The sequence below is a fragment of the Vibrio breoganii genome, from assembly GCF_024346795.1.
Lineage (GTDB): Bacteria > Pseudomonadota > Gammaproteobacteria > Enterobacterales > Vibrionaceae > Vibrio > Vibrio breoganii.
The window spans coordinates 2,763,020-2,855,070 of record NZ_AP024864.1 but is presented as its reverse complement, the minus strand read 5'-3'; the positions used below and the strand labels follow the sequence as shown (position 1 = coordinate 2,855,070).

General features: G+C 46.0%; 88 protein-coding genes, 4 tRNA genes, 3 rRNA genes and 1 pseudogene (1 of these 96 cut by a window edge). 63 read left to right on the top strand and 33 right to left on the bottom strand.

Features of this window, described 5'->3' with window-relative positions; all coding sequences use genetic code 11:
* Window positions 1-339 precede the first annotated feature (339 nt).
* The 23 genes from OCU35_RS13310 (at window position 340) to glmU (ending at window position 20,503) form a co-directional block, all read left to right on the top strand.
* Window positions 340-1,098 carry an amino acid ABC transporter substrate-binding protein gene (locus OCU35_RS13310; RefSeq protein ID WP_017029806.1) on the top strand — a complete coding sequence of 253 codons (759 nt, stop codon included), beginning with the start codon at window positions 340-342 and terminating at the stop codon, window positions 1,096-1,098.
* Between the two features lie 96 nt (window positions 1,099-1,194).
* Window positions 1,195-1,866, top strand: coding sequence for an amino acid ABC transporter permease (locus OCU35_RS13305; protein WP_017029805.1), 672 nt, complete (start codon window positions 1,195-1,197; stop codon window positions 1,864-1,866).
* Complete coding sequence (locus OCU35_RS13300; RefSeq protein WP_017029804.1) at window positions 1,863-2,597, top strand: amino acid ABC transporter ATP-binding protein; 735 nt, start codon at window positions 1,863-1,865, stop codon at window positions 2,595-2,597. The genes OCU35_RS13305 and OCU35_RS13300 overlap by 4 nt, the downstream gene beginning before the upstream one ends.
* A 271-nt stretch (window positions 2,598-2,868) precedes the next feature.
* Window positions 2,869-3,006 carry a 50S ribosomal protein L34 gene (gene rpmH, locus OCU35_RS13295; RefSeq protein WP_004400210.1) on the top strand — a complete coding sequence of 46 codons (138 nt, stop codon included), beginning with the start codon at window positions 2,869-2,871 and terminating at the stop codon, window positions 3,004-3,006.
* Between the two features lie 45 nt (window positions 3,007-3,051).
* Window positions 3,052-3,375, top strand: coding sequence for a ribonuclease P protein component (rnpA, locus tag OCU35_RS13290; RefSeq protein WP_026012828.1), 324 nt, complete (start codon window positions 3,052-3,054; stop codon window positions 3,373-3,375).
* The gene (yidD, locus tag OCU35_RS13285; protein ID WP_082961323.1) at window positions 3,342-3,599 is read left to right on the top strand and encodes a membrane protein insertion efficiency factor YidD; all 258 of its coding nucleotides are present in this window, start codon (window positions 3,342-3,344) and stop codon (window positions 3,597-3,599) included. Before rnpA ends, yidD begins: the two co-directional genes overlap by 34 nt.
* A gap of 2 nt (window positions 3,600-3,601) precedes the next feature.
* Window positions 3,602-5,224, top strand: coding sequence for a membrane protein insertase YidC (gene yidC / locus OCU35_RS13280; RefSeq protein ID WP_017033072.1), 1,623 nt, complete (start codon window positions 3,602-3,604; stop codon window positions 5,222-5,224).
* Between the two features lie 125 nt (window positions 5,225-5,349).
* Complete coding sequence (gene mnmE, locus OCU35_RS13275) at window positions 5,350-6,711, top strand: tRNA uridine-5-carboxymethylaminomethyl(34) synthesis GTPase MnmE (protein ID WP_017029801.1); 1,362 nt, start codon at window positions 5,350-5,352, stop codon at window positions 6,709-6,711.
* Window positions 6,712-6,719: 8 nt separating this feature from the next.
* Entirely contained in the window at window positions 6,720-7,154 is a 435-nt protein-coding gene (gene mioC, locus OCU35_RS13270) for an FMN-binding protein MioC (RefSeq protein WP_026012829.1), read from the top strand.
* A 475-nt stretch (window positions 7,155-7,629) separates the two neighbouring features.
* The gene (gene mnmG, locus OCU35_RS13265) at window positions 7,630-9,528 is read left to right on the top strand and encodes a tRNA uridine-5-carboxymethylaminomethyl(34) synthesis enzyme MnmG (RefSeq protein WP_102329125.1); all 1,899 of its coding nucleotides are present in this window, start codon (window positions 7,630-7,632) and stop codon (window positions 9,526-9,528) included.
* Window positions 9,529-10,158 (top strand): 16S rRNA (guanine(527)-N(7))-methyltransferase RsmG, encoded by a 630-nt coding sequence (gene rsmG / locus OCU35_RS13260; RefSeq protein ID WP_102367658.1) that lies wholly within the window; start codon window positions 9,529-9,531, stop codon window positions 10,156-10,158.
* A 14-nt stretch (window positions 10,159-10,172) separates the two neighbouring features.
* A complete protein-coding gene (locus tag OCU35_RS13255; RefSeq protein ID WP_017033069.1) occupies window positions 10,173-10,946 on the top strand; it encodes a ParA family protein in 774 nt (257 codons plus the stop codon).
* Window positions 10,947-10,971: 25 nt separating this feature from the next.
* Window positions 10,972-11,868 carry a ParB/RepB/Spo0J family partition protein gene (locus tag OCU35_RS13250; RefSeq protein WP_017029796.1) on the top strand — a complete coding sequence of 299 codons (897 nt, stop codon included), beginning with the start codon at window positions 10,972-10,974 and terminating at the stop codon, window positions 11,866-11,868.
* Window positions 11,869-12,017: 149 nt separating this feature from the next.
* On the top strand, window positions 12,018-12,407 hold the full coding sequence (locus OCU35_RS13245; RefSeq protein ID WP_017029795.1) for a F0F1 ATP synthase subunit I: 390 nt from the start codon (window positions 12,018-12,020) through the stop codon (window positions 12,405-12,407).
* Between the two features lie 8 nt (window positions 12,408-12,415).
* Window positions 12,416-13,222, top strand: a complete 807-nt coding sequence (gene atpB / locus OCU35_RS13240; RefSeq protein ID WP_065209330.1) for a F0F1 ATP synthase subunit A — start codon at window positions 12,416-12,418, stop codon at window positions 13,220-13,222.
* Window positions 13,223-13,265: 43 nt separating this feature from the next.
* A complete protein-coding gene (atpE, locus tag OCU35_RS13235) occupies window positions 13,266-13,523 on the top strand; it encodes a F0F1 ATP synthase subunit C (RefSeq protein ID WP_017029793.1) in 258 nt (85 codons plus the stop codon).
* 59 nt (window positions 13,524-13,582) lie between these two features.
* Window positions 13,583-14,053, top strand: coding sequence for a F0F1 ATP synthase subunit B (gene atpF, locus OCU35_RS13230; protein ID WP_065209331.1), 471 nt, complete (start codon window positions 13,583-13,585; stop codon window positions 14,051-14,053).
* Window positions 14,054-14,067: 14 nt separating this feature from the next.
* A complete protein-coding gene (gene atpH, locus OCU35_RS13225; RefSeq protein WP_017033066.1) occupies window positions 14,068-14,601 on the top strand; it encodes a F0F1 ATP synthase subunit delta in 534 nt (177 codons plus the stop codon).
* 13 nt (window positions 14,602-14,614) lie between these two features.
* A complete protein-coding gene (atpA, locus tag OCU35_RS13220; RefSeq protein ID WP_065209332.1) occupies window positions 14,615-16,156 on the top strand; it encodes a F0F1 ATP synthase subunit alpha in 1,542 nt (513 codons plus the stop codon).
* 44 nt (window positions 16,157-16,200) lie between these two features.
* Window positions 16,201-17,067, top strand: coding sequence for a F0F1 ATP synthase subunit gamma (gene atpG, locus OCU35_RS13215; RefSeq protein ID WP_017029789.1), 867 nt, complete (start codon window positions 16,201-16,203; stop codon window positions 17,065-17,067).
* A gap of 34 nt (window positions 17,068-17,101) precedes the next feature.
* Window positions 17,102-18,505 (top strand): F0F1 ATP synthase subunit beta, encoded by a 1,404-nt coding sequence (atpD, locus tag OCU35_RS13210; RefSeq protein ID WP_017029788.1) that lies wholly within the window; start codon window positions 17,102-17,104, stop codon window positions 18,503-18,505.
* 18 nt (window positions 18,506-18,523) lie between these two features.
* A complete protein-coding gene (locus OCU35_RS13205; RefSeq protein ID WP_017029787.1) occupies window positions 18,524-18,946 on the top strand; it encodes a F0F1 ATP synthase subunit epsilon in 423 nt (140 codons plus the stop codon).
* Between the two features lie 192 nt (window positions 18,947-19,138).
* Window positions 19,139-20,503: a bifunctional UDP-N-acetylglucosamine diphosphorylase/glucosamine-1-phosphate N-acetyltransferase GlmU gene (gene glmU, locus OCU35_RS13200; RefSeq protein WP_017033064.1), complete on the top strand. Its 1,365-nt coding sequence runs from the start codon at window positions 19,139-19,141 to the stop codon at window positions 20,501-20,503.
* Between the two features lie 78 nt (window positions 20,504-20,581).
* Here glmU and OCU35_RS13195 read toward each other — a convergent pair whose 3' ends face one another.
* Entirely contained in the window at window positions 20,582-21,286 is a 705-nt protein-coding gene (locus tag OCU35_RS13195) for an amino acid ABC transporter permease (protein WP_050990579.1), read from the bottom strand.
* Window positions 21,287-21,416: 130 nt separating this feature from the next.
* Between OCU35_RS13195 and OCU35_RS13190 the strand changes: the two genes are divergently transcribed.
* Window positions 21,417-22,193: a transporter substrate-binding domain-containing protein gene (locus OCU35_RS13190; protein ID WP_017029784.1), complete on the top strand. Its 777-nt coding sequence runs from the start codon at window positions 21,417-21,419 to the stop codon at window positions 22,191-22,193.
* A 53-nt stretch (window positions 22,194-22,246) separates the two neighbouring features.
* Here OCU35_RS13190 and punC read toward each other — a convergent pair whose 3' ends face one another.
* Window positions 22,247-23,425: a purine nucleoside transporter PunC gene (gene punC, locus OCU35_RS13185; RefSeq protein ID WP_017029783.1), complete on the bottom strand. Its 1,179-nt coding sequence runs from the start codon at window positions 23,423-23,425 to the stop codon at window positions 22,247-22,249.
* 106 nt (window positions 23,426-23,531) lie between these two features.
* On the opposite strand from punC, the gene punR reads away from it, so the two are divergent.
* A complete protein-coding gene (gene punR, locus OCU35_RS13180; RefSeq protein ID WP_261825478.1) occupies window positions 23,532-24,437 on the top strand; it encodes a DNA-binding transcriptional activator PunR in 906 nt (301 codons plus the stop codon).
* Window positions 24,438-24,493: 56 nt separating this feature from the next.
* On the opposite strand, the gene ilvA is transcribed toward punR, so the two are convergent.
* From ilvA to ilvG, 5 genes are read right to left on the bottom strand one after another with little or no spacing between them, the layout of a single operon-like run.
* Window positions 24,494-26,026, bottom strand: a complete 1,533-nt coding sequence (gene ilvA, locus OCU35_RS13175) for a threonine ammonia-lyase, biosynthetic (RefSeq protein WP_102366966.1) — start codon at window positions 26,024-26,026, stop codon at window positions 24,494-24,496.
* 4 nt (window positions 26,027-26,030) lie between these two features.
* Entirely contained in the window at window positions 26,031-27,872 is a 1,842-nt protein-coding gene (gene ilvD / locus OCU35_RS13170; RefSeq protein ID WP_017033059.1) for a dihydroxy-acid dehydratase, read from the bottom strand.
* A 9-nt stretch (window positions 27,873-27,881) separates the two neighbouring features.
* Complete coding sequence (ilvE, locus tag OCU35_RS13165) at window positions 27,882-28,826, bottom strand: branched-chain-amino-acid transaminase (protein ID WP_017029779.1); 945 nt, start codon at window positions 28,824-28,826, stop codon at window positions 27,882-27,884.
* Between the two features lie 11 nt (window positions 28,827-28,837).
* Window positions 28,838-29,122 (bottom strand): acetolactate synthase 2 small subunit, encoded by a 285-nt coding sequence (gene ilvM / locus OCU35_RS13160; RefSeq protein ID WP_017029778.1) that lies wholly within the window; start codon window positions 29,120-29,122, stop codon window positions 28,838-28,840.
* Window positions 29,123-29,133: 11 nt separating this feature from the next.
* The gene (gene ilvG / locus OCU35_RS13155; RefSeq protein WP_261825477.1) at window positions 29,134-30,780 is read right to left on the bottom strand and encodes an acetolactate synthase 2 catalytic subunit; all 1,647 of its coding nucleotides are present in this window, start codon (window positions 30,778-30,780) and stop codon (window positions 29,134-29,136) included.
* Between the two features lie 397 nt (window positions 30,781-31,177).
* On the opposite strand from ilvG, the gene OCU35_RS13150 reads away from it, so the two are divergent.
* Complete coding sequence (locus OCU35_RS13150; RefSeq protein WP_261825476.1) at window positions 31,178-32,704, top strand: YifB family Mg chelatase-like AAA ATPase; 1,527 nt, start codon at window positions 31,178-31,180, stop codon at window positions 32,702-32,704.
* 69 nt (window positions 32,705-32,773) lie between these two features.
* Window positions 32,774-32,983, top strand: a pseudogene (locus OCU35_RS13145) (acyltransferase); the annotation flags it as partial.
* A 31-nt stretch (window positions 32,984-33,014) separates the two neighbouring features.
* On the opposite strand, the gene OCU35_RS13140 reads toward OCU35_RS13145, so the two are convergent.
* The 4 genes from OCU35_RS13140 to OCU35_RS13125 form a co-directional block, all read right to left on the bottom strand.
* Window positions 33,015-33,617 (bottom strand): thiol:disulfide interchange protein DsbA/DsbL, encoded by a 603-nt coding sequence (locus OCU35_RS13140; RefSeq protein WP_102334868.1) that lies wholly within the window; start codon window positions 33,615-33,617, stop codon window positions 33,015-33,017.
* A 34-nt stretch (window positions 33,618-33,651) separates the two neighbouring features.
* Complete coding sequence (locus tag OCU35_RS13135) at window positions 33,652-34,638, bottom strand: serine/threonine protein kinase (protein ID WP_017029773.1); 987 nt, start codon at window positions 34,636-34,638, stop codon at window positions 33,652-33,654.
* A gap of 72 nt (window positions 34,639-34,710) precedes the next feature.
* Window positions 34,711-36,129, bottom strand: coding sequence for a cytochrome c oxidase accessory protein CcoG (gene ccoG, locus OCU35_RS13130; protein ID WP_261825475.1), 1,419 nt, complete (start codon window positions 36,127-36,129; stop codon window positions 34,711-34,713).
* A gap of 179 nt (window positions 36,130-36,308) precedes the next feature.
* On the bottom strand, window positions 36,309-36,575 hold the full coding sequence (locus tag OCU35_RS13125; RefSeq protein ID WP_017243439.1) for a YihD family protein: 267 nt from the start codon (window positions 36,573-36,575) through the stop codon (window positions 36,309-36,311).
* Between the two features lie 496 nt (window positions 36,576-37,071).
* Here OCU35_RS13125 and OCU35_RS13120 point away from each other — a divergent pair, with 496 nt between their 5' ends.
* Window positions 37,072-37,878 carry a sporulation protein gene (locus OCU35_RS13120; RefSeq protein WP_102329133.1) on the top strand — a complete coding sequence of 269 codons (807 nt, stop codon included), beginning with the start codon at window positions 37,072-37,074 and terminating at the stop codon, window positions 37,876-37,878.
* On the opposite strand, the gene OCU35_RS13115 is transcribed toward OCU35_RS13120, so the two are convergent.
* Genes OCU35_RS13115 through def form a run of 5 tightly spaced genes read right to left on the bottom strand, consistent with a single transcriptional unit; the run spans window position 37,875 to window position 43,555 of the window.
* Window positions 37,875-39,320 carry a TrkH family potassium uptake protein gene (locus OCU35_RS13115; protein WP_017029769.1) on the bottom strand — a complete coding sequence of 482 codons (1,446 nt, stop codon included), beginning with the start codon at window positions 39,318-39,320 and terminating at the stop codon, window positions 37,875-37,877. The genes OCU35_RS13120 and OCU35_RS13115 overlap by 4 nt on opposite strands.
* Window positions 39,321-39,332: 12 nt before the next feature.
* Window positions 39,333-40,709 (bottom strand): Trk system potassium transporter TrkA, encoded by a 1,377-nt coding sequence (gene trkA / locus OCU35_RS13110; RefSeq protein WP_017029768.1) that lies wholly within the window; start codon window positions 40,707-40,709, stop codon window positions 39,333-39,335.
* Window positions 40,710-40,736: 27 nt separating this feature from the next.
* A complete protein-coding gene (gene rsmB, locus OCU35_RS13105) occupies window positions 40,737-42,026 on the bottom strand; it encodes a 16S rRNA (cytosine(967)-C(5))-methyltransferase RsmB (RefSeq protein ID WP_017029767.1) in 1,290 nt (429 codons plus the stop codon).
* A 55-nt stretch (window positions 42,027-42,081) separates the two neighbouring features.
* Window positions 42,082-43,029 carry a methionyl-tRNA formyltransferase gene (gene fmt, locus OCU35_RS13100; RefSeq protein ID WP_017243442.1) on the bottom strand — a complete coding sequence of 316 codons (948 nt, stop codon included), beginning with the start codon at window positions 43,027-43,029 and terminating at the stop codon, window positions 42,082-42,084.
* Window positions 43,030-43,045: 16 nt separating this feature from the next.
* Window positions 43,046-43,555 carry a peptide deformylase gene (gene def, locus OCU35_RS13095; RefSeq protein WP_261825474.1) on the bottom strand — a complete coding sequence of 170 codons (510 nt, stop codon included), beginning with the start codon at window positions 43,553-43,555 and terminating at the stop codon, window positions 43,046-43,048.
* A gap of 109 nt (window positions 43,556-43,664) precedes the next feature.
* On the opposite strand from def, the gene dprA reads away from it, so the two are divergent.
* The 3 genes from dprA to OCU35_RS13080 are packed head-to-tail and all read left to right on the top strand — an operon-like array spanning window position 43,665 to window position 45,833.
* Window positions 43,665-44,795: a DNA-processing protein DprA gene (gene dprA, locus OCU35_RS13090; RefSeq protein ID WP_017029764.1), complete on the top strand. Its 1,131-nt coding sequence runs from the start codon at window positions 43,665-43,667 to the stop codon at window positions 44,793-44,795.
* A 2-nt stretch (window positions 44,796-44,797) separates the two neighbouring features.
* Complete coding sequence (locus tag OCU35_RS13085; RefSeq protein WP_017029763.1) at window positions 44,798-45,271, top strand: DUF494 family protein; 474 nt, start codon at window positions 44,798-44,800, stop codon at window positions 45,269-45,271.
* 7 nt (window positions 45,272-45,278) lie between these two features.
* Entirely contained in the window at window positions 45,279-45,833 is a 555-nt protein-coding gene (locus OCU35_RS13080; RefSeq protein ID WP_102359811.1) for a DNA topoisomerase family protein, read from the top strand.
* Window positions 45,834-45,907: 74 nt separating this feature from the next.
* Here OCU35_RS13080 and OCU35_RS13075 read toward each other — a convergent pair whose 3' ends face one another.
* Window positions 45,908-47,023 (bottom strand): 5-(carboxyamino)imidazole ribonucleotide synthase, encoded by a 1,116-nt coding sequence (locus OCU35_RS13075; RefSeq protein WP_102359812.1) that lies wholly within the window; start codon window positions 47,021-47,023, stop codon window positions 45,908-45,910.
* Window positions 47,024-47,027: 4 nt separating this feature from the next.
* Window positions 47,028-47,513: a 5-(carboxyamino)imidazole ribonucleotide mutase gene (purE, locus tag OCU35_RS13070; RefSeq protein WP_017029760.1), complete on the bottom strand. Its 486-nt coding sequence runs from the start codon at window positions 47,511-47,513 to the stop codon at window positions 47,028-47,030.
* Window positions 47,514-47,697: 184 nt separating this feature from the next.
* Here purE and OCU35_RS13065 point away from each other — a divergent pair, with 184 nt between their 5' ends.
* The 4 genes from OCU35_RS13065 (at window position 47,698) to OCU35_RS13050 (ending at window position 50,365) form a co-directional block, all read left to right on the top strand.
* Entirely contained in the window at window positions 47,698-48,255 is a 558-nt protein-coding gene (locus OCU35_RS13065; protein WP_065599575.1) for an L-threonylcarbamoyladenylate synthase, read from the top strand.
* 3 nt (window positions 48,256-48,258) lie between these two features.
* Window positions 48,259-49,164: an oxygen-dependent coproporphyrinogen oxidase gene (gene hemF / locus OCU35_RS13060; RefSeq protein ID WP_017029758.1), complete on the top strand. Its 906-nt coding sequence runs from the start codon at window positions 48,259-48,261 to the stop codon at window positions 49,162-49,164.
* Between the two features lie 103 nt (window positions 49,165-49,267).
* On the top strand, window positions 49,268-50,101 hold the full coding sequence (gene aroE / locus OCU35_RS13055) for a shikimate dehydrogenase (RefSeq protein WP_017029757.1): 834 nt from the start codon (window positions 49,268-49,270) through the stop codon (window positions 50,099-50,101).
* Window positions 50,102-50,365: a DUF1488 family protein gene (locus OCU35_RS13050; protein WP_026026251.1), complete on the top strand. Its 264-nt coding sequence runs from the start codon at window positions 50,102-50,104 to the stop codon at window positions 50,363-50,365. It abuts the gene before it with no gap.
* On the opposite strand, the gene OCU35_RS13045 is transcribed toward OCU35_RS13050, so the two are convergent.
* On the bottom strand, window positions 50,358-50,906 hold the full coding sequence (locus tag OCU35_RS13045) for a gamma carbonic anhydrase family protein (RefSeq protein WP_102376533.1): 549 nt from the start codon (window positions 50,904-50,906) through the stop codon (window positions 50,358-50,360). The two genes, OCU35_RS13050 and OCU35_RS13045, sit on opposite strands and share 8 nt — an antisense overlap.
* A gap of 545 nt (window positions 50,907-51,451) precedes the next feature.
* Here OCU35_RS13045 and OCU35_RS13040 point away from each other — a divergent pair.
* The 7 genes from OCU35_RS13040 (at window position 51,452) to OCU35_RS13010 (ending at window position 57,011) form a co-directional block, all read left to right on the top strand.
* Window positions 51,452-53,006, top strand: a 16S ribosomal RNA gene (locus tag OCU35_RS13040).
* A gap of 69 nt (window positions 53,007-53,075) precedes the next feature.
* Window positions 53,076-53,152, top strand: a tRNA-Ile gene (locus OCU35_RS13035).
* A gap of 40 nt (window positions 53,153-53,192) precedes the next feature.
* Window positions 53,193-53,268: transfer RNA gene (locus OCU35_RS13030), tRNA-Ala, on the top strand.
* 355 nt (window positions 53,269-53,623) lie between these two features.
* A 23S ribosomal RNA gene (locus OCU35_RS13025) occupies window positions 53,624-56,513 on the top strand.
* A 91-nt stretch (window positions 56,514-56,604) separates the two neighbouring features.
* Window positions 56,605-56,720, top strand: a 5S ribosomal RNA gene (gene rrf, locus OCU35_RS13020).
* The 16S, 23S and 5S rRNA genes sit together here with 4 tRNA genes alongside, the layout of an rRNA operon.
* Window positions 56,721-56,779: 59 nt before the next feature.
* Window positions 56,780-56,856 (top strand) — tRNA-Asp (locus OCU35_RS13015).
* A gap of 78 nt (window positions 56,857-56,934) precedes the next feature.
* Window positions 56,935-57,011 (top strand) — tRNA-Trp (locus OCU35_RS13010).
* Between the two features lie 635 nt (window positions 57,012-57,646).
* Here the strand turns inward: OCU35_RS13010 and OCU35_RS13005 are convergent.
* The 7 genes from OCU35_RS13005 to hemC all read right to left on the bottom strand — a co-directional run bounded on the left by OCU35_RS13005 (window position 57,647) and on the right by hemC (window position 64,715).
* The gene (locus OCU35_RS13005; protein ID WP_390625313.1) at window positions 57,647-58,651 is read right to left on the bottom strand and encodes an IS110 family RNA-guided transposase; all 1,005 of its coding nucleotides are present in this window, start codon (window positions 58,649-58,651) and stop codon (window positions 57,647-57,649) included.
* Window positions 58,652-58,700: 49 nt separating this feature from the next.
* Window positions 58,701-60,221 (bottom strand): ISNCY family transposase, encoded by a 1,521-nt coding sequence (locus OCU35_RS13000; RefSeq protein ID WP_261825472.1) that lies wholly within the window; start codon window positions 60,219-60,221, stop codon window positions 58,701-58,703.
* 44 nt (window positions 60,222-60,265) lie between these two features.
* Window positions 60,266-60,445 carry a hypothetical protein gene (locus tag OCU35_RS12995; protein ID WP_261825471.1) on the bottom strand — a complete coding sequence of 60 codons (180 nt, stop codon included), beginning with the start codon at window positions 60,443-60,445 and terminating at the stop codon, window positions 60,266-60,268.
* Between the two features lie 239 nt (window positions 60,446-60,684).
* Window positions 60,685-61,863, bottom strand: coding sequence for a heme biosynthesis HemY N-terminal domain-containing protein (locus OCU35_RS12990; protein WP_017029282.1), 1,179 nt, complete (start codon window positions 61,861-61,863; stop codon window positions 60,685-60,687).
* Window positions 61,860-63,029 (bottom strand): uroporphyrinogen-III C-methyltransferase, encoded by a 1,170-nt coding sequence (locus OCU35_RS12985; protein ID WP_261825470.1) that lies wholly within the window; start codon window positions 63,027-63,029, stop codon window positions 61,860-61,862. The genes OCU35_RS12990 and OCU35_RS12985 overlap by 4 nt, the downstream gene beginning before the upstream one ends.
* Before the next feature lies 1 nt (window position 63,030).
* Complete coding sequence (locus OCU35_RS12980) at window positions 63,031-63,774, bottom strand: uroporphyrinogen-III synthase (protein ID WP_017029284.1); 744 nt, start codon at window positions 63,772-63,774, stop codon at window positions 63,031-63,033.
* Window positions 63,775-63,779: 5 nt separating this feature from the next.
* Window positions 63,780-64,715, bottom strand: coding sequence for a hydroxymethylbilane synthase (hemC, locus tag OCU35_RS12975; RefSeq protein WP_017029285.1), 936 nt, complete (start codon window positions 64,713-64,715; stop codon window positions 63,780-63,782).
* 332 nt (window positions 64,716-65,047) lie between these two features.
* On the opposite strand from hemC, the gene OCU35_RS12970 reads away from it, so the two are divergent.
* Complete coding sequence (locus tag OCU35_RS12970) at window positions 65,048-67,570, top strand: class I adenylate cyclase (RefSeq protein WP_017029286.1); 2,523 nt, start codon at window positions 65,048-65,050, stop codon at window positions 67,568-67,570.
* Between the two features lie 18 nt (window positions 67,571-67,588).
* Here OCU35_RS12970 and cyaY read toward each other — a convergent pair whose 3' ends face one another.
* Window positions 67,589-67,903, bottom strand: a complete 315-nt coding sequence (gene cyaY / locus OCU35_RS12965) for an iron donor protein CyaY (RefSeq protein ID WP_017029287.1) — start codon at window positions 67,901-67,903, stop codon at window positions 67,589-67,591.
* 73 nt (window positions 67,904-67,976) lie between these two features.
* Here cyaY and lptM point away from each other — a divergent pair, with 73 nt between their 5' ends.
* From lptM to OCU35_RS12935, 6 genes are read left to right on the top strand one after another with little or no spacing between them, the layout of a single operon-like run.
* Entirely contained in the window at window positions 67,977-68,102 is a 126-nt protein-coding gene (lptM, locus tag OCU35_RS12960; protein ID WP_017033040.1) for an LPS translocon maturation chaperone LptM, read from the top strand.
* A gap of 22 nt (window positions 68,103-68,124) precedes the next feature.
* Window positions 68,125-69,378, top strand: coding sequence for a diaminopimelate decarboxylase (gene lysA / locus OCU35_RS12955; RefSeq protein ID WP_017242663.1), 1,254 nt, complete (start codon window positions 68,125-68,127; stop codon window positions 69,376-69,378).
* Between the two features lie 9 nt (window positions 69,379-69,387).
* Entirely contained in the window at window positions 69,388-70,218 is an 831-nt protein-coding gene (gene dapF / locus OCU35_RS12950; RefSeq protein ID WP_261825925.1) for a diaminopimelate epimerase, read from the top strand.
* A 24-nt stretch (window positions 70,219-70,242) separates the two neighbouring features.
* Window positions 70,243-70,944, top strand: coding sequence for a DUF484 family protein (locus tag OCU35_RS12945; RefSeq protein WP_017029290.1), 702 nt, complete (start codon window positions 70,243-70,245; stop codon window positions 70,942-70,944).
* Window positions 70,925-71,845 (top strand): tyrosine recombinase XerC, encoded by a 921-nt coding sequence (xerC, locus tag OCU35_RS12940; protein WP_261825469.1) that lies wholly within the window; start codon window positions 70,925-70,927, stop codon window positions 71,843-71,845. The genes OCU35_RS12945 and xerC overlap by 20 nt, the downstream gene beginning before the upstream one ends.
* The gene (locus OCU35_RS12935) at window positions 71,845-72,561 is read left to right on the top strand and encodes an HAD-IA family hydrolase (RefSeq protein ID WP_261825468.1); all 717 of its coding nucleotides are present in this window, start codon (window positions 71,845-71,847) and stop codon (window positions 72,559-72,561) included. The genes xerC and OCU35_RS12935 overlap by 1 nt, the downstream gene beginning before the upstream one ends.
* Here the strand turns inward: OCU35_RS12935 and OCU35_RS12930 are convergent.
* The 4 genes from OCU35_RS12930 to OCU35_RS12915 all read right to left on the bottom strand — a co-directional run bounded on the left by OCU35_RS12930 (window position 72,554) and on the right by OCU35_RS12915 (window position 76,072).
* The gene (locus OCU35_RS12930; RefSeq protein ID WP_261825467.1) at window positions 72,554-73,135 is read right to left on the bottom strand and encodes a tRNA-uridine aminocarboxypropyltransferase; all 582 of its coding nucleotides are present in this window, start codon (window positions 73,133-73,135) and stop codon (window positions 72,554-72,556) included. The genes OCU35_RS12935 and OCU35_RS12930 overlap by 8 nt on opposite strands.
* Window positions 73,132-74,142: a COG3650 family protein gene (locus tag OCU35_RS12925; protein ID WP_102477525.1), complete on the bottom strand. Its 1,011-nt coding sequence runs from the start codon at window positions 74,140-74,142 to the stop codon at window positions 73,132-73,134. The genes OCU35_RS12930 and OCU35_RS12925 overlap by 4 nt, the downstream gene beginning before the upstream one ends.
* 34 nt (window positions 74,143-74,176) lie before the next feature.
* Entirely contained in the window at window positions 74,177-75,004 is an 828-nt protein-coding gene (locus OCU35_RS12920) for a Cof-type HAD-IIB family hydrolase (protein WP_102321890.1), read from the bottom strand.
* Between the two features lie 90 nt (window positions 75,005-75,094).
* Window positions 75,095-76,072 carry an alpha/beta fold hydrolase gene (locus OCU35_RS12915; protein WP_017029296.1) on the bottom strand — a complete coding sequence of 326 codons (978 nt, stop codon included), beginning with the start codon at window positions 76,070-76,072 and terminating at the stop codon, window positions 75,095-75,097.
* A 69-nt stretch (window positions 76,073-76,141) separates the two neighbouring features.
* Between OCU35_RS12915 and rhtB the strand changes: the two genes are divergently transcribed.
* The 6 genes from rhtB to OCU35_RS12885 all read left to right on the top strand — a co-directional run bounded on the left by rhtB (window position 76,142) and on the right by OCU35_RS12885 (window position 81,263).
* Entirely contained in the window at window positions 76,142-76,759 is a 618-nt protein-coding gene (gene rhtB / locus OCU35_RS12910) for a homoserine/homoserine lactone efflux protein (RefSeq protein WP_017029297.1), read from the top strand.
* Window positions 76,760-76,931: 172 nt separating this feature from the next.
* A complete protein-coding gene (locus tag OCU35_RS12905) occupies window positions 76,932-77,267 on the top strand; it encodes a metalloregulator ArsR/SmtB family transcription factor (RefSeq protein ID WP_017242670.1) in 336 nt (111 codons plus the stop codon).
* Window positions 77,268-77,315: 48 nt separating this feature from the next.
* Entirely contained in the window at window positions 77,316-78,323 is a 1,008-nt protein-coding gene (locus tag OCU35_RS12900; RefSeq protein ID WP_261825466.1) for an ArsJ-associated glyceraldehyde-3-phosphate dehydrogenase, read from the top strand.
* A 53-nt stretch (window positions 78,324-78,376) separates the two neighbouring features.
* Window positions 78,377-78,874: a phosphatase domain-containing putative toxin gene (locus OCU35_RS12895; protein ID WP_261825465.1), complete on the top strand. Its 498-nt coding sequence runs from the start codon at window positions 78,377-78,379 to the stop codon at window positions 78,872-78,874.
* Window positions 78,875-78,948: 74 nt separating this feature from the next.
* Window positions 78,949-80,154 (top strand): organoarsenical effux MFS transporter ArsJ, encoded by a 1,206-nt coding sequence (arsJ, locus tag OCU35_RS12890; RefSeq protein WP_102380629.1) that lies wholly within the window; start codon window positions 78,949-78,951, stop codon window positions 80,152-80,154.
* 95 nt (window positions 80,155-80,249) lie between these two features.
* On the top strand, window positions 80,250-81,263 hold the full coding sequence (locus OCU35_RS12885; RefSeq protein ID WP_017029302.1) for an acyltransferase: 1,014 nt from the start codon (window positions 80,250-80,252) through the stop codon (window positions 81,261-81,263).
* A 50-nt stretch (window positions 81,264-81,313) separates the two neighbouring features.
* Here the strand turns inward: OCU35_RS12885 and OCU35_RS12880 are convergent, their stop codons facing one another.
* Window positions 81,314-81,643 (bottom strand): DUF2500 domain-containing protein, encoded by a 330-nt coding sequence (locus tag OCU35_RS12880; protein ID WP_017033032.1) that lies wholly within the window; start codon window positions 81,641-81,643, stop codon window positions 81,314-81,316.
* Window positions 81,644-81,961: 318 nt separating this feature from the next.
* On the opposite strand from OCU35_RS12880, the gene OCU35_RS12875 reads away from it, so the two are divergent.
* From OCU35_RS12875 to OCU35_RS12840, 8 genes are all read left to right on the top strand, one after another.
* Window positions 81,962-82,327, top strand: coding sequence for a hypothetical protein (locus OCU35_RS12875; RefSeq protein ID WP_050988793.1), 366 nt, complete (start codon window positions 81,962-81,964; stop codon window positions 82,325-82,327).
* 82 nt (window positions 82,328-82,409) lie between these two features.
* Complete coding sequence (locus OCU35_RS12870; protein WP_017242673.1) at window positions 82,410-82,643, top strand: YecH family metal-binding protein; 234 nt, start codon at window positions 82,410-82,412, stop codon at window positions 82,641-82,643.
* 594 nt (window positions 82,644-83,237) lie between these two features.
* A complete protein-coding gene (locus tag OCU35_RS12865; protein WP_017029306.1) occupies window positions 83,238-84,965 on the top strand; it encodes a dipeptide ABC transporter ATP-binding protein in 1,728 nt (575 codons plus the stop codon).
* 81 nt (window positions 84,966-85,046) lie between these two features.
* Window positions 85,047-86,600, top strand: a complete 1,554-nt coding sequence (locus OCU35_RS12860) for an ABC transporter substrate-binding protein (protein ID WP_102367308.1) — start codon at window positions 85,047-85,049, stop codon at window positions 86,598-86,600.
* Between the two features lie 177 nt (window positions 86,601-86,777).
* Window positions 86,778-87,755, top strand: a complete 978-nt coding sequence (locus OCU35_RS12855; protein WP_102499022.1) for an ABC transporter permease — start codon at window positions 86,778-86,780, stop codon at window positions 87,753-87,755.
* 2 nt (window positions 87,756-87,757) lie between these two features.
* Window positions 87,758-88,696 (top strand): ABC transporter permease, encoded by a 939-nt coding sequence (locus tag OCU35_RS12850; protein ID WP_017029309.1) that lies wholly within the window; start codon window positions 87,758-87,760, stop codon window positions 88,694-88,696.
* Between the two features lie 126 nt (window positions 88,697-88,822).
* Window positions 88,823-90,328 carry an aryl-sulfate sulfotransferase gene (locus OCU35_RS12845; protein ID WP_261825464.1) on the top strand — a complete coding sequence of 502 codons (1,506 nt, stop codon included), beginning with the start codon at window positions 88,823-88,825 and terminating at the stop codon, window positions 90,326-90,328.
* 152 nt (window positions 90,329-90,480) lie between these two features.
* A complete protein-coding gene (locus OCU35_RS12840; protein WP_017029310.1) occupies window positions 90,481-90,894 on the top strand; it encodes a hypothetical protein in 414 nt (137 codons plus the stop codon).
* Window positions 90,895-90,943: 49 nt separating this feature from the next.
* On the opposite strand, the gene gorA is transcribed toward OCU35_RS12840, so the two are convergent.
* Window positions 90,944-92,051 carry the 3' portion of a glutathione-disulfide reductase gene (gorA, locus tag OCU35_RS12835; RefSeq protein ID WP_102490373.1) on the bottom strand. Its footprint extends 248 nt past the window's final position, so only the last 1,108 of its 1,356 coding nucleotides appear in the window; the start codon falls outside the window, past its right edge; its stop codon occupies window positions 90,944-90,946.

Here is a 92,051-nt window from a genome sequence, read left to right as displayed (position 1 = left end):
ATCGACCCCACAATACGGATTGAAAAGAAATAGAAGGACAGTAATTTTACCCCCAGATTATCAAGATCGCTAGCAAATGATCGAAGATCCAGTGCATAAGATCGAAGTTATTCACAATTAATCTGAAAATATTGCAAAGATCTACATGATTACCCACAGAGCTATACCAAAAGCGCACGATCCTCAACCTAAGATCTAAGTTATCCCCACACTTTTTCACATTTTTATACCCGTAAAAAAGCCCTAATAACCATTCTGTTATTATTAATAACTTTTCGTTATTAGCCTAAGCTGAGCTTAGCTGTAATATTTCGCAGCATAAACACAAGGAGTAGTAGTATGAAAAACTGGTTAAAAGGCTTGGTATGCGCAACCGCACTAATTGCGAGTTTAGGACAAGCAGCTTATGCTGCAACAGAAGTAAAAGTGGGCATGTCAGGACGCTACTTCCCGTTTACTTTTGTTGAGAAAGACAAACTTCAAGGCTTTGAGGTTGATATTTGGGACGAAATCGCTCGTCGCAATGACTACGATGTGAAATACGTTACCTCAAACTTCTCAGGCCTATTTGGCATGCTAGAAACGGGTCGCATTGACACGATTTCAAACCAAATTACCGCAACTGAAGCGCGTAAAGCGAAATACCTATTTTCAGATGCGTATGTAGTAGACGGCGCGCAAATTACCGTGCGTAAAGGCAACGATGAAATCCAAGGCGTTGAAGACCTAGAAGGTAAAACCGTTGCTGTTAACCTAGGTTCGAACTTTGAGCAGTTGCTGCGTAACTACGACAAAGACAACAAGATCAACATCAAAACCTATGACACGGGTATTGAACATGATGTAGCGCTAGGTCGTGCTGATGCATTTGTAATGGATCGCCTATCGGCTCTAGAGCTGATCAAAAAAACGGGTTTACCACTACAATTAGCGGGTGAACCATTTGAAACCATTGAAAATGCTATGCCATTCGTGAACAACGAAAATGGTCAGAAGCTACAGAAAGAAGTGAACGGTGCTCTAGACGCGATGCGTGAAGACGGCACTCTAGCTGAGATTTCAAATAAATGGTTTGGCGCTGATATCACTCAAAAATAGTGTAACCATAGATTTAGCTCAGCCTAATAAGGCTTGGAGCCCACTATTTCTGCGGAGATAGTGGGCTTTGCTTTTTAAACGAAGAGATGTAACAAGATGGGATTTGATTTTAACTACATGCTGGAACTGCTACCGATACTGTTTAAGTATCTAGGCACGACTATGGAGATGGCAATATGGGGCGGTATCTTTGCCCTGATTTTAGCCCTCATCCTAGCCAATATTCGAGTGTTTAAGGTCCCAGTGCTGGATCAGCTCAGCCAGCTGTACATCAGCTTCTTTCGTGGTACACCACTGTTAGTACAGCTGTTCCTACTTTATTACGGACTGCCACAGGTATTCCCGATAATGGTGGGCATAGATGCCTTTAGTGCTGCGGTCATTGGCCTTACATTGCACTTTGCAGCTTACATGGCAGAGAGTATTCGAGCAGCCATCATTGGTATTGATCGCAGCCAAATGGAGGCAAGCCTCTCTATTGGCATGACCACACGTCAGGCAATGCAAAGAGTCATTCTTCCACAGGCTACACGCGTCGCCCTGCCCTCTTTGATGAACTATTTCATTGATATGATCAAATCTACGTCTCTAGCATTTACCTTAGGCGTGGCTGAAATCATGGCCAAAGCGCAAATGGAGGCATCATCTAGCTTCCGGTTCTTTGAAGCTTTCCTGGCAGTGGCATTGATCTATTGGGGTGTGGTTATCATCCTAACGCGCGTACAAATCTGGGCAGAGAATCGGTTGAATAAGGCATACCAAAGATGATTAAACTTAAAAACATTCATAAGCGCTTTGGTGATAGTGAGATCCTCAAGGGTATCGACATCGATATCAATAAAGGGGAAATCATCGTGATTATTGGCTCTAGTGGCACGGGTAAATCTACCCTACTGCGCTGCGTTAACTTCCTTGAGCAAGCAGAGCAAGGCGAGATCAGTATCGATGATACCTATGTTAACTGTGAAAAATACAGTAAAGCCGAAGAACTGGCTTTAAGACGTAAAACAGGCTTTGTCTTCCAAAACTACGCACTGTTTGCGCATATGACGGCTCGCCAGAACATTGCAGAGGGCCTAATTACGGTTCATGGCTGGAAAAAAGACAAGGCATTGGAGCGCGCGCAGCAGATATTGGATGACATCGGCTTACAAGATAAAGGCGATAGCTACCCAGCGGCTCTATCCGGTGGTCAGCAGCAGCGAGTAGGTATCGGCCGAGCAATGGCGCTGCAGCCAGAACTGCTATTGTTTGATGAGCCAACCTCAGCTCTTGATCCTGAATGGGTCGGTGAGGTATTGAATTTAATGAAAAAATTGGCAAATCAGCATCAAACCATGCTGGTGGTCACCCACGAAATGCAATTTGCTCGTGAAGTCGCTGACCGAGTGATCTTCATGGCTGAAGGCAACATTGTAGAGCAGGGAAAACCTGAGGATATCTTTGGTAATCCACAGGATCCTCGCTTGAAAAAGTTCCTAAATCAAGTTGGGATCTAATAAGATCCTTGTGATTTAGATTTTTACACGTATAATCCGTCGACCGGAATTTCAGGCACGAGAATCTTAATCTGACTTCAATAGAAGCTGAGATATTATAGATAACTTGTTTTTGAGCTAAACCAATCATTGACTATTTTAAAGACAGTGATTACAATTCCGCCTCTTTGTTGAGAGACGTCGGTATCCCTCTTATATAATAAGAGAGAATTACAGCCCACGTCGGGTTTAACAAGAACCTAAAAACTACTGATCAGTAAAGGTAATAACCATGTCTAAACGCACTTTTCAACCTTCAGTTCTAAAGCGTAAACGTACTCACGGCTTCCGTGCTCGTATGGCTACTAAGAACGGTCGTAAAGTAATTAATGCACGTCGTGCTAAAGGCCGTGCGCGCCTTTCAAAATAATTCGCGATTATTTTGACTAAGTACGCGTTCAATCGGGAGTTACGTCTGTTAACTCCCGAGCATTATCAAAATGTCTTCGAAAAGGCTCATAGAGCCGGCTCCCCTCATTTCACAATCATCGCTCGTAAAAACTCTCTTACTCATCCAAGACTTGGATTAGCAGTACCTAAAAAGCAAATTAAAACTGCCCCTGGCCGTAATAGGTTCAAGAGAATCGCACGAGAAAGCTTCCGTCTTAATCAGCACAAACTTGCTAACAAAGATTTCGTTGTTATTGCAAAGAAAAGTGCCCAAGATTTAAGCAATGATGATATGTTTAAACTCTTCGATAAACTATGGCAAAGACTTTCTCGCCCTTCGCGTGGATAGCGATAGGTATAGTTTACCTATATAGAGTTGGTATTAGTCCGTTCATCGGACCACGTTGTCGTTTCACCCCAACCTGCTCCGAGTACGCAATCTTGGCATTAAAAAGCCACGGATTTGTAAAAGGGTGTTGGTTATCGGGCAAACGTCTATTAAAATGCCACCCTTTGAATGATGGCGGATACGACCCTGTACCACCTAAAAACACAACAAACAGAGATAAATAACGATGGGTTCTCAACGTAATATCCTGTTTATCGCATTGGCTATGGTTTCATTTTTGCTATTTCAACAATGGCAAGAATACAAAAACCCAACAGCTCCTGCGACTAACCAGGCACAATCTAGTAGCAGCTCTTTGCCAGCGCCTTCAATGGCTGACGACATGGATCCTGCTCCAGAAGCAAACCATACGGCAAGTATTGTTTCCGTAACAACAGACGTTCTCACTCTATCTATCGATGCTGTCGGTGGTGATGTGGTGTCTGCTTCATTAAATGAATACGCTGAAGAATTTGAATCTAAAGAGCGTTTCGTTCTTCTAGATAAAAAAGGCAACGAGCAATACATTGCTCAAAGTGGCCTGATCGGCCCGCAGGGTATCGATCTAAGCAGCACTTCTCGTCCTAGCTACAAAGTAAGCGCAGACAGCTTCACTTTAGCTGAAGGTCAAGATGAGCTGCGTGTACCAATGACTTACACAGCGAATGGCATTGAATACACCAAAACCTTCATCCTTAAGCGCGGCAGCTACGCAGTTGACGTGGTTTACGATGTAGCGAACAACTCTGGTGCAAATGCAACCGTTGGTATGTACGCTCACCTTCGTCAAAACCTGCAAGATGCTGGTGGTAGCCTAACAATGCCTACTTACCGTGGCGGTGCATACTCTACTGAGTCTACACGCTACAAAAAGTACAGCTTTAGCGACATGGAAGACCGTAACCTTCAACAAAACCTGCCTAACGGCGAGGGTTGGGTTGCAATGCTTGAGCACTACTTCGCTTCAGCTTGGATTCCACGTGATGCACAAGGCGCAAGCCTTTACACTCGCGTAGTGGGTAACCTAGGTGACATCGGTGTTCGTCTTCCTAACAAGACAATCGCAAACGGTGAAACGGGTGAAATGAAGGCAACTCTATGGGTTGGTCCTAAACTTCAAAATGAAATGGCAGCGGTTGCACCTAACCTAGAGCTAGTAGTTGACTACGGCTGGTTATGGTTCATTGCTAAACCACTTCACTGGTTGCTGTCTATGATCCAAAGTGTAGTTATCAACTGGGGTCTAGCGATTATCGTACTTACCTTCATCGTTCGTGGTGCTATGTACCCACTAACGAGAGCTCAGTACACCTCTATGGCTAAAATGCGTATGCTGCAACCAAAATTGACAGCAATGCGTGAGCGTATCGGCGATGACCGTCAACGCATGAGCCAAGAGATGATGGAACTGTACAAGAAAGAGAAAGTTAACCCACTGGGTGGCTGTCTACCTCTTATCCTACAGATGCCTATCTTCATCTCTCTATACTGGGCATTGATGGAATCTGTTGAACTGCGTCACTCACCGTTCTTCGGTTGGATCACTGACCTTTCGGCACAAGACCCGTACTACATCCTTCCTCTATTGATGGGTGCAAGTATGTTCCTAATCCAGAAGATGAGTCCTACGACTGTAACGGATCCAATGCAGCAGAAGATCATGACCTTTATGCCGGTTATGTTTACCTTCTTCTTCCTATGGTTCCCATCAGGTCTAGTTCTTTACTGGTTGGTATCGAACATCGTTACGCTGATTCAGCAAACGTTGATCTATAAAGGTCTAGAGAAAAAAGGCTTACACTCTAAATAGAGCTTAAGTTAGCCAATGTTTATAAGAGAAGGCGACCTTAGGGTCGCCTTTTTATTTTCTGTGAATTGAGCAACTTACTGTAGTTTAAGTATACAATTTACCTAATTATTCCAATTGAGACGAACATGACTAACGATACTATTGTGGCTCAAGCCACAGCGCCAGGACGTGGCGGAGTAGGCATAATTCGAGTTTCAGGCCCACAGGCCAACCAAGTCGCACAATTAGTCGTAGGGCGAGAGCTTCAGCCTAGGCGCGCAGAATACCTACCCTTTGTGGATGATGCTGGCGTGCAACTAGACCAAGGCATCGCACTGTACTTCCCAAACCCACACTCCTTCACTGGCGAAGATGTATTAGAGCTTCAGGGACACGGTGGCCCAGTGGTAATGGATATGCTGATTAAGCGCATCCTGTCGATCTCAGGCATCCGTCCTGCGCGTCCAGGCGAGTTCTCTGAGCGTGCATTTCTCAATGACAAGATGGATCTGACGCAGGCAGAAGCCATTGCTGATCTGATAGATGCCAGCTCAGAAGAAGCGGCCAAATCAGCGCTACAATCACTTCAGGGTGAGTTCTCAAAGCGCATCACCACTTTAGTTGAGTCGTTGATTCATCTACGCATCTATGTGGAAGCGGCCATTGATTTTCCTGAAGAGGAAATCGACTTTCTAGCCGATGGTAAAGTAAGCACTGACTTACAAACTATCATCAACAACTTAGAAGCCGTACGCGCAGAAGCCAATCAAGGTGCAATCATGCGCGAAGGCATGAAAGTGGTGATTGCGGGTCGCCCAAATGCAGGCAAATCTAGCTTGCTCAATGCCCTTTCCGGCAAAGAGTCAGCCATTGTTACTGACATCGCAGGCACCACGCGTGACGTGCTCAGAGAGCACATTCATATTGACGGAATGCCACTGCATATCATCGACACCGCAGGCCTTCGTGAGGCCTCTGACGAAGTCGAAAAGATAGGTATTGAGCGTGCTTGGGAAGAGATACAACAAGCCGACCGTGTATTGTTTATGGTGGATGGCACCACCACTGATGCCACTAACCCTCAAGAAATCTGGCCTGAGTTTGTAGATAAGCTACCGAACAATATGGGAATGACCGTCATTCGCAACAAGGTTGACCAAACCCAAGAGACACTGGGTATTTGTCATGTGAACGACCCTACCCTTATTCGTTTAAGCGCAAAGACGGGCCAAGGTATCGATGCCCTACGCAACCATTTAAAAGAGTGCATGGGATTCTCAGGAAACACCGAAGGTGGCTTTATGGCGCGCCGTAGGCACCTTGATGCTCTAGATAAGGCAGCAGAGCATCTGTCTATTGGTCAGCAGCAATTAGAGGGCTTTATGGCGGGTGAAATCCTAGCGGAAGAGCTCAGGATCACTCAACAATATCTCAATGAGATCACCGGAGAGTTCAGTTCTGACGATCTTCTCGGTCGCATCTTCTCATCATTCTGTATAGGAAAATAAACATGTCCATGATTCATTTGATCACAGGTAGCACCTTAGGTGGAGCAGAATACGTTGCCGATCATCTTAATGATTTGCTGCAAGAGATGGGTAAAGATACCGAGATTCACAATCAGCCAAATCTCGATGAAATACCCGCTAAAGGGACTTGGTTAATCATTACATCAACCCATGGTGCGGGTGATTATCCAGAAAATATTCAGCCGTTTATTGAGCAACTTCAGCAAACGCCACCCAACACTCAGGATCTCAACTATGCGATTATCGCGATTGGTGATTCAAGCTATGACACCTTCTGTGGTGCAGGATTACATTGCCAGGAACTACTTGAGGATATTGGTGCTACTCCATTATCGGAGTGCTTAACCATCGATGTTTTGCGCCATCCAGTGCCAGAAGAGGCCGCTGAAGAGTGGTTCGAAGACCACAAACACCTGTTTTAAGCCTGATTTACTCGTTTGAAAATAACTAGGCCGGTGCGCATTTTTGCTCATCGGCTTTTTTTTACGGTTCGTTTGCTCACAAAGTGACCGTTAATTAACCCCCTATTCTGTGGATAACTGCATAGGTATCCAGTGATCAACCTATAGTTATCCCAATAACAACTTATAGTGATCCACCCCCCTGTGCATAAGTACCTATTTTGATCCCAGCTAATACAGAACTAGATCCACCAGAGATCACAGCAAGTGATCCTGCCAAAGGTGTTGATCTTGTTGATCAAATACCAGTTATCCACAATAGATCCGTTGCTTAATAATAGATCTAATAAAAGATCTATATAAAGATCTTATATATATTAAGCAGAGCGTAAATTGTGTAAAACATTAAAAGCAATTTTCTAATGATCAGAAAGAAGGTAGAATACGCCTCCTTTTTGTTCACTCATTTCACGATAGCGATATCCGAGGCCAACTCATGCTTTATCACGAAAAATTTGATGTCATCATCGTTGGTGGTGGTCATGCTGGTACTGAAGCTGCATTGTCTGCAGCAAGAACGGGCCAAAAGACACTTTTGTTGACCCATAATATTGATACTTTGGGGCAGATGTCTTGCAACCCAGCTATTGGCGGTATTGGTAAGGGCCATCTCGTGAAAGAGGTTGATGCTATGGGTGGATTAATGGCCAGAGCCATTGATCACGCAGGCATTCAATTTAGAACACTGAACGCTTCAAAGGGCCCTGCTGTGCGCGCTACACGTGCTCAAGCCGATCGCGCCCTGTACAAAGCGTTTGTACGATCAGAATTAGAAAACACCCCTAACCTAACGCTGTTTCAACAATCAGTGGATGACTTGATCGTTGAAAACGATCAAGTTAAGGGTGTTATCACTCAAATGGGCCTCAAATTCGAAGCCAAAGCTGTTGTGCTAACGGTTGGTACCTTTTTAGGTGGCAAGATCCATATTGGAATGGAAAGCGCCTCAGGAGGCCGTACAGGCGATCCTTCTTCGATCGCTCTCGCGCAGCGTTTACGTGATCTTCCGTTTAGAGTTGATCGACTAAAAACAGGTACTCCACCGAGGATCGATGCTCGTAGTGTTGATTTTAGCCAACTTGAAGTGCAGCACGGAGACAATCCAACCCCTGTATTTTCGTTCATGGGTAACCGCAGCCAGCAGCCACCTCAGGTACCGTGTTACATCACGCATACCAACGAAGCCACTCATGAAGTGATTCGCAACAACCTAGATCGCAGCCCAATGTACGCAGGCGTGATCGAAGGTATCGGGCCAAGATACTGCCCATCGATTGAAGATAAAGTGATGAGATTTGCTGACAAAAATAGTCACCAGATATTCATCGAGCCAGAAGGTTTAACTACGCACGAACTCTATCCAAACGGCATCTCAACAAGTTTGCCATTTGATGTACAAGTTCAGATCGTTCGTTCAATGAAGGGCTTTGAAAATGCGCATATTGTTCGTCCTGGTTACGCTATCGAATACGATTTCTTTGACCCTAGAGACCTAAAGCACACCTATGAAACCAAGTTTATTCAAGGCTTGTTCTTAGCGGGTCAAATTAACGGTACTACAGGTTACGAAGAAGCGGCAGCACAAGGCTTGATGGCGGGTCTTAATGCGAGTCTGTACTCTCAAGAAAAAGAAGGTTGGTCGCCTCGACGCGATCAGGCATACATGGGCGTGCTTATCGATGATTTGTCTACCATGGGCACTAAAGAACCGTACCGTATGTTTACGTCGAGAGCGGAATACCGTTTGTTGCTTCGTGAAGACAATGCCGATATTCGCCTAACCGAAAAAGCACATGAACTTGGATTGGTTTCTGAAGAGCGTTGGGCTCGATTCAACCAGAAAATGGAAAACATGCAGATTGAACGTCAACGTCTTGCCAGCACGTGGATCAACCCTAAGTCTGAGGGCGTAGATAATCTGAATGCTGTATTAAAAACGCCGTTGACACGAGAAGCGAGTGGCGAGGATCTTTTGCGTAGACCTGAGCTGACTTATCAACAGCTTACTGAGTTAGAAGGCTTTGGTCCTGCCCTTGAAGATCAACAAGCTTCTGAGCAAGTTGAGATCCAAGTAAAATACGAGGGCTACATTCAGCGCCAGCAAGACGAGATCGCCAAATCGATGCGTCATGAGAACACTCAGTTACCAACAGATATCGATTTCTCTTTGGTTTCTGGCTTGTCCAATGAGGTGGTAGCAAAACTGACGGATACCAGACCAGAAACGATTGGCATCGCCTCTCGAATCTCAGGAATCACACCAGCAGCTATCTCTATTTTGTTGGTTTATTTAAAGAAACAGGGCCTGCTTAAGAAAGGTGAGGAAGTCGCATAAATGAGCTTACATCAACAACTTCAGCAACTGATCGCTAAAACCGATCTGACCGTTTCTGATAAGCAACTGGATCAATTGGTTGGTTACGTCGAGCTCCTCAATAAGTGGAACAAGGCCTACAACCTAACCTCGGTTCGTAATCCTAGCGACATGCTAGTTAAGCACATTATGGACAGCATAGTGGTCTCACCGCACCTTGATGGGAAGCGGTTTATTGATGTAGGTACGGGACCTGGATTGCCGGGTATTCCATTGTCAATTATGAACCCTGACTGTGAATTTTTCTTGCTTGATAGCTTAGGCAAGCGTATACGTTTTATTAAACAAGTTGTACATGAGCTCAAGATTGAGAACGTGACTCCGGTTTTAAGCCGTGTAGAGGAATTCCAACCTGAGGTTAAATTTGATGCGGTATTGAGCCGAGCATTTGCTTCTATGACCGATATGGTAAATTGGTGTCGTCACTTGCCAAAAGAAGGCTCTGGCGTCTTTTATGCCCTCAAAGGACAAGCTTCACAGGAAGAGATAGAGCAACTTCCTGAATGGTGTAGCGTGATCCAGGTCAAACCTTTGATAGTGCCTGAGCTTGAAGGCGAGCGACATCTTGTAATCTTAACAGACCGAGTTTAGGGAAGAGAGCCAACGTGGGAAGAATTATATCAATTGCCAATCAGAAAGGTGGCGTAGGTAAAACAACGACCTGCGTGAATCTAGCTGCTTCTATGGCCGCGACCAAGCGCAGTGTTTTGGTTATCGATCTCGATCCACAGGGCAACGCAACGATGGCGAGTGGTGTCGACAAATATCAAGTTGAAACAACCGCTTATGATCTATTGGTTGAAGAAACCCCTTTCGCTGAGGTTGTGACTCGTTCAACGACGGGTGGCTATGACCTCATTGCGGCGAACGGTGATGTAACCGCCGCTGAGATTAAATTAATGGAAGTGTTTGCTCGTGAAGTAAGGCTAAAGAATGCCTTATCGGGTGTGCGCGATCAGTATGATTTTATCTTCATCGACTGCCCTCCTTCGCTCAACCTTCTGACGATTAACGCTATGGCCGCTTCAGATTCGGTTTTGGTTCCAATGCAATGTGAGTACTTTGCTTTGGAAGGACTGACGGCGCTAATGGATACCATCAGCAAGCTAGCGGCAGTGGTTAACGAAAATTTGAAGATCGAAGGCCTATTACGCACCATGTTTGATCCACGAAACCGTTTATCAAACGAGGTTTCGGATCAGCTGAAGCAGCATTTTGGCACCAAAGTGTACCGTACTGTCATTCCAAGAAACGTACGCTTAGCTGAGGCACCAAGTCATGGTAAACCAGCAATGTATTATGATAAGCAGTCTGCAGGTGCTAAAGCCTACCTTGCATTAGCGGGTGAGATGCTTCGTCGTGAAGAAGTTGCTGTATAAAAAATATTTCTAAGGAAAAATGTCAATGTCCAAGCGTGGCTTAGGTAAAGGATTAGATGCACTGTTATCTACCAGTGCAATGGCAAGGGAAAAAAACACGCCATCGGCAGCGCAACAATCGGTTTCTCACTCTGATAGCGGTGATATGCAAGATATCGCTGTTGAGCGTTTGCAGCCAGGTGTCTATCAGCCAAGGACAGAGATGGATGAGGAAGCTCTTGCTGAGTTAAGCGCTTCTATTCGCTCTCAAGGTATTATTCAGCCTATTGTTGTCCGCCAAGTAGACACTGACAAATATGAAATTATCGCGGGTGAGCGACGCTGGCGTGCTGCCAAGCTTGCTGGATTGACTCAGGTTCCTTGTGTGGTCAAGCGAGTGCAAGATAAGGCCGCCATCGCTATGGCTCTTATCGAGAACATCCAGCGTGAAAACCTCAATGCGGTTGAAGAAGCCCATGCATTGGAAAGCCTGCGTACAAAATTTGAACTTTCACACCAACAAATTGCCGACGTCATCGGTAAATCTAGAGCCGCAGTAAGCAACCTTTTACGTCTTAATCAGCTAGAAAGTGAAGTAAAGAGTCTGGTTTCAAATGGCCAACTCGATATGGGGCATGCTAGAGCCCTACTAGCGGTTGATGGTGAGCAACAAGTTGAACTGGCACAGCATGCAGTAAAAAAGCAACTTACGGTTCGCCAGACAGAGCAATTAGTAAAAAAAGCGCTTCAGCCACCGGTTAATATTGACGAAAAAAGCATCGATCAGCACGCTATTTTGTTGTCAGAAAAATTGTCACAAAAATTAGGAAACGACGTTTCTTTGATCCGGGGCAAAAATGGCAAGGCTAAATTGACCATTAGTATTGATGCACCTCACAAATTAGAGCAGTTAATCGCCAAGCTAGAGCGCATCGTGGGATAATTGATCCTGTTCAATATCCGTGCAATTAGGTTCACAATTACTTGTCTTTTTCCTGAGTTTTTGCGCATAATGCGTGACGTTGAATACAAAATTCGAAATTTTCGCTTGATTTTGACAAAAGCGGGAATTGTTTTTCGAGGAAAGAATACATGGTAACTGCGCTTACTAAACCTGGGCGAGAGCTTGCAAAGCGATTGCTACTGATTGAGTTTAGCGTGGTTATGTTAGTGGCAACTGGGGTCAGCATTACTGTAAATCCTAGTTGGGGGCTATCGGCACTGATTGGTGGTGGCATATTTGTCATTGCGAATGCAGTGTTTTCTTTATTCGCGTTTCTGTATGCGGGCGCAAGGGCGACAAAACTCGTTACCTTTTCGTTCTATACAGGTGAAGCGCTTAAGATACTCCTGACTATAGTTTTGTTTTCCGTTGCCTACGTGTATATGGAGTTGGAACTTGTTCCTCTCAAGCTAACCTATTTGCTGGTCTTACTAATTAATATGTTTGCGCCAGTGTTTTTTATTAACAAAAGAAAATAGGAAATGTTATGGCTACGCCTGGTGAAGCGTTAACATCTTCCAGCTATATTGACCACCACTTACAAAATCTATCTTTAGCTAAGTTAGGTATTGTAGCTGAGGGCAGTTTCTGGAATGTGCATATCGATAGCCTGTTATTTTCCGTGCTAACTGGTGTGTTATTCCTTTGGGTATTTCGTTCAGTAGCTAAGAAAGCAACAACTGGTGTACCAAGCCGATTACAATGTGCTGTTGAAATGGTAGTGGAATTCGTTGGTGAGAACGTAAAAGACACTTTCCATGGACGCAACCCATTGATTGCACCATTGGCATTAACGATATTCGTGTGGATAATTTTAATGAACTTGATGGACCTTGTGCCTATCGATTTCTTACCTTATCCAGCTCAGTTAATGGGTATCCCTTATCTTAAGGTGGTTCCTACAGCTGACGTGAGTGTCACAATGGCTATGGCACTTGGCGTGTTTGCTCTAATGCTCTACTACAGCGTTAAAGTAAAAGGCGTCGGTGGCTTTGCTAAAGAATTAGCACTGCATCCTTTTAACCATCCAATTATGATTCCGTTCAACTTGCTTTTGGAAGTTGTATCGCTACTAGCGAAACCAATTTCTCTAGGTATGCGTCTGTTCGGTAACATGTTTGCTGGTGAGGTTGTATTCATTCTTTGTGCTGCAATGCTCCCTTGGTACTTACAATGGGTAGGTTCTCTACCTTGGGCTATCTTCCATATTTTGGTTATTTTGATTCAAGCCTTTGTATTTATGATGCTAACGATCGTATATCTATCGATGGCTCATGAAGATAGTGATCACTAATTTTATAAACGTAAACTCTAAAATTAATATTGGAGAATTTTAAATGGAAACTGTTCTAAGTTTTTCTGCTGTTGCTGTAGCGATCATCGTTGGTCTGTGTTCAGTGGGTACTGCTATTGGCTTCGCAATTCTAGGTGGTAAATTCCTAGAAGGTGCAGCACGTCAACCAGAAATGGCGCCAATGCTTCAAGTTAAGATGTTCATCATCGCGGGTCTTCTAGATGCGATCCCAATGATCGGTATCGTAATCGCACTTCTATTCACATTCGCAAACCCATTTGTTGGTCAACTGGCCGGTTAATTGACGTTTCTAAGCAAGCAAATAGTTTGTTGTTGAATAACTAAAAAGGGGTAGCTGTTGTGGAAATGAACGCAACTATGCTAGGTCAAGCGATATCGTTTGCAATGTTTGTATGGTTCTGCATGAAGTATGTATGGCCACCAATCATTGAAGCGATTGAAGAACGTCAGAAAAAAATTGCTGACGGTCTCTCTGCCGCTGAACGTGCAGAGAAAAATTTGAACCTAGCACAAGCCAACGCTTCTGAGCAATTGAAGGAAGCGAAGCGCACAGCAACTGAGATCATTGACGCTGCGAACAAACGTAAAGCTCAAATTATTGACGAAGCTCGTGAAGATGCTCAGGCAGAACGCCAGAAAATCTTGACGCAAGCTGAAGCAGAAGTTGAAGCAGACCGTAGCCGCGCGCGCGATGAACTGCGCAAACAAGTTGCTACTCTGGCTATTGCTGGTGCCGAGAAAATCTTGGAGCGCACAATCGATAAAGATGCGCAAAAAGATATTCTTGAAAACATTACTGCAAAACTTTAACAGAAGGGGCGCTTATGTCTGATTTGGTAACAATCGCACGCCCCTATGCTAAAGCAGCATTCGAATTTGCGGTGGAAAAAGACGCGTTAGACCAATGGGGTCAAATGTTGGCTTTTGCCGCTGAAGTGACAAAGCACCATGAAATTTCAGACTTATTAGATGGCTCATTAACAGCCAATAAACTGACTGAACTTTTCGTAGCGATTTGTGGCGAACAACTTGATGAACATGGCCAAAACCTGATTAAGGTAATGGCAGGTAACGGTCGATTAAAGGCTCTACCTGATGTTCTTGCTGAGTTCTTGGCTCTTCGAAGAGAGCACGACAAGTTTATCGAAGTAGAAGTGATTTCTGCTTCAGAGCTGTCGAAACAACAGCAAGACGACATGATAAGCAAGTTAGAGCAACGCTTTGACCGCAAAGTGAAGCTGAATTGCAGTATAGATGAGACCCTACTTGGTGGGGTTATTATTCGAGCCGGAGACCTAGTCATTGATAACTCAGCGCGAGGTCGTTTGAACCGCCTGAGCGATGCATTGCAGTCTTAATGGGGATTGGAGCATGCAACTTAATTCCACGGAAATTAGCGATCTAATTAAACAACGTATCGAATCTTTCGAAGTTGTTAATGAAGCTCGCAACGAAGGTACTATCGTTTCGGTAAGCGATGGCATCATTCGTATCCACGGCCTTGCAGAAGTTATGCAAGGTGAAATGATTGAATTACCGGGTGGCCGTTACGCGCTAGCACTTAACCTCGAGCGTGACTCGGTTGGTGCGGTAGTAATGGGCCCATTTGCTGACCTACAGGAAGGCATGAAAGTAACAGGTACTGGTCGTATCCTTGAAGTACCAGTAGGCCCAGAACTACTAGGTCGTGTTGTAAACACGCTTGGTGAGCCTATTGATGGTAAAGGTCCGATCGATGCGAAACTAACTTCTCCTGTAGAAGTAATCGCACCGGGCGTTATCGACCGTAAGTCGGTAGACCAACCTGTACAAACTGGTTATAAGTCAGTTGACTCAATGATCCCTATCGGTCGTGGTCAGCGTGAACTTATCATCGGTGACCGTCAGACTGGTAAAACAGCGATGGCAATCGATGCCATCATTAACCAAAAAGATTCTGGTATTTTCTCCATTTATGTAGCAATCGGTCAGAAAGCTTCAACTATCGCGAACGTTGTTCGTAAGCTTGAAGAATCTGGTGCACTAGCAAACACTATTGTTGTTGTTGCTTCTGCGTCTGAGTCTGCTGCACTGCAATACCTAGCGCCTTACGCTGGTTGTGCAATGGGTGAATACTTCCGCGATCGCGGCGAAGACGCTCTAATCATCTACGATGATTTGTCTAAGCAAGCGGTAGCGTACCGTCAAATCTCTCTACTACTGAAACGTCCACCGGGTCGTGAAGCATTCCCTGGTGACGTATTCTACCTTCACTCTCGTCTACTAGAGCGTGCTGCTCGCGTAAACGAAGAGTATGTAGAGCGTTTCACCAAGGGTGAAGTAAAAGGTAAGACTGGTTCTTTGACTGCTCTTCCTATTATCGAAACCCAAGCTGGTGACGTATCAGCATTCGTTCCTACAAACGTAATCTCGATTACTGATGGCCAGATCTTCCTTCAAACTGAACTATTCAACGCAGGCGTACGTCCAGCTGTTGACCCAGGTATCTCGGTATCTCGTGTAGGTGGTTCAGCGCAGACTAAGATCATCAAGAAACTGTCTGGTGGTATTCGTACCGCATTGGCTCAATACCGCGAACTAGCTGCATTTGCTCAGTTCTCTTCAGACCTTGATGAAACGACTAAGAAGCAACTTGATCACGGTGCAAAAGTGACAGAACTGATGAAACAGAAGCAATACGCTCCTATGTCAGTTTTCGACCAAGCACTAGTTATCTTTTCTGCTGAGCGTGGCTTCCTAAACGATGTAGAACTTAACAAAGTTCTAGATTTTGAAGCTGCTCTACTGTCGTATGCTCATGGTCAGTACGCTGATCTAGCGGAAGAGATCAACCAAACGGGTGCTTACAGTGACGAGATTGAAGCTCAGCTTCAGAAGATCGTAACTGACTTTAAAGCAACCCAAACCTGGTAATTGGTTGGTGACTTGAAAAAGTCACCTACTAACGGAGAGTAACGATGGCCGGCGCAAAAGAAATACGTAATAAAATCGGTAGTGTTAAGAGCACACAGAAGATTACGAAAGCTATGCAAATGGTGGCCGCTTCAAAAATGCGTCGCTCGCAAGATGCGATGGGAGCGTCCCGACCATATGCAGAAACAATGCGTAAGGTGATCGGTCATTTGGCTAGCGGTAGCCTAGAGTACAAACATCCGTACCTAGAGGAACGCGAAGCCAAGCGTGTTGGTTACATCATAGTTTCTACCGACCGTGGTTTGTGTGGCGGCTTGAACATTAACTTGTTCAAAAGAGCTGTTATAGATATGCAAACCTGGAAGGAAAGTGGTGCTGACGTTGACGTTGCCGTTATCGGCACGAAAGCAACAGCATTCTTTAACAACAGTGGCGCTCAAGTGTCTGCTCAAGTTTCTGGTCTAGGCGATGAGCCAAGCCTTGAAGACTTGATCGGTTCTGTAGGCGTAATGTTGAAGAAATATGATGAAGGTGAGTTGGATCGCCTTTTCATAGTGTTCAACAAGTTTGTAAACACTATGGTTCAAGAACCAACGATCGATCAATTACTGCCTTTACCTAAATCAGACAGCGAAGAGATGCAACGCGAGCATCAGTGGGACTACATTTACGAGCCAGAGCCAAAACCTCTGCTTGATGCACTTCTGATTCGTTATATCGAATCAAGCGTGTACCAAGGCGTGGTTGAGAACCTAGCTTGTGAACAGGCCGCTCGAATGATGGCGATGCAAGCAGCAACGGATAACGCAACTAACCTGATTGAAGATCTAGAGCTTGTTTATAACAAAGCTCGTCAGGCTGCGATTACCCAAGAGCTATCAGAAATTTGTTCTGGTGCCGCTGCGGTTTAGTTTTAGGACAACGAATTAGTTTAGAGGATTAACAATGGCTACAGGTAAGATCGTAGAGATCATCGGTGCAGTAGTCGACGTAGAGTTCCCACAAGGCGAAGTACCACGTGTATACGACGCACTAAACGTAGTTGACGCTCCAGAACGTCTAGTTCTTGAAGTTCAGCAACAGTTAGGCGGTGGCGTAGTTCGTACTATCGTAATGGGTAGCTCAGACGGTTTACGTCGTGGACTAGATGTTACAAATTCTGGTGCTCCAATTACAGTTCCAGTAGGTACTAAAACTCTTGGTCGTATCATGAACGTTCTTGGTGACGCGATTGATGAATGTGGTGATATCGGTGCTGAAGAGCATTACGAAATTCACCGACCAGCACCTAGCTATGAAGATCAGTCGAACGCGACAGAACTTCTAGAGACAGGTGTAAAAGTAATCGACTTGGTTTGCCCATTCGCTAAGGGTGGTAAAATCGGTCTATTCGGTGGTGCAGGTGTAGGTAAGACCGTTAACATGATGGAACTTATCAACAACATCGCACTTCAGCACTCAGGCCTATCTGTATTTGCGGGTGTAGGTGAGCGTACTCGTGAGGGTAACGACTTCTACTACGAAATGCAGGAAGCAGGTGTTGTAAACATCGAGAACCCTGAAGAATCTAAAGTAGCAATGGTTTACGGTCAGATGAACGAGCCACCGGGTAACCGTCTGCGCGTTGCACTGACAGGTCTAACCATGGCGGAGCGCTTCCGTGATGAAGGCCGTGACGTACTATTCTTCGTAGATAACATCTACCGTTATACCCTTGCGGGTACAGAGGTATCGGCACTTCTAGGTCGTATGCCATCTGCGGTAGGTTACCAGCCAACTCTTGCAGAAGAGATGGGTGTTCTACAGGAGCGTATCACGTCAACGAAGACTGGTTCTATCACATCTGTACAGGCGGTATACGTACCTGCGGATGACTTGACGGATCCGTCTCCAGCAACAACGTTTGCTCACTTGGATGCAACGGTTGTACTTAGCCGTAACATCGCAGCTATGGGTCTATACCCTGCGATTGACCCACTGGATTCAACATCTCGTATGCTTGATCCATTGGTTGTTGGTCAAGAGCACTACGACGTGGCTTCAGGCGTTCAAACTACGCTACAGCGCTATAAAGAGCTAAAAGATATCATCGCAATCCTAGGTATGGATGAGCTTTCTGAAGAAGATAAGCAAGTGGTATCTCGTGCACGTAAGATTGAGAAGTTCCTTACTCAGCCTTACCACGTAGCGGAAGTATTTACTGGTGACCCAGGCGTTTACGTACCTCTTAAAGAGACACTACGTGGATTTAAAGGCCTACTAGCTGGTGATTACGATGACATTCCAGAGCAAGCATTCATGTACTGCGGTAGCATTGATCAAGCTCTAGAGAACGCTAAGAAGCTATAAGTCTGATTAGGAGGCAATATGGCAGCAATAACCTTTCACCTTGACGTGGTAAGCGCAGAGAAAAAACTCTTTTCTGGGCGCGTTGAAACGTTCCAGGTGTCCGGTAGCGAAGGTGAGCTTGGTATTTTCCATGGCCACACCCCGCTGTTGACCGCTATTACTCCTGGTATGGTTCGCATCGTTAAGCAACACGGCCACGAAGAGTTCATTTATGTCTCTGGTGGTATAGTTGAAGTTCAGCCTGGTACAGCTACTGTACTGGCTGATACGGCAATCCGTGGTGAAGATATCGATGCTTCCAAAGCAGAAGAAGCCAAACGCAAAGCTGAGGAGACTATTCATAATCAGCACGGCGATATGGACTTTGCTCAGGCAGCCAGTGAATTGGCTAAAGCGATTGCTCAAGTCCGAGTTGCAGAACTTACGAGAAAGCGTCGCTAATAACATTAGCCATAGCGTAACGACAAAGGTGACCTTAGGGTCACCTTTTTGTTTAGGTGCTTAAATGGGTTAATATATAGCTCAGTGACTTCTGGATGTTGCGCGAAACGCGCGTGTCATCCTGAGGTCACTGAGCTATATAATAATGAGTTAAACCAATAAAAATTAACGATCAGTTTCAAGGAATAAGTGATGAACAATTTCAGTGCCGTCATTCTGGCTGCGGGTAAAGGTACTCGCATGTACTCAAAGAAGCCCAAAGTGCTGCATACACTGGCAGGTAAGCCAATGGCTAAGCATGTTATCGATACCTGTGTGGGTTTAGGCGCAAACAACATTCATTTGGTGTTTGGCCACGGCAGTGACCAGATGAAAGCAACTCTTGCGAACGAACCGGTAAATTGGGTTGAGCAAAAAGAGCAATTGGGTACAGGACACGCTGTTGATCAAGCATCACCACACTTTTCTGATGATGAAAAAGTCATGGTGTTGTACGGCGACGTACCACTTATCACTAGTGAAACTGTAGAAGCACTGCTTGATGGACAACCAGAAGGCGGTGTTGGTCTGTTAACTGTAGTTTTAGATAATCCTATGGGCTACGGTCGTATCGTCCGTGAGAATGGCTCTGTGGTTGCTATCGTTGAACAAAAAGACGCAACTGAAGAGCAGAAAGCCATTTGTGAGATTAACACCGGCGTTCTAGTCGCTGATGGCAAGGACCTGAAGCGTTGGTTGTCGAACCTAAGCAATGACAATGCTCAGGGCGAATACTACCTGACGGACATCATTGCTGCTGCGCACAATGACGGTAAGCAGATTCAAGCGGTTCACCCTGCAAGTGCCATTGAAGTTGAGGGCGTGAATGATCGCCGCCAGCTAGCTCGTCTTGAGCGTGCATTCCAACAGATGCAAGCGGACAAACTGCTAGAGCAAGGCGTTATGCTTCGTGATCCTAGTCGCTTTGACCTACGTGGTACCCTGCAGTGTGGTATGGATGTAGAGATCGATGCCAATGTTATTGTCGAAGGCAGTGTGACTATTGGTGACAATGTTGTGATCGGTGCAGGTTGTGTGCTGAAGGACTGTGAAATCGACGATAACACCCTAATTCGCCCTTACTCTGTCATTGAAGGCGCAACAGTAGGTGAAGAGTGTACCGTTGGTCCATTTACACGTCTGCGCCCAGGCGCTGAGATGCGCAATGACTCGCATGTAGGCAACTTCGTAGAAGTAAAAAATGCGCGCCTTGGTGAAGGCTCAAAGGCGAACCACCTGACGTACTTGGGTGATGCAGAGATTGGTCAGCGCACCAACATTGGCGCAGGTACCATTACCTGTAACTACGATGGCGCAAATAAGTTTAAAACCATTATTGGCGATGACGTGTTTGTTGGCTCTGACAGTCAATTGATTGCGCCAGTGGCAATTGCTAACGGTGCAACCGTGGGCGCAGGCTCAACGGTAACCAAAGATGTTGGCGAGAATGAGCTTATTATCTCTCGTGCTAAAGAGCGTCGCATTGCTAACTGGCAACGTCCAACTAAAAAGAAATAACCCGTTTATTCTTTTTTATCGGATAAAGAAAACCCCGCTTATGGCGGGGTTTATTGTTTCTAGAGCAGCTGGTGGCTTTTAGTGGCTAGGGATAGCGTAGCGTTTTTCTAGCCAGCGAACGCCTTGTGATACCGCCAGAATCAAGATCAAATACTCCAGCACTAGGAAGGTATAGATCTCCAAAGGTAAGTACTCATTAACCACCAGTTCATTGGCGCGCCTAGTAAGATCGCTTAAACCAATAACACTCACCAGTGATGACATCTTGAGTATGTAAACAAACTGGTTGCCTAGCGGCGGCAGAATTTGACGCAGTGCCTGAGGGAAGATAACCAGTCGCATGGTCTTCCAATAGCTAAGACCTAGCGCATGAGCTGCTTCATGTTGACCACGATGAATAGCCTGAATCCCGCCTCTAAATACTTCTGCCATAAAGGCACTTTCCGCTATCGACAACGCAATAACGCCGGCCCAATAGTGATCAAGAGAAATATCCATCAGGGTAGGGAGGCCGTAGTAAACCCACAGCAGTAACACCAATACCGGAATAGAGCGGATTGACTCCACATACACTCGGTTAATGCCTCTCACATAAGGGTTTTTAGAGAGCGCCGGCATGGCGACAAGAAAACCAATCAGCATGGCAAAAAACATACTGATTAAAGAGATGCTGATAGTGGCACTAAAACCGTCGGTCAGAAACCTGAGGTTTGTCATTCCTTGTTCGGTTGAGGGGTTAAGTACATACCAGCCCCACTCATAATCTGAACAACCTGTGAGCATCAAACAGCAGAGCACTACAGTCAGAGTATTAAATTTCAAAATATGCCCATCCTTAAGCACACAATCGCGTATAACCTGTTATGGTAACAATAACATCAAACAAACGTTACTGCTTTTAAAAGGATTTATGATGAAGAAGTTACTTTTGGCGTTGGGCCTTTCTATTTTGTCACTGTCACCAGCAATGGCCGAAACCAGCCGATTACAAGAGATCTTAAACAAGGGAGTGTTGAGGGTAGGTACAACCGGTGATTGGAACCCAATGACCATGAAAAACCCAGCAGACAATAGCTATCGTGGCTTTGATATTGATGTAACCACGGAGTTGGCAAAAGATTTAGGTGTGAAGGTGGAGTATGTAGCCACTGACTGGAAAACTTTGGTTAACGGCATAACAGCCAACAAGTACGATATTACCGGTAGTGCATCACTGAATATGTCTCGCGCTAAAGTAGCAGGCTACAGCCAACCCTATTTCTACTTGGCATTCGTACCAGTGGTTCCGAAAAAAGACCTAGATAAGTATTCTGATTGGGCTGATTTCAACAAGCCTGACATCAAGGTTGCAGCAACACTGGGTACGGTACAAGAGAAGATGGTGAAAGAGTTCTTCCCAGAAGCACAACACATCGTTATTGAAGCGCCAGCTCGTGATTTTCAAGAGTTACTGGCACGAAGAGCCAATGTATCCGTAACCTCAAATGTCGAAGCCGCAACGCTGGTGGAGAAGTTTAAGCAATTGGCTGTAGTTCCGGTTGCAGAACCAAAGAACCCAACGCCGATCTCTATGCTACTGCCACAAAACGATCAGGTATGGATCAACTATGTGAACCATTGGGTTGAGTTGAAAACGACCCAAGGGTTTTTTGACAAAACCGCTAAGAAATGGGGCTTAACCAGCCTGTAGTGGATTCATTTTTGATAAACGAAGGGAGCGATGATTCGCTCCCTTTTTTGATCTTATTGAGCGGTTGCCTCAACTAAATCATTCTTTTGACGTGTCAGCAGGATTCCGCCCGCCAGACCGACAAGACAGACGATCATAGTCCAACCAGTGGCAACGAGCGCTTGCTGAGCAAAGAACGCCACCAGCATGCTTGCCATACTGCTAACACAGATCTGTATGCTGTTTTGCAGTCCAGCCGCTGTTGCTGGGCTGTTTTGCGCACTCGATAGCGCACGGTTAACCACGATTGGGTAAAGCGCACCATTGGCCACTGCCACAAAACAAAATGGCAAAAGAACCGGCCAGATAGAGGTCAAAGTGCTTTGGCTTGCAACGAATACCGCGACAACAGCCACCGTAAACAGCATTAGAAGTACTGGCAATACCTTGCTGTCACCATAGCGCTCTACAGACTTCTTCCCGAAATAACCACCCACCATAAAGGCGATAGTTTGAGGTATAAAGCTCATGCCAATGTCTTTTGCTGAGTAACCCAGCTGAGTCATGATCTCTGGCATACCGGTTAAGTAGGCAAAGAATACCGCAGAGGTCATTGAGAATATGATGACATTGCCGATAAAGGTGCGGTTTTTGGTAAGAGATACCAGATCAGATTTTAGAGAAACGCTCTTAACTGGCTTAGCTTCTTTTGGCTGTCTAGCGGTAACGAACAGCAATACTGCACCAATCATTGCCAACGCAACGAAGATGCTTTCCCAGCCTAAAGTGGTGTTTAAAAGCACACCTAGCTGAGGAGCGAGAGCGGGCGATAAAGCCACTAGAGGCATAATAGACGCGAAGATGCGCTGGCGGTCATCGGCGCTGTAGCGCTGAATCACCATAGCTTGCCAAATAACCGTGGGTGCACACACGCCAATCGCTTGGATAAATCTAAATACCAACAGTTGAGAAACGGTGAAGCTTAAGCTGATACCGATTGAAGCAACGGTAAAGATCGCTAGGCCTAACGCAAGAGTGCTTCGTAGACCAAATCGGTCAGAAAGGATACCCCATGCCAATTGGCCAACCGCTAGACCAACCAAAAAGATGCTTAGAGACAGGGCAATAGGCTCAGGGCCTGTGGCAAAGTCGGCTTGCAGAGTTTGGAATGCAGGCAGGTACATATCGGTAGCGATAAAACCAAGCATAGAGAGTAGGGCTAGGTAACCCATTTGTAGTTTGCTGACGGACATTAGAAACCATTTCAGAGAATTAATTTGTTGTCGGGCATTCTAAATTGGCTTAAACAACAAATTAAGCGCTAAAATATGTGGTTATCTATCAAAAAATTTGAAAGCTATGTTATCTCAGAAGAACTTTGAATTATTGGATGTGGTGGCTCGTCTTGGCAGTTTCTCCGCTGCTGCTGAGTATCTACACAAGGTGCCATCAGCAGTGAGCTATTCGGTGAGGCAAATAGAGCTTGAGCTTGATGTGCTGTTGTTTCGGCGCTTGCCTCGCAGAGTTGAGCTGACGCCAGCAGGGGAAATCTTCTTAGAACAAGTGCGATCTATGCTGCGTCAAATTGAAGAGGCTAAAGCGCAGGCCAAGCGCACTGCGCAAGGCTGGCAACAAACCCTGAAGATCACGCTCGATAACATAGTGAAACTGGATAACCTGCAGCACCTTATCGATGATTTTTATAAGCAATTTGATTTTGCTGAGTTGCAGATCAACATGGAGGTATTTAATGGTTCGTGGGAAGCCATAGCCCAAGAGCGTGCGGATATTGTTCTTGGTGCTACTTCTGCTATTCCAGTGAGTGGCGATTTCGGTATCAAGGATATGGGGAAAATGAATTGGGTGTTCGTGTGCTCTCCGCTGCATCCGTTGACCCTGAAATCTAGCCTTAAGGTTGAAGATGTGGCCGCTTTTCCTAGTGTAAGCCTTGATGATACCTCTAGAGTGCTCCCTAAGCGGCACCAGACGCTGTTTACGAACCAAAGGCGACTTCTTACGCCTAACTGGCATACGGCCATACGATGCATTAAAGAGGGCGTTGGTGTTGGGTTTATGCCTGAGCACATTGCCAAGGCCTTAGTCAGTAACAAGGAGCTGGTTACGCTCAGTATTGATTTTCAGGCTCCGCCGAGTGAGTGCTGTATTGTATGGCGAAAAGACAGCAGTAATAAGCTGATTGAGTGGATGCTCAATTATCTGGGTGATGAGGAGAAACTTCATCAAGACTGGATCAAGAGCGAATAAAAAAGCAGCCCGTAGGCTGCTTTGGTAATAGCGTTGCTGTAGGTCTTGGTTAACCGTTAGCTAAGAAAGAAGCGGTAGGACGGGTTATCCGACTCGTCTTTATAGCCATAGCCTAGCTCTTCTAAGTGACTTGAGAAGCGTTCAATATCATCTTCTGTCAGCTCAAATCCACACAGCACACGGCCGTAATCGGCACCGTGGTTACGGTAGTTGAATAGGCTGATGTTCCAATGAGTACCTAGCGTACTTAAGAACTTAACCAGCGCGCCTGGGTATTCCGGGAACTCAAAGCTGTATAAGCGCTCTTGCAGTGGTTTTTTCGGCTTACCACCGACCATATAACGCACGTGCAGTTTCGCCATCTCATCATCGGACAAATCAACAACCGGGTATCCACCCTCTTGCAGATCGGCGATGATGCTATCAAGTTCAGCCTGTCCTTCAAGTAAGCGAACACCGACAAAGATATTCGCTTGCTCGTCATCGTTATAGCGGTAGTTAAACTCTGTCACCGCGCGACCACCGATCAGGTTGCAGAACTCAAAGAATGCCCCCTGACGCTCTGGGATAGTCACCGCAAGTAAGCCCTCACGTTTTTCACCCAATTCACAGCGCTCAGAAACATAACGCAAGCCATGGAAGTTAGTGTTTGCACCCGACAAAACCGTGGCAAGCTTGTTGTTCTTCAGCTCATTTTGCTCTGCGAATTTCTTCAATCCAGCCAGTGCTAACGCACCTGAAGGCTCGGCAATAGCGCGAGTATCTTCGAAGATATCTTTAACTGCGGCGCAGATTTCATCACTAGACACAGTAATGTGTCCGTCGATATTCTCGTTACACAGACGGAAGGTTTCGCTACCGATCTGCTTAACAGCCACACCATCGGCGAACATGCTTACTTGATCTAGGGTTACGGGTTGTCCAGCGTCTAATGCCGCTTTCAAACACGCAGAGTCTTCCGGCTCAACCGCAATAACCTTGATGTTTGGCATGAGCTGCTTAACCAATACCGATACACCTGCGGCCAAACCGCCGCCACCCACAGGAACAAAGATGTAATCCAAGTGACCGTTTTGCTGGATCATCTCCATGCCAATCGTGCCTTGACCTGCAATCACTAAAGGGTGATCAAAGGGAGGCACAAAGGTATAGCCATGCAGCTCAGAAAGACGTTCAGCCTCAGCCTTAGCCTCATCAAAGTTACTGCCATGCAGTACAACCGTGCCGCCGAAAGCTCGAACGGCGTCGACCTTGATATCGGGCGTTGTTTTTGGCATCACGATAGTGGTGTTGATGCCAAGTTTAGTGCCAGAGTACGCCATACCTTGAGCATGGTTTCCTGCTGATGCTGCGATGACGCCTGCCTGCTTTTGCTCTTCAGTTAGGCTAGCGACCATGTTGTAGGCACCGCGCAATTTGAAGGAGTGAACCGGCTGGCGATCTTCTCGTTTTATCTGAATATCATTGTGTAATCGCTCCGATAAACGAGGCATATCTTGCAACTGAGTTACTGTTGCTACCTCATAAATTGGTGCACGCAGAATTTGGCGCAGATAATCTGCGCCAGACAGTGGGGTAGTAAGACTCATAGTCTTACTCCTCAAACTTAGACTTATCTCTTACCGCGCCTTTGTCTGCACTGGTTGCCATGCTTGCGTAGGCTTTAAGAGCAAACGAAACAGAGCGTTCACGAGACACAGGTTTCCAACCCAGCTTATCTTGAGCTTCACGGCGATCAGCCAGCTCTGCTTCAGAAACAAGTAGCTCGATGGTGCGGTTAGGAATATCGATAGCAACTTGGTCGCCAGAATTTACTAGACCGATAATGCCACCAGCAGCTGCTTCTGGAGAAGCATGACCAATAGACAGACCCGCAGTACCGCCAGAGAAACGACCATCGGTAAGCAGAGCACACTCTTTGCCAAGACCCATAGACTTAAGGTAAGTCGTTGGGTACAGCATTTCTTGCATTCCTGGACCACCTTTAGGGCCTTCGTAGCGAATAATAACTACATCACCAGACTTCACCTTGCCACCCAAGATACCGTCTACGGCGTCTTCTTGGCTTTCAAACACAACAGCTGGGCCGGTGAATGTAAGAATGCTTTCATCTACGCCAGCGGTTTTTACGATACAACCATCCATCGCGATGTTGCCTTTAAGAACAGCTAGGCCACCGTCTTGGCTGTACGCATTTTCTTTGCTACGGATACAGCCAGCTTCTCGGTCGTCATCCAGAGATTCCCAGCGACAATCTTGAGAGAAGGCTTTAGTGGTACGAATACCTGCAGGGCCTGCACGGAAGAAGGATTTCACATCCTCAGATTCCGTTTGCATGATGTCGTACTGAGCAAGCTGCTCATCCATTGAAAGGTCGAGAACAGTGCGCGCTTCGTTGTTTAGCAAGCCTGCACGGTTTAGCTCACCTAAAATGGCCATTACGCCACCAGCACGGTGCACATCTTCCATGTGATAAAGCGGAGTGGATGGTGCGACTTTACATAGGTTTGGTACGCGGCGAGACATCGCATCGATATCTTCCATGGTAAAGTCGACGTCACCTTCTTGAGCTGCAGCGATCAGGTGCAATACGGTGTTGGTTGAGCCGCCCATAGCAATATCTAGAGCTACGGCGTTTTCAAATGCTTTCTTAGATGCAATATTGCGAGGCAGTGCCGACTCATCATCCTGCTCGTAGTAGCGCTTGGTTAGCTCTACAATACGTTTACCAGCATTGATGAACAGGCTTTCACGGTCTGCGTGAGTTGCCAACATAGAGCCGTTACCCGGCTGAGAAAGACCTAGCGCTTCAGTTAGGCAGTTCATTGAGTTTGCGGTGAACATACCAGAACAAGAGCCACATGTTGGACATGCGCTACGTTCAACTTGCTCGCTTTGCTCGTCAGATACCGTTGGATCGGCACTTTGCATCATGGCATCAACAAGGTCTAGCTTGATGAGCTGATCTGAAAGCTTGGTTTTACCCGCCTCCATTGGACCACCAGAGACAAAGATGACAGGGATGTTTAGGCGCATAGAGGCCATTAGCATTCCCGGAGTGATTTTGTCACAGTTTGAGATACACACCATCGCATCGGCACAGTGAGCATTCACCATGTACTCTACTGAGTCTGCGATAAGCTCGCGTGAGGGTAGAGAGTACAGCATGCCGCCGTGACCCATTGCGATACCATCATCAACAGCAATGGTGTTAAATTCTTTAGCGATACCACCGGCTTGCTCGATTTCTCTCGCAACCAGTTGACCCATGTCTTTAAGGTGAACGTGTCCTGGTACGAACTGAGTAAATGAGTTTACGACAGCAATAATCGGCTTACCGAAATCTTCGTCTTTTACTCCAGTTGCGCGCCATAGTGCGCGTGCGCCAGCCATGTTTCGGCCGTGAGTAGTCGTTGCGCTACGATAGATTGGCATAATTCTTCCTTATTTCTCTGCGTCAGCTGGGTAAACGTAGTCTAACCAGCCCCACTTATCTTCAGTTGTGCCATTAAATAGGCCAAAGTATGTTTCTTGTAGATCTTTCGTGATTGGACCGCGCTTACCTTCGCCTACGACAATTTGGTCGACAGAGCGAACTGGAACGATCTCAGCGGCAGTGCCGGTCATGAAGATCTCATCAGCTAGGTACAAGGCCTCGCGAGCAATGTTCGATTCAACAATCTCGTAGCCTTTATCGCGCGCTAGAACCATGATGGAATCACGAGTGATACCCGGTAGGATTGCTGCTGTTGCTGGTGGAGTGATGATAACGCCATCTTTAACCACAAAGATGTTCTCACCAGCACCTTCAGATAGGTAACCATCAACACTTAGCGCGATACCTTCATCGTAACCGTGACGACGAGCTTCACCACCCACGAGTAGCGATGATAGGTAGTTACCGCCAGCTTTAGCCGCAGTAGGGATAGTGTTTGGTGCTGCACGATTCCAGCTAGAGATCATAGCGTCAACGCCATTTTCTAGTGCTTCTTCGCCTAGGTATGAACCCCAAGGGAAGGCTGCGATGATCAGTTCCATCTCTGAATCCACAGGAGGACAAACACCTAGCCCAACATTACCAACAAAACCCAGTGGGCGAATGTAGGCACTTTCTAGTTTGTTTACGCGAATGGTTTCGCGAGTGGCTTCCATGATCTCCTCAATCGTGTAAGGGATTGGGAAGCGATAAATTTTTGCTGAGTTCTTAAGGCGCTTTGCGTGTTCTGGATGACGGAAAACAATTGGGCCTTTAGGCGTGTTGTAACAACGAACACCTTCGAATACTGAAGTACCGTAATGCATTGCATGAGTGAGCACGTGTACGTTGGCTTCTGCCCACGGAACCATTTCACCGTTAAACCAAATAAAATCTGCTGTCTTTGTAGCCATTGCTGCTTTCCTTATGCGCTCACTTTGTGCTGTAAATTGTTGTTAGGGAGTTCGTTGTTGTCGATCTTGATGACATCTACGCTAATCACATCCCACAGTTTTTCAATCTGATTGGTTAAAAATGTGATGGGACGTTCACTGTCGACAATGATCTCCACACTGGCGATCTTGCTCTGATGATTCTGCGTGCCAGCAACCTGACGAACGGTAAAACCACGATGACGGACAACGCGTAATACACGCTCCAACAACACTGGCTTATCATCCGCTTTAATATCTAGTAAGTATCTTTCCATGGTTGCCTCTATTAGGTGTTCTCTAGCATGTCTTCATTGGATGCACCTGGTGGTACCAATGGCCATACGTTTTCTTCTTCATCAATTAAAACGTGCAGTAGATAAGCGGTTTTGCTCTCTAGCATTTCTTTCAATGCAGGCTCTACTTCTTCTTTCTTGGTGATAGTTTTTCCTGGAATATCAAATGCTTTGGCTAGCATGATAAAGTCAGGGTTATCATCAAGGATGGTTTCGCTATGGCGACCATCGAAGAACAAGGATTGCCACTGGCGAACCATGCCCAAGCGTTGGTTATTGATTAAGACCATCTTTACAGGGATCTGGCGGCGTTTCAGAGTGCCAAGCTCTTGCACGTTCATCATGAACGAGCCATCACCAGAGATAAGAATTGATTGATCATCAGGTCTTGCTACCGCAGCGCCCATGGCAGCTGGCAAACCAAAGCCCATAGTGCCTAGGCCTGCTGATGAGATAAAGTTCTGAGGGTCGCGAGGCTGAATATGCTGTGCTGCCCACATTTGATGCTGGCCAACATCGGTAGATACCATTGAGCTATCTGGCATCATGTCCGACAGTTGCTTCATTAATAGTGGAGCAAAGATCAAATCACCTGGGTGGTCATAGCGCCATTTGAAGCCGCTACGTAGGCTCTCACAGTGGTGAACCCAAGGAGTAATGTCATTTTCTAGGTGCAGTTGCGGCAAGATTTCACGCATATCACCACGCAAGATAGCGTTGGCATGACGCAGCTTGTTGAACTCTGCTTTATCGATATCTAGATGGATAATCTTGGCATGCGGTGCAAAGGTGTCTAATTTACCCGTCACTCGGTCATCGAAGCGCGCACCCACAACGATTAATAGGTCGGCCTCTTGCACAATAAGGTTAGCCGCTTTGGTGCCGTGCATACCCAACATACCAAGGTAGTGTGGGTCATGACGCTCAATAGTCCCCAATCCTTTTAGGGTACTTACCGATGGCATCGGGTTATCAGATAGAAACTGGCGAACGGTATCCGTTGCTTTAGCCAATTGAACACCGCCACCCACATACAACACTGGACGACGACTCTCACGCAGTAGCGCTTGTGCTAGGCGATAATCCTCAGGCTGAGGTACAGGCATCATTGGTTGTTGGAATGCAGGAAATTCGCTATCTGGAGCTTGCGCTAGCTGAACGTCTTTTGCGATATCAACGATGACAGGTCCTGGGCGTCCTGCTTTTGCTACTTCAAACGCCTCAGCGAGTGTTGGAGCAAGGTCATTGATATCAGTTACTAGATAGCTATGCTTGGTACAAGAGAGAGACATACCAATCACATCCATTTCTTGGAATGCATCGGTACCGATATGAGAACTCGCCACCTGTCCGGTGATTGCAACAACTGGAACAGAATCAAGGAAGGCATCAGCAAGACCTGTAACAAGATTGGTCGCGCCTGGTCCTGAGGTCGCCATACATACTGCAACATCTTGTGTTGAGCGAGACATACCGATAGCAGCCATTGCTGCACCTTGCTCATGTCGGCAGAGGATATGCTCAACGCCACCATCGTACAATGCGTCGTAGATTGGCATGATAGCTCCGCCAGGATAGCCAAAGATGGTCTTAATACCTTGCTGGCGAAGTGCTTCTACTACTAATTGTGCACCCGTCATTGGCCTTCTCCTTGTAATAAGGCAAATTGCTGCCTAGTTGTGTTCTCAGTCTTACTGCACATCTTGTGCTCCATTTCCAATCGTTGTCTCAATGAGACCTTTAAAACTAAAAAAAAGCCCCCGAACTTTTCAGTGCGAGGGCTTGTAAGTCTTGCTGTGCTAATTTGCGCCTACTCGCCCTCGCGCGGTGTGAATAATCACCACGACAATCAGGTTCACCAGAGAAAGTAGTCGAAGAGTAGGTTGCATAATTCCCAAATAAAGTTGCACAGTGCTTATGCCATTAGTGGTATCACAATTTCTTGCGACCTGACAAGGAAAAACTCATTCTTTTTTCACTTACTCACAACATGTATACGGTCTAAACCCTATTAAGGGTCGTTAATTTTGGTGCTATATGGGACTGGCAATCGTTCATAGTCGAGCAAGCTTGGGTGTGTCTGCACCCCCAGTAACTGTTGAGGTTCACATAGGTCCAGGTATGCCGGGCTTTCATCTTGTTGGGCTTGCAGAGACCAGTGTTAAAGAGTCTAAAGACAGAGTGCGAAGTGCAATTCTGAACTCTAAGTTTTTATTTCCGAGTCGTAAAATTACCGTTAATTTAGCGCCAGCGGATTTGCCTAAAGATGGCGGCCGTTTTGACCTTCCTATTGCTATTGGCATCTTAGTGGCGAGTGAACAAATTCCATTAAACAAGTTGGGGGATACTGAGCTGCTAGGCGAGTTAGCACTGTCTGGAGAGTTGCGCCCAGTCAAAGGGGTTATCTCTGCGGCAATGGCAAGCAATGGTGATGGGCGAACTCTAATCACACCTCATCAAAACGCTAAGCAGGTGCGCTTAGTTGATGAAGAGTGCAATCTATCGGCTAGAAGCTTACTGCAAGTGGCCGCTTACTTGGCCTCTCAGCAACAGTTGGAATTGGAAGCTGAATCAGAAACGCCCCCTAATTCTCAGTCTGATATGGATATGCAGGACATCATAGGGCAGCAACAAGGAAAGCGGGCCTTAGAGATTGCGGCTGCCGGACAGCACAATCTGCTTTTCATTGGCCCTCCGGGTACAGGGAAAACCATGCTCGCCTCGCGCTTACCTGATCTGATACCGCCGATGAGCAAGCAAGAGGCGCTGGAAGTGGCGAGTGTCGCCTCGCTGGTGGGGTCTGATTTAGACAGCAGTACATGGCGAAAGCGTCCCTTTCGAACGCCGCATCATTCTAGCTCTATGGTGGCGTTAGTAGGGGGAGGCTCCTTCCCAAAACCCGGAGAGATCTCTTTAGCCCACAACGGCATTTTGTTCTTAGATGAGCTTGTTGAGTTTGAAAAGCGAGTACTCGATGCCCTTCGTGAGCCCTTAGAGGCGGGACAGGTAGCTATTTCTCGCGCCTCAGGAAAAACCAGCTTTCCTGCACAGTTTCAGCTCATAGGTGCGCTAAACCCCAGCCCATCAGGGTTTTATCAAGGCAGTCAGTGCCAACACACGCCTCAGGCCATACTCAAATACTTAGGTCGTATATCGGGCCCATTTCTAGACCGCTTTGATATGTCTGTGGAGATCCCTTTGTTGCCATTAGGTACTTTGAGTGAGGGTGGGGATAGAGGTGAGTCCACCGCGGACTGTCGCCAAAGGGTGGTCATCGCTAGAAAGGCAATGCTGGTGCGTGCAAATAAGCCGAACGCCTTGTTAACCAATAAAGAGATAGAGCGCCATTGTTCTCTAACAAAAGAAGATGCCGAGTTTCTGGAGTTTGCGATTGCTCGTTTAGGTTTATCTATTCGTGCTTATCATCGGATTATTCGGGTGGCGCGCACCATTGCAGATCTGGAACAGATTGAGAGTATTGAAAAACATCACTTGAGTGAGGCCTTGGGCTATCGTTCTATGGATCGGTTGTTGCGATCTCTACATCAACAAATCGCACTATAAAATTAGTTACTTGTACTTTATTCACTAAAGGTTTTGCTCTTTGGGTAATATTGAAGATAAAAAAATCTGACCTTAGCAGCCATGGGAGAGCAGTTTGATAACATTATCGATGTCACCCTTGCTTGCCCTGATAATGTTGAAAACCCATTTAAGGATATGTTGATGGGAAGAATGCAGCGCATAGTCGTAAAGGTAAACGTCTTACCGGTCGACGATCAGGTGTTAGGGGACTTATGGAACGATAAAGATAAAGAGTTAGATAAGTTATACAGCGAATAAAAAAAGGGGAGCGATGCGCTCCCCTTAACGATTACTTAAGCGTTAATAGGTAATTCACCAAGTCTGTTAGGTCTTTGGTTGATTTAATGCCACCCATCTCAACTAGGTACTTGTTGTTCACTACAATCGCAGGAACGCCACGTAAGCCACTGTCTTTAAAGTTCTTATCAAAGCGACGTACCATAGAATCTACCGCAAAGCCCTTGTAAGCAGAATCAAACTTCTTCGCATCAATGCCTTCGTCTAGGAATATTTGACGAAGCTCATCTTCGTTGCGAGGCGCTGCGTTCAGGTCATGAATACGACTGAACAGAACAGGCACCATTTGGTCTTCTATCTTCAGTGCTACCATAGTCGCATAGGCTTTACTCATAGGTAGACCCATGTTGCCACCCATGAAAGAAACATGAGATTTTTGGAACTTAGCATTTGCAGGCAATGACGCCTTTAGAGACTTCATGATCGGCTCAAACTGATGACAGTGTGGGCAGTAGAAAGAGAAGAACTCATTTACTGTTGGAGTTGATGATGCTGGTAGATCAAGAACCTTGTAGTGTTGGCCTTCGCTAAACTGTGCGGCGTGCGCAGATAGGGTTAAAAACATGGTTGCCACCAAGGCAATCAACTTCTTCATTTGGATACTCCTTCAATCAATAATCAGTTGGGTTTTACCAACTAGGTGTAAGAGACAATGGTGGCTCTTGTAGCACAGCCAATTGCTCTTTAATCGCCAATACCTGACCTTCCCAGTATTTTGCATCATTAAACCATGGGAATGCCACAGGGAAAGCGGGATCTTGCCATCTTTTTGCTAACCAAGACATGTAATGTATTAGACGTAGACCGCGCAAAGGCTCGATCAGTTTCAATTGATTGGTATCAAAATCGCAAAATTCTTGGTAACCCTCTAAAACAATATCCAACTGGATCAGTTTCTCATGTCGGTCACCGTTCAACAGCATCCATAAATCTTGTACAGCAGGTCCATTTCTTGCGTCATCGAGATCCACAAACATAGGGCCATCACGCCAAAGGATATTTCCTGGATGGCAATCGCCATGTAAACGGATAGGCGTATAGTCTGTTTGCCATTGCGCTTCGATAGCAGTGATCAATAACTGCATATCTTGGAAGAATGCAGACTCTATATGTGCTGGGATAAACTGGCTTTTCTTAAGTATATCGCGAGATTGATAGAGGTATTCCTCTAGACCCATTGTTGGTCGATGCTTAAATGTGGGTAACCCTTCGCTGACTTTATGAATCCGCCCTAAGAATCGCCCAACCATCTCGAGTTGATCATAGTTGTCCACTTCAAACTGACGACCGCCAACACTCTCAAATAAAGTGAAAAGATAGCCCTCATGATGATGAAGGGTTTTTCCATCAATGATCACCGGTGGGGCGATAGGTATCTCATGATCAAGCAGTGATAGCGTAAAATCGTGCTCTTCTTGGATCTGTTGCTCGCTCCAGCGTTGCGGGCGGTAAAATTTCACCACATAACGCTTCTTTTCTTCGTCGACAAACTGATACACCCGGTTCTCATAGCTATTGAGGGCTAAAAAACCAGATTCGGCGCGAACTCCGATACTGGCCAATGCATACCACATAAAATCAGGGGTCAGAGAATCAAAATTGAATAAAGAGTTCATAGTAGAGGTGTCAGCGACCAATAAAAAAGAGGGTTATACCGCAGTATAACCCTCTGATTACATTAATTCTTGTTAAAGCTGTTTGATGAAGCGACTTTCAACTTCAATGGAGAAGCCGTGCTGGTCCTCTAGCTCAAATTGAATCGTGGTGACCGAAGAGCTCAGTTGCTCAGGGTCCATACCTAGACTGATTGGCAGGTTAAACACTTCACCAGGAGAAACATTAATGGTTTGACGCCCATACCATTCAACATCAGTCAGCCCTGAAACATCAAGATTATAGCTTTGAGTTTGTTGGGTTTTGTTGATGATCTTTAGGGTATAGGTGTTTTCTATAAAGCCATCGCTGTTGGTTCGATAGAGTTGGGTACGATCCCTGATTACACTCAGTCCAGCGGGCTCTACAGAAGCGACCTGCATAACGAAAAATCCGAGCATCAAAACCATCACCAAACCGTAGCCAATGAGCTTTGGTCTCATGATCTTGGTGTGCGTGCCTTCCAGTTTGTGTTCTGTGGTGTAGCTGATCAGCCCTTTCGGATAGTTCATGCGATCCATGGTGACATCACAAGCATCGATACAAGCACCACAGTTGATGCATTCGTATTGCAGGCCATCTCGAATATCTATGCCCGTTGGGCACACCTGAACACATAAGTTGCAATCGATACAATCACCTAGACCAAGATCGCTCGGGTTGGCCTTGCGAGTACGAGGGCCTCTGCCTTCACCGCGTTTTTTGTCATATCCCACAATGAAGGTATCTTTGTCGAACATCGCCGATTGGAATCGTGCGTAGGGACACATGTGAATGCAGACGATAGAACGCATCCATCCTGCATTGGCATAGGTACATACCGCAAAGAACAAGACCCAAAAGTAGGTCCAGAAAGTGGCATCGAGAGTGAAAAAATCAAGCCACAGTTCATTGGTAGGAACGAAGTAGCCCACGAAGGTGAGGCCTGTGAGCAGCGCAATCGTGAACCAAGCAAGGTGCTTGAGTGTTTTACGAAGCGCTAGAGATGCAGTAAGCGGTTGGGAGTCTTGTTTTTTCCGTTTGTTCGCCGCACCTTCTAGCTTCTCTTCAAACCAGATATACATAAAGGTCCAAACGGTTTGTGGACAGAGATACCCGCACCACACCCTTCCTAAAAAGGTGGTAATGAAAAACAGCCCAAACGCCGCAATCATAAATAACAGGGCAAGTAGGGTGAGGTCTTGCGGATAGAGAGTCGTGCCAAAGAAGTTGAACTGCTGTTGTCCTATATCCAACAGAATAGCTTGGCGCTCCCCGTAAGGAATCCAAGGGACTAATGCGAACAGTAACAATAAGAACCAAGCCCCATAGCGACGCAGTTTTTGAAATACGCCCTTGCTTGCTCTCACATAAATGCGATTACTTGGATTAAATCTATCCCCTTGGCTTTTATGTGCCTTTGGGTTGAATTCCTTTGCCGTGACATCTTTGATGTCGATACGATCCTTGCTCATTTTACTTTTCCAACCTAAACCTTGGGCGCAGTATATCGAACAATATGAAAATTAATTGTTACATGAGTTACAGAATAGATAGGGACTGATGAACTTTCAGGTTAAGAAGCTGGGAGTAGAAGGATTAAATTGAAGGGGTTAGATGGGTCAACAAAACCGTTTGCTGACCCAGAAGGCAGTTAGTCAATAATGCCACGAGCGCGAAGCAGCGCTGTTTTGAAGTCGTCTTCTTTGTCTTTTGCTAGACCTGGGATCTCTTCTTCTTGCTCACTGTTACGCATCTTAAGATGGTAGATAAGCACGTCATCAGTTAGGTCTTCTAGTTTACCTTCGTAGCTTGCTTCGCTTGCAAGCTTCAGTATGAACTCAACTAGGTTAAGGTCTGGATCTTTTGCCCACTCAGGGTGTAGCAATTCAATTAATTCGTTTACGCGATGGCACTTCATGGTCTTCTCCATAGAACTCGAGATGTGCGCATAACTTAACAAAAAGGCCATAAAAAAGATAAGAAAAAAGCGCATCTGAAGATTTCAAATGCGCTTTTTAGTACAGCGAGTAAGACGTTAAAAACAGGTTTCGCGGTATTGAATGAAACTTAGCTTTTTTGGTCCTCATCGGACTTCTGCTTTTTAGACGGTACTGGCGCAAAATAACTTCTACGCTGTGCCACTCGACTGCTAGGTCGAGCAAACCTGACGGTTGTTGGAAACATACTTCACCAAATAGTCAGGCATATCCTTTGCCGTTAATACAGATACTCAACGAGTATCAATGATATATCGTACCAGATAACCTTAGTCGCTGAACAATAAATGTTCTATTTTTTAATGAGATGAATTGCAGTGTTTTGTTGAACTGGGATCAAAAAGAGCACAAATGGTTTTGGTTATAGAGCGTTTTTGAGCCAGTATAAATAGAGTTGTATTGTTTGAGAGGTCAAGCATGTCATTTTTTAAGAAAACATTGGCTAGCTTAGGTATTGGTTCTGCCAAGGTTGATGCTGTACTGCAGCAAGAAACCTTGATTCCGGGTGATCCTGTAAGGGTTGTCATCCATGTTTATGGTGGTGCTACTGAGCAGCATATTGACCACATAGACTTAAAACTGTGTTGTCGCTACATCACCGAACGAGAAGAACGACAGCCACATAGCGAGGGTGCGCTCAAGCGTCGCGTGCCGCAAAATTACGTGTTGGATAAATGGGAGCTTCCATACTCATTTACGATTCATCCGTCAGAGGAGCGTACTTTTGAGATAGAGCTTACTGTTCCGTTTAATACGCCACTGACGATTGGTGACTCTAAGGTGTGGCTGGAAACGGCTCTAGATATCGACCTTGCCATTGATCCTACCGATAAAGATATGCTGACGGTTCGTCCCGATCCTGTCATGGATAAGATCTTCTCTGAACTTGAGGAAATGGGACTGCGCATTCGTCAGGTTGAGTGCGAGGCGGCAAAAGGGTTTGAAATGCCCTTTGTACAAGAGTTTGAGTTTGTGCCAACCACTGGTTTATTCCACGGCACGTGGCGTGAGGTGGAAATTATTGCCTACCGTGACGAACAACATCTGCAATTGTGGTTTGAGATAGACCGACAGAAGAAGGGCTTTGATGGGCTTCTATCAAACTTGCTAGGCTCATCTGAGCTTAATTGCTACCTGTCGCTGTCCAATGAATTGACCAGTGAGCAGGCAGCGCAGCAGGTAGTGGATTACCTAACGGACTTGTTTAAAGCCAAGCAAGGCTAGCGTCTCCAAAACGCCGGCAAGAACAGTACCAGTATCGTCAGGATTTCGAGGCGGCCGAGCAGCATACCAAAGCTTAGAAGCCACTTTGCAGCATCAGGCAACGATGAGAAGTTCCCGGTTGGGCCAATCACTGAGCCCATGCCGGGGCCTACATTCGCCACGGCTGTAATGGCTCCAGATAGGCTGGTTATGGCATCTAGGTCCATTGCACTTAAGCCGGCAGCAACGATAAGTACGGTTGCGAAAAAGGTCAGGCTAAAAGCCACAATAGAGCGAATGATATCATCGTTAACGCGGCGTTTGTTATAGCGCTGCACGAATACGCCCGATGGGTGAATCAGTTTCATCATCTGTATTTTTAGCAGGGTAAGGGCTATCTGGAAACGAAACACCTTGATACCACCTGCTGTTGAGCCAGAGCAGGCACCCATCATCAGTAGAAACGTAAACAATACCGTGGTTAACGTGCCCCAAGCGGTAAAGTCCTCCAAGCCAAATCCTGTGGTTGTCAGCACCGAAACCACATTGAACATAGAAACCCTAAGGGCATCACTGACTTCATAGTGGTCTCGCAGTACCAGCCATGCGGTGATGGCTAAACTGGCTACCATAAATAGCTTAAAGAAACCAATGACTTGAGCATCTTTGGTCAAGGCTGACAGTGATTGCTTTCTATAGGCCGCCACAAACAACAAGAATGGTAACCCACCCAGAAACATAAACAGGGTTGAGAACCATTGTGTCTGATGCGAGAAGTGGTTCATTGAGCCGTCAGAGGTTGAGTAACCACCCGTAGAAATAGTGGTAAAGGCATGATTGATTGCCTCAAAAGGGGTCATCCCCGTTGCCACATAACTCGCGAAACAGGCGAGGGTGAGGGCTAGGTAAACCACAACAATGTTTTTGGCGACGCTTTTGACTCGTGGTGAGCTTTTATCTGACCAGTCTGAGGATTCGGTCTGGAATAAGCGCATACCCCCGACGTTGAGCATCGGCAAGATAGCCACGCCCATAACAATAAAGCCAATACCCCCTAGCCATTGCAGTAGCGAGCGCCACAGTAAGATGCTGTGGGACATATCATCAAGACCACTGAGTACGGTTGAACCTGTGGTGGTAATCCCCGACATAGTTTCAAAGTAGGCATCGGTGAAGCTGATATGGTTGATGAAGACAAACGGTAGGGCGGCAAAGATAGTACTGACCACCCACACCAGTGTCGTGACCAAGAAAACATCTCTGACATTGAGTTTGAACTGTTTAGTACGCCCGAAACTTAAGCAAATAAATGAGACCAAGTGGGTGATAGCAACCGCTTGGGCAAATTCAACAAAGCCACTGCCGGGATTAAATATCGCCAGAATAGTCGGTGGATACATGAACAGGGCTAGCTTTGATAGCACCAGCCCAAGAACAAACAGTATCGGTCGTACGTTTACCATTGGTAGGTTGGCCTACAAGAAGAACGGGCTTGGTTGGAACAAGGTTTCAACGTCCGGCACGTACTTTTTATCGACTAGGAACATCACCACGTGATCGTCTTGCTCAATCATGGTTCTGTCGTGTGCAATTAACACCTCTTCGCCACGCACAATAGCGCCAATGGTGGTGCCCGGTGGCAACTTAAGGTCACCCACAGCTCTACCGACTACCTTGGATGTGTTTTCATCACCATGAGCGATGGCCTCGATAGCTTCTGCAGCGCCTCTTCGCAAAGAAGAGACGTTGACAATATCGGCTCTACGAACGTGGGTAAGTAGCGCTGAAATAGTCGCTTGCTGAGGGGAAATAGCCACGTCAATATCGCCACCCTGCACAAGGTCAACATAGGCGCCACGCTGAATCAAAACCATGACCTTTCTAGCGTTAAGGCTTTTTGCCAGCATGGCAGACATGATGTTGGTTTCATCTTCATTGGTCAAAGCGATGAACACGTCCATCTCTTCAATGTTTTCTTCGTACAGCAGCTCTTTGTCTGCCGCATCACCACACAGCACAATAGTGTTGTCTAGCTCTTCGGAGAGCATTTCTGCACGCTCAAGGCTGCGCTCAATCAGTTTTACTGAGTAATTGCGTTCAAGACGCTTTGCAAGCCCTGCGCCAATGTTACCGCCACCGACGATCATGATTTTGCGGTACTGTTTTTCCAGTCGCTGCAGTTCACTCATTACAGAGCGAATATCATTACTCGCCGCAACAAAGAACACCTCATCATCGGCTTCAATGATGGTAGTGCCTTGAGGTCTAATGGCTCGCCCTTGACGGAAAATAGCCGCTACGCGCGTGTCTATATGTGGCATGTGCTCACGCAAAGCCGAAATGGCATTACCCACGAGTGGGCCGCCATAAAAGGCCTTAACTGCCACCAAGCTGACCTTCTCTTCAGCAAAGCTAACCACCTGCAATGCCCCTGGATACTGAATAAGGCGTTCAATATAGCCAGTGACCAGTTCTTCGGGTGCAATCAGATGATCCACCGGAATCGCGCCAGATTTGAATAGAGAATCTTTCTCTGCCAAATATTCAGGTGAACGAATACGAGCGATTCTGTTGGGTGTATTGAATAAGGTAAAAGCCACTTGGCAAGCAGCCATGTTGGTTTCATCGGCGTTAGTGACCGCCACCAACATGTCCGCATCTTGCGCGCCTGCTTCTCTTAGGGTGTCAGGGTGACTTGCTGCACCATTGACCACTCGCAGATCATACTTATCCTGTAGCTCTCTCAGGCGACGACTATTGGTATCCACGATAGTGATATCGTTGTTTTCGCCAACGAGATTCTCTGCAAGAGTGCCGCCTACCTGACCAGCACCCAAGATTATGATTTTCATCGATTATTTCCCTATATACAGCAGGACTTAGTTTAATTTAGTTCGCTTTTGCAGAACCGCATAATAGAAGCCGTCCATATTGTGCTCTCCAGGCAAAATTTGTCGACCTGGGTTGCTTGGATCGCTGTCGATGAGCTCGGCGTCATCTGTGCGGGCTAAGAATGCCAGTACTTGCTCTTTGTTTTCAATCGGAGCGATAGAACATGTTGCGTAAACTAAGGTTCCGCCTTGCTTCAATTGTTGCCACATAGCGTCCAAAATTTCACTTTGCAGCTGAGACAATGCAGGTAAGTCATCGGCACGTCGTAGCCATTTGATATCTGGATGACGACGGATAACACCTATCGCTGAACATGGTGCATCAAGAAGGATGCGGTCGAACTGCTCGCCTGTCCACCACTCTTGTGGGTAGCGTGCATCAGCACAAAGTACTTTTGCTTCAAGGCCTAAACGGTCGAGGTTTTGATAAACGCGATCAAGACGTTGTTCGTCAGCATCAATGGCCACAACTTGGCTATCCGTTGTGTTCTCTAAGATATGAGCCGTTTTACCACCAGGGGCCGCACAGCAATCAAGAATCAATTCGCCGTCTTTTGGTTGTAGATATTCCAGAGACAGTTGCGCTGCCGCGTCTTGCACTGATACCCAGCCTTGATCGAAACCAGGAAGCTTGCTCACATCGCATGCCTTTAGCAGGCGCAATGCATGGCGAGCTTGAGGATGAGTTTCGGCCTCAATCTCTTCAGCTTCTAGCAGTTTTAGATATTCATCGCGAGTATGGTGTTTGCTGTTCACACGCAGCCACATAGGTGCTTTCGTGTTGTTGGCTTCAACAATAGATTCCCAATCGTTCGGGTATGCCTCACGAAGAAGTTTCAATAACCAGCTTGGGTGTCCGTATTTGCCTGCATCATGCTTAACCGATAACTCGTCCAGTTTCTGTTGATTGCGCTGGTAGTTTCGAAGTACGGCATTTACTAAGCCTTTAAGCTTATGCCCCTTTAGCGACTGGCACGCTTCAACGGTTTCAGCCACTGCCGCATGATCGGCCGTACGCATAAAGCTGAGTTGGTAGATACCCACCAGCATTAAATGGTGGAACACACGCTGCTTACCCTTTAGAGGTTTTTCCATCAGTTCATTAACTATGGTCTCTAATCTCGGTAGGTAGCGAAGACAGCCGTAACAAATCTCTTGCAGAAGCGCGTGGTCACGAGGTTTTAGGTTGGCTTGTGCTGCAGGTAAAGCGCTGGAAAGCGAGTACCCTTTGTCTACAACTTGGAACAGCACTGTGGCTGCGGCGGCGCGTACATTCATAGGTATTTCCTAACAAGAGTAAGGCTTGAGAACCTCAAGCCTTAGTAGTAGTTGTTTAATCTAGCTGGGTTCCTACTGGGAACCAATCTGCTCGAGAGTTGAGTACGTCACCAACGGACATAGCTTTCTTGCCTGGAACCTGAATTTGTTCCAAAACTAAGCTGCCATTTCCGGTCGCTATCTGAATACCCGTTTTGTCTGCTTTGACTATGGTGCCAGCGTCTTTAGAGCATGGCGTAGCATCGACACTTGCCTTCCATACCTTGATGTTTTTGTCGCCAATCGAGAAGTAGCTCATCGGCCAAGGGTTGAATGCGCGGATTTCACGCTCAAGTACAACGGCCTCTTTAGTCCAATCTAGCTGTGCTTCTTCTTTGCTGAGTTTCTTAGCATAGTTTGATAGCGCATCATCTTGCTTAACAGGAACAGCGGTGCCTTCAGCAATAGAAGAAAGGCACTCAACAAGTGCAACAGGGCCCAACTTAGCCAGTTTATGATAAAGCACAGCACTGGTGTCTTCTGGCTCGATAGGCAGGGTAGCAATATGCAGCATATCGCCAGTATCTAACCCAACATCCATCTGCATAATGGTAACGCCAGTCTCTGCATCTCCGGCCCAAATTGAGCGTTGAATTGGAGCTGCACCGCGCCAGCGAGGAAGGATTGAACCGTGAACATTGATACAACCTAGCTTTGGAGTATCCAGAACCTGTTTTGGTAACAGTAGCCCATAAGCCACCACAACCATGATGTCTGCATCAAGGTCTGCCAACTGCTGTTTCGCTTCATCAGACTTGAAGTTTTCTGGCTGATAAACGGGAATGCTGTGTTCGATAGCGAGGTTCTTAACGGGGCTTGCTGTTAGCTTTTTGCCTCGGCCAGCAGGTTTATCAGGTGTTGAATAAACAGCGATAACCTCATGCTCCGAAGATAACAACGCCGACAAATGGTCGGCGGCGAAATCTGGAGTACCTGCAAATACGATCTTTAGTGCTTTGCTCAATGCAAACTCCTAGTTACTAGTTTTTCTCGTTGTAGCGCTTAATTTTTTCTAGCTTGTCTTTGATGCGCTTGCGTTTTAGCGGAGAGAGATAATCAACAAAAAGTTTACCCGCCAAGTGGTCAAGCTCATGCTGCACACAGATTGCAAGCAGGTCATCAGCGTCAAAAGCGAATTCTTCACCCTCTCGGTTCAAAGCCTTCACCGAAATTTCTGCTGCGCGAGAAACAAGCGCGCGTGCACCTGGAACAGATAGGCAACCTTCTTCGATACCGTCTTCGCCACGCTTGTCAGTGATCTCTGGATTGATAAGAATCAAAGGCTCGTCGCGAGTCTCAGAAAGGTCAATAACCACGATCTGTTTATGCACGTCTACTTGCGTAGAAGCTAGGCCAATGCCTTCTTCTGCGTACATAGTCTCAATCATGTCATCGATGTGAGTTTGTAGTTCTGGCGTAAAGTCTACAACCGGCTTAGCGACGGTGCGTAGACGATCATCTGGAAAGGTTAGTACATGTAATAAAGACATAATCACTCAAAAAAGTTGAACTGCGCCGAAAGAATCTCAGCCATTTGTGACAATTTTAGTCATTTTGGTCTTCAAATAACAGCACCAATCCACTTCGATGAGATTCTCTATGAAAGAACAACAGATAACAGCATGGCTTACGCTCTGTATGACGCCTCGTTTAAGTGGAGTTAGGTTGCAGAAAATCCTTGAGTTTCTTTCCCCTCAACAACTGTTATCTCTGTCAAAAAAGGAGCTGTTTTCTCTTAAGTTTACTGAGCCTCAGGTACGGTTTTTAACGGCCACATCCAATCAAAGTGTCGATAAATGCCTAGAGTGGGCAAATAAAGACGGTAACCACTTACTCATAGCAGAAGACAAAGAAACGTATCCGCCTTTGCTAAAAGAAATCCCCAGCTTTCCTCCGGTACTGTTTGTTCAGGGGGAGGTGACAACACTGTGCTCGACCCAAGTGGGTATCGTTGGTAGCCGAAATAGCTCTCAAGATGGCCTATACATTACTCGCCAATTTTCTTCGCAACTGACCAAAGTTGGCGTGACGATCACCAGTGGTTTAGCTCTGGGAGTGGATGGTCATGCGCATCAGGCCTGTTTAGAGCAGAACGGAAAAACAATTGCCGTATTAGGGAGTGGCTTTGATTTTTTATACCCCAAGCAACACAAGTCGTTAGCACAGCGAATCAAAGAGAATGGCGCGCTTGTTTCTGAGTTTCCGCCCTTTTATCCACCGAGAGCGTATAACTTCCCAAGGCGTAATCGAATCATTAGCGGCTTATCTGTTGGCGTGTTGGTGGTTGAGGCGGCGCAAAAAAGTGGATCTTTAATAACGGCGCGTTTTGCCCTAGAGCAAGGGCGCGATGTGTACGCAGTTCCGGGTTCGGTGCTCAACCCCAATGCTGCGGGGTGCAATCAATTGCTTCGAGATGGAGCGGTTTTAGTGAGAGATGCGCAAGATATTGTTCATGAAATTAATGGCTTAGTTAACTGGTCTTCTACAATACAACAAGAGGCCGCTTTATCTTTGCCGCCGTCAGTTGAAAAGGGAGAACAAAGAGAGCAAACGGAGACAGGAAATCAGCCAATACTGGATCTGCTGGGAGAGAGGCCTGTGGCAGTTGATTTTTTAGCAGAAAGGGCCCATTTACCCGTAAATCAGGTTATGATGCAGTTATTGGAGCTGGAGCTTCAAGGTATAGTGGCTTCAGTCGTTGGTGGTTACATTAGATTAAGGGGGAGCTGACTATGATGGATATTCTTATGTATCTGTTTGAGACGTACATTCATAGCGAGAGTGATTTGAACGTCAATCAAGATGAGCTTGAGCAAGAGCTCCTTCGTGCTGGCTTTCGCCAAGATGAAGTGTACAAAGCGCTAAATTGGTTGGAAGACTTAGCGGCCTTGCAAAGTGAAGACTCAAGTCAAAACATTGCGACCAGCTCAGCAACGTCGATTCGCATCTATTCAGACCAAGAACAGCAAAGAATAGACACTCGCTGTCGAGGCTTTATCTTGTTCTTAGAGCAAATAGGCGTATTAAGCGCAGAACTGCGTGAGATGGTGATAGACCGAGTGATGGGACTAGAAACCACCGATTTGCAACTGGATGACCTGAAATGGATCATCTTGATGGTGCTGTTTAACGTACCCGGCAATGAAAATGCTTACACAACGATGGAAGAGCTACTCTACTCGACAGATCACGGCATTTTGCATTAATCCAACTATGAATAAGATCAACAACCAACTGTTCTCTTCTGAAGGGCATGCTCTAGAACAGCACTGCCCAAACTGCGCTAGCCCTTTGCAGATGCGCCATGGTAAACATGGTGCCTTTCTTGGTTGTACTCAATATCCTGCGTGTGACTATATTAAGCCTTTGCATCAAGCGTCAGGGCAGATATTAAAACCGCTTGGTGTGCCTTGTCCTGATTGTGGCGATGAGCTTGTGTTAAGACAAGGTCGCTATGGCATGTTTATTGGCTGCTCGAGTTATCCAGAGTGTCACTATATTGGCAGTATGGATGAGCCCGAAGACCACAGTGTTGAATCGTTTTCTTGCCCAGAGTGCAATAAAGGGCACTTGATAGAGAGAAAGTCGCGTTTTGGAAAGGCATTCTATGCCTGCGACCAATACCCTAAGTGCCAATTCTCTATTAACAATGAACCCAAACAAGGGACATGCCAAGAGTGCGGCTTCAAGTTGCTGGTGGTTAAGAAGAGCGGTGAGAAAAGTAGTCTGCTGTGCGCAAGTCGCAAGTGCCAAGCTAAACAGCAATAGAGTCGGCCACAATAAACTAAGAAACAATAAAAAAGGAGGCGTTAGCCTCCTTAGTTTTTTAAGCTCTGTTCAGATTATTTCCGATGCAGTGCTGGAAAGGCATCGGCGTCAAGCCACTGAGCAATAGATTGCAGCTGTTGCTCTAAGTCTGCTTGGTCATTACCACACACGTTAATGTGTCCCATCTTACGACCAGGACGCTTTTCTTTGCCATACCAATGAATGTGAGCTTGGCTCATGCTGAGCAACTCTTCGGCAAGCGTATCTTCACCTAGAATGTTTATCATTGCAGTAGGGCGAAGTGCCTTAGTGCTTCCTAAGGGAAGACCACATACCGCGCGCATATGGTTTTCAAACTGGCAAGTCTCAGCACCTTGTTGTGTCCAGTGGCCAGAGTTGTGAACGCGTGGTGCGATCTCATTGACCATCAATTGACCTTGAACGTCAAAAAACTCTAGTGCCAACACGCCAACATAATCTAGGCATTCCGCTACAGCAGTAAACATCTGTTTTGCTTGAGCTTGAAGCTCTGGCTCGTCGATGGCCGTAGAAAGGCTCAATACACCATCGGTGTGCACATTCTCAGCGAGCGGGTATACCGCAATCTCACCATGCTTGTTTCTAGCACCGATCAGCGATACTTCACGATCAAACCCAACAAACTCTTCAGCAATAATGGCTTGCGCTTCAGAAGAGGCAATGCACTCCTCCATTTCAGCCCATACCGCATCTGCCGTCGAACGGTCTTTTAAACGCCATTGGCCCTTTCCATCGTATCCACCTAGCGTGCTCTTAAGCACCATAGGCAAACCAACGTAGTCGATAGCGCTTTCAAAGTCTTGGCGGGTGCGAATAAGAGAGTACTTAGCATTGGCTACGTCAGCTTTATCAAGCAGCGCTTTTTCGATGCGGCGATCGCCACCGGTTTTAATGGCTTCTGCACTTGGCAGTAATTTTCCACTGGCCTGGCAAGCATCCAGTACTGGGTGTGGAACATGCTCAAACTCTGCCGTGATGACATCAGCTTGTTCGATAGCGGCTTGTAACCCGCTACCTAACTTAGTTTGAGTGATAGGTTCAACAATAGATTCGCTATTGACATCAAAAGCAATGGTTTTGATATTCAGTGGAGCGGCAGCCAGCGCCATCATGCGAGCTAACTGTCCGGCACCTAAAACTAAAACTTGCACGGTATTAATCCTCCGCTGGGTTCGGATTAGCAAGTACTGTATCGGTTTGTTCCTTGCGGAAAGCTTCTACTTTTGCCATTACTTCAGGAACGTGAGTACCAATGATCTGTGCTGCTAGAATGCCTGAGTTTGCTGCACCCGCTTCACCGATAGCCAGTGTACCTACTGCAATGCCTTTTGGCATTTGAACGATAGATAGCAAAGAGTCCATGCCTTTTAGGGCACGAGATTGAACAGGAACACCGAGAACAGGAAGGCTAGTAAATGCTGCACACATACCAGGAAGGTGAGCTGCACCGCCTGCGCCTGCAATAATGACTTTAATGCCGCGATCTTTTGCGCTATTTGCATAGTCCGCTAGTAGTTGTGGAGTACGGTGAGCTGAAACTACTTTAGTTTCGTAGCTAACACCGAATTGGTCGAGCATCTCAGCGGCTAACTTCATCGTTGGCCAATCTGACTTAGAACCCATGATAATACCGACTTGCATGTTACGACTCCTAATTTAACTAGTTGAGCTTTGAATACCAATTTTGCGCGCATTATACGGTTATTTTTTGAATAGGAAAACGTTTGCGTCGGTTTGTTTTGCCGATTTACAGGAAATGCTTACCAGCTAGGAATAGAATTTGTAAACTAAGTAGAAAGATAGTGTAGAAAAGGACACTCAAGGAATGATGGTAATTGATCAAGCAGTTGATGCTCTGAAGCAAGGAAAGGTAATTGCATACCCCACAGAGGCTGTATTTGGAGTCGGATGCGATCCAGACGATGAGAAAGCGCTAGAAGCACTTATCGAACTAAAGCAAAGAGACCCAAGCAAGGGACTCATCCTGATTGCAGCAAGCTTTGATCAGTTGTTGCCCTACGTTGATGTAAGTGCGTTATCTACAGAGCAATTAGATACGGTATTTAAAAGCTGGCCGGGACCTGTGACTTGGGTGATGCCCATCAGCAAAAAAGTCCATGAATTGGTTCATGGGCAGTTTGATAGTGTTGCAGTAAGAGTCACTGACCATGAGATGGTGCAGCAGCTTTGCTTAGAATTTGGTAAGCCGATTACCTCTACAAGCGCCAACCTATCCGGTTTGCCACCTTGTCTGACTGCTGATGAGGTTGAAAGCCAGTTAGGGTCTGAGGATGTGTTCATCTTGCAAGGCGCTGTGGGCAACCGAAATAAACCCTCAGAGATAAAAGACGCACGATCTCTACAAGTATTAAGACAAGGATAAATGATGGCACAGGTCGACAAGGAAGCGGTAAAGCGCTTTCTACTACAGCTACAAGATACTATTTGTGCTGAACTGGAAGCTGCGGATGGAGAGGCCACCTTTATAGAGGATGCATGGACTCGAGAACAAGGCGGAGGCGGTCGTACGCGCGTTCTAAAAGGCGGAGCGACTATTGAGCAAGGCGGAGTGAACTTCTCGCATGTCTTTGGCGATAAAATGCCAGGCTCAGCCACCGCACATCGACCAGAGCTCGCTGGACGCAAGTTTGAAGCCATGGGTGTTTCTCTGGTTATTCATCCCAACAATCCATTTATTCCCACCTCCCATGCCAATGTGCGCTTCTTTATAGCAGAGAAAGAGGGAAGCGAACCTATCTGGTGGTTTGGTGGCGGGTTCGATTTAACGCCTTTCTATCCCTTTGAAGAAGACTGTCAGCACTGGCATGACACAGCAAAGCAGTTATGCGCCCCCTTCGGTGATGATGTTTATGCTGAGCATAAAAAATGGTGTGATGATTACTTCTTCTTGCCTCATCGCAATGAAACACGTGGTGTAGGAGGCTTGTTCTTTGACGATCTCAATCAGTGGGGCTTTGAAAAAAGCTTTGCTTATATGCGTGCGGTTGGAGAAGGCTTCACTAAAGGCTACTTGCCTATTGTAGAGAAGCGAAAAGAGACGCCATTTACAGACCAGCATCGCCAATTCCAATTGTATCGACGTGGTCGATATGTAGAGTTCAACCTCGTCTATGACAGAGGCACCCTGTTCGGTTTACAGAGTAAGGGAAGAACGGAGTCTATCTTGATGTCTATGCCACCATTAGCACGATGGGAGTATAACTATCAGGTAGAAGAGGGTTCGCATGAAGCTCTGCTGTATAACGAGTACTTATCACCAAGAGAGTGGTAGTGCTTTTTCTTCGCCGTTATCAGTGATAGGTTCATAGTCAGTCGTTTTAATCAGTCGTTTTAATCAGTCGTTTTAATCAGTAGTAATTCAATCAGGTAGGAAGATGAATCAGTCAATTGATCAGTATGTTGTTTTTGGGAATCCTATAAAGCAGAGTAAATCTCCCTTTATTCATACCTTGTTCGCGAGACAGACTAACCAAAGCATCCACTATGCAACTCAATATGCTGAGGTTGGAGAGTTTACCCAGGCCGCTAAGACCTTTTTTACTGAAGGCGGTAAAGGATGCAATGTAACAGCACCCTTTAAGCATGATGCCTACGAACTGGCAGATCGATTAACTGAACGAGCGCAATTAGCCGGTGCGGTAAATACACTGAAGAAGCTAGATGATGGCGAGATTATTGGAGATAACACTGATGGTGAAGGCCTTGTGCAAGACCTGCTTCAATATCAAGTGGTGCTCAAGGATGCTCGTATTCTGATTATTGGTGCTGGTGGTGCAGTAAGAGGTGTGCTTAAGCCACTGCTTGATCAAAAGCCTGCACAGCTCGTCATCGCAAATAGAACCTATAGCAAGGCTCAGTCTTTGGTGGAGCAATTCAAAGAGCACGGTCCTATTGAGGCGTTGCCGATTGAAGAGGTAGAAGGAAGCTTTGATGTTGTCATCAATTCTACGTCTGCAGGCTTAACCAAAGAATTGCCAAAGATTTCCGCCACGATATTTTCGCCTCAAACAGTAAGCTATGACATGGTTTATGGCTCTGGCACTACAGTGTTTAATCAGTGGGCTAGGGATAATGGTGCAGCCAAGGCTTATGACGGGCTGGGAATGCTAGTTGGACAAGCAGCTGAAAGCTTTATGTTGTGGAGAGGTATTCGCCCAGGTGCGAAACAAGTGCTGCGTGAACTTCGTAAAAATCTAGAGGGCTCGTAATTGAATCAATCAATAATCTTTACTGATCAGCAAAGCTGGGACGGGAATAGGAAAGTAGTGGTATTTGTAGGTCAGCAATCTGGGAACCTGATTGAGTGCCTAGTCTCTGCCCATTACTTGGAAAACCTCTCTCAACTGCAAATTGATGATGAGGTGATGGCCTTAAAGGTATTCTCTGAATATCGCTTTGATCTGGAAGACCTAGCGGAAGAGCTGATCGAAGCGGAAGAGTTCAATCAGCTCGGGCAAATAGAAATCAATTAATGTCGTGCACTTCGTTCAGGTAGTCATTTTTGTTCTGTACGTAGTTATCAGCGGATTTAGAAAGAAAGGCGGCTTCTTGTTCTGTTAGGGGTCTCACCTGTTTTACAGGGCGCCCTACATAAAGGTAGCCACTTTCTAATGTCTTATTCGGAGGCACTAAGCTTCCTGCTCCAATAAACACATCGCTCTCTATTATTGCGCCATCAAGGATGGTGGTGCTCATACCGACCAAGACCCTATCTTTAATAGTGCACCCGTGTAGCATCACCAAATGCCCAATAGTCACCTCATCACCAATGATAAGAGGGTACCCCTCAGGGTTACTGGTGTTTTTGTGAGTAACATGCAGTACCGAACCATCCTGAATGTTGGTGCGCTGACCAATGTGTATATGGTTAACGTCTCCTCTAGCAGCCACTTGTGGCCAAATACTAGAATCCGTACCAATCTTAACGTCGCCAACAACAACTGCAGAGTCATCGATATAGACGCCAGACTCAATAGAAGGCTTCATTCCTTTGTAGCTACGTAAAGAACTCATAGTTAAACTCCATCAAAACTGTATAAATATTGTTATCAAACTATCAAAAAAAGGCCCTTCTGGCCAATAGATGAACATACGGTACAAAAAGCCGAAATTCTTTGGAAAAAACGCTTGCCAATGTGATGAGCATCTCTATAATGCGCCCCACTGACACGGCAACAGCGGCAACGCTTCGCAGTGATTTAGTAGGCAATTTAGCCGAACCATTTGAGTTTAACTTCTCTTCGAAAATAAATTCAAAAAAGTGTTTGACACTTTGGTTCAAAACGCTAGAATGGCCGTCCACTTGAGAGGCAAGCCTCGATAGTAAGCTCTTTAACAATTTAAACCTATCAATCTGTGTGGGCACTCGTTGATGATAATCGAAAAGATTTATCAATGAACTGAGTGACCAAAACGAATAACTTCGGTTATTTGGCACAGTCAATTCATTATCGTTCTGTTGGAACGATAATAGCTTTAAAATTACTTCTTACTTTCGAGTAAGGAACAGTTTTGAAGTCAGTATTCATTGAGCCGAAGCGTAAGCTTCAACAAAACTTTAATTGAAGAGTTTGATCATGGCTCAGATTGAACGCTGGCGGCAGGCCTAACACATGCAAGTCGAGCGGAAACGACAACATTGACCCTTCGGGTGATTTGTTGGGCGTCGAGCGGCGGACGGGTGAGTAATGCCTGGGAAATTGCCCTGATGTGGGGGATAACCATTGGAAACGATGGCTAATACCGCATAACGTCTACGGACCAAAGAGGGGGACCTTCGGGCCTCTCGCTTCAGGATATGCCCAGGTGGGATTAGCTAGTTGGTGAGGTAATGGCTCACCAAGGCGACGATCCCTAGCTGGTCTGAGAGGATGATCAGCCACACTGGAACTGAGACACGGTCCAGACTCCTACGGGAGGCAGCAGTGGGGAATATTGCACAATGGGCGCAAGCCTGATGCAGCCATGCCGCGTGTATGAAGAAGGCCTTCGGGTTGTAAAGTACTTTCAGTCGTGAGGAAGGCATTAGAGTTAATAGCTTTAGTGTTTGACGTTAGCGACAGAAGAAGCACCGGCTAACTCCGTGCCAGCAGCCGCGGTAATACGGAGGGTGCGAGCGTTAATCGGAATTACTGGGCGTAAAGCGCATGCAGGTGGTTTGTTAAGTCAGATGTGAAAGCCCGGGGCTCAACCTCGGAACCGCATTTGAAACTGGCAGGCTAGAGTACTGTAGAGGGGGGTAGAATTTCAGGTGTAGCGGTGAAATGCGTAGAGATCTGAAGGAATACCAGTGGCGAAGGCGGCCCCCTGGACAGATACTGACACTCAGATGCGAAAGCGTGGGGAGCAAACAGGATTAGATACCCTGGTAGTCCACGCCGTAAACGATGTCTACTTGGAGGTTGTGGCCTTGAGCCGTGGCTTTCGGAGCTAACGCGTTAAGTAGACCGCCTGGGGAGTACGGTCGCAAGATTAAAACTCAAATGAATTGACGGGGGCCCGCACAAGCGGTGGAGCATGTGGTTTAATTCGATGCAACGCGAAGAACCTTACCTACTCTTGACATCCAGAGAACTTAGCAGAGATGCTTTGGTGCCTTCGGGAACTCTGAGACAGGTGCTGCATGGCTGTCGTCAGCTCGTGTTGTGAAATGTTGGGTTAAGTCCCGCAACGAGCGCAACCCTTATCCTTGTTTGCCAGCACGTAATGGTGGGAACTCCAGGGAGACTGCCGGTGATAAACCGGAGGAAGGTGGGGACGACGTCAAGTCATCATGGCCCTTACGAGTAGGGCTACACACGTGCTACAATGGCGCATACAGAGGGCAGCCAACCAGCGATGGTGAGCGAATCCCAAAAAGTGCGTCGTAGTCCGGATTGGAGTCTGCAACTCGACTCCATGAAGTCGGAATCGCTAGTAATCGTGAATCAGAATGTCACGGTGAATACGTTCCCGGGCCTTGTACACACCGCCCGTCACACCATGGGAGTGGGCTGCAAAAGAAGTGGGTAGTTTAACCTTTCGAGGAGGACGCTCACCACTTTGTGGTTCATGACTGGGGTGAAGTCGTAACAAGGTAGCCCTAGGGGAACCTGGGGCTGGATCACCTCCTTATACGATGATTATTCACGATGAGTGTCCACACAGATTGATATGGTTTAAAAAAGTTAAGAGTTTAATGTTGGGTCTGTAGCTCAGCTGGTTAGAGCGCTCGCCTGATAAGCGGGAGGTCGGTGGTTCAAGTCCACTCAGACCCACCAATTTCTTTCCCAAAAGAGATTGGATGAAACATTAAGTTTTGGGGCTATAGCTCAGCTGGGAGAGCGCCTGCCTTGCACGCAGGAGGTCTGCGGTTCGATCCCGCATAGCTCCACCATTTTTAAGTGTTTTTGTTCTTTTCTCTAGAAAGAATAGAGAATATTTAAAAATGGTTTCATAAGCATTATTGCTTAGAAATTCATGCTCTTTAACAATTTGGAAAGCTGACGATAAATAATGTGATTTCATTATTTATCAAATTTAAAAGTTCTCAAATCCTAAGTCTTTATGATTTAGGTACCAACACACATTCAAGTGTTCTTGGGAATGTATCCTTGCCAGGATGCATTCAAATTTGAGTCCGGCAAAATCGAATGTTATCTCGCTCATAATAAAGAGATAACGCACCTTGGAAACGTCATACTGCAGCGTAGCAACTGCATTGCGTTAAGCAAGACCCTTTGGGGTTGTATGGTTAAGTGACTAAGCGTACACGGTGGATGCCTTGGCAGTCAGAGGCGATGAAAGACGTAATAACTTGCGATAAGCCCAGATTAGGTAGTAATAACCATTTGAGTCTGGGATTTCTGAATGGGGAAACCCACGTGCATAAGCACGTATCATTAACTGAATACATAGGTTAATGAGGCAAACTCGGGGAACTGAAACATCTAAGTACCCGAAGGAAGAGAAATCAACCGAGATTCCGAAAGTAGCGGCGAGCGAAATTGGATTAGCCCTTAAGCTTTTAATGCGTCAGGTGAAGAGTCTGGAAAGTCTCGCAGTATAGGGTGATAGCCCCGTAACCGACAACGCATTTTAAGTGAAAACGAGTAAGGCGGGACACGTGATATCCTGTTTGAACATGGGGGGACCATCCTCCAAGGCTAAATACTACTGACTGACCGATAGTGAACCAGTACCGTGAGGGAAAGGCGAAAAGAACCCCTGTGAGGGGAGTGAAATAGAACCTGAAACCGTGTACGTACAAGCAGTAGGAGCGCCTCGAAGCGTGACTGCGTACCTTTTGTATAATGGGTCAGCGACTTAATTTTAGTAGCAAGGTTAACCGTATAGGGGAGCCGTAGGGAAACCGAGTCTTAACTGGGCGTCGAGTTGCTAGAATTAGACCCGAAACCAGGTGATCTAGCCATGGGCAGGTTGAAGGTTGAGTAACATCAACTGGAGGACCGAACCGACTAATGTTGAAAAATTAGCGGATGACTTGTGGCTAGGGGTGAAAGGCCAATCAAACCTGGAGATAGCTGGTTCTCCCCGAAAGCTATTTAGGTAGCGCCTCGGACGAATACCAATGGGGGTAGAGCACTGTTAAGGCTAGGGGGTCATCCCGACTTACCAACCCTTTGCAAACTCCGAATACCATTGAGTACTATCCGGGAGACACACGGCGGGTGCTAACGTCCGTCGTGGAGAGGGAAACAACCCAGACCGCCAGCTAAGGTCCCAAAGTATAGCTAAGTGGGAAACGATGTGGGAAGGCTCAGACAGCCAGGATGTTGGCTTAGAAGCAGCCATCATTTAAAGAAAGCGTAATAGCTCACTGGTCGAGTCGGCCTGCGCGGAAGATGTAACGGGGCTAAGCTATACACCGAAGCTGCGGCTGCATACTTTTGTATGCGGGGTAGGGGAGCGTTCTGTAAGCGGTTGAAGGTGGTCTGTAAGGGCTGCTGGACGTATCAGAAGTGCGAATGCTGACATGAGTAACGATAAAGGGGGTGAAAAACCCCCTCGCCGGAAGACCAAGGGTTCCTGTCCAACGTTAATCGGGGCAGGGTAAGTCGACCCCTAAGGCGAGGCCGAAAGGCGTAGTCGATGGGAAACGGGTTAATATTCCCGTACTTCTTATAATTGCGATGGGGGGACGGAGAAGGCTAGGTGGGCCTGGCGATGGTTGTCCAGGTTCAAGTATGTAGGCGGAAAGTTTAGGTAAATCCGGACTTTCTTAACGCTGAGATACGATGTCGAGCTGCTACGTGCAGTGAAGTCATTGATGCCATGCTTCCAGGAAAAGCCTCTAAGCTTCAGATTATAAGAAATCGTACCCCAAACCGACACAGGTGGTCGGGTAGAGAATACCAAGGCGCTTGAGAGAACTCGGGTGAAGGAACTAGGCAAAATGGTACCGTAACTTCGGGAGAAGGTACGCTCTTGGCGGTGAAGTCCCTTGCGGATGGAGCTACTAGGAGTCGCAGATACCAGGTGGCTGCAACTGTTTATTAAAAACACAGCACTGTGCAAAATCGTAAGATGACGTATACGGTGTGACGCCTGCCCGGTGCCGGAAGGTTAATTGATGGGGTTAGACTTCGGTCGAAGCTCTTGATCGAAGCCCCGGTAAACGGCGGCCGTAACTATAACGGTCCTAAGGTAGCGAAATTCCTTGTCGGGTAAGTTCCGACCTGCACGAATGGCGTAATGATGGCCACGCTGTCTCCACCCGAGACTCAGTGAAATTGAAATCGCTGTGAAGATGCAGTGTACCCGCGGCTAGACGGAAAGACCCCGTGAACCTTTACTACAGCTTGGCACTGAACATTGACCCTACATGTGTAGGATAGGTGGGAGGCTTTGAAGACGGTACGCCAGTATCGTTGGAGCCGTCCTTGAAATACCACCCTTGTAGTGTTGATGTTCTAACTTAGTCCCCTTATCGGGGATGAGGACAGTGCCTGGTGGGTAGTTTGACTGGGGCGGTCTCCTCCCAAAGAGTAACGGAGGAGCACGAAGGTGGGCTAAACACGGTTGGACATCGTGTGGTTAGTGCAATGGCATAAGCCCGCTTGACTGCGAGAATGACAATTCGAGCAGGTGCGAAAGCAGGTCATAGTGATCCGGTGGTTCTGAATGGAAGGGCCATCGCTCAACGGATAAAAGGTACTCCGGGGATAACAGGCTGATACCGCCCAAGAGTTCATATCGACGGCGGTGTTTGGCACCTCGATGTCGGCTCATCACATCCTGGGGCTGAAGTCGGTCCCAAGGGTATGGCTGTTCGCCATTTAAAGTGGTACGCGAGCTGGGTTTAGAACGTCGTGAGACAGTTCGGTCCCTATCTGCCGTGGGCGTTGGAAGATTGAAGGGGGCTGCTCCTAGTACGAGAGGACCGGAGTGGACGAACCTCTGGTGTTCGGGTTGTCATGCCAATGGCATTGCCCGGTAGCTAAGTTCGGAATCGATAACCGCTGAAAGCATCTAAGCGGGAAGCGAGCCCTGAGATGAGTCTTCCCTGGCACTTTAAGTGTCCTAAAGGGTTGTTCGAGACTAGAACGTTGATAGGCAGGGTGTGTAAGTGCTGCGAGGCATTGAGCTAACCTGTACTAATTGCCCGTGAGGCTTAACCATACAACACCCAAGGGGTTTTGTGGACTCAAAGTAGAACTTTGAATGTGTGATATAAACTTTTAAATATTAGCTTTCCGAATTTTAAAATTTGCTTGGCGACCATAGCATTGTGGACCCACCTGATTCCATGCCGAACTCAGAAGTGAAACATAATAGCGCCGATGGTAGTGTGGGGTTTCCCCATGTGAGAGTAGGACATCGCCAGGCTTTAAATTACATCGCTTTAAAGCAGTTAGTAAGACTTTAAAGAGATAAGAATTAGGTGCGGAGTGGTAGTTCAGTTGGTTAGAATACCGGCCTGTCACGCCGGGGGTCGCGGGTTCGAGTCCCGTCCACTCCGCCACTTATTTTAGAGAACCTCGCTTTGCGAGGTTTTTCTGAATCTGAAGTTTGAGAAAAATTAGACTCAGATCACAGTTTTAGGGGTGTAGCTCCAATTGGCAGAGCAGCGGATTCCAAATCCGCGTGTTGGGAGTTCGAATCTCTCCACCCCTGCCATACAGAAGGCCTTAGCAGCAATGCTAAGGCCTTTTTGTTTTCTGTAATCATAGAAAGATCAGTGGGTTATACCTAGTTAAAATCACAAGTTCTGATCATTTAAAAGCGCTTGCGTGTTGTGAGCTTGGATTATCTTTTGGCACTGACAAAGTGTTAAAGCTTCGTATGTTTGAGCTATGGTAGCGTGTGGTTCTTATTAGGTTATATGCATCTTGGCGTTTCAACCTAGTGGGATAAACACACCGCTTGCAGCGGAAAGTCTGACCTTCACACACAAGTATTGATAGCCGATCTAAATGTGATTTAACAGGGTGTATACCTTATAAGATCACTGCTTTGATGCCCATGCGATTAATAAACGTCGTCCCCGTATATGGACTCCCGATCAATTACAACCTTTTTAAGAATAAAAACAAAGTAGGATACTAGCGTATATTCGGGCTTTTTAAGAGTAGCGAACTCTGCCCCTAGATGTATTCGCACCTTAACTCCACTACGAGTTCTCGGCCTTTTTGGCCTCGGGGACGAGCTGGTTTATTAAGGTCGGTCTTACCTGTTTTTGTTCTTTGTCAGGGTTGTAATTAAATCTCTAAGTCTCTAAGTCTCTAAGTCTCTAACTTTAACTGGCTTTATTTTCAATTTGCCATCATTGGACTTGCTTGATAGGTAGTTCCATTCTTCAGCATTGCCCAAGAGGTGCGAATCGTTTTATTCGCTAAAGCCACGGCTGCTTTCCTTAATCCTGCTCGCTCTATGAGAGCTTTAAGCCAAGCTTCCTTGCCATTCCTAGGCTCTCTGTTTTGAACTACCCTAGACGCCGCTAAAGCTCCCTGAATCAAGTTGGCTCTAAGGCGCTTATTTGCAACGGTCCTACTAATACCGAACATTTTAGTGACACCACCTGTACTAAATTGTTTCGGCGTTAACCCGATGCAAGCTGAAGCGTCGCGACCATTTTTGAAATTGCCACCACCGGAGCCTATCGCTAAAAAGATACCTAGTGCATTGATTGGGCCTACGCCTTCGAGTTTCATTAGATTCTTGCAATAAGGGTGGTGAGTTATGGCTTCAACAAGCTCTTTCTCAACAGCCTGCTTTTCCGCTCGCAACCTTACATAGAGGCGGTAGCCTTGATGAATATGACTTCTCAATATATCGGGTAAACCATTCTCAGCATCTTCCAGTATTTCGGGTATAGCTTCTTGGAAGTTTTTAATTCCTGGTTTAATGGCAATCCCAAATTCTGCCAATAAGCCACGAAGCATGTTACTGGTTGCAACTGCAGAATCATTAAGGTGTTGGCGTATGCGCTCGATGGACTGTAAAGCTTGTGCATCAATGCTTTTTACAGGAATGGGATAAACGCGAGGCTGTGATGAAGCGATCGCAATAGCTAAGGCATCATTTTTATCGGTCTTTTGCTTACTACGGAAGGGAGATACATGTTTTGGAGCAATAATTTTTACTTTATGCCCTAAATGAATACAGTAACGCCCCCAATGATGAGCAGAGCCACATGCCTCCATGACAACTGTAGCCTTAGGTTGCTTATTCAACCATTTAATGAAAGCTTGTCGACTAAAAGTACGCTCCATTGCAATGTTGTCATTACTGAGGGATCTTGACGGGATAAGTACCAACCGATTCTGTCATGCTCTTACATTCTAGTCAGGATTGATACTTGCTGCCTTACACGTCGATATTCAGAGATTGTGATTTCTTAATTCTAAGCTCTCTAGTGTTGAGGTTTTCTTCTTTCCAGATGTTTTTAATCGTGCCGATACTCACTGTGATGTCGTGTTGTTTTAACTCTTTCATCAGTTGCATCAATGTCGCATGAGGGTTTAACAGCGTCAGCTCAATAATTTTGTCTTCCGCATGCTCCGATATACGCTGCTTGTTGCGCTTGAGGGGTTTATTGATCCGTTTCAGACCTATAGGCCCTTCCTCTGCCATAATTTTCTGATAGGTGTACAGGGATTGACGGGAGCAACCAAGGATACGGGCTGCTTTAGAGATACTACCGAGCTGTTCAACGAGCTCTAGTGCTTCTATTTTTCGCTGAACCTCCTTGCCATATTCACTGCATTTACGAGGCTCAACCAGCTCCGTAATATCTAATCGGCGGTGGCCAAAATAAGCGGAGAATGTGCCGTCGAACTGACATCGGATCTCTATTTTTTGATTTTCAATGGAGTAGCGGATTGGCGAGTCGATAACATACCTTTTGTTGTCAAAGCCGAACGTGTGATCGCGTCGTATTGTTCGATACTCTTTCTGCACGCAGATGCTATTCAGATCCAAGTTAGGTGGTAAGCGCTTGAAAGCAGAGCGAGAACTTTTGGGTTGAACTCGAACCTTTTTATCCCAGTAATTAGGGATGAACTCTTCTTGTAGATAACGATTTGCGCTCTCCATGTCGATGATTTTGCGTACTCGTAACTCTGGTACGAGCCTATCTTGGAAGGTATCGAATGATCGTTCGATACGCCCTTTCCCTTGTGGTGAGTTTGCAAAGATAATTTCGATACCGAGCTCGTCACAAGCTCGTTGCATCTGAGAGAAGTTACTTCGCTTGGGACCACCGAAGATACCCGCTCTATCGACGTAGAGTGTCTTAAATACCCCTCGTTTCTCAATATAAGCTCTCATCACCCTCATACAGCCCTCGGTGGTCTCAGAGGGGAAAAACTGAGCATGAATATCACTGGTGGCGTCATCAATCATAGCGATCAAACAAGATTTCTCATCACCAAACCAGCGGTGAGGGCTCCCATCCATTTGAAGCATTAATCCCGGTAATTCCATACGCTCTCGATACTTTCTGACTCGACTTCTGCGTCGCTTTGCACGTTTAACATGATGGATATCGTGAGCCCAAGAGCGTAAGGTCTCACGCTTAATGGCGATACCTTCGTTCTTTCTTAGGACTTCAGAAAGATGCTGCAGATTGAAATCGAAGTACTTGGTTTGTATGAGGTTTTGGACTTCTTTCTTGAGCGATTCTGGGATTTTATTGGCTGGAGAACGCCCTCGATTTCCATGAATGATGAAGCGAATACCTTCTTTCCGATATCGACTAAGGTAACGTTCAACAGTTCTCCGAGACTTGTTGAGCAAAGTAGTAGCACTGTTGATGCTGATTTTTCCATCGACAATTTTACAGATAATATCGACAGTAAATTGGGATTTAGAATCCATATAGAACATCCTTCGCTCCCTCTAAAGCTCCATTGATTACTTTAAAAGGTAAGCTAAATGAGTTCCGTCAGAATCCCTCGGTAGTTAACGTAATGACAAAGTCGCTTGGTAATTAAGGTACGACAGAATCCCTTGGTGATCACACGCTCCATTGCAATGTTGTTGCCAACTAATTTACAAACTTGAAAAGAATCTTTTGCTAAATCAATGGCGATAGTTGTAGGCTTATTCATGTGTGGACTCCTAAAGTTTTGGCTTTGACACCTTAAATTTTAGCTTGCCTCCCGAGGGAGGGAGTCCATACATCGAGTGCTTTTATCGGGGACCTTTTATAGAAACAGATGCCCGATAAAAGCACTCGGGCATGACGGATACCCTAAAGTCCGAGTTGTGATCAAGAGACATGCTGATAGCCGAAAAAAAGCCGCTGATAAACAGCGGCTCCAATCAAACATCAATAAGCGGAATAAACTTACTTACTCAATAACAGCAGTGCCTTTTGTGAGACTTCATTTGCGGCATTGGTGTAGTTCTGTTTGTGTAATGCGTTGGCAAGTTGGCCGTAATCAATGGCATTAGGTCGGATCTTCAACGCTGACTCAAAGTAAGCCTGTGCATCACTCCAGTTGCCTTCGTTCATCAGTATCTGACCAATAACACTTTGTAGGTCGCCATTGTCCTTAAACTTCTTCTCTAGACTCTTAAGGTGGCTCAATACAGGGTACCAGTCGGTGATATGTAAGGTTGGGAATACATTCAGCAGTTCCGCCTTAGGTGACTTCTGGGTCGCTTCTTTTAGCACTGTGATTGCCGTTGAGTCTGCGCCGCGATTAATCAGCTCACTGGCAAAGGTCACGATGATCTTACTTTCAGACTTCATGCTTTTGCCTAAATGGTCCCAGTAGCGAACGATACCATCGACGCCTTGTTGATGAGATAACTCTGAGATACGCCCTGCATGTGCTTGTACTGAAAGCTTGTGGTATTCGTCTTTATCTACCCCTTTCGCTTTCTTTAATATTGGAAGCAAATCCAATAAAGGCTGCCAGCAATCCAGTTGGATATAACAGGTTTTTAGCAGGGTGAGCAGACGAGGGTTATCGGGGTAATCATGTCTTAGGCTGGATAGCACATCAAAGGCACTTGCAAAGTCACCCGCGGCCATCGCTTGCTTGCCCTTGGTTAGACCTATAGCAAGATCAGCGCCTTGTTGCTTTGAAGCTAATTCAAAGTACTTATCGCGCTTGTCGTCTTTGCCTAGCTCGTGAGCGGCTTCAGCAGCGACCAGATAACACAGCAATGGCATATCGTGCGAGTTAGACCAGCGAGTTACCTTTTTCTCTGCGCTCTGCCAATCACCTTCAATTAACTTGATAATGCCTTCATTGGTCAGCCTGCGAGCTTTTTTGAGCTTACGGTTACTAAACCAATTCCAGGTAGCGCTAGATGCTCGTATTGAACGCTTGATCAAGAACTCAGCAAAGAACAACGCAATCAGAGCGCCAATAACGAAGATGACTAACGTGGTGACACTCATCTCAATAGTGTATTCAGCCAAAGAGATCAGCACATAGCCTTGTTGACCTGAGAATTGGGTTCCGACAAAAAGACCAATCCCTAGTGCGATGAAAACAAACAGTATGCGAATCATTTGTTTTCCTCCGTGACAATAGTCGTCACCTCTCTACGCAAGCGTTCACGAATAATATCTGCGATGAGCTGATTGGTTTCTAGCTTAGCAGGGTACTCTAGGTCTACTTTAACCTTTGATAATTTACCCAATGCACTCTCAAACTCGTTAACGGATTGTGCATCTTGATCTAAATAGGTTTGGCTCCACTCAAGTGCAACAAGCAGACTCTTGCGATAGATCTCTTCTTGCTCTGAGTAGGTTGCTTTGATCGCGGTTTCCAACTTAGCTTTAATGTTCTCTCTCAAGTAGAAATGTTGCTGAGGAGATAGAAGTGGCACTGCGCTACCATCGCGAACTCTAAAGGTGATGAAGTGTTCTGCGAAGTTCTCTAGAGATGTAGATAGGTTGGTTTGCCAGTCTTGAATGTCCTTAGATACGTGTTTCTTCGTTTCTTCTGCAGCTTCTGGCAGGATGGCATTAGCTAGTGGCAACTTATCGACTTGCTCTTGAAGAGCGATCAATTGCAGCGCGACGCCATCTTTGTCTAATAGAGGCAAGCTGCGTAATTCAGTAATATCGTTGGCCATTGCTTGGCGTAGTGGCACCAGACTCGGGTCATTAAGTGTCGCGATGCGCTGATCCGCGGCTTCCATTAGCTTGGTTGCAGTAACAAGATCGTGTTCTAAAAATAGCTTCCTTCCCGCGAGTTTAACTAAGTAGTCTGCTTCTGCGAGTAGCCAGTCATTGGGACGACGCCCTTTGACATCAGAGATAGCCAGTTGCAGGCTCTCTATACTTTTTTGTTGCTGACCAATCAATACTTCTGTTCTGTTTACCGCTTCGTTGGCTGTCTGAGCTGCTGATTGCTGTGTCTCTTGAAGTTGCCCATTGATTGTCTGTTGGGCTGTTTTTAGTTGACCAGAGACCGCTGAGAGCTGCTGTTGAAGAAGTTGGTTCTGTTGATTGAAGTAATAAAAACCTGCGCCAGCGGTGAGTAGAGAGATAACAACCGCCGCAATAGCGAGTCGTTTTGCTGGCTTGTTGGGTTCGTTCTCTTCACTTTTCTTTGCTGTATTGGGTTTCTTAGCGCTTGGTGCTGTTGTTTTCTTTGCGGCAGGCGAAGCTGGAACGGGTTCACTCTTGTTAACTTTGTTGTCGTCATCGAGTTTTTTATCGTCAGTCATTTTATTTTCCTATGTAATTCGCCTGAATGCTGTCAATGATGGCTTGATTGGATGCACCCTTGATATTGTGAACTTGAGTAAAGCCTAATTGTAAGGCTAAGTTAGCGACTCTTTCACTGGGAACCATCAACTGTAAAGAGTGTAACCAATTTTTAGATTGGGTAGGTATTTGTTGTGCAAAGAATTTTAATTGTTCGAAGCTGGTAACAATCAGAGTGTCTACCCCATCGAGTTGCCATTGTATAACTCGGCTCTCACCATCAAAGTTTAGCCATTGACGCTGATAGCTCTCAACATAGACCACATCCGCTCCAGTTTGTTGCAAGCTTTCGAAAAGCATTTCCCGCCCACTTTCACCTCTCAGTATGCTTACCTTTTTACCTTTTAGATCATAGGAAGACAAAAGCCCCAATAACCCCTCGGTGTCTTCCGACTTGGGTGATCTGACAGTGAGATGAGTGCATGAACGTAAATAAGTCGCTGTTTTACTGCCAACCGCAAGGTACTGAGCTGCTATCGGCCAGTTCTGACTTTGCTTAGCTAGGATTTCGTTGGTGTAGTGAACGGCTGGCTGGCTGACGGCGATAACCACCTCTGAGTGAGATAGATGATCTAAGGTATGAAGCGGAGGTTGGGACTTCTGAAATGAAACAACGGGGCAGTAGCTTGCTACTACCCCTATATTGCATAAGGCATCACATAGTTCTTTGGCCGAAGGTTGAGGTCGAACTATAAGTGCCTTCATTGGAATTAGGCCTGATTGTACACTTCGCTAAGAATTTCTTTTGCCCCCGAAGCAAGCAGTTCCTGCGCTAGTTCTTCACCCATCGCGATCGCTTGCGAGCGTTCTCCTCGGATTTCAGCTCTGATAATCTCGGTACCGTCTGGCTTACCCACTAAACCTCTGAGGTAGAGTTGATTGTCTGGAGTAATCACGCAGTAACTACCGATAGGTACCTGGCAGCCACCTTCAAGGGCGAGGTTCATCGCGCGCTCTGCTGAAACGCGATCAGAGGTATCGGTATGATTTAGGGGTTTAATGAGTTCTAGAACGCGCTCGTCATCAAGGCGGCACTCTATGCCTACAGCGCCTTGTCCTACAGCAGGAAGAGAAGACTCAGGTTCAATATAGCTTTGAATACGCTCTTCCATTTCTAAGCGCTTTAGTCCTGCTGCGGCTAAGATAATGGCGTCGTACTGCCCATCATCTAGCTTGCCCAAGCGAGTGCCTACGTTACCTCTTAATTCTTTGATGACAAGATCAGGTCTGGCTGCGCTAATTTGACACTGTCGGCGAAGGCTACACGTACCGACGATAGCGCCTTGAGGCAACTCATCAACGGATTGATAGGTATTGGAAACGAAAGCGTCTCTAGGGTCTTCTCGTTCACAGATAACCGCTAAGCCTAGCCCCTCAGGGAAATCGACAGGAACGTCCTTCATTGAATGAACGGCAATATCTGCGCGCTTCTCTAGCATGGCCACTTCAAGCTCTTTAACAAACAAGCCCTTTCCACCTACTTTAGCTAGCGGCGTATCAAGGATGATGTCGCCTTTGGTTACCATAGTCACCAGTTCAACATCTAGGTCAGGGTGAATCTCTTCTAAGCGAGATTTAACGTAGTGAGCTTGCCACAATGCAAGTGGGCTTTTGCGAGTCGCAATTCGAAGAGTTTGTTTTGACATAATAAAGGCAACAAAATGAGAGATAGCCTGATTCTATCACTGCTAGATATAAATTTTCAGCGAGTAGAGATAGGCTTAATGGTGCTAACTCACATAATGTTAAGTTTTCTATGCATATGTGATGCTAATCACGCCGTTTAGGTCATACTGATCGCATTTGTGTGACCTTTATAATCTTTGAGTTATTCTGCCAACTTAGCTGTCACTGAAAGGTGACAATGGGTGATTTTCTTTACCTAATAACTAAAAAGTGTTAGATTGGTCACGTTTTGTAGGGTTTTAGTTTAAAATTAAAGCGTCCTTACTTTTATTTCTTTGTTTGGGAAGTTGACTTGCAAGCATATACTCGCACATTAATCGCTAGGCTCGATTCGCTGAATGAACAGCGTAAACATCGTGCACTAGACATGATGGATGCTCAAGGTAAGCAAGTATTTTCACTCATCCCGCTTTTGCTTCATTACAACCATCCAGCTTTACCTGGGTATATCTCTAATGATGTCCCACAAGGCGTCTTCGATTTTTCTGCTGACCCTGAACAACGCCAATTTCTCGACAGTTGCGCTCGTTCAACAGGGGAAGAGATCTCAGCTCCTACCAATATCGATATTCTAGCTCTGTACACCATGGGAAGTACCTCTTCCATTGGCCAGAGTCTGACCAGTGATCTTGATATTTGGGTATGTATCTCTCCTGAGATGCCAGCAGAAAAGCGAAGTGTACTGGCCAACAAGTGTCTCAGAATTACAGACTGGGCACAGCAACAGGGTATCGAAGCAAACTTTTTCTTGATGGACGACCAGCGATTCAAGCAGTCCAACAAGAGTGAAGCAATGACAGGGGATAATTGTGGCTCTTCTCAACACATGCTGCTTTTGGATGAGTTCTACCGTTCCGCTATGCGTATGGCAGGTCAACGCCTGTTGTGGAGCATCGTGCCTCCTGAAATGGAAGAGTGCTATGAGCAGTACGTACTAGAGTTATGCAACAGTGGAGAGATCGACTGCAGTGAATGGCTCGATTTTGGACAGCTTAACAAAATCCCAGCAGAAGAGTATTTCGGCTCTAGCCTTTGGCAATTGTTCAAAAGTATAGATTCGCCTTACAAATCAGTACTGAAAGCTATCCTGCTTGAGGCCTATTCGTGGGAATATCCGCAGACCCAACTTTTAAGTATTGATACCAAACGTAGATTCTTTGCACACGAGCCCGACCTTTACGGTATGGACGCTTACTATGCGATGCTAGAAAAAGTCACTCGATACTTGCAAAGAATCGGTGACCAAGCTCGTCTTGATCTTGTGCGTCGTTGTTTCTATTTGAAAACCCACGAGAAAATATCGCAACAGCCTAAACTTGGCTCGGTCTCTTGGCGTCGCAAGGCGATGCAGCAGCTGACCTTGAGCTGGGGCTGGAACGAGCAGGATATTTTTGAACTTGATACGCGTCGTGACTGGAAGGTCGAGCGTGTTAAGGGTGTGCATCATAATCTGCTTGATGCCTTGATGGAAAGTTACCGTAATCTGATCCAGTTTGCGCGTCGCAACGACATCACCTCGGTAATTAGCCCGCAGGATATCTCTATTCTTGCGCGTAAGCTTTACGCTGCCTTTGAGGTGTTGCCGGGCAAGGTTACCTTGCTTAACCAGCAAATTTCTCCTGACCTACATGAGCCAGATTTGAGCTTTATTCAGGTGGAAGAAGGGCGTAGTAATGCTGAAGGTTGGTATTTATACAAACAACCTTTAACGCCAGAACGCATTATTGGTCAATCGCCAATTGAGCATCACACGTCGCTAAGTAAGCTAGTTGCATGGTCATTCTTTAATGGATTGATCACTGAATCTACACGCCTGCATTCTGTTGTTCGCAGCGCTGATATCGACATCGATAAGCTGTATCAGATGGTGAGTGACCTAAGAAACACCTTCTCACTGCGTAAACGTCGCCCTACTATGGAGGCGCTTGCAAGCCCTTGTGAGATAAGCCAGTTGGCAATGTTCATCAACCTTGAGAATGATCCAACTGAAAAGCTAAGTCCACGCCAAGCTAAAAAAGACTGTCGCAATGTGAATCTGTTCTCTTGTGGTACAGATGCAACGAGTATGATTGGCAGTGTCGATCTGGTGTATCGAAATTCATGGCATGAAGTGCGTACTCTGCACTTCCGTGGTGAAACCAGTATTCTTGATGCCCTTAAAACGATTTTAGGTAAGATGCACCAAGATGCTTTGCATCCTGAGTCTGTGGATGTGTTTAGCTACAGTAAAAACTTCCGTGGTTTGATGCGTAATACCGTTTACCAACTCCTTGCTGAATGTATTGAGCTAAGGCTCAAGCCTGTTGAGCAAGAGAAGCGTCGTCGCTTTAAAGCTATTGGCGTTGGTAGCAAGATGTATGGCTTGTTCTTTGAGCGTCGTGGTGTTTCTGTGCAGACGCTAGAAAATTCTGTAGAATTTTATCAAAGCATCTCAACCAATAAGCTTACCGGTTCACCGTTAGATAAACTGGATAAAGAAAAAGACTTCTCGCTTCCTGACGTTATTGATGGCTTTGCTAGTGAGGGGCTTATTCAGTTCTTCTTCGAAGACACCGAAGATGGTTTCAATATCTACGTGTTGGATGAAAATAACGCCGCAGAGGCCTATCACAGATACAGCCATGATAAGAACGAAGTGGTGAGTGAAGTGAATAACTTCTACACCAACGGCTTAAATCGTGCCGGTGCGAAGGCAAACTTTAATTTGCCTCAGTACTATCAAATTATTCATCAGCACGATCAAGATAGCTTCATCGTGCCGTATCGTAGTGATAGCGAACTCCACTCCACCCCATCTGCTGTGGTGGGCATCTAGTGGCTAACAGGCTGGGTTTTATACCCAGTCTATCTCTTCGCCCGCTTGCTTTTCGCATTCCGCTTTAACCAACGCCATTAGCTCAAAGCCTGTCTTAGAGCAGATCCAAGCACCCTCTTGCATAGAAAAATGATATCCGCCCGATTTAGAGGCTAACCAGATCTCACGCATTGGCTCTTGCTTATTGATGATGATTTGAGTGCGGTCTTCAAACTCTAATGTCATCACGTTGCCCGATGTTTCAAAATCGATATCAGCGCCAGAATCTTCTATCGCTTGCTCAATATTTGTTAGTTGCTCATCAGCCAATTGGTGAAACTCACTGTCCTTCATGCATAGTTCCTATTGCTTTTCTTAATGGTGGTGCGATTATAGAGGCAAGGTCAAATATATCACCAACATCATCATGAAAAAAATTATCTCGCTATTGTGTTTGGGTTCGACACTACTTTTGGCCGGCTGCGGTCAAACAGGCCCTTTGTATATGCCGAACGATGCAGGTCAAGAAACACCTGAGCAGCCCGCGCAGTAGTTATTGAAGAAAGGAAAAAATCTTGGATTATTTTAATTATCAGGAAGATGGTCAGCTTTGGGCTGAAGGGGTTCCCCTGACCCAGGTTGCACAACAATTTGGTACTCCAACTTACGTATATTCTCGCGCTACCTTAGAGCGTCACTGGAATGCTTTCGATCAGTCCGTTGGTGATTTTCCTCACTTGGTTTGTTATGCAGTTAAAGCCAACTCTAATCTGGGCGTATTGAATGCGTTGGCAAGATTGGGTTCAGGCTTTGATATTGTGTCACTAGGTGAGCTTGAGCGTGTTGTTGCCGCCGGTGGCGATCCATCGAAAGTGGTATTTTCGGGCGTGGGTAAAACGGCTGAAGAGATCAAGCGAGCGCTTGAGCTTAATATTAAATGCTTCAATGTAGAGTCAGAGCCTGAGTTGGAACGCATTAATCAGGTGGCAGGAGAGTGTGGCACACAAGCCCCCGTTTCTCTGCGTATTAACCCTGACGTTGATGCTAAGACTCACCCATACATCTCAACGGGCTTACGTGATAACAAATTTGGTATCGCTTTTGATCAAGCACCGCGTGTGTATCAACTCGCTCAGCAGATGCCTCATCTGAATGTTGTCGGTATTGATTGCCACATCGGTTCTCAGTTAACCGACCTCGACCCTTTTATCGATGCAGTCGATCGCCTTCTTGGCTTGATTGATAACCTAAAAGCACAGGGCATCAATATTAAGCACCTTGATGTAGGTGGTGGCTTGGGCGTGGTTTATCGTGATGAAATGCCTCCTCAGCCTTCGGACTATGCAAAAGCATTACTGGCTCGTTTACATAACCACCCTAATATCGAATTGATTTTTGAACCGGGTCGAGCGATCGCGGCTAACGCCGGTGTGCTGCTGACCAAGGTTGAATTCCTGAAGCATACTGAACACAAAAACTTCGCTATTATTGATGCAGCAATGAATGACCTTATGCGTCCGGCGCTATATCAAGCGTGGCAAGATATTGTGCCTTTGCTACCAAGAGAAGGTGAGCCAACGACTTATGACCTGGTTGGCCCTGTATGCGAAACAGGAGACTTCTTGGGTAAAGATCGTAATCTTGTGTTAGAACAAGGCGATCTCCTAGCAGTGCGCTCTGCTGGGGCTTATGGGTTTACTATGTCCTCAAACTATAACTCTCGCCCACGTGTTGCCGAGGTTATGGTGGATGGCGATACGCTACACCTCATTCGTCAGCGTGAGAGCGTTGAAAGCTTATGGCAACTAGAAAGCACATTACCGGAGTAATTGAACAGAATGCATTTCCATTTCTCTAAAATGCACGGACTAGGCAACGACTTTATGGTCGTTGACTGCATTACTCAAAATATATTCTTTTCGCCAGAATTGATTCGACGTCTTGCTGATCGCCATACGGGCGTGGGCTTCGATCAATTGTTGGTGGTTGAAGCGCCATATGATCCAGAAACAGACTTTCACTACCGCATTTTTAACTCTGATGGTTCAGAGGTAGAGCAGTGTGGTAATGGCGCACGTTGCTTTGCACGGTTTGTGGCGATGAAAGGTTTAACCAATAAATACAGCATTCGTGTGAGTACCAAGAAAGGCAAAATGGTCCTTAAGCTTACCGAAGGCGATTTGGTTCGAGTGAACATGGGCGTTCCTGAGCTTGAACCAAGTAAGATCCCATTTAAAGCTAAGCAAAAAGAGAAAACCTACATCTTAAGAGTGGGCCAACACACCCTGTTTTGTGGCTCCGTCAGCATGGGTAACCCTCATGTGGTGACAGTTGTCGATGATGTCACAACAGCCAAGGTTGAAGAATTAGGGCCACTGCTTGAGTCTCATGAACGCTTCCCTGAGCGAGTTAACGCCGGGTTTATGCAAATTGTCGATAGGAACAATATTGCTCTTAGAGTCTACGAGCGCGGTGCTGGTGAAACTCAAGCTTGCGGAAGCGGTGCTTGTGCGGCAGTTGCGGTTGGTATTTTGCAAGGCTCATTAGATGAATCTGTGGAGGTTCAACTCACGGGCGGTAAGCTAACGGTCGAATGGGCAGGCCCAGGCGAACCGTTATACATGACGGGCAGTGCTACGCATGTATTTGATGGACAGATTAGCTGTTAATTGTTTGCTGAATAAGGATTAGTTTTGGACTCAACGGTAAAAGCGTTTCTTACCGCAACAGATGTAGAGCAGTTCTTGATGGATAACCCTGACTTCTTTGAAGGAAGGGAATATCTCGTCGATTCATTAAGCATCCCTCATCAACAAGAGGGTGCAGTTTCTTTATTTGAGCTGCAACTGAGGCGTCAGCGTCAGCAGATGCAGACGATTGAGTCTGAGAAAGATGAGTTGTTGGCTCTAGTGGGTCGCAACGACCGAATTTTTCGCCATTTCATAGAACTAGAACGACGCTCCTTAATGGCGAACTCCGGTGAGAAGGTAATCAGCGCTATTGAGCACAAGGCTCGAGAGATGGATCTTAAGGTCGTGGTGGGTGTCGTTGGGCACGTTAGCTCGCAAATGAGTATCAGCAAAGAGAACTGGTCTCGTTTTAAGGCTAAAAACATCGCAGATAGAGGTGCTTATCTGGGGCGACTTAAGCGCAGTGATCGTGAACTGATTTTCTCTAAAGGAACCCCTGTATCTGAACTGGGCTCCTATGCGGTTATTTCATTTGAGCACCCTTACTTAGAAGGGTTTCTATGCTTTTGTAGTGAAGATGGCGGGCGTTTCCAGCCAAGCCAAGATACCCTATACTTGAGTCATCTCGCTATGGTTATAGCACACCAACTTTATCATCTAGAGTGGCAGAAGGTTCAAACGCTACATGCCCAATCCAACACCTAAAGCCTTTCAGGCTTGGATCGATTCGTTCATTGCTTATCTTCACAATGAGAGAGGAATGAGCGAACACACCCAAAGTAACTATCAACGACAGCTATCCATCATTGCAGATCAGCTAGTGAGCTTTGGTGTTGATGAGTGGCAGCAGCTCGATATTGCGTGGGTAAGGCAGATTGCCGCCAAAGGCGCTCGAGAGGGACTAAAGCCCAATAGCTTAGCGACAAGGCTCTCTTGCTTGCGTAGTTTTTTGGACTACCTAGTGCTTAAAGGTGAGCTAACGGCCAATCCAGCTAAGGGTGTCAGCACCCCAAGAAATCATAAACGACTGCCTAAAAATCTCGATGTTGATGAAACCGGACAGCTATTGGATATCGATATGGATGATCCACTGGCCATACGCGATAGAGCCATTATGGAACTGATGTACGGCACTGGAATGCGTCTATCTGAGCTGATTCAGCTCAATATCAGAGATGTGCAAGGCGAGCGTGGCGAAATTCGCGTAATTGGTAAGGGCGATAAAGAGCGCATTGTTCCCTTTAGTGGTGAAGCGAAACGTTGGATTCAGCTATGGCTGAAGGAGCGTCCAGCCCTGCTTAAAGCAGACGATGAAGCCCTGTTTATCTCTAAGAGGGGGACACGTATTTCGCATAGAAATGTGCAAAAGCGTCTGTCTGAGTGGGGCATCAAGCAGGGGGTGTCTAGCCATGTCACCCCTCACAAACTAAGACACTCCTTTGCCACTCACATTTTAGAATCGAGCGGAAACCTGCGTGCGGTGCAGGAGATGCTGGGTCACGAGAGCCTATCTACTACGCAAGTGTATACGCACTTGGATTTTCAACATCTAGCTCAAGCCTATGACAAGGCTCATCCTAGAGCGAAAAAGAAATCGGAGTCTTAATGCGTTTTTTTCGAAGCCTAGATCCTGTGCATGCAATGACCTTCGATCTTGATGACACCTTGTATGATAATCATCCGGTAATTAGGCGTCTAGAACGAGACCTGCGCAGTTGGTTAGTCGATGCTTTTCCTAGCCTAGGACAATTTACTGACGACCATTGGCGAGCGTTAAAGCGACAAGCTCTGCAAAGCAATGAAAGTTGCCGCAATGATGTGACCATTGCCAGAGAGACTCAGCTTAGCTATGCCTTCGCTAGTATCGGCATTATTGGTGAGAGTCAGACACAAGCGATTCAAGACACTATGCATCAGGTGACGCTATTGCGTAACCGTGTGCCGATCCCTGAAGAAACGCACAGTACCCTAAAAGCTATCGCAGCTAAGCTTCCTCTGGTTGCTATCACCAATGGCAATGTGGATCTTGAGCGTATCGGTCTACAAGGCTATTTTAATCACACTCTTAAGGCTGGGCCTGATGGTGATGCTAAGCCTAGCGCCGACATGTTTCTGCGAGCCACAGAGTTACTGGATGTTCCTGCGTCCTCCATTTTGCATGTAGGCGATCATCTAGTAAGTGATGTACTCGGCGCTAAGGCGGCGGGGTTTCAGGCAGCTTGGTTCAATGATACCGCTAAAGGTATCAAATCACAGACGAAGACCAAGGTGATGCCTGATGTCGAAATTAATCGAATCGAGCAGTTACTTCACTTTATTTAGGCTTGAGGGCGTGCCCGCTGCGATCCGCTTGAAAGACTTGAAGATACAGCTGTAAGAAGTGGTTCAATTCATTAGCTTGTTCGTTTAAACCCTCCAACTTCATTAGTTCTGACCCCACCTCACAGGTACATAGGTTTCCATCGCTCTGATTTCTTCTCAAGCTGTAGTTTGAATGACTACCAGGCAGAAGGTGATATTGAGAAAGTGCTTGTAGCCAAGGGCTCTGCCGCCACATTTTCTTAGCTTCTTGCCAGGTCGCATCTAGTACTATGTATAGCCTAGGCTCTTTATCCGCAGTGTTCTGCTCAATGGGCAGGCTTTGCTTACTTGGGAACAGCAACACAGGCTTAGGATGTTGCTCTATCAGTGCCAATAAATCGGCTGGTGGCTCTTTTCTACTCCATTCAAACTGTTGAACCCCAGGTAAGCTCCAAAGGAGTATCTTTCCTGTATTGGTTTCTCTTTTCAGCTCGTTAGGGTGGCACAGCAGCGCCACCTGAATGGAATCATCAAAGCTTGGTAATTGCTCGCAGAGGCAGTTGTGGGTAAACCCGCAATTGGAACAAGGCATCATTGAGCTTTCTTAAGGCTCAACCCACCATTGGTTAATGGGTAAGTCGCACCGTTGATGGTTTCATGCTCTGTTGTGAGGGTATTGTCCTTTAGCTCAAACTCACGCGTCGCAATGATTTTTTGCCCTTGATAGGTAACTGATGTGACTTGTAGCAATCCACTTTCTAGGGTTTGCCAGTAGCCGCTTTCGACCACATCATCACTGCCATCGGTGTAAGAATAGCGAGTCTCTGCCTGATGGTCTGGACGTAAAGACAAGGTCAGATTGGTAGAGCCATCGATGGATTGAGAATATTCCCCGGCAGACAGGTCGATAGATTCGTTTGAATCGGTGCTGCATCCAACGTAGGTTTCGTCTTTTGTCGTTAGCTTTGCGCTCCAACCGTAGATGGAGTCGCTCATAGTATCGCGACAGACCTTATTGTTAATCTCAAGCGTTCCCTGAGTATGATCGTAGCGTGTCCCAGTAGTTTCTTGCTCTAGGTTTACCACTGGCAGAACCAGCGTATCTTTACCTAATTGGGTAAGGGTAATGGCATTGTCAGTGATAGCAGCAGACCAAGAAGGCTCATTGCCGAAGGCGCGTGCATCGCGAGTTGGTTGCTCACAGCGATTAGGATTCTCGGCTGTGATGATATTGAATTCAGTGACAACAAATTGGCTACCAAATTCTTCGGCGAAGCCAGTAGTTGCTGGCTCAAAATAACCAAATACCTCTGCATACATAGGTTGGTAGGGCTCAGTTGTCATTGATTCGGCAATATTGCGAACGGGCTCAGGAAGATCGAGCCAGTAGGTGGCATTGCTATTACAAGGCTGGATGGTACGAGATTCGTGACCAACAATAACCTGCCCTCTTAAAAGAACGCGAGCAGGTGCTTGTTTGTTCGGGGCGAGCTCAACGGAAGTGAGGGCCTCGTCTTGATTGGCGGAAGATTGAGGCTCGGTGCTACTGCAACCGAGCAAAACTAGAGAGCTAACAATAGAAAATAGAGCGCATTTTTTCATTATCTAGCCTGCTGTAAGGCGATGAATTTAATGCCTATCTTAGCAGGTGTTCAACCAGATAGTGAGCCACAGCGTCATCTTCATGGCTACCAATAACTTCATTATCCGGTAGTGCCGCTTTCACTTTAGGGTGAGAGGTTTGCATTACTTTGCCCATACCGACCATAGACAGCATTTCTGCGTCATTCATCCCATCACCAAAAGCGATGCAGTGTGAGAGCTCCTTGCCGAGAGTCTTTGCTACGGCTTGCAATGCATGTCCTTTAGAGACATTGCCTTGCATCACCTCTAAACACCAAGGCGTAGAGAAAGCGATGTTCAACTCATCGCCAAACTTTTGGTTCAGCTTATCTTCAAATGATGCAAGATGATCGTGACTCTTGTGTGTAAAGAAGATCTTAGCGATGCCGTCTTTTGGTGCGTTGCTGTCATCAAAGACGTCAAAAGAGAATCCAGATAACTTGCTGAAAGAGAGCAATTGCTCATCGGTTTGATTGACCCACCACTTCTCATCTTGGTAGATGTGCACGATGATGTCAGGGTCTTGGCGAATGATATCGACAATGTCCTGTACGAGTTCAGGATTAACATCCTGGCTGTACATTAGGTTGTCGTCGATATCATGAACGCGAGCACCATTGGAGGTGATCATGTACGCCGGAATTCCTGCGGTCTCACGAATGTAAGCCACATCAACATGATGGCGACCGGTCGCGAAAATAAAGGTATAACCTTGTTCATGTAATTGCTTTAGCGTCTGCTTGGTAAACTCAGATAGCTGGTGGTCGGGGGCCAAAAGTGTGCCATCCAAATCGGAAGCGACAATAGAAATGTGTTCAAAAGCAGCGTTGTTCAAGGTCATACCCTTTCTCTTATTTTCAGAAGCAGGTTCATATTACGATAATAATAGGGGAAGAAAGAGGGTAAACCTGCGTTTCCCCTTTTCCTTTTTTTATTGCTCAAAGAAGCCCAATATGGCGTCTAGAGCTTGGTTTCTTGGCGAATCTTTTTCTACTAGAATCTCGTGCTTTGCGTCAGCAACAGGCACCAAAATAGCATCTTGACGTGCTCGGCTAAGCTGAGCAATAAATTGGTTTTGTGCCTTATTGTCGACAACGGTATCTAACGCTGGCTGAACCAACAGTAATGGGATATTGACTTCTTGTGCATGCTTGACGCATTGCTCGGCTCCAAGAATTGCCTGCCATACCCATTGTGATGTTGGCCCGCCCATTTGGATCTCTTTTACTGAATCGAACAGATCGGCTGACCATTCAAACCTAATCTTGCAGTGACTCAGGGTGTTACCCTCAAAGGGGGCTCTTTGGTAACTGGTTTGCCCTGGAGCATAATGAGGATGCTTCTTCCAACGAATTAAGGTTTTGCAAAGAGGCTTAGCAATAGCTCGCAAAGGAGAGGGCATATTGATGCCAAACATTGGGGCGCAAAGAGCAATAGCATGAAAAGGCTGAGAGTGATGTGTTTGAATATAGCGTGTTGAGATGGCGCCGCCCATCGAATGGGCCAGAATAAAACGTCGACTATAGCGATTAAAGTCAAACTGCTTAACGATAACATCGAGGTCATCAATGTAGTCTTGGAAGTCTTCCACATGACCCATATCATGATCATCTAGCAGTCGCTCAGACATACCTTGACCTCTGTGATCAAAGGAATAGATATCAAAGCCTTGCTTGAATAGATCGTAAAACAGCTCTTGATAACGACAAACGCTTTCTGTGCGACCGTTTACCATCAATATTGCCTTGCTATGAGCAGGAGAGGTAAGGCTTATCCAATACAGTTTTTTATTCTCTTTACCCTCGACATATCCCTGCTGCCGGTTGTTCCAAAAGCTGCTTATTGGATATTTCATCTGATACTCATAGTCGTGTTCTTGAGTACAGATATCAATCGCGTTATTTGACATTGCATTTGTTCCCTGTTCACGTTACAAACAGCATAACATCCTAGAATGACAGTGAATATAGGTACCAATATGGAGTTAAAAATTTGGTTGGCATACGTTGCAACCGCCATCATTTTCAGCCTGGCACCAGGCTCAGGCACGGTAAACTCTATCGCCAATGGCATTAACTTTGGTATGCGAAAGTCGTTGTCAGCGATTATTGGTCTTCAACTAGGGTTGGCGTTTCATATTATCCTGGTCGGTGCAGGTATTGGTGCGCTGGTGGCTAAGTCGGCGGTTGCGTTCAGCGTGATTAAATGGGTCGGGGTTGCCTATCTCATTTTTCTTGGTATTCAGAAGTGGCGCGATAGTAAAGGCTTTAAGGTCGTAGAAAGCCACGAGCAGGTCTCAAGTACGACCTTGCTGAAGCAGGCGATCTTTATCAATCTGACTAACCCAAAATCGATCGTGTTCTTGGTGGCACTGTTTCCTCAGTTCATCAACCCTAGCATGCCTCAGATGCCACAATTGTTGATTCTAGGCGTAACTACGATTGTGATTGATGGTGTGGTCATGCTCGGTTATACCGGATTGGCGGCACAGATGGGGCGCTTTATTCGCTCTGATAAAGTCATTGGTAAGCTGAATAAGGTGTTTGGTTCTATGTTTGTCGGTTGTGGGATGCTACTTGCGGCAGCGAAAAGCTAATACGCATCGCACTCAATAGCTGCGCTATGTCTAAATACTGAGTGGATTGGTATAGCTAAGACAAGCGGTATTTAATTGTGAAGATTTGATGACATCGGTAAGTTTTACTTGTCGGTGTCTTTTTTTTGATTAATATATACGGATATTCATATATGGTTATTTGGTTGTGCTTATGTTGCCTCATCAATTCTTTAAATTGCTTTCAGATGAAACACGATTGCGAAGCCTGCTGCTGATTGCGCGTGAAGGGGCACTGTGTGTCTGTGAATTAACGCAGGCGCTACAAGAAAGCCAACCTAAGATCTCTCGTCACTTAGCCCAAATGCGTCAGTCTGGCATTTTGGTTGATGAACGACGAGGTCAGTGGGTTTACTACCATGTATCGACAGAACTTCCTGGATGGGCTCAAAAAATAGTGGATGGCTTAAGAGACTCCAACTGTTTGAAAGAGCAATACCAGCAAGACATACAAAGATTGGTACACATAGGCGATATGCCCTGTGCGTAAGCGTAAATTTCAATAACCTCACTCTGCATGAGAAGAAAGGAAAAAAAGATGACTATTAAGATCGGTATCAATGGTTTTGGTCGTATTGGCCGTTTGGCTTTAAGAGCTTCATTCGACTGGCCTGAGGTTGAGTTTGTTCAGATCAATGATGTAGCGGGCGATACAAAGACACTGGCTCATCTGCTGGAGTTTGATTCAGTACAAGGTCGCTGGCACCACGAAGTGTCTGTAGATGGCAGCAACATGATCATCGATGGTCAATCGGTGAAGACGACACAAGAGCGTGATATCGACGCAATTGACTGGTCTGGTTGTGATGTTGTGATTGAAGCGACGGGTGTGCATCGCAAGACTGCATTCCTAAATAAATACCTAGACCAAGGTGTTAAACGAGTCGTCGTTTCGGCACCAGTGAAAGAAGAAGGCATTGCTAACATCGTTGTTGGTGTGAACGATGAAATCTTTGACCCAGCTATCCATAAGATCGTGACTGCAGCATCATGTACGACTAACTGTATTGCTCCTGTCGTTAAGGTAATTCATGAGAAGTTAGGCATTGAGCAGGCGGCATTTACCACTATTCACGATCTAACAAATACTCAAACCATCCTTGATGCTCCGCACAAAGACCTACGTCGTGCTCGTGCATGTGGTATGAGCCTTATTCCAACAACCACGGGTTCAGCAACGGCAATCGTTGAAATCTTCCCTGAGTTGAAAGACAAGATCAACGGCCACGCAGTGCGTGTTCCACTAGCGAACGCTTCGCTAACGGACATCATTTTTGACGTTAAGCGCGATACCACAGTAGAAGAAGTTAACGCTCTACTGAAAGAAGCATCAGAGAATGAGCTTAAAGGCATTCTTGGCTTTGAAGAACGCCCATTGGTTTCTATCGATTACAAGGGTGACCAACGCTCTACTATCGTTGATGGTATGTCTACTATGCTTGTCGGCTCTCGTATGCTGAAGATTTATGCTTGGTACGACAATGAGATGGGCTACGCCACACGTACCGCTGAGCTTGTACGCACTGTTGGTCTAGCAGACAAATAAATTATTCGTTTAAAGGGCATGCATCTGCATGCCTTCGTTTTGAGGAAAAATAAATGACGCATCCTACTTGGGAGCTTTCTATTGATCACGGCGCAGCTTTGGTTCTAACGCCTTGTCCGGGCACCAAAGAGCTAGGCCTTGATGAATCTCTGGCTCAACTGAAAGAGCAAGGTGTTGTGGCAATCGTTACTGCAATCAACAGTGAAGAGATGGCGGGAAAAAACGTCGGCGAGCTAGGCGAAAAAGCAACAGCTTTAGGTCTAAAGTGGTTCTACCTTCCTATTGAAGATGACTGCGCTCCAGAAGCTGATTTTGCACAGCAGTGGAAAGCGGCAAGCCCTGAGCTTCACGAGATTGTTAAGCAAGGCGGAAAAATCGCAATGCATTGCATGGGTGGCTCAGGCCGCACCGGTTTATTGGCTGCGAACCTTCTACTTGAATTGGATTGGCCTCTACCGAAGATTGTGACTGAGGTTAAGGCTCTTCGCCCTGGCGCATTCAGCAAGCCTGTGCAAATCAACTACGTTGAAGCACTTGCACAAAATCGCTAATTAAAAAGGCTGATACTAGCGTGTCTTTACTAGAGGCACGCTGATACCCAATGAGATTTTCTCGGACCACTCCTATGTTATCGACTCTAGATAAAAGCGTTCGCCAGTACATGCTGGTGACATTTAACTACTGGAACTTTACCCTGACAGATGGCGCCCTGCGTATGCTGGTGGTGCTGTATTTCTATGACCTTGGATACAGCAGTTTAGCTATTGCGTCTCTATTTTTGTTCTACGAGTTCTTTGGAGTGGTGACCAACCTTGTTGGTGGCTGGTTAGGGGCAAGACTTGGCTTGAATCGCACCATGAATGTGGGGTTGGCGATGCAGATTTTTGCCTTGGCGATGCTAGCGGTGCCTCAAGTATGGCTGACCATTCCGTGGGTGATGGCCGCTCAGGCTCTCTCTGGTATCGCCAAAGACCTTAATAAGATGAGTGCTAAGAGCGCTATCAAGACCCTTGTTCCAGATGAAAGACAAGGCGCGCTATACAAGTGGGTCGCGATTCTGACGGGTTCAAAGAATGCCCTCAAGGGTGCCGGCTTCTTCTTAGGTGGTGTGCTGCTATCCACACTGGGCTTCCAAGGCTCTGTGCTGGCTATGGCTGCGGTTCTATTCTTTGTTTTGGTGGGCAGTCTTGTTTGGCTAGAAAGCGATATGGGCAAAGCCAAGAGCAAGCCTAAATTCAAGCACTTGTTCTCAAAGTCTGAAAGCATCAACGTGCTTTCAGCGGCGCGTATGTTCTTGTTTGGCGCTAGAGATGTATGGTTTGTGGTCGCACTACCTATCTATCTTGGCAGTGTCTTCGGCTGGAATCACTCTATGGTCGGTGGCTTCCTTGCGCTTTGGGTTATCGCTTATGGCTTTGTGCAGGGGTTTGCGCCTCGTATTACCGGTAAAGCGCAAGGAAAAGTGCCAGACGGAAAGGCGGCGCTTCTATGGGCGATATTGTTAACCGTAGTGACAGGTGCCATCGCTTATGGGGTGCAGATAGGCTGGCAACCAGAGTTGGTTATCGTGGTGGGTCTTCTTATCTTCGGGGCTATCTTTGCGGTTAACTCCTCTCTTCACTCTTATCTTATCGTCAGCTATGCCAAGGGTGATGGGGTGTCGATGGATGTAGGCTTTTACTATATGGCCAATGCCATGGGGCGCCTGATAGGTACCGTTCTATCTGGATGGGTCTTCCAAATGGCGGGTTTAGCTGCCTGTCTTTGGGTCTCGTTTGCCTTCTTGTTGCTGGCGAGCATTATCTCGATTAAGCTACCTCGACACGCATAATTGCTTTAAAAAACAACAAAAAAGCTGGCAGGGTTTCCTTGGCCAGCTTTTTTATTGCTATGATGGCAGTAGCATAAATAAAGGAATAGGTTCTAATGAGACAAAGGGTACTGTTTTTCGATCTCGCTCGATGCGTGGCTGCTATTGCCGTGATCGCGATACATGTGTTGGCTCCATATCGACATCAGTACGGTGTGATTCCATTCGATGAGTGGTTTACCGCAATCAGCATAAACAGTATCAGTCGCTGGGCCGTTCCCGTCTTTATTCTCATCTCTGGCGCGTTGATGCTGAGCGATCGTAGGCCTTTTGACTTCCAGTATTATGTGAAGCGTCGTCTTGGTAAGGTACTGGTTCCCTTCATTATTTGGTCTATTTTCTACGCCTACCTGTCTGGGTGGAGCGCCAGTGGCTTTGATGCCAATAATGCACAGAAGGTATTGTTTGAGGGATTAGACCATGCGACCTACTATCACTTAGGTTTCTTTTACTACTTCATCCCACTGTATTTTGTGATTCCGTTCTTACAGATATTTGTTCGTCGCTACGATGACAAGGCTTTGTATGCTCTGACGGGACTGTGGTTATTTACCACGGCGTTATTCCTATTCCGCATCGATGGAGTATGGAGTAGCCAAATGTGGCTCTATTCTGGTTTGTTGCCGTTAGGCTATATCCTGTACCAAAAAATCCCATTGACTAAGACTAATGTGAGTATCTTTGTACTGCTTGGCGTAGCGGCATTTGCTGCAACTATCTATGAGGTAGTGCACCTAAGTATGGAGGCGGATAAGTATGCCTTTGGTCGCTGGCTATCCTATAAAACACTGAATACCGTGTTAGCTGCCAGTATGGTGTTTATGGTATGTCGCTATTTTGGCGAGGGGCTTTCGGCAGGAGCAAACAAGGTCGTTGGCTTTATCAGTACGCATAGTCTGGGCATCTACATTTTGCACCCTATCTTCCTTTGGCCAATGAAAGAGTTTGGTTGGTATCAAGGGCATCCAGGATGGGTAATACCGCTTTGGATTGTGATCAGTGGTGGGGCGTCGCTCTTTGCGAGTTGGTTGGTCTCTCGTTCAAGCAAAACCGCTTGGTTATTGCCTTAAGATACAGATGAGCTTAACTCAGTAAGCATCGAGTTAAGCCCTAATAGATGTTATCTCTTCATCGCAAAATGCATGAACTTATCACCCTGGTAGGTTAATTCGCCTTGGTGACCAGGCAGTAGCGCGTGGTAATAGTGGATGCCAACTTGAAACTCACGCTTTGGACCAAATCGTCCTTTTTGAACGTAGATCCAATATTCCTTATCTTCTTCACCAGGCTGCGCATCGGGTAAATCTACAGCTTGCTTATCAATGATAGTGACCTTGGCTTTTTGTTCGATAGCACCAATCCCTTGCACATGTTTACTAAACACATATTTGAATGCGACAGCGGCAGTAGCAACAAGAATTGCAACCAAAAAGAACAGAGATGTTGGCATAGGGTCACCCTTGAGATCTATTGGTGGAAAAGTGTAGCCTTCAGTGACTTTATACATGCACAATTAGTGATATTGCGTGATCTAGATGCAAGAGATGTCGTAAAAATGGCGCTTTGATCACATAACAATGCTGAACCGGAATGGACCATAAAGGTCTGATTTATAGAGAGACGAGTGGTTTAATCCTGCTAAACTTGATTTAGGTTCAATAATTAGCCGACTTGCTCGATTTTAATGACAGAATAGTAAAAAATGGCTAAGAGAAGATTCATGGACGGAGTCTTCTGCATAAGCAGACGTTTGGACGGGAGTATGGATATGTCCGATATTGATCAAGTGGTAACACGCACAAGGCGTATAGAGGGGCTTTTACGCACGCGCTTTCACGCGAGCGGCCGAGGCCTACATCAACTCATCACAGACAGTGAAGAGCGCTTGCCTCATGATGTTATTGCGAAATTGCGCTATGTCGCCACTATCCGCAATAAGATGCTTCATGAAGACGGCTTCAAATTAGAAGATCGTAAACAATTTCTTCAGGCATGTAATGAATGTGAGAAAGAACTGACTCCCCGTAGCGGGCGCTTTATTTGGGGCGTTGCTATTGCATTGATGACCCTTCTTACATTAGCCGCTGCTTTATTTTACTACGCCAACTGGGCAGAATTTAGCGTACATCTATAAATGACAGGATGTACTTTGACTTGTAACAATGTCTTTCTTTTCTCACTCGGTAAAGTCTGATTTTAAAATTTAGGAGTTCAGTATGTCTGTACATGCACATAAAATATTAAATCAGCTTCGAGAACAACCAATGTCGAAAGCAGAATTGCGCCAGTGGGTTGCATCTGAATTTGGTGAGCAGACTCAATTTCGTACTTGCAGCAAAGAAGGCTTCGATTTTGATTCTATTTTAGATTTTTTTGTATCTAGAGAAAAAATTCTTCTAGATAACGATAAATTCAAAGTAAATGAGCCGAATATCTGCTCCCATAACTGATTTAAGTGAAGTATTTTACGACTTTTTTAAGGCTCCTATGATGGAGCCTTTTTTGTTCATGATTTTGTAACATATTAAGTGAGGGTAACCTTAGTATCGTGCTACTTATATGCGATCAATTGGTGTTAAATGTGCCTTTGGTGTGATGTTTGTGGTTTTTCTGGTTGCTAAATGGCTTTTTGTTGAGCTTTTGTGCTTAATCGACTTTTGACTTATCTAAGCATAAAAATGCGTACATTTCATTGTTAAAGCCCTCTGTTGTATGGCCTTATACTTACAATCCCTTTGCGGATAAGGTGTAAGCGTTGCTTTTATCAATCTCCCTTGTCTCTGGGTGACTTTTTATTCACCTAGATCGGCTATTCATGCATCAGTTCATCTTTTATTCAGCTATAAAGCCAACTTTTATCCTTTAAATGTTGCTTTTGTGTGTCTTTTTTGCCAAATTGTGCATCGAACACAATATTTATCGTTGTGTTTTGGACGAAGACGCCGATAAAAGGCGCAGACTGGATATCAAATCAGTCACGTTCATTTCGAATGGATTCAATTTGCAGACAAGGCAGAAAACTGTCCAGCAGTAGAGGTCTGGTAATGTCGTTATTAGAAGTAAAAAATCTTCGCATTGAGTACCCGTCAAGACACGGTGTTCACGCAGCAGTAAAATCTCTTTCTTTCAATATTGAGCGCGGCGAAATCGTCGGCGTTGTTGGTGAATCTGGCGCGGGTAAATCCACAGTCGGTAATGCCGTTATTGATCTTTTAAGTCCTCCAGGTGTGATTGCTGGTGGCGAAGTTTTCCTTGATGGAGAAAAAGTCTCTGGTTTATCTCCAGAGCAAATGCGTCAGGTACGCGGTTCAAAGATTGGATTTATCTTTCAGGACCCAATGACGTCACTAAACCCTTTGTTTACCGTTGAGCAGCAGCTTAAAGAAACCATTCATGCCAATATGAAGGTTTCTGATGAAGAGGCGTATAAACGCTCTTTGGACCTGATGAACAAAGTGGGTATTCCACAGCCTGAAAACCGTTTGAAACAATATCCGCATCAGTTCTCTGGTGGTATGCGCCAGCGTGTTGTTATTGCAATAGCGCTTGCGGGTGAGCCGGACCTTATCATTGCGGATGAGCCAACCACGGCGTTGGACGTATCCATTCAAGACCAAATTCTAACCCTGATTCGTGACCTGTGTATTCAGCAAAATGTAGGCTGTATGCTGGTAACTCACGACATGGGGGTTGTATCAAACGTCACTGATCGCGTTGCAGTAATGTATCGCGGTGATCTGGTTGAATTTGGACCAACAAGCAAGGTATTGGGCGCGCCTGACCATCCATATACGCGCAGTCTAATCTCTGCTGTACCTCGTTCTGATGTGAAGCTAGATCGATTCCCATTGGTGAGTTACATCGAAGAAGCTGCAGAACATCAGCCTTTAGATGTCAAGAATCACTGGTTGGGTCAAAGCCAAGACGAGCGTGAATACACAGGTCCATTGCTGAATGTTGAGAACGTAGACCTACGCTTCATTACCAAAGACTCTTTATTTGAAAGCCGCAGAGAATACGTGCAGGCATCAGATAATGTCAGCTTTGAAGTATTCGAAGGGGAAACCTTTGGTTTGGTAGGTGAGTCTGGTTCAGGTAAATCCACCATAGCGCGTGTTATTGCCGGTCTATATGCACCCGATGCGGGTAAGGTAACCTTTGAGGGGATTGACCTAACTGGCCTGAAGAGCGAAAAAGAGCGCCGCCCAATGCGTCGCCAGATGCAGATGGTGTTCCAGAACCCATATACATCGATGAACCCGCGTATGAAGATCTTCGACATCATCGCAGAACCTATTCGCTTCCATAAACTGACAGCAAACGAGAATGAAACTCGTCAGATCGTTCACGATCTACTGGACCATGTTGGTCTAGGTCGCATGGCTGCAGTGAAATACCCACATGAATTCTCAGGTGGCCAGCGTCAGCGTATTTCAATTGCACGTGCTTTGGCGACACGTCCTCGTTTATTGATTTGTGATGAGCCAACATCGGCACTGGACGTTTCAGTGCAGGCTCAGATTCTAAACCTTCTGAAAGACCTTCAGGATGAGTTGAATCTCACCATGCTATTTATCAGTCACGATTTGCCGGTTATTCGTCAGATGTGTGACCGTATTGGCGTGATGCAAAAAGGTACTCTGTTAGAGGTTGCACCGACTGAACAGCTGTTTAAGTCTCCGCAACATGAGTACAGCCAACATTTAGTTTCATTAATGCCAGAGTTCAAGGGCTTGCGCGAAGGCATTACTGAAGAGAAAGAATTAGCTTAGGACACTAAGCAATAAGCTCACTGAGCAAAATACACAGCAAACACAATATAGGGATTCCATCCCGCATGAAGGAGATATGCAATGAAAACCATTAAGACCAAATTGGCTGTAGCACTTGCAGCCGCTGGCCTTGCTTTTGGCGCTGCCGCTGCCGACATCAAAGTTGCTTACGATGCTGACCCAGTATCTCTAGATCCACAAGAGCAACTATCTGGTGGTACGCTTCAACTTTCTCACATGATTTTTGACCCATTGGTACGTTATAAGCAGGATCTGTCGTTTGAACCTCGCTTGGCAACTAAGTGGGAGCGCGTAAATGATACAACAATGCGTTTTACTTTGCGTGAAGGCGTTAAATTCCACTCAGGTAACACACTGACTGCCGACGACGTAGTTTGGACTTTCGACCGTTTGAAAAATTCTCCAGACTTTAAAGCAATCTTCGCACCGTTTGAGAAGGTTGTTAAAGTTGATGAAAACACGTTTGACCTTGTATCCAAAGGCGCTTTCCCGCTAGTTCTACAAACAGCGACCTACATTTTCCCAATGGATAGCAAGTTCTACTCAGGTAAAACTGAAGACGGTCAAGACAAGTCTGAGATCGTGAAACACGGTAACTCTTTTGCTTCTACTAACGTTTCAGGTACAGGTCCTTTCATCGTTACCGCTCGTGAGCAAGGCGTGAAGGTAGACTTCAAGCGCTTTGACGGCTACTGGGATACAGAGTCAAAAGGTAACGTTGAAAATCTAACGCTAGTGCCTATCAAAGAAGACGCAACTCGTGTTGCTGCTCTGCTTTCTGGCGGCGTAGACATGATTGCTCCAGTTTCTCCGAACGACCATCAGCGTGTGGAATCAGCAAAAGATGTTGAACTCGTGACTCTACCGGGTACACGCCTAATTTCGTTCCAAATGAACCAAGAGAGCAACCCTGCGCTTAAAGACGTTCGTGTTCGTCAAGCTATCGTATACGCAATCAACAACGACGGTATCGCGAAGAAGATCATGAAAGGCTTTGCAACGACTGCTGGTCAGCAAGGTCCTGAAGGTTACGCGGGTTATGACGCAGACCTTAAGCCTCGCTACGATCTGAAGAAAGCGAAAGAGCTAATGAAAGAAGCGGGCTACGAAGATGGCTTCTCTCTAACTATGATCGCACCCAACAACCGTTACGTGAACGATGCGAAAATCGCTCAAGCAGCGGCTGCAATGCTAGCTAAGATCGGCATTCGTGTTGACTTGAAGACTATGCCTAAAGCGCAATACTGGCCTGAGTTCGATAAGTGTGCAGCAGACATGCTAATGATTGGCTGGCACGCAGATACTGAAGATTCAGCGAACTTCTCTGAATTCCTAACTATGACTCGTAACGAAGAGACAGGTAAAGGTCAGTACAACTGTGGTCACTATTCGAACCCTGAAATGGACAAGCTAGTTGAAGCGGCTAACGTAGAAACTGATCCAGCGAAGCGTGCACAGATGCTGCAACAAGTAGAGAAGACTCTTTACGATGACGCTGCATACGTTCCTCTACACTGGCAGAACCTAGCGTGGGGCGCAAAGTCTAACGTTGAGATTACACCAATCGTAAACGCAATGAACTTCCCTTACTTTGGCGACCTAGTTGTTAAGTAAGAAGTAGCAATACGAATAAAGGCATCCATTAGAAATAATCGGTGTGCCTCTGTTGCCTACGAGCAACGCTTTTAAAAGCGCGGTAATGCGGTTTTCGGTGCCTGGCCTTGTTTCAGTCGGGTCAGGTACCATTTTTAAGGCTGAAAATTTGATAGATTGGAAAAAAGGGGCAAAGGAATGTTTTCGTTTCTAGTCAAGCGCCTATATCAGGCACTGGTAGTGATGTTTGTGATCAGTTTGGTGGCGTTTGCTATCCAAGATAATCTTGGTGATCCCTTACGTGAATTAGTTGGTCAGTCGGTATCTGAATCGGAGCGTCAAGCGCTGCGTGATGACCTTGGTCTGAACGACCCGTTTGTCACTAAATATACCCGCTTTATCACTGCAGCAGTGCAGGGTGATTTAGGTACTTCATATTTCTTTAAGCGTCCAGCTGTGGACGTTATCTTGGACAAGCTGGTTGCGACTCTAGAGCTCGTATTCGGTGCAACACTCATTATTGTTGTGCTGTCGATTCCGCTTGGCGTTTATTCCGCTATAAATCCTAAAAGTTTCTTTACCAAGGTCGTCATGGCGATGAGCTCGGTGGGTATTTCTATACCCGTATTCCTAACAGCAATCATGCTGATGTACATCTTCTCGATAACCTTAGGGTGGTTGCCTTCCTACGGTCGAGGCGAAACAGCGAACGTACTTGGGTGGCAGTCTGGCTTCTTCACTGTAGATGGCATTAAACACTTAATATTGCCGTGTGTTTCACTGGCTTCTATTATGCTTCCACTGTTCATTCGCCTAGTGCGCTCTGAAATGCTTGAAGTGCTTAGCTCGGAATACATCAAATTTGGTAAGGCAAAAGGCCTACCACTGAAGAAAATTCATTATCAACATGCACTTAAAAATACCCTTTTACCGGTATTAACGGTAGGTGGTGTACAGATTGGTACTATGGTGGCATACACCATTCTTACTGAGACTGTATTCCAATGGCCAGGCACAGGATTCTTGTTCCTTGAAGCGATCAACCGTGTAGATACACCGTTAATCACAGCTTACGTAATCTTCGTAGGTCTGATTTTCGTGGTAACTAACACCATCGTTGACTTGCTATACGGCCTAATCAACCCAACCGTGAACATTACTGGTAAAGGAGCATAATCATGGAACAGACAACACAAGCTCCAGGTCGCTGGGAGCGTTTTAAAAACTCGGATATCGTTTACTATTTCTTGCGTGACAAAGTGGCTATGTTCAGTGCTTTCGTCTTCGCTTGCTTCTTGGTAGCAGCACTAGCAGCACCGATTATTGCGCCGTCAGACCCTTATGATTTGATGTCTATCGATATCATGGATTCAGAACTTCCTCCTTCATGGATGGAAGGTGGTGAGTCGCACTTTGTCTTAGGTACCGATGAGCAAGGCCGTGATATCTTCTCAACGATCTTGTATGGCTCAAGACTGTCACTGACAATCGGTTTCCTAGCCGTAGGCCTACAGCTGATTCTGGGTATCGTTATCGGTCTATCAGCGGGTTACTTCGGTGGCCGCATTGATAGCTTCCTGATGCGCTTTGCCGATATTCAGCTTTCGTTCTCAACCATGATGGTAGCGATTATTGTTTCCGCCATCTTTAAGGCGAGCTTTGGCAGTGCCTTCTATAGCGAATATGCAGTAGTGATGCTGGTCGTGATCATTGGTGTGGCGGAATGGCCACAGTATGCGCGTACCATTCGTGCTTCGGTACTGGCAGAGAAGAAGAAAGAATACGTAGAAGCGGCGCGCGTGATGGGCTTTAAAGCACCACGCATCATGTTCCGCCACATTCTCCCTAACTGTCTATCACCAATCTTGGTTATCTCAACGGTACAGATTGCGAACGCAATCATGTCTGAGGCGGCACTGTCGTTCCTTGGCCTAGGTCTACCAGTTGACCAACCTTCTCTGGGCGCGTTGATCAGCACAGGCTTTAACTACATCTTCTCTGGTGCATGGTGGATTACAGCCTTCCCAGGTATCGTTCTAGTAACCTTGGTATTGGTTATCAACCTACTGGGTGACTGGTTACGTGATGTATTTAACCCGAAATTGTATAAGGGTTAATATCGAGTATCTGTGATGCAAAAAGAGCTACAGTGATGTAGCTCTTTTTTTATCTGAAATATCTGCAGAAGTTACCACTTGTACTATGATTCAGAGTGAGAATGATCTGCGACATGGAGGTCGTAAGTGAATGTGAAATATGCTTTTATTTCTATAGCATTGCTCTTTTTAGTAGGTTGTAACGACAACGACAACGACAGTGCTCAAACAATGGCTGATGAAGTCAGAGAACAATTGATGATTTCAGAGGCTGATACAGCATCTTCGGTTTTTATTTCTAGCTTAAATTTAGAGGTCCCTACAGAAAACATCTCTGCTGTGGAATTCAGTATTGCACCCAAGGATGGCTCTTTTAGTGAGGCTATCTCTGCTCAATATAAAATATCCTCATTAAATTATAACGATGCAAGTTTGATGCTTCCTATTTGGGGTATGTATGAGAACTTTGATAACTCTATTGAAGTAACACTGTACTTTCAAGATGACTCTAAAATCAGTGATACTGTGATCTTGACTGCGCCACCGTATGTAGACTCAAATGAGATCTTTGATCGGATAATAAAAAATGAGAGCCCTACTAACGAGGGTATTTCTTTTAGCTACTTTTACTTGGAAAATAATACGGATCAAGGCCCCGTTATCGTAGATATTGATGGCAATGTTCGCTGGACCTTTAACCCTGAGATGCTTTCTGAGCCTGGTCATTACAGAGCTGCATACTTCACATCAGGAGGCTTCAAGGTTCAAAATGGAAATAAATTAATAACTTTGAATCTGGATGGAACTATTTCGGAGGTGTTGATTTCGGCCGATGGCTTATCAGATATAGTTCCGCACCACGAAACCACCGTTGGAAAACGTGGTTATTTGCTCAACATTAATACTACTAAAAGCGGCGTAAATATTGTAGAAGCTATCGTGATTGAAGTGGATGGTAACGGCCAACTTATTCAAGAATGGGATTTTGGTGAAATAATCTCTAATTACATGCTCGAAAATGGCGATGATCCATCTACTTTTGTTATAGACGGTGTTGATTGGTTTCATATGAACTCTGCAATTTATGATCCAAGTGATGACTCAATAATTGCATCTAGCCGAGAAAACTTTGTGATTAAAGTTGATTATGAAACCAAGAAGATCATTTGGATATTAGGCGATGAAACAAAGTATTGGGCGACTTTTCCATCTCTTCTTACCCTTTCTCTATCTTCAAACGACATAAAACCAATGGGAGAGCATGCGCTTTCTTTAGTAAATGGAGAGTTGATGCTTTTCAACAATGGTCAAGCTAGCTTTAATCAACCAGACGGCGCTCCTGTAGGTGAAACTTTAAGCTCAAGTTTAGGAATGAAGTGGGCTATCGATATGGGCAACATGACGGCTACTAATACGTGGACTTATGACAGTGGTCTTTATAGTGATATTTGTTCAAGTATCTATGAGAAAGAAGGTGATCACTTAGTAACCTATTCTTCAGTTGATAGACGTGACCCGAGCTTGAGCCGTGCTATATTCAGGGGAATAGATGCTTCACAGAATGTTTTATTCGAGTTCGAGCACTCGAATAAGGGCGGTGCTTGTGTTACTTGGAATAGTGATATCCTCAACCTTAGTAATCTTAATTTTTGATGCAATAGCCTGACGTGAATTCGTCAGGCGTTTTTTATTGCGCCAGAACAAGGCTATACGCAACAGCTTGCTAATTATTGGCGAATAACCCTACTCTCAACTAGTCTTTCGGAAGTGATTGTTTTTAATATAATTAGAGGGTTATAAGCAAAATGACGCTAATAAAGTTACCCCTAGTGTGTTCAGTGTTTATTTGGCTAGTTGCGTCTGTGAATGTCCAGGCCGGCAATTTTTTGTGCTCCGCTACTCAAGAGTCTTTTGATAAGCCCGCATTGCTGGGAGAGGAGTGCCCAATAGGTGTATCGTTGTGGGGAAAAACCAAGCCACAATACAACAAGTCGACCTTTTGGATACAGTGTGGCTTTTTTCCTGAAGAGCTCACCCTAGATCAGGTGAATCAGATTTACCCTAACGTTTCTGCCTCTATCTGGAATAAAGCTGAATCAAAGGGGCGACGCTGCTTAATTGGACCTTATGATGATTTCGAACAAGTGAATCTTGAAGTCACACAGCTTAGAACCATTGAAGGGTTTGAAAAGTCCTTTATTCGTGAAGTCGAAAAATAAAAAAAAGGATGGCCTAGGCCATCCTTTTTAATATTGCCGCAGTTGGCAATTATCTCATGGTAACAAACTCTTCAGAGCCTGTTGGGTGGATAGCCACTACAGAATCGAAGTCTGCCTTAGTTGCGCCCATCTTCATCGCTACAGCGAAGCCCTGAATCATCTCATCAACAGTAAAGCCGATACCGTGTAGACCCACCACTTTTTCGTTGTCGCCCGCACAGACTAGCTTCATTTTACATGGCTGACGATGCTTGGTGACTGCGGTGTACATAGCGGTGAAGCCAGAGGTGTAAACCTTCACGTTCTCTTTGCCGTACTGCTCAATCGCTTCTTGCTCAGTCAGACCAATAGTGCCAATTGGTGGGTGGCTGAAGACGACGGTTGGAACTAGGTCGTAGTCCATTTTCGCATCAGTCTTGTTGTTAAATAGACGCTCAGATAGTTGGCGACCCGCTTTAACCGCAACAGGCGTTAGCTCAATACCACCCTCCATGATGTCGCCAACACAGTAGATGCCTTTAACATTAGTCTCTTGGTACTCATCAACCTTGATGTAGCCACGGTCGTTGGTTGCAACGCCAGTGTTGCTAAGATTGATCGCATCAGTGGCAGGGTGGCGACCGATAGCCCAGATTAGCTCGTCCACGTTGTGGGTGTTGCCGTTCTCTAGGTGCAGGGTTAGGCTGCCGTCCGCTTCTTTTACCACTTCTTTTGGTACAGAGTGAGTATGTAGCGTTGGGCCTTCTGCTGCCATTACTTCGGTCAGTGTCTCTATGATCATTGGATCGAAGCTACGTAGCGGAGACTCTTTACGCACAAACAGGTCTGTTTGTGTGCCAAGGGCGCTCAGTACGCCTGCGATCTCAACGGCAATGTAGCCAGCGCCAACCACAGCAACGCGCTTAGGTTGCGCCTCTAGGTCGAAGAAGCCATTAGAGTCGATACCATGCTCAGCACCAGGGATGTTAGGGATAGTTGGACGACCACCCACTGCAATTAGGATGTGATCAGCTGTGTATTGCTCACCATCAACCTCAACGGTTTTCTCGTCAACGAACTTTGCAAAGCCCTTGATCACATTCACTTTATTGTTACCAAGAACACGGTCATATGACTGATGGATACGGCCAATATACGCTTGGCGGTTTTCAACAAGC

Excerpts from the sequence above, each read along its gene's own strand:
- OCU35_RS13310 (WP_017029806.1), top strand. The coding sequence starts at position 340 with ATGAAAAACTGGTTAAAAGGCTTGGTATGCGCAACCGCACTAATTGCG.
- OCU35_RS13305 (WP_017029805.1), top strand. The coding sequence starts at position 1,195 with ATGGGATTTGATTTTAACTACATGCTGGAACTGCTACCGATACTGTTT.
- OCU35_RS13300 (WP_017029804.1), top strand. The coding sequence starts at position 1,863 with ATGATTAAACTTAAAAACATTCATAAGCGCTTTGGTGATAGTGAGATC.
- rpmH (WP_004400210.1), top strand. The coding sequence starts at position 2,869 with ATGTCTAAACGCACTTTTCAACCTTCAGTTCTAAAGCGTAAACGTACT.
- yidD (WP_082961323.1), top strand. The coding sequence starts at position 3,342 with ATGGCAAAGACTTTCTCGCCCTTCGCGTGGATAGCGATAGGTATAGTT.
- yidC (WP_017033072.1), top strand. The coding sequence starts at position 3,602 with ATGGGTTCTCAACGTAATATCCTGTTTATCGCATTGGCTATGGTTTCA.
- mnmE (WP_017029801.1), top strand. The coding sequence starts at position 5,350 with ATGACTAACGATACTATTGTGGCTCAAGCCACAGCGCCAGGACGTGGC.
- mioC (WP_026012829.1), top strand. The coding sequence starts at position 6,720 with ATGATTCATTTGATCACAGGTAGCACCTTAGGTGGAGCAGAATACGTT.
- mnmG (WP_102329125.1), top strand. The coding sequence starts at position 7,630 with ATGCTTTATCACGAAAAATTTGATGTCATCATCGTTGGTGGTGGTCAT.
- rsmG (WP_102367658.1), top strand. The coding sequence starts at position 9,529 with ATGAGCTTACATCAACAACTTCAGCAACTGATCGCTAAAACCGATCTG.
- OCU35_RS13250 (WP_017029796.1), top strand. The coding sequence starts at position 10,972 with ATGTCCAAGCGTGGCTTAGGTAAAGGATTAGATGCACTGTTATCTACC.
- OCU35_RS13245 (WP_017029795.1), top strand. The coding sequence starts at position 12,018 with ATGGTAACTGCGCTTACTAAACCTGGGCGAGAGCTTGCAAAGCGATTG.
- atpB (WP_065209330.1), top strand. The coding sequence starts at position 12,416 with ATGGCTACGCCTGGTGAAGCGTTAACATCTTCCAGCTATATTGACCAC.
- atpE (WP_017029793.1), top strand. The coding sequence starts at position 13,266 with ATGGAAACTGTTCTAAGTTTTTCTGCTGTTGCTGTAGCGATCATCGTT.
- atpH (WP_017033066.1), top strand. The coding sequence starts at position 14,068 with ATGTCTGATTTGGTAACAATCGCACGCCCCTATGCTAAAGCAGCATTC.
- atpA (WP_065209332.1), top strand. The coding sequence starts at position 14,615 with ATGCAACTTAATTCCACGGAAATTAGCGATCTAATTAAACAACGTATC.
- atpG (WP_017029789.1), top strand. The coding sequence starts at position 16,201 with ATGGCCGGCGCAAAAGAAATACGTAATAAAATCGGTAGTGTTAAGAGC.
- atpD (WP_017029788.1), top strand. The coding sequence starts at position 17,102 with ATGGCTACAGGTAAGATCGTAGAGATCATCGGTGCAGTAGTCGACGTA.
- OCU35_RS13205 (WP_017029787.1), top strand. The coding sequence starts at position 18,524 with ATGGCAGCAATAACCTTTCACCTTGACGTGGTAAGCGCAGAGAAAAAA.
- glmU (WP_017033064.1), top strand. The coding sequence starts at position 19,139 with ATGAACAATTTCAGTGCCGTCATTCTGGCTGCGGGTAAAGGTACTCGC.
- OCU35_RS13195 (WP_050990579.1), bottom strand. The coding sequence starts at position 21,286 with ATGCTCACAGGTTGTTCAGATTATGAGTGGGGCTGGTATGTACTTAAC.
- OCU35_RS13190 (WP_017029784.1), top strand. The coding sequence starts at position 21,417 with ATGAAGAAGTTACTTTTGGCGTTGGGCCTTTCTATTTTGTCACTGTCA.
- punC (WP_017029783.1), bottom strand. The coding sequence starts at position 23,425 with ATGTCCGTCAGCAAACTACAAATGGGTTACCTAGCCCTACTCTCTATG.
- punR (WP_261825478.1), top strand. The coding sequence starts at position 23,532 with ATGTTATCTCAGAAGAACTTTGAATTATTGGATGTGGTGGCTCGTCTT.
- ilvA (WP_102366966.1), bottom strand. The coding sequence starts at position 26,026 with ATGAGTCTTACTACCCCACTGTCTGGCGCAGATTATCTGCGCCAAATT.
- ilvD (WP_017033059.1), bottom strand. The coding sequence starts at position 27,872 with ATGCCAATCTATCGTAGCGCAACGACTACTCACGGCCGAAACATGGCT.
- ilvE (WP_017029779.1), bottom strand. The coding sequence starts at position 28,826 with ATGGCTACAAAGACAGCAGATTTTATTTGGTTTAACGGTGAAATGGTT.
- ilvM (WP_017029778.1), bottom strand. The coding sequence starts at position 29,122 with ATGGAAAGATACTTACTAGATATTAAAGCGGATGATAAGCCAGTGTTG.
- ilvG (WP_261825477.1), bottom strand. The coding sequence starts at position 30,780 with ATGACGGGTGCACAATTAGTAGTAGAAGCACTTCGCCAGCAAGGTATT.
- OCU35_RS13150 (WP_261825476.1), top strand. The coding sequence starts at position 31,178 with ATGGGACTGGCAATCGTTCATAGTCGAGCAAGCTTGGGTGTGTCTGCA.
- OCU35_RS13140 (WP_102334868.1), bottom strand. The coding sequence starts at position 33,617 with ATGAAGAAGTTGATTGCCTTGGTGGCAACCATGTTTTTAACCCTATCT.
- OCU35_RS13135 (WP_017029773.1), bottom strand. The coding sequence starts at position 34,638 with ATGAACTCTTTATTCAATTTTGATTCTCTGACCCCTGATTTTATGTGG.
- ccoG (WP_261825475.1), bottom strand. The coding sequence starts at position 36,129 with ATGAGCAAGGATCGTATCGACATCAAAGATGTCACGGCAAAGGAATTC.
- OCU35_RS13125 (WP_017243439.1), bottom strand. The coding sequence starts at position 36,575 with ATGAAGTGCCATCGCGTAAACGAATTAATTGAATTGCTACACCCTGAG.
- OCU35_RS13120 (WP_102329133.1), top strand. The coding sequence starts at position 37,072 with ATGTCATTTTTTAAGAAAACATTGGCTAGCTTAGGTATTGGTTCTGCC.
- OCU35_RS13115 (WP_017029769.1), bottom strand. The coding sequence starts at position 39,320 with ATGGTAAACGTACGACCGATACTGTTTGTTCTTGGGCTGGTGCTATCA.
- trkA (WP_017029768.1), bottom strand. The coding sequence starts at position 40,709 with ATGAAAATCATAATCTTGGGTGCTGGTCAGGTAGGCGGCACTCTTGCA.
- rsmB (WP_017029767.1), bottom strand. The coding sequence starts at position 42,026 with ATGAATGTACGCGCCGCCGCAGCCACAGTGCTGTTCCAAGTTGTAGAC.
- def (WP_261825474.1), bottom strand. The coding sequence starts at position 43,555 with ATGTCTTTATTACATGTACTAACCTTTCCAGATGATCGTCTACGCACC.
- dprA (WP_017029764.1), top strand. The coding sequence starts at position 43,665 with ATGAAAGAACAACAGATAACAGCATGGCTTACGCTCTGTATGACGCCT.
- OCU35_RS13085 (WP_017029763.1), top strand. The coding sequence starts at position 44,798 with ATGATGGATATTCTTATGTATCTGTTTGAGACGTACATTCATAGCGAG.
- OCU35_RS13080 (WP_102359811.1), top strand. The coding sequence starts at position 45,279 with ATGAATAAGATCAACAACCAACTGTTCTCTTCTGAAGGGCATGCTCTA.
- purE (WP_017029760.1), bottom strand. The coding sequence starts at position 47,513 with ATGCAAGTCGGTATTATCATGGGTTCTAAGTCAGATTGGCCAACGATG.
- OCU35_RS13065 (WP_065599575.1), top strand. The coding sequence starts at position 47,698 with ATGATGGTAATTGATCAAGCAGTTGATGCTCTGAAGCAAGGAAAGGTA.
- hemF (WP_017029758.1), top strand. The coding sequence starts at position 48,259 with ATGGCACAGGTCGACAAGGAAGCGGTAAAGCGCTTTCTACTACAGCTA.
- aroE (WP_017029757.1), top strand. The coding sequence starts at position 49,268 with ATGAATCAGTCAATTGATCAGTATGTTGTTTTTGGGAATCCTATAAAG.
- OCU35_RS13045 (WP_102376533.1), bottom strand. The coding sequence starts at position 50,906 with ATGAGTTCTTTACGTAGCTACAAAGGAATGAAGCCTTCTATTGAGTCT.
- OCU35_RS13000 (WP_261825472.1), bottom strand. The coding sequence starts at position 60,221 with ATGTTCTATATGGATTCTAAATCCCAATTTACTGTCGATATTATCTGT.
- OCU35_RS12995 (WP_261825471.1), bottom strand. The coding sequence starts at position 60,445 with ATGAATAAGCCTACAACTATCGCCATTGATTTAGCAAAAGATTCTTTT.
- OCU35_RS12990 (WP_017029282.1), bottom strand. The coding sequence starts at position 61,863 with ATGATTCGCATACTGTTTGTTTTCATCGCACTAGGGATTGGTCTTTTT.
- OCU35_RS12985 (WP_261825470.1), bottom strand. The coding sequence starts at position 63,029 with ATGACTGACGATAAAAAACTCGATGACGACAACAAAGTTAACAAGAGT.
- OCU35_RS12980 (WP_017029284.1), bottom strand. The coding sequence starts at position 63,774 with ATGAAGGCACTTATAGTTCGACCTCAACCTTCGGCCAAAGAACTATGT.
- hemC (WP_017029285.1), bottom strand. The coding sequence starts at position 64,715 with ATGTCAAAACAAACTCTTCGAATTGCGACTCGCAAAAGCCCACTTGCA.
- cyaY (WP_017029287.1), bottom strand. The coding sequence starts at position 67,903 with ATGAAGGACAGTGAGTTTCACCAATTGGCTGATGAGCAACTAACAAAT.
- lptM (WP_017033040.1), top strand. The coding sequence starts at position 67,977 with ATGAAAAAAATTATCTCGCTATTGTGTTTGGGTTCGACACTACTTTTG.
- dapF (WP_261825925.1), top strand. The coding sequence starts at position 69,388 with ATGCATTTCCATTTCTCTAAAATGCACGGACTAGGCAACGACTTTATG.
- xerC (WP_261825469.1), top strand. The coding sequence starts at position 70,925 with ATGCCCAATCCAACACCTAAAGCCTTTCAGGCTTGGATCGATTCGTTC.
- OCU35_RS12935 (WP_261825468.1), top strand. The coding sequence starts at position 71,845 with ATGCGTTTTTTTCGAAGCCTAGATCCTGTGCATGCAATGACCTTCGAT.
- OCU35_RS12930 (WP_261825467.1), bottom strand. The coding sequence starts at position 73,135 with ATGATGCCTTGTTCCAATTGCGGGTTTACCCACAACTGCCTCTGCGAG.
- OCU35_RS12925 (WP_102477525.1), bottom strand. The coding sequence starts at position 74,142 with ATGAAAAAATGCGCTCTATTTTCTATTGTTAGCTCTCTAGTTTTGCTC.
- OCU35_RS12920 (WP_102321890.1), bottom strand. The coding sequence starts at position 75,004 with ATGACCTTGAACAACGCTGCTTTTGAACACATTTCTATTGTCGCTTCC.
- OCU35_RS12915 (WP_017029296.1), bottom strand. The coding sequence starts at position 76,072 with ATGTCAAATAACGCGATTGATATCTGTACTCAAGAACACGACTATGAG.
- rhtB (WP_017029297.1), top strand. The coding sequence starts at position 76,142 with ATGGAGTTAAAAATTTGGTTGGCATACGTTGCAACCGCCATCATTTTC.
- OCU35_RS12905 (WP_017242670.1), top strand. The coding sequence starts at position 76,932 with ATGTTGCCTCATCAATTCTTTAAATTGCTTTCAGATGAAACACGATTG.
- OCU35_RS12900 (WP_261825466.1), top strand. The coding sequence starts at position 77,316 with ATGACTATTAAGATCGGTATCAATGGTTTTGGTCGTATTGGCCGTTTG.
- OCU35_RS12895 (WP_261825465.1), top strand. The coding sequence starts at position 78,377 with ATGACGCATCCTACTTGGGAGCTTTCTATTGATCACGGCGCAGCTTTG.
- arsJ (WP_102380629.1), top strand. The coding sequence starts at position 78,949 with ATGTTATCGACTCTAGATAAAAGCGTTCGCCAGTACATGCTGGTGACA.
- OCU35_RS12885 (WP_017029302.1), top strand. The coding sequence starts at position 80,250 with ATGAGACAAAGGGTACTGTTTTTCGATCTCGCTCGATGCGTGGCTGCT.
- OCU35_RS12880 (WP_017033032.1), bottom strand. The coding sequence starts at position 81,643 with ATGCCAACATCTCTGTTCTTTTTGGTTGCAATTCTTGTTGCTACTGCC.
- OCU35_RS12875 (WP_050988793.1), top strand. The coding sequence starts at position 81,962 with ATGTCCGATATTGATCAAGTGGTAACACGCACAAGGCGTATAGAGGGG.
- OCU35_RS12870 (WP_017242673.1), top strand. The coding sequence starts at position 82,410 with ATGTCTGTACATGCACATAAAATATTAAATCAGCTTCGAGAACAACCA.
- OCU35_RS12865 (WP_017029306.1), top strand. The coding sequence starts at position 83,238 with ATGTCGTTATTAGAAGTAAAAAATCTTCGCATTGAGTACCCGTCAAGA.
- OCU35_RS12860 (WP_102367308.1), top strand. The coding sequence starts at position 85,047 with ATGAAAACCATTAAGACCAAATTGGCTGTAGCACTTGCAGCCGCTGGC.
- OCU35_RS12855 (WP_102499022.1), top strand. The coding sequence starts at position 86,778 with ATGTTTTCGTTTCTAGTCAAGCGCCTATATCAGGCACTGGTAGTGATG.
- OCU35_RS12850 (WP_017029309.1), top strand. The coding sequence starts at position 87,758 with ATGGAACAGACAACACAAGCTCCAGGTCGCTGGGAGCGTTTTAAAAAC.
- OCU35_RS12840 (WP_017029310.1), top strand. The coding sequence starts at position 90,481 with ATGACGCTAATAAAGTTACCCCTAGTGTGTTCAGTGTTTATTTGGCTA.